We start from the raw sequence: 115,343 nt of genomic DNA, 5'->3' as shown, positions 1-115,343 counted from the left end.
GCCCGTGCTCGTGAAGGGCGTGAACTGGATTCCCGATGACGCACTGGTGACCCGTGTGACCGGAGACCAGTACCGGCGCCGGCTCGCGCAGGCGAGGGACGCGCACGTGAACCTCGTGCGGGTGTGGGGCGGAGGCATCTACGAGTCCGAGGAGTTCTACGACATCTGCGACGAGATGGGGGTGCTCACCTGGCAGGACTTCCTGTTCGCCTGCGCCGCGTACCCCGAGGAGGAGCCCCTCCGCAGCGAGGTGGAGGCCGAGGCGCGGGAGCACATCGTCAGGCTGAGCGGTCACGCCTCGCTCGTGCTCCTGTGCGGGAACAACGAGAACCTCATGGGCCACGACGACTGGGGGTGGCAGCGGTCGCTCGACGGCGCCACCTGGGGCGCCGGGTACTACTTCGAACTGCTGCCGCGCCTGGTGGCGGATCTCGCGCCGGGAACGCCCTACATCCCGGGGAGTCCCTTCCATCCGGGCGGCGGGCGCGCGAACGACGAGCGTCACGGTCCTGTGCACCTGTGGGAGCAGTGGAACACGGACGACTGGCGAACCTATCGCCGGCATGCGCCGCGATTCGTCGCCGAGTTCGGCTGGCAGGGGCCGCCGGCGTGGAGCACGTTGGCGGATGCGGTGCACGACGCACCCCTCACTCCGGAATCGCCAGGCATGCTGGTGCATCAGAAGGCCGCGGAGGGCAACGCGAAGCTCCGCGACGGACTGCTCGCGCACCTTCCCGTCCCGCGCGAGATGGCCGACTGGCACTGGGCGATGCAGTGGAACCAGGCCGCGGCGATCCGGTTCGCCCTCGGCCACTTCCGCAGTACGGGCATCACCAGCGGCACGATCGTCTGGCAGCTGAACGACTGCTGGCCGGTGACGTCGTGGTCCGCGATCGACTCTGCGGGAAGACGCAAACCCCTGTGGCATGCGCTGCGCCAGGCGTATTCGCCCCGGGAGATCGTGGTCGATGAGGATGCACGCACCGTGACGCTCCTGAACGACACCGACCAGGCGTGGACCGGTCCGGTGCGGCTGCGCAGACTCGCCTTCGACGGGACCGAACTCGCGCGATCGGAGCATCAGGCGCGGGTGCGCCCGCGCTCGATCGAGACGTTCACGATCGACGACGACGTCGCAGAACCCGTGCATCCGGGTTCCGAACTGATCGTCGTCGATCTCGGTCATCAGCGCGGCTTCGGCTGGTTCGCGGAACCACGGGCCTCATCGCTGGAGCCCGCCGCCATCGAGTCGACCGTCGCGGCGACGCCGGAAGGTGCGACCGTGACCGTCGTCGCACGGAATCTCGTCCGTGACCTCTCCCTGCTCGTCGATCGCGCGCATCCCGAGGCCACGGTGGATCGCGCACTGGTGACCCTGCTGCCGGGCGAGAGCGCGCAGTTCGCGATCACGGCCGTCTCGGACCCTGCCGCGCTGCAGGACCCGCTCGTGATGCGCTCACTGAACGACCTGGTGCGGAACACGACGGCCTGAGACATCCGGCGTGCGATCCCCGCGGGGCACTCAGCGGATGCCGGCCATCCGCAGGGCGATGTCGACGAGCTTCACACGGTGCAGCGTCTCCGCCTTCTCGGGCGGGAACCAGCCGGCGCGGTCGGTGGAGCCGTTCTCCTCGAACCGCAGCCGCCCGCCGGTGACCTCGCCGCGGTAGATGATGCGGAGGGTGTGCAGGGGCTCCTCCGCGTACGAGATGCGGCGGGTGGCGGGGATCACCCGGGAATGGATGCCGAGCAGCTCGCGCACCGCGATCGTGTAGCCGGTCTCCTCACGGACTTCGCGGCGCACCGCATCCTCCGGGTCCTCGCCGTCCTCGAGGCCGCCGCCCGGCATGGTCCAGGCGATGCGCCGACCCTCGGTCCAGCGGGCGAGCAGGATCCGATCGCTGTCGTCGGTGACGACGGCGTAAGCGGCGACGCGCAGATCCATGTGCCCACAGTAGTGGTCAGGAATCGAGAAGCGGCCCCTTCTTACGCCCCCGTAGCGTGGGGTCACACCCCAGGAGAGGACGCATCATGGACACCACCACCGAGACCGCCGTGAACTTCACCGACGAGGAGCGGGCTGCGATGAAGGCCCGCACCAAGGAGGTGCGCACGGCGCGCGGACGCGCGAAGAAGTCGCCCGAGGAGGTCTACGCCGAAGGCCTCGCGGAGGTGCAGGAGAAGATCGCCGGGCTCCCCGACGAGGACCGGATGCTGGGCGAGCAGCTGCACGCACTGGTCACGGAGAACGCACCGCATCTGGTGCCGCGCACCTACTACGGGATGCCGGCATGGGCGAACTCCGCAGGCAAGGTCGTGTGCTTCTTCAAGCCGAAGTCGAAGTTCAAGGTGCGCTACGCGACCTTCGAGTTCGACACCGCCGCCGCCCTCGACGACGGCGATGTGTGGCCCGTCTCGTTCGCGGTCACCCGGCTCGGAGACGCCGACCGGGAGCTCCTCGCCGCTCTGGTCCGCCGCGCGGCGTCCTGAACCGGGCCGTCCTGAACCGGGCTCAGACCGGCGTGACGCCGATCCGGTCGAGGGCGTCGGCGAGGCGGGCGACCGCCCCGTCGACGTCGCTGAGCTTGTCCAGGCCGAAAAGGCCGATACGGAAGGTCGAGAAATCCTCGGGCTCGCCGCAGTGCAGCGGCACGCCGGCGGCGACCTGCAGGCCGGCCTCGCGCAGGCGCGCTCCGGTGCGCAGGCCGGGGTCGTCGGCGTGCACGACGACGACGCTGGGTGCCGCCCAGTCGGATGCCGCGACGGACGGCAGTCCGCGCTCGCCGAGCATCTCGCGCACCCGGCGGCCCAGTTCGATCTGAGCGGCACGGACATCGGCGAAGCCGCGGTCACGCGTCTCGATCATCTGGGCGAGGTTGTGTGCGATCGAATCGGTCGGCGTGGTCGCGTGGTAGGCGGCGCGGCCGTCCACGTAGGCGTCGGCCATGGCCAGCCAGGTGCGCAGGTCGAGCGCGAAGCTGCTGGACGGCGTGGCCTCGACGACCTCGCGTGCGGCGGAGCTGAGCATGACGTAGCCGGTGCCTGGCGTGCCGCTCCAGCCCTTCTGCGGCGCGCTGATCAGCACGTCGACGCCGAGATCCTGCATGTCCACCCACATCGCACCGGAGGCGACGCAGTCGAGCACCAGCAGACCACCCACCTCGTGCACGGCCGCCGCCAGGGAGCGGACGTAGTCGTCCGTGAGCATGATGCCCGCCGCGGTCTCGACGTGCGGCGCGAAGACCACCTCGGTGCGGCGGGCGCGGATCACCTCGACGACCTCGTCGATCGGCGCCGGGCTCCACGCCGCCTGGTGTGCGTCGGATTCCGGCCTGGCCAGGCAGACCGTGACGTCGGTGGCGAACTCCCCGGCATCCAGGATCTGCGACCAGCGGTACGAGAACAGGCCGTTGCGCACGACCAGCGCGCGGCGGCCGGCGGCCAGGTGCCGGGCGACCGACTCCATCGCGTAGGTGCCGCCGCCGTTGACGATCGCGACGCTGTGCGCGTTGTACGCCTCGCGCAGGATGCCGAGGGTCTGCTGCATCACGCCGATGAAGCGCTGCGACATGTGGTTCAGGGAACGGTCGGTGAAGACCACCGAGTACTCCAGCAGACCGTCCGGATCGATGTCAGCGTGGGGAAGACTCATGCCCCCAGCTTGGCACGGCGGTCGGTGCGGCGTCAGTTCCCGCTCAGCCGATGCGCACGCGTCGATCCTCTGCGGCGGGTTCGACCCTTGCGGCTTCTGGCGGAGCGAGCAATACTTAGCCTTATGGCAAAGTATGAGGAGCTCGACGAGGTCTTCGTCGCGCTCGCCGACCCCACGCGCCGCGCGGTCATCCGCCGGCTGGGCAGGGGACCGGCGAGCGTGAGCGAGTTGGCCGCACCGTTCCCCATCACGCTGCCGTCGTTCATGAAGCACGTGCGGATGCTGGAATCCAGCGGCCTGATCCGCACCGCCAAGGCCGGACGGGTGCGCCGTTGCACGCTCGACCGGGAGCGGCTCGCGCTCGTGGACGACTGGCTCGCCGAGCAGCGCGAGCTGTGGGAGCAGCGCACCGACCGCCTCGCACGATTCGTCACCGACCCGGAGGAGACCCCATGAGCACCTTCGATCCCGCGCTCGACCTTTCGCTCGAGCGCACCATCCGCGCTCGGCGCGAGACGATCTGGAACGCCTGGACCGATCCGTCGCAGCTCGCGAAGTGGTGGGTTCCCGCTCCGACCCTCGCCCGTGTCGAGCGATTGGACGTCCGGCCAGGCGGTGCGTTCGTCACGAGCATGAGCGACGACGGTGCGGCGTTCGTGCCGCACACCGACGGCATCTTTCTCGTCGTCGAGCCGGGCGAGCGCCTCGTCTTCACGAACGCGATCGACAGTGCCTGGCGGCCCGCCACGCCGCAGCCGGTCGCGATGACCGCGGAGATCACGCTGACGCCGGATGCCGCGGGCACGACCTATCGGGTGGTCGTGCGGCACGGGGATCCGTCCGCGCGTGACAGGCACGAGCAGCTCGGCTTCCACGACGGCTGGGGTTCGGTGACCGACTCGCTCGCCGCTCTCGCGGAGGCATCCGTCTGAGCCGGCCGCGCTGCGCCGTTTCAGATGTTTGAAACAGAATTTCAGGGCTGTCAGACTGAGGACATGGTGGCCTCCGAGCAAGCGACTGATCCGACGTCGATTCCGGCGGCCTTCGGTCTGCGTGCGCGCCTGCAGGCCGTACTGCCGGGGCTCAGCCGTTCCATGGCGAAGCTCGCTCAGTTCCTGCTCGAGAATCCCGAGCTGCCCGCGGAACTGTCCATCGCGGAACTCGCCGCGCGCTCCGGGGTCTCGTCCCCGACCATCACCCGGTTCTGCAAGCTGATCGGATACGGGGGCTACACGCAGATGCGCGTCGGCGCCGCGGCCGACCTCGGACGAACGGCCGGTCAGGACGCCATCGCAGGCGTCCCCGGCGTCATGGCGAACCCCGAGATGGGCGATCAGGAGCTGCTGCGCACCTTCCTGTCCACCCACATCCGGGCGCTGCAGACCTCGGCCGACCTCGTCGACCTTCGCGATTTCCGCAGCGCGGCGCAGTTGATCGCCGGGAGCGAGCACGTCGACGTGTACGGAGTGGGCGGCTCGAGCTCCATCGCCAAGGGGCTCGTCGACCGCCTGTACCAGATCGGCATCAACGCCCGCGCGTGGAGTGATCTGCAGATGGGGATCATGAGCGCCTCCTGCCTCACCGGCTCCGCAGTCGGGATCGGCGTCTCGAGTTCAGGTCACACGACGGAGACAGTGGAGATGCTCGCGGTGGCTCGCTCCGCGGGCGCGGGTACGATCGCGATCACGAGCGATCCGGCATCGCCGCTGGCAGCGATCGCCGATGTCGTCATCCGCTCCGCACCTGCCGACGACTATCTCGATCTCGGCGCCATGGCGTCCTCGCACACGCAGCTGTTCGCGGCCGACCTCTTGTACGTCCTGACCTCCTGGCAGGACCGGGAGCGCTCGGCGAGGTTCACCCGAGAGGCGGAGGCCACGGTACAGCGTCACCGCATCGCGACGCGACGCGCAGGGTCGCTGTCCCGCAGGCCCCCCACCGGATGATCCGGTCAGCGCTCGAGCTTGTAGAGCACCCCCTCCGACGCAGCGAGGCGGTCGGTGAGCAACGATCCGTCTGACAGCGTGATCCTGCCGCCGGTCTTCCCGTTGCTGCGCTTCACCTCGCGGACAGCCTTGACCGAGTCGCCGATCCGCAGTGTCATGTCCTGCCCGTCCGTGAAGCTGTTGTTCACGACGAACAGGTACTCGTCACCGTTCTTCCGGTCCACCATGCGTGAGATCACCAGGTCTCCCGTGCTGACCGGCTGCACGAACCAGTCCGCGGGGACTGTCGCCTGCCCGTACGCCGCGCCCGCGAGGTACACCTCCTCCGCGTCGAGACGCATCAGCGTCGGCCCCAGCGCGTGGATCTCCGCGTTGAGCTGCTGCACCGGTGCGTAGAGGTCGGTCTTCTCTCCGTCCGCGGTCATGATCCCGTCAGTGAAGTCCTGCGACCGCTTCGTGGGCGTCCACCAGGTGAAGTACGAAAGTTGCTTGTACCCGTATGCGAGGGCGACATTCGCCTCGTATCGGATCTCCTCAGCGGTCGGCCTGCGCATGTAGTCGGTGATCCCGATCGACTGAAGATAGGTGCTCGTCTTGATGTCGTTCTTCAGGCCGAGCTCGCGCACCGTGTTCAGGTTGGTGAACATCTCCTCATAGGTGGTCCGCGACACCTCGAACGGATACCGGTCGTACATCAGGTACTCCGGTCCGTCGATGCTGTGCGACCCGGTCGCGTCAAGCCACTTCTGCATCGCCGCGACGCCATCGGAGGCAGATCCGTAGACGTTGTACGGGAAGAAGTTCAGGTGCGGGTAGTACTCCGGGGCCGCCTCGCGGATGGCGTTGTACGACTGGGCGTAGTCCGTCGCGTCAGCGGGTTCGTCGACCAAGAAGACTCCGCCGATCCCCGGTACGTTCATGAAGCGCTTCGCGTAGGCCGCGGCATCCGCAGCGCTCATCGTTGTCAGCGAGGGGGAGACGGCACCGTCCTGCGCGACGATCTGCATCCCGTACTCGTGCGCGAGGGCCGCCAGCTTCAGGTTCTGTTCCGTCGTGATCGTCTCCGCCTGCACGTTCTCGATGAGATCGATTCCGGCATCCGCCATGTTTCGGTACTGCTCATCGTCCACATGGTCGACGGTCGGCGGCCAGAACGCGCTGATCGAGAACTCATCACCCACACGTTCGACCTGCGGCACGACGGTGACCGGAACCGTCAGCGTGTGCTCGCCCGCCTTCAGCGTGACGGCCGTCGTCCCCTTCTTGCGGGCGGTGATCGCACCGCTGCTGTCGACCGTCGCCACCTGGGGCTTCGAGGAGGACACGGAGTACGTGCTCGCCGGAGTCAGGGCATCGAACCAGCTGTCGTCCGTCATGCCCGGCTCGAGGAGGAGCGCGGGCTTGACGAGGGTCACGCAGTTCTCGGCCGTGCCGAACGCCGCCAGCTCCGAGATCTGGGCGAGATAGCCGTCGTTGCCCGAGGGGCCGTTGCGGGTCTCGACGTTCAGGCGCACGAAGCGCGCCGTGGTGCCCGCCGGCGCGTCGAACACCTGCGGCTCGTCCTGGATGCCCGGGTTACCGAGGCTTCGTCCGATCGACGTCCACGTCGTGCCGTCGGAAGAGACGTCGATCCCGAGGTCCTTCGGGAAGTTCGCCTGCCTCGGGTAGACGACGACCCGCGCCAGATCAGACGTGCAGCGCAGCTGCAGGGTCACGGCGGCCGGCTTCAGTGGATCCTGGTTCCGCTCGTACGGATCAGTGCTCCAGCCGTCGGCAGGGCCGTCGACGCCGTTCACGGCGAACGCTGCGCTCCATGTCTCGTCGGGCTTCTCGTAGCTCGACGACGCGGTGACTGCTGATGTCCGCGCGAGGTTGATCGTTCCCGCCGGCTGGTAGTCGACCGGCGGCGCAGGAGGGTCGGCGAAGACGGCGACTTCGGACAGCTGGAAGATTCCACCCTCGCGAGCCTGCCGCTTCAGGACGTCGATGCGCACCTGTCGCGCTTCGGTCGGTGTCGGCAGGTCCACGACGTCGGGTGCGTCGATGATGTTCTCCGGGCTGTCTGGATGCGTGATCCTCGTACTCCACAGCGATGCCCCCGCTGCGTCGAGCAGCGAGACGGTGTAGTCGATCGGGAAGTACACGCCGTAGAAACCGGGATCGGCTCGCGGGAACACGACCACCCGGTGAACAGCGGCGGTCTTGCGCAGCGTCAGGGTGACCTGGCCTCCGGCGTCGGCTCCCAGGTTGCCGGCGACCCAGAGTCTCATCGGGGACTCACCCAGGTCGGTGTCCACCAGGCGCGGCGCCAGTTGCTGGGCGGTGTCGGTGAGGACCTGCGCATTCGGGCCGATGTTCACGGTCCCGGGCGGCGCGTACGAAGAGAGATCGGCGGGATCCTCCGCCGCCACGGCCATCGGCACGGAAAAGCCGATGATCGACGGGATCGCGATGACGAGCGCGACGGCCGTCGCGAGCAGGCGGGATCGTGGACGAACAGCTGTGCGCATGGCGACGCTCCTCTGGGTCGTACCGGCACGTCGGCGTGCCCGGCCATTCCGACCTTATCCAGAGTTTCAGCGATTGGTAAAGAGAATGAAACAGAATTTCAGCAAATCAGGTCGACGGCACCACCTCGGCCGTCTGGGCGCGATCGAACGCCTCCCTCGCGTACGCGATCTGCTCCTGGTGCTCCTCGGTCCAGTCGACCAGAGTCTGCACGGTGCGGTGCAAGGTGCTGCCCATCGCCGTGAGCCGGTACTCCACGCGAGGTGGCACCTCGGCGTAGATGGTGCGGTGCACCAGGCCGTCCCGCTCGAGATTGCGCAGCGTGACCGTCAGCATCCGCTTACTGACGCCATGTATCTCGCGACCGAGTTCGCCGAAGCGCATCGACTTGGTGTCGAGGAGCGCGATGACCAGCAGCGACCATTTGTCGGCGATGCGGTCCAGGATCTGGCGCACCTCGCAGTCCTCGCGCACGTCCCACTGGAACGGGTCGCGCGGGTCCACACAGTCCGCGGCGGCGGGAGCGGCTACTTCGGGATAACCCGGGAACGTTGAAGTGCCTTCTTGTGCCATGCCGCAATGGTGACTGAACATGATCGAGGTTACAAGAGGTAACCGTCAACGATTCATGATCTGGAGACGAACGTGACTGATCTGAAGAACCGGCCCGTGCCGGAGGCTGTCGCCACGAAGGGGGCGTGGGGCGTACTGGCCGTCGTGACCGGAGCCCTGTTCCTGGAGGGCATCGACGTCGCCATGCTGAACGTCGCCGTGCCCAGCATCGCCGATGACATCGGCCTGGCGACCGGTTCGGCGCATTGGATCATCAGCGCCTACGTCCTCGCCTACGGCGGGTTCATGATCCTGGGTGGCCGCGTGGCCGACCTGCTCGGCCGCCGCCGAGTGTTCCTCGCGGCTCTCGCCGTGTTCGCCGTCGTCTCCGCGCTCGGCGGATTCGCCCAGGAGTCCTGGATGCTGATCGCCGTGCGACTCGTCACCGGAGCGGCGGCCGGGTTCATGACCCCGGCGGGCTTCAGCCTGCTGACCACGAGCTTCCCGGAGGGGGAGCGGCGGGGCAGGGCGCTGGCCGTCTACGGCGCCATCGGCGCTGCCGGCTTCTATCTGGGGGTCGTCGCCGGGGGCGTGATCACGTCGTTCGGTTGGCGCTGGGTGTTCTTCGTCCCCGCCGTCATCGCCCTCGCGTTCCTCGTGGTCGGCGCGGGCAGCATCCCGCGATCGGATGCCGCGGCGCGGCCGCCGCGCGGCAGCTTCGACGTCGGAGGTGCGGTGACGCTCACGGCCGCGATGATGTCGTTCATTTACGGAGTGGTCACCGTCGGCGAGCATCCTGCGGACCTGTTCGGATACGGGGCGCTGACTCTCTCCGTCGCGTTCTTCGTCGCATTCCTGTTGATCGAGCGACGGGTCGCGCAGCCGCTGGTGCCGTCAGGCGTGATGACCCAGGGCCGGTTGCCGTGGATGAGCGCGGTCGGGATGCTGTTCATCGGCGGCTTCTTCGCCTGGCAGTTCCTGCTGACGCTGTTCCTGCAGCAGCACCTGGGCTGGGGGCCGTTGGAGACCGGCCTGAGCTTCACCGTCATGGCCGTGGAGCTGCTGATCGCACCTACCCTCACGCCGAAGATCGCGGCCCGGTTCGGAAACCTGCCGACGCTCATCGCCGGACTCGTGGCGATCTCCGCGGCCTTCCTGCTCTCCCTGCGGCTGGACGGATCCGCCGGCTTCCTCGACCTGCTGCCTTCGCTGCTGCTCGTCGGCGTGGCATTCGCCCTCATCTACGGCCCGCTCACCGCCGCGGCGGTCGAGGGCGTCGACGAGGCGCAGCACGGCGTCGCCGGGGGCATCGTCTACACAGGGTTCCAGTTCGGCGCCGCGCTCGGGGTGTCGATCGTCACGATCGTGCTGCTCGCGGGCGGGTCAGATCCCGGGAGCGCCGACTACGCACGCGCTCTGTGGGTGCCGTTCGCCGCGGTGCTGATCGGACTGGTGGTCGCGGTCGCGGCCCGGTTCAGTCCGCGCGGGGCTGGAGCTCGCTGATCGACGCCCAGTCGTCATGGGCGAGGCCCTCACGGATGGCCTGCTCGAAGACGGCCCGGAGCAACTCGCCGACCGGCAGCGGGATCTCGTGTTCCGCTGCCGTGTCGAGCGCGAGGCGCAGATCCTTCTGACCGAGCTCGGTCGTGAAGCCCGCCGGCTGATAGCGGCGATCCGCGATCAGCATTCCGTAGGAGGAATACACCTGACCGGGGAACAGCGTGCTGGTGAGCAGCTCGACCAGCTGGTGCGCGTCGACGCCGCTGGCCTCTGCCAGGCTCACGGCCTCGCCCAGCGACTGGATGGCCGCGGCGATCAGGTAGTTGCCGAGGATCTTCACCAGGTTCGCCTGCTCCGGCGCATCCCCCAGTCGCCAGGTGCGCGAGCCGATCACGTCGAAGAACGGCTGCACCCGGTCGATGAGGTCGGCGGGACCGGCAGCCAGAACGTTGAGATCACCTGCCTCGGCGACCGGCACCCTGCCGAACACCGGCGCGGCCAGATAGCCTATGCCGTTCGCGGCATGAACCTCGGTCGCGCGGCGCGCGAGGGCCGTGCTGACGGTCGCGAGGTTCACGTGCACCGCGTCCGCCGGGGCGCCATCCAGCACACCCGAGTCGAGGAACGTCGTCGCGACCGCATCATCGTTCGACAGCAGCGAGAACACGGTGCCGACCTCCAGAGCCTCGGCGACGGTCGCCGCCGCACGGGCGCCTTCTGCGACCAGCTCCGCGACAGGCTCGGCTGAACGGTTCCACACCATGACTTCATGCCCGGCCGCGAGGAAGTTGCGGGCGATAGGGCGCCCCATGGCTCCGAGTCCGACGACGGCGATGCTGCTCATACGAGTCACCCTACTGGCGCCCGAACACCGCGGGCAGGGCTCACGGGATCAGCCGGTTCACCAGCTCGAACGTGTCGTACCGCTGGTCGTAGTCACCGAAGTGCCCCTCGTCGCGGACGATCTGCGTGCCCCCGAGGCGGTCGAACATCAGCCGCCCCTGATCCGCGTCGCACCCGTACGGGTCTGTGACCGAGTTGATGAAGTACAGGTCTCCGGCGTTCGCGCGGATCCGGTCCCAGTCGTAGGCGGCCTGCAGCACCGGCTCCTCGGACTCGTTCACCCTGGTGGCGTATCCGGCGACCAGGATCGACTGCGCCACAGGCTTCTCCAGGTGCTCGAGCAGTGCCAGCAGCATGGCGGCTCCCCCCGAGTGCCCGATCAGCACGGTCTCTGCGTCGAAATGGTGCGCGGAGAGCACGCCCGGCAGGAACTCCGCGATCGGATCGACGTTGATGCGCGGGTAGGCGGGGCGCTCGACCTGATACCCGCGCTCGGTCAGCCGCTCGTCGAGCCACGGGTACCACGCGACATCCGGACGCCCGCCTGTGCCGTGGAAGATGATCGCGCTCCTGGTCATCGATCGATCGTAGCGGCCGCCCGCGCAGCGACGTAGCGTGGAGCGGTGAGCACTCCGTTCCCCGCCTCCGTGTACGCCGCCCGCCTCGACCGCGCCCGCGCTCTGACCGCGGAGGCCGGCCTCGACGCGATCATCGTCGGCCCCGGTGCGGACCTCACCTATCTCGCCGGCGTCGAGGGCGACACGATCGAGCGGCTCACTGCGCTCGTGATCCCCGCAGCCGGTGACCCGACCATCGTCGTGCCGCGCATGGAGCTCGCGAAGGTGCGCGACACCGCCGTCGGCGCACTCGGGCTGCGGGTGGCGGACTGGGTGGACGGCGAGGATCCCTACGCACTCGTGACCGTTGCGATGGGTGGCGCGGGTACCCGCTTCGCTGTCGCCGATGCGCTTCCCGCTCTGCACGTCATCCCCCTGACCGAGCGCCTGGACACCCGCCCGGAGCTCGCGACGCCCGTGCTGCGGGAGAGCCGCATGATCAAGGACCCCGCAGAGGTGGCCGAACTGCGCCGCGCCGGCGATGCCATCGACGCCGTGCATCGTCGAGTGCCCGGCTGGCTGCACCCCGGCCGCACAGAGAGGGAAGTCGCGGCGGACATCGCCGCGGCGATCGTCGAGGAGGGGCACCGCACGGTCGAGTTCGTGATCGTCGCGTCAGGGCCGAACGGCGCCGACCCTCATCACGAGGTGTCGGACCGCGTCATCCAGGACGGCGACATCGTGGTGGTGGACATCGGCGGCGCCGTGCCCTCCGGGTACAACTCGGACAGCACGCGCACCTATGTCGTGGGCACGCCCGACGCCGAGGTTGCACGGCGGATCGCCGTGCTCGTGCGCGCTCAGCAGGCCGCCGTCGACGCCGTACGCCCCGGGGTCACCGCCGAACAGGTGGATGCCGCCGCCCGCGACGTGCTCGCCGCGGAGGGGCTCGCCGATGCCTTCCTGCATCGCACCGGCCACGGGATCGGTGTGACCACGCACGAGGAGCCGTACATCGCACCGGGCAACGCGCTGCCGCTGCGTGAGGGCATGGCGTTCAGCATCGAGCCCGGGATCTACTTCCCCGGCGAATGGGGCGCCCGCATCGAGGACATCGTCGTGGTCACGGCCGACGGCTGCGTGAACCTCAACACCACGCCGCACGCACTCACGCCCGCCGGGGGAGCCTGACCGTGGTTCTGCAGGCGTGCCCGCTCACTCACCGAGGAGTGAACGGGCACGCCGGGCGGAGTCCTTGATCGAGACGGACTCGCTACTCGTGCGACACGGCGTCACCGCGCTCGCGGATGTTCTCGATGACCGAGAGGTCGGCGGTCTCCCACGAGCCGTCGGCCACCGACTTCAGCAGCTCGTAGCCGGTCACGCTCGCGGTCTTGGCGATGTACCCGGCCGACTTCTGGCCGATTCCACCGCGCAGCTCGAACAGCACTGAGGCCGAGCCGAGCAGGCCGTAGGCGTTCCGAGCGATACCGGGTGTCGACGTGCTGGGGTATCGCGTGATGTTCGCGTAGCCGTACTTGTCGACGGCCTGCAGCATCACCGAGGCCGCCCGCTGAGAGGCGGTCACCGTCTGGGCGAACTCGTCACTGATTCCGAGTTCAGCGGCGGTGTCGACGGCATTGGGCCACATGATCGATCCGGTGATCATCCGTCCGTCATCGTCGACGTACGTTCCCTGATGGTGGTAGTCCACCATCAGCACCGGCTGCCGCTCGTCCCACAGGGTGCGCATCGCCATCGCCTCGGGCACCTCGTTGAGCGTGTCCTCACCCGCGACGTAGGGGTTGTCCTGCGGCGTCGCTCCATAGGAGTGGTAGCGGTTGATGTCGTAGCCGCGGCCGGCGGCCCAGAAGTCGCATCCGACCTCACAGGTCGGATCCCAGTTCTGGCGCCACGGCGTGGTGTTCTCCCGTGCGTCGGTCACATCGCCGTCGAAGCCGTCGACATTGACGCGCGGCACGATGGTGATCGTCAACGCGTCACGGATCGCCTGGTTCTGCGGACTGTTGTTGCCGGCGACCTGCTGGATCAGATCCATCATTCCGCGGCTGACCATGAACTCGTCGCCGTGCTGATTGGCTATGAACATCACCGGAACGGGGCCGTCGCCGATGGTCACGACAGGGATGTCCCGCCCCAGATTGCTCTGATAGGGCGCTGCCTCGAGGTCGATCGCTCCGCTGTCCTCCAGCTTCTGCAGGGTCGACCACATCTCCTCATAGGAGGCGACGCCGCTCAGGCTGTTCCCTTCGCCCCACGGCCCACCTGGCTGTGTGTCCGGTGGCGCCGCAGATGCGGAACCTCCATTCGCTCCGGCGACGACCGCGAAGGCGAGAACTAGCGAGCCGAACGCAGCGGGGATTATGCGTTTTGATCTCATGGTGGTCACGCTCCATACATAGAGCCCGGCGCAGCCCTGGGTGGCCACGCTCGTTGTGGCGAGCCTCACGTTACCGACGGGAAGGCTCCCGGTCTACCGAGTCACCGCAGTGGTGGGGAACCGACCCGACAGCGCGACGCCCCGAAACAAGAACCGGCCAGGCTTGCTGCCTGACCGGTTCTGACTGTGGAGCCTAGGAGATTCGAACTCCTGACATCCTGCTTGCAAAGCAGGCGCTCTACCAACTGAGCTAAGGCCCCGAGCGGGAGGATTCCCGCGGGGTATCCGCGAGCGGAGTGTGGGGCTACCAGGACTTGAACCTGGGACCTCTTCATTATCAGTGAAGCGCTCTAACCGCCTGAGCTATAGCCCCGTCAACCTCAAAGACTTTACCGGACGGAGCCGGAAAATCCGAATCGAGGCCGACCTCTCCGATCAGTCGCCCACGCGGAGGTTCGCCGTACCCGCCGAGACCGACGCGTCGATGCGGTTGGACGAGCTCGAGGACTCCTGCAGATCGCTGTTCAGATCACCCGCGGACACGTTGCGGCGGATGCTGTACACGTCGTCGGGAACGGTGAGCGTGAGCTCGCCGGCCGACACGTCCAGCGACACCTCGCGGGGCACCGCGGACAGGTCCGCGGTGAGTCGTCCGGCAGCGACCGTGAACTCGGCCTCACGGACATCCGCGAGTGCGATGTCGGCGCGTCCGGCATTGACCTCGGCGTCCACCGTCTTCGCCGAGCCGTCCAGGTTCAGCGCACCCGCGTTGACGGTGGCATCCAGTTCGTCGAACTCGCCGTCCACGCGCAGCGCTCCGGCCTGCACGTCGAACTCGGCGTCGATCCCGCTCAACGAGTCGGGGAGCAGCAGCGTGACGGTCTCGGAGTCCTGGAACCAGTCCGGCAGGAACCAGCTCCAGCCGCGGTCGGGGCTGCGCACCTTCAGCTCGTCGCCGTCACGGTACAGCCGCCAGCCGTCCAGGTCTCCGCTGTCGCTCTCGAGCCGGGCCTCGGCGCCGTCGTAGAACTCGACGCGCACGTCGGCGGCGTCGACCGAGAGGTTCAACGCCGTCACGTCCGCGACACCGGCGGACGTCGAGGTCGGTCCGGTCACCAGCTGGTTCGCGCCCGCGAATGCGGCGGATGCCGCGGTGCCGGCGATCGCCACACCGCCGATCACCGCGGTGACGATCGTGATCGCCCCGACCCCTGCCTTCGTCGTACTCATCGGATTCCTCCTGTGCTGGGCTTCTCACCCTGATTCTCGATGTGGGCGAGCGCTGCGAGCACCCGGCGGTTGCCGGACTCGTCGGGCTCGAACCCGAGTTTCTGGAAGATCGAGGTGATGTGCTTCTCGACACTCGCCTCGCTGAGGTACAGCGCCCCTGCGATCGCCTGGTTCGACTTGCCCTCGGCGATCAGGGCGAGCACCGTGCGCTCGCGATCGGTGAGCCGCAGCATCCGCTCGTCGCGGTTGCGGCGCGTGAGCAACTGCGCCACGACTTCGGGGTCGAGCACGGTCGCACCGTCGGCGATCCGCTGCACGGTCTCGACGAACTCCGCGACGTCTGCCACCCGATCCTTGAGCAGGTAGCCGAGCGGCCCGCCCCCTGTTGATCCACCCTGGGCGGCGATCAGATCCGACGCGTAGCGCTCCTCGACGTACTGCGACAGCACGAGCAGGGGGAGCTGCGGGTCGGTTGCCCGCAGGCCCAGTGCCGCACGGATGCCCTCGTCGGTGAACGTCGGCGGCAGCCGCACGTCCAGGATGCAGAGCTCCGGGTCCTTCTCCGCGACGGCATCGGTCAGTTCGTGGGTGTCGGGAAGGGCGGCGACCACCTCATGGCCGGCGTCTTCGAGCAGCCGCACCAGGCCCTCGCGCAGCAGCACGGAGTCCTCGACGATCAGGACGCGCATGGCACCGTCACCTCCAGTGCGGTCGGGCCGCCCGCGGGGCTGTCCAGCCGGAACGTGCCGCCGGCGGCGAGCACCCGGTTCGAGATGCCGTCCAGGCCGCCGCCGGGCTGCACCTGGGCGCCACCCATGCCGTTGTCCTCGACCCGTGCCCACAGCACGCCGCCCTCACGGGTGCGCACCACGACACGGCATTCGCTGGCCCGGGAGTGCTTGGCCGCGTTGGTCAACGACTCCGCGATCGCGAAGTAGACGGCGGCCTCTGCGTCGCGGCATCCGCTCTTCGCCCCGGTGGAGCCGGGCTCGAGCCGCACGTCAAGCTGCACCGGGATGTGCGAGCGGCTCGCCAGCGCCGAGAGCGCGGCGTCGAGGCCGCGGTCGTCGAGCACGGAGGCGTGGATGCCGCGGGCGAGCTGGCGCAGTTCGGTGATGGCGGCTTTCGTCGAGGTGTGCGCCTCGGCGATGAGCTCCTTCGCGGCCGCGGGGTCGGTGTCGATCTTCTGCTGGGCGAGGCCCAGCGTCATCCCGACCGAGACCAGCCGGGGCTGGACACCGTCGTGAAGGTCGCGCTCGATGCGGGTGCGTTCGACGTCCGCGGCGCGAACGGCGCCCTCGCGCTGCGCGCTGCTCGTGCGCACCTGCTCGGTGAGCTCGGCCTCGCGGCTGGGGACGATGAGCGCGCGGGTCAGCACGCGGTGCAGCAGCGCGAGTCCGACGATCGCCGCTGCGCAGACGACCCCGCCGAGGATGCCGGCGAGCGGAGCCCAGGAGGTGAGGAAGCTGCCGCCCCACGGGCCCTGGATGGTCTCGGATCCGGTCAGCGGGCCGAAGGCGACCATCGCCCAGACGATGCCGCTCCAGAGCAGGCGCAGCACGATGGCGCCGGCGATGCAGGCGAGAGTGAAGTTCACGACGGCCCGCCACATACTGCCGTCGACGGCCTGCCGGAGCAGCGTCCGCAGCCAGCCGCCGAAGCCGGGCCGGGTCTGCGCCCGCCATTTCAGGTTCGACACCCCGAGACCGTACAGGCCGTCGGCGCGGGCCACCTCGAACCAGCCCACGCCGAACAGGGCGTACACCAGGCCGACGAGGATGACGAGGCCGACACCGAAGACGAGCACCGTGGCGAGGCCGGCGGCGAGCAGGCTGCTGAGTGCGGTGAGCACACCGGCGCCGATGACGCCGAGGCCGGCCAGCTGCAGGACGGTCATGAAGATGCGCAGCGGCGGCTTGGGTCGCTCGGCGACGGATGCCGGCGGCGTGGGGGTCCCCGGCGTCACGCCCGCCGGGGGCGGAGCCAGAGGAGTCGGATTCGTGGTCATGGCATCAAAGCTACGCAGGCGCGGCTCATGCCGACACCGAGGCAGCCGGAGTCGTCGTTTCGGGTTTTCCCTACTGTGCTCGCCGCCCGGCGCGAAGCGGCGTGGTTCACTGGGGGCATGAGCGCTCCCGATCTTCCGCATGAGGACGAGCCGCACACCGGCGGTGTCAACCAGCGCCTGAACTGGCTGCGTGCCGGAGTGCTCGGCGCGAACGACGGCATCGTCTCAGTGGCGTCGCTCGTCGTCGGCGTCGCGGGCGCCACGACCGACAACGGGGCACTGCTCATCGCGGGTCTCGCCGGCCTGGTCGGTGGTGCGATCTCGATGGCGCTCGGCGAGTACGTCTCGGTGAGCAGCCAGCGCGACAGCGAGCGCGCCCTGATCGCCAAGGAGCGGCACGAGCTGCGCACGATGCCGGAGGAGGAGCTCGACGAGCTCACGCAGCTGTATCAGCAGCGCGGGCTGACCGCCGAGACCGCGCGTCAGGTCGCGGTCGAGCTGACCGAGCACGACGCTCTCGCCGCTCACCTGGAGGTCGAGCTCGGGATCGACCAGGACGATCTCGTGAACCCGTGGCACGCCGCGATCTCGTCGGCGGTCGCGTTCACGTTGGGCGCTCTGCTGCCGCTGCTCGCGATCCTGCTGCCGCCGCCGGAGATCCGCGTGCCCGTCACGTTCGTCGCCGTGCTGCTCGCTCTCGCCGCGACCGGCTTCATCTCGGCGAAGCTCGGCAGCGCGCCTCCCGGCCGTGCGATGGTGCGCCTCCTCGTCGGCGGCGCCCTGGCTCTGGTCGCCACCTGGCTGATCGGCACCCTCCTCGGCACCACCGGCATCGCGTAGCGCCACGCCCTTCGTCTCGCTCCGCTCGCTCAGGACCCGGTGAGGAAGCACCTCCCTGTACCTAGCCATCCCCTTACCTCACCCCAATGGGATATGCCTCCCCCAGAAACACGAGCGGGGCGAGGTGTTCCCGGAACGAGCATTGGAAGGGGCCCGCTGGCCCCGCGCCCCGAGCAGCGAGGACCACCCTACGCAGACCGAAAAACCGGCATCAGCACCGAATCAACGATCTCCGCCACATCCACATCCCGAATCCCCCGGAACAACAGCCGATCCCGAAGCACCGCTTGCCCCACATCCAGGCGCAATTCCGTCACAGCCTCAGCAGAGATCTCCCCGCGCTCCACGCCCCGGAGAACAACCTCGCGCATCATCTCGCGCCCCATGCCCCGCGACAGCTCCTCCATGCCGCCTCGATCAGCCAGCGCCTCCGACAGCACTCCCCGCATCGCTTCGCCCAACGGCCCCGCCAGCAGTTCCGCCGTCCGCCTCAGCAGCGCGCACAGGTCGTCGCGCAGATTCCCCGTGTCCGGCACGCCCTCGGTGTCCCGCATCTGCGCGTACGCGGTGTCGCGCACGAGTTCCGCGCGCGAGCCCCAGCGCCGATACAGCGACGCCTTGCCTGCACCGGCGCGTTCTGCCACGCCCTCCATGGTCAGCCCGCCGTACCCGACGTCCGCGAGCTCCGCCAGCACGGCCGCGTGGATCGCGCGGACGAGCGCGTCCCCGCGTCGCCGGGTGTCAGCCACGGGTCACCCGGCCAGTGGTCCCGTCGACGGTCACGGTCTCGCCGTCGATGAGCACGGTCGTGCCGTCGCCCGTTCCCATGACCGCGGGCAGTCCGTACTCGCGGGCGACGATGGCGGCGTGGGAGGCGATCGATCCGGTGTCGACGACGACGGCCGCGGCGCGCAGGAACAGTGGCGTCCAGGCGGGGTTCGTGTAGGGGCAGACCAGGATGTCGCCCTGCTGCAGCCGGTGGAAGTCGGCCGCATCGCGGATGATGCGCACGGGCCCGGTCGCCGTTCCTCCGCCGGCGGGGGCGCCGCTCACCGCCGCATCCGCTCCGTTCTCGCGACGGAACACGTCGCGCACGTCGACCACCGGGATGCCGGCGAGTTCCGCTCTCTTCGCGGCGCGCGCGACGACCAGACCCCGGAGCCGTGCCACGGTCGCCGGGTTCATCATCGCGACGTCGGGGATGGCTGACGCCTCGTCCCAGCGCAGGTGGAACACGTCGAACGGCTCATCGAGCACCCCGGCGTCCTGCATCCGACGTCCGATCTCGAGCAGTGCGCGGCGCAGCGCGGGCAGTGATGCGGTGAAGAAGAAGTGGCTGTCCTCGCGGTAGGCGACGCCGGCCTGGGCGGCGCGCACCCAGTGCCGTGCGGCCTTCTGCAGCCGCTTCGGCCGGAGGAGCGGATGCCGCAGCAGCCGTACCAACGCGTCGTCGGAGCGTGACCGGCGGTCGTCCTGCGGCGGGCTGTCGACGAATCCGGCGATCATGCCGACGATGACGTCCGGCGACTCCGCGAGCGTCGGCGGACTGACGAGCAGCGGGGACGCCGTCTCCTTGCGTCCGAAGTCGTGCCGGAAGGCGTCCAGCGCCGCGGTGAACGCGGGGAACCGGTTCAGCTCGGACACGATCTCGGCCGGGGTTTTCGACGCGAAGAGCTCGTGCAGCGCAGCATCCTTCCGTACCGTCCCGGCCATGTCGGCGAGGGCGCGTTCGGATGCTGCGGTGCGCGTCGGCGCGCCGCCGGTGAGATCGGCGAGCAGTTCGCGGCGGCCGAGCAGGGTTGTCACGAGGCCGAGCCGGATGACGGCGATCGCCGTGCCGGGGAGGTAGTCGATGCGCATGTCGCGGCTGAGATCCATCAGGGCGAGGGCGCGCTCTGGCACGCGGAGCAGCTCGGGCCAGCTGAGGTCCGGCAGCGGGAGCGCGTCGAGTTCGTCGGCGCTGCTCAGCAGCTGTGCGAGGCGCGGGTCGTCCGGAGCGTCCTCGGGGTGGAAGCGCAGCGCCTTGCGGATGACCTTGAACGGGGTGAGCAGGATCGCCGGTCCTGGCCGCATGTGCGGCGGGACGAAGCTGGTGACCACGCCGTCCTCTTCGACCAGGAAGTCGGTGAATGCCCCGCGGATGCCGAAGTACACGGTGATCTGCCGCATCATGTCGGCCGGGCCCCGTCCGAGCCAGGTGGTCACGTCCATCGGATACGGACGCACCGGAAGGTACTCGCTGAAGATCATGCTCTGCACGCGCTCGCGCCGGTTGAGCCGGCGCGGTTCGGGTGGCAGGGCCGTCATCGGTCGGGCCTGCAGGATGTGCACGGTGCCGTCGGCGATCGCCCACTCCATGTCCTGCGGCCGGCCGAAGTGCGTCACCGCGGCCCGGGCATAGCCGGCGAGCTTCGCGAGCTGGCTCGCACTGAGCAGGCGTCCGCCGGTCGGCGCCGGGGTGTCGTGACGGATGCCGCCACCGGAGTCCGTCCTGATCACGACATCCGCCCGGCCCGGCGTCCACTTCTGCACGGCGCCGTCCTCGTCGAGTTCGTAGTGCTCCGGGGTCACCATGCCCGAGACGACCGCTTCCCCCAGACCCGCGGCAGCGTCCACGATGATGCGGTCGCGGCGTCCGCTGACCGGGTCGGCGGAGAACATCACTCCGGCGACTTCCGAGTCCACGAGCTGCTGCACGACCACGGCGATGCGCACTCCGGCGGGATCGACGCGTCGCTCCCGCCGGTACGACACGGCCCGGTCGGTCCACAGTGAGGCCCAGCATCGGCGCACCGCGTCGAGCACGTCGTCCACTCCGACGACGTTCAGGTAGGTGTCCTGCTGTCCGGCGAAGGCGGCACCCGGCAGGTCTTCGGCTGTCGCGCTCGACCGCACCGCCACCGCCACGTCCGCCCCCAGCTTCGCGTAGGCCTCCGCCACGGCATCCCGCAGTTCCTCCGGTATCGGTGCCCCCTCCAGCATCCGCCGCAGTTCCGTCGGTTCCGCTTCCGCCACCCGATCGGTCAACCCCACGGCCTCCGTCGCGGCCGCATACGCGTCCGTCGTGACGACGAACCCGCCAGGCACCGGCAGCCCCGCCCGCAGCATCTCCCCGAGGTTCGCGCCCTTCCCCCCGACCACGGAGAGACCCCGTGCCTCATCCAGTCCCACCACCATAAGAAACGTCACGTTCCCTACGCTACGCCCCGTTCCCCAGCCCCACCACCCTTCGGCGGGCGCCTCACCGCGTTTCGTCTCAGTCGCTGCGCTCCTCGCTCAACGACCGGATGGTCACGTAGTCCAAAAGCTCAAGCGGGCGGGGAGGTTCCCGGAGCGAGCATAGGGAGGGGCCGTTAGCAGGAGCGGGCTTGCCCGCTCCTGCTAACGGAGGGTCCCTCTCTGCGAGCGCAGGGAACCTCCCCGCCCGCGCCCCACCCCACTCTGCGAGTGCAGGGAACACCTCACCCCGCGACGCCCGCAACACCTCACCCCGCGCCCCCGCCCTTCGTCTCGCTTCGCTCGCTCAGGACCCGACAACGAGAAAGGGCGGATGCCTCGCAGCATCCGCCCTTCCAGAAGACAAGCTCAGTTCGACATGAACCCGACGAGCAGCCCGCCGGTCACCTTCACCGCCACGTTGTAGATCCCCGCCACGACCGCCCCCAGCACCGTGAACACGATGAGGTTCAGGATCGAGACGACGGCCGCGAACGCCATGACCTGCGGCAGTCCGATCAGCTCTTCCAGGTTGACCTGTCCGTCGGTGAAGCCGGCCAGGAACTCACCGGCCTGCGTGATGACGCCGGTGGACTGCAGCACGAGGAAGATCAGGAAGAACGACACCATGGTGACGACCGCCAGTGCGACGGCGCCGAGGAACGACAGCTTCACAGCCGACCAGAAGTCGATGTAGACCAGCCGCAGCCGGACCTGCTTGCCGCCGGTCTTGCGGGTGGACTTCTTCGCGAGCTTGTCGGCTACGGTGCTCATGCGTCTTGGCTCTCTTCGGGGGTCGGGGTCTCAGGGGCCTCGGGGTCGGTGTCCGCCTCATCCTCTTCTGCCAGTCCGCGTTCGGTGTTGCGGGCGATGGCGAGGATCCGATCGTCGTCGGTGGTGCGGGCGAACAGGACACCCATGGTGTCGCGGCCCTTGGCGGGCACCTCGGCCACGGCAGAGCGTACCACCTTGCCGCTGGACAGAACCACCAAGACCTCGTCGTCCTCGGAGACGATCAGACCGCCCGCGAGAACGCCCCGATCGTCGTTGAGCTTGGCCACCTTGATGCCGGTTCCGCCGCGTCCCTGGACGCGGTATTCCTCGATCCTGGTGCGCTTGGCGTAGCCGCCGTCGGTGACGGTGAACACGTAGGAGTCCTCGTCGACGACGGATGCCGAGAGCAGGCCGTCCTCTTCCTTGAACTTCATGCCACGGACGCCCTCGGTGGCGCGACCCATCGGGCGCAGCGCCTCGTCGGTGGCGTTGAACCGCACCGACATCCCCTTCCGGCTGATCAGCAGGATGTCGTCCGTGCTGTCGACCAGCATCGCGCTGACCAGCTCGTCACCCTCGCGCAGGCGGATCGCGATCACGCCGCCCTGACGGTTGGTGTCGTAGTCGGTGAGGCGGGTCTTCTTCACGGTTCCGCCGACGGTCGCGAGCGCCAGGTACTCCTTGGCCTGGTAGTCGCGGATGTCGAGGATCTGCGCGATGTTCTCGTCGGGCTGCAGTGCGAGCAGGTTGGCGACGTGCTGGCCCTTCGCATCGCGGCCGGCCTCGGGGATCTCGTAGGTCTTGGTGCGGTAGACCCGGCCCTTGTCTGTGAAGAACAGCAGCCAGTGGTGGGTCGTGGTGACGAAGAAGTGCTCGACCACGTCATCCGCCCGCAGCTGCGCGCCCTTCACGCCCTTGCCGCCGCGGTGCTGCGAACGGTAGTTGTCGCTGCGCGTGCGCTTGACGTAGCCCTCGCGGGTGACGGTGACCACCATCTCCTCTTCGGGGATGAGGTCCTCCATCGACATGTCGCCGTCGAAGCCGTGCAGGATGTGGGTGCGACGCTCGTCGCCGAACCGCTCGACGATCTCGGTGAGCTCGTCGTGGATGATGCCGCGCTGACGGGCCGGGGTGGCGAGGATGTCCTTGAAGTCGGCGATCTTGAGCTCGAGAGCGGCCGCCTCGTCGATGACCTTCTGGCGCTCCATCGCCGCGAGGCGACGCAGCTGCATCGTGAGGATGGCGTCGGCCTGATCCCAGTCGATGTCGAGCAGCTTCTGCAGGCCGGTGTTCGCCTCTTCGGCGGTGGGGGAGCGGCGGATCAGGGCGATGACCTCGTCCAGGGCATCCAGCGCCTTGAGGTAGCCCTCGAGGATGTGCATGCGCGCCTCGGCCTTGGCCAGGCGGAACTTCGTGCGCCGCACGATGACGTCGATCTGGTGCTCGATCCAGTTCACGATGAACCCGTCGAGCGCCAGCGTGCGGGGCACGCCGTCGACGATCGCCAGCATGTTGGCGCCGAAGTTCTCCTGCAGCTGCGTGTGCTTGTACAGGTTGTTCAGCACGACCTTCGCGACGGCGTCGCGCTTGAGCACGACGACCAGGCGCTGACCGGTGCGGTCGGAGGACTCGTCACGGATGTCGGCGATGCCGGAGATCTTGCCGTCGCGGGCCAGGTCGCCGATCTTCACCGCGAGGTTGTCGGGGTTGACCTGATACGGCAGCTCGGTGATGACCAGGCAGGTGCGCCCCTGGATCTCCTCGACCTCGACCACGGCACGCATCGTGATGGAGCCGCGGCCGGTGCGGTACGCCTCCTGGATGCCCTTGGTGCCGAGGATCTGCGCACCGGTCGGGAAGTCCGGACCGGGAACGCGGCGGATGAGGCCCTCGAGCAGCTCCTCGCGCGGCAGCTCGGTGTTCTCGAGCGCCCAGAGGGCGGCCTCGGACACCTCGCGCAGGTTGTGCGGCGGGATGTTGGTCGCCATGCCGACCGCGATGCCGACCGAGCCGTTGACGAGCAGATTCGGGAACCGCGCCGGCAGGACGTCGGGCTCCTGGGTCTGGCCGTCGTAGTTCGGCGAGAAGTCGACGGTCTCCTCTTCGATGTCGCGCACCATCTCGAGCGCGAGCGGAGCCATCTTGGTCTCGGTGTATCGCGGGGCCGCGGCGCCCATGTTGCCGGGGGAGCCGAAGTTGCCCTGGCCGAGTGCGAGCGGGTAGCGCAGCGCCCACGGCTGCACCAGGCGCACAAGGGTGTCGTAGATCGCGGTGTCACCGTGCGGGTGGTACTGACCCATCACCTCGCCGACGACGCGGGCGCACTTCGAGAACGACTTGTCCGGGCGGTAGCCGCCGTCGTACATGCCGTAGATCACGCGGCGGTGCACGGGCTTGAGGCCGTCGCGCACGTCGGGCAGCGCACGCCCGACGATGACCGCCATGGCGTAGTCGAGATACGACTTCTGCATCTCGGTCTGCAGGTCGACCTGCTCGATCCGGCCGTGGTTGTGCAGGTCGGCCGGGTCGGGGCGTTCTTCGTCAGTCATGTTGTTCTTTCAGATTCCGGTCGTCGTGCGAGCGAAGAGCGACGCGTCAGATGTCGAGGAAGCGGACGTCCTTGGCGTTGCGCTGGATGAAGGTGCGTCGCGACTCGACGTCCTCACCCATCAGCACGCTGAAGATCTCGTCGGCCGCAGCCGCGTCGTCGATGGTGACCTGCTTGAGGGTGCGGGTGGTGTGATCCATCGTGGTCTCCCACAGCTCCTTCGGGTTCATCTCGCCGAGACCCTTGTAGCGCTGGATGCCGGCGTCCTTCGGGAGGCGCTTGCCGTTCTCGCTGCCGAACTTCAGCAGCGCGTCGCGCTCCTCGTCGGTGTAGACGTACTCGTGCGGCGAGTTGGTCCACTTCAGGCGGTACAACGGCGGCATCGCCAGGTAGACGAAGCCCGCCTCGATGAGTCCGCGCATGTAGCGGAACAGCAGCGTCAGCAGCAGCGTGGCGATGTGCTGGCCGTCGACGTCGGCATCCGCCATCAGGACGATCTTGTGATAGCGGGCCTTCTCGATGTCGAAGTCCTCGCCGATGCCCGTGCCGAAGGCCTGGATCATCGCCTGGACCTCTTTGTTGGCCAGCGCCTTGTCGATCCTCGCGCGCTCGACGTTGAGGATCTTGCCGCGCAGCGCCAGGATCGCCTGGGTGTGCGGGTCGCGGCCCTGCACGGCCGAGCCGCCGGCCGAGTCGCCCTCCACGAGGAAGATCTCGCTGATGGACGGATCCTTGCTCGTGCAGTCCTTGAGCTTGTCCGGCATCGCGGCCGACTCGAAGACGCTCTTGCGACGCGCGGTCTCGCGTGCCTTGCGGGCCGCGAGGCGCGCGGTCGCGGCGTCGATCGCCTTGCGCACGACGTTCTTGGCCTGTGCGGGGTTGCGCTCGAACCAGTCGCCGAGCTGATCGTTCACGATCTTCTGCACGAACGCCTTGGCCTCGGTGTTGCCCAGCTTGGTCTTGGTCTGCCCCTCGAACTGCGGCTCGGAGAGCTTGACCGAGATGACGGCCGTGAGCCCCTCGCGCACATCGTCGCCGGAGAGGTTGTCATCCTTCTCCTTGAGCAGGTTGTTCGCGCGGGCGTACTTGTTGACCAGGGTGGTCAGCGCCGCGCGGAAGCCCTCCTCGTGGGTGCCACCCTCGTGGGTGTTGATCACGTTGGCGTAGGTGAACACGTTCTCGGTGTACGAGGTGGTCCACTGCATGGCGATCTCGACCGACATCTTGCGCGCGGTGTCCTCCGATGAGAAGTCGATGACCTCGTCGTTGACGACCTCGGCATGACGCACCTTGTTCAGGTACTCGACGTAGTCGACGAGTCCGCGCTCGTAGTGGAAGTCATCGCTGCGCTGCCTGGTGACGGTGACACCCTCGACCTCGACCTCCTCGGCCGCGGACGGGCGCTCGTCGTGCAGCCTGATGCGCAGGCCCTTGTTCAGGAACGCCATCTGCTGGAAGCGGCTGCGCAGGGTGTCGTAGTCGAACTCGACGGTCTCCTGGAAGATCGACGCATCCGGCCAGAACGTGATCGTCGTCCCGGTCTCGGTGGTCTCCTCCCCCTTCTCGAGCCCCTGCTGCGGAACGCCGCCGTCGGCGAAGAGGTGCCGCCAGACGTGGCCCTTCTGCTTGACCTCGACCTCGAAGCGCGTCGACAGCGCGTTCACGACCGACGAGCCGACGCCATGCAGGCCGCCGGAGACGGCGTAGGCGCCGCCGCCGAACTTGCCGCCGGCGTGCAGGATGGTCAGCACGACCTCGACGGTGGACTTGGTCGGGTCGGAGGAGTGCGGGTCGACCGGGATGCCGCGGCCGTTGTCGACCACGCGCACGCCGCCGTCGGCGAGCAGCGTCACCGTGATGGTGTCGGCGTAGCCGGCCATCGCCTCGTCGACGGAGTTGTCGACGATCTCCTGCACGAGGTGGTGCAGGCCGCGGGGGCCGGTCGAGCCGATGTACATGCCGGGGCGCTTGCGCACGGCCTCGAGACCCTCGAGGATCTGGATCGAGTCCGCACCGTACTCGCCTGGCACCTGCCCGGCCGCAGCGGATCCACCGTCTGGCGTCCCTGAGGTGGTCGAAGGGTCGTTCGCGTCTTCAGGGAGTTCAGGCGTCATCAGAGGGCAATCTCCAGATCGATATCTCGAGCTCCCATTCTAGCGGTTTTCCACGGTCGAATGGGCCTCAGCGGCCGTGTGTGGCGTTCTGAGCGTGTCGAGGTCGTCTCACGGTGACCTACCCGTAGGTGTCCCGTGGACCCCGTCCAGGGACAGTCCGCGGTCCCCACTTCCAGCTCGGAACGTCCGGACCGATGAACCGGACGTCGATGACGCCGGCATCCGGATAACGCTCGCCGATCTCGGTCATGATGACCGCGCGCATGTACTGCAGGTTCTTCGCCCAGGCCGTGGAATCGCACTTCACGGTGAGCATCCCGTGCTGCAGGGAAACAGGCTCGGAGTGCTTCGCCGTCTCCGCGCCGACCAGCTCGCCCCACTGCCGCACGAGGTCCTCCGCGGCGAGCGTCTTCTCCCAGCCGGAGTCCCGGCTGAGCTTGTCGAGGATCGAACCCAGCGCCCCGGGATCCCGTCCCGGCGTGAACGGCGCGTTGTCGTCGTCATCGCGGATGCGCTTCTTGCGCTTCCAGTTCTTCGAGCTCGGCTTCAGGCCGCGCAGCCGCAGGTAGGTGGCAACGGTCTCCGGCGTCTCGGGGGTCTCCGGATCAGTCATCGCGCTCGGTCCCTGAGCGAGCGGAGCGAGACGAAGGGTCCCGCTCATCCGTGATCGTGCCGGCCTCGATGCGCACGACGTGCCGATGCAGCACCTCGGGGATGTCGGACTCCACCGCCGCCGTGACCACGACCTGCTCGTACCCCGCGGTGATCTCCGCCAGACGCCGTCGCCGGTCGGCATCCAGCTCGGCGAACACGTCGTCCAGGATCAGCACCGGATCGCCGGCAGGCGACTCCGCGCGCAGCAGCTCGGCGGACGCGAGCCGCAGCGCGAGCGCAACCGACCACGACTCGCCGTGCGACGCGTAGCCCTTCACCGGCAGATCGTTGATGCGCAGCACCAGGTCGTCGCGATGCGGGCCGACCAGCGTGATCCCGCGCTCCAGCTCGCTCGCTCGCTTCGCCTGCAGCGCCGCGCGGAACAGCTCCGCGATCTCGCCGCGCTGATCACCCTCGTCCTTCGTCTCGCTCCGCTCGCTCAGGATCCGTGTGGGATCCTCTTCCAGATCGCCGCCACGCACCGACAGCGCCCAGTCGAGTTCCGGCTTGTGATCCGCCCCGGCGATCGTCGCGTACGCGTCGGCCAGCGGATGCTGCAGATCGGCTGCCAGGCGGATGCGGGCGTCGATGATCTCCGATCCGAGCACGATGAGCTTGTCGTCCCACACGTCGAGCGTGCTCAGCCCCTCGCCGCGGACACCACGGGCACGCGCGGACTTCAGCAGCGCGGTGCGCTGGCGCAGCACCCGGTCGTAGTCGGCCAGCACCCCGGCCATCCGGGGAGTGCGCTGGATCAGCAGCTGATCGGCGAACCTTCGCCGGGCGGACGGATCTCCTCGGACGATCTGCAGATCCTCCGGTGCGAAGAGGACGACATGCGCGTAGCGCGGCAGCTCATTGGTCTTCGACGGCGACCCGTTGATGCGGGCCTTGTTGGAGCCCTGCCGGTTCAGCTGCACCTCGACGAGCACCTTGCGCTGCGCGTGCCCGAGGCGGGCCCGGATGACGGCGAACTCGTGGCCGTCGCGGACCATCGGCGCGTCGGAGGAGACCCGATGCGAGCCGAGGGTCGCGAGGAACACGATGGCCTCGGCGAGGTTCGTCTTGCCCTGACCGTTGCGGCCGACGAGCACGTTGGGGCCGCTGTGCAAGGTGAGGTCTGCGGTCGCGTAATTGCGGAAGTCGACCAGGTTCAGGTGCTCCACAATCACTGGGACAGCCTATCTGGGGGTGGGGACACGGGGGAGCGGGAGCGAACGTTCCCTGCACTCGCAAAGCGGGTTCCTTCCCGCTTCGCGGGCCCCTCCCGATGCTCGTTCCGGGAACGTTCGCTCCCGCTCATGTTTCTGGAGGATCCGCAATTGCTCTGGGCGGGGAAGAGGTATTGGGGTGTGGAGACCCTGGCTGCGGCACCCCTCGGTCGTTGAGCGAGCGACGGAGGATCGAGACGAAACGGGTCTCAGTGCACCGAAGAGTCCGACCTCACAGGGCCTTCGCGAAGTAGACCTTCGTCGCGGAGCGGTGGGTCTCGGCGAGGCCGGACTTCTCGAGGACACGGATGGACGCGTGGTTGTCGAGGTCGGTGTCGGCGATCGCGCGGAGCGCGCCATGGGATGCCGCGATGCGGAGACCCTCGGCCACGGCCTCCGTTGCGAGGCCCTTGCCACGCGCGGCGGCGATCAGGCCGTAGCCGAACTCCACCGTGCCGGACTCGTCCGGCGGGCCGAAGAAGCCGAAGCCTCCTACTGCGAGACCGGAGACGTCGCGGATCGCGTAGAGCGTGAAGACCGGATCCGCGGCATCCTGACCTGCCAGCATGCGCAACGGGACGAGTTCGTCGTCGAACGGGTAGTCCGGATGCCAGGCGTCGCCGGCCTGCTCGTCGCGCGCGACGATCCGGGCAGCGAGCTCCGGAGTCAGCGGATCCAGCGTCACCGGAGCAGCAGGTTCGGCTGCAGCAGGTACTTGAACGAGTCCAGGCCCGCCTGATCGACCGAGGTCTGGCTGGTCACCAGCACCGGGCTCAGCTTGTTGGCGTTGTCGGACGACGTGAACGTGACGCGCACGAACTCGCTCTTCACAGCGCCGAGCGCCTCGAGCAGGTACTGCGGGTTCAGGCCGAGCGTGACCTCCTCGCCTCCGTTCAGGTGCGCGTCTACCGACTCGGAGGCGCGGGCCTGCTCGCTGCCCGAGGCGTCCATGGTCACGGACGAGGCGGAGAACGTGAAACGCAGCGGGGCGGAGCGGTCGAGCACCAGGGCGACACGTCGCACGGCCTCGATGAGGTCGGCGGTGTTGATGACCGCGTAGTGGTCCGTCTGCTCGGGGAACAACCGGCGGACCGGCGGGAAATTGCCTTTGATCAGGAGAGAAGTCACGGTCTTGTTGCCGGCGGTGAACGCGATGATCTCGCGGTCGCCGGCGCCCGAGAACGCGACCTCGATGGTGCCGGCGTGACCGAACGTCTTACCGACCTCAGTCAGCGTCCGTGCCGGGACGAGTGCGGTCTGCTCCGCGCCCTCGCCGTCCCACGGTACGTCGCGCAGCGAGACGCGGTAGCGGTCGGTGGCGACCAGGCTGAGGTTGGTGCCCGAGACCTCGAGCTGAACGCCGGTGAGCACGGGGGTGACGTCGTCGCGGGACGCGGCGAAGCCCACCTGGGCGATCGCAGTACCGAAGTCCTCCGCCGGAACGACACCCGTCGAGCCGGAGACCTCGGGGATGGAGGGATATTCCTCGACGGGCATGGCCGCGAGGGTGAAGCGCGCTGAGCCGCAGGTGACCGCGATGCCGCCGTCGTCCTCGACCGCGATCTCGATCGGGGCGTTCGGCAGCCGGCTCGCGATGTCCGAGAGCAGGCGGCCGTGCACGAGAATCGTGCCCGGCTCGTCGACGGTCGCCTCGATGGTCGTACGCGCGGATGCCTCGTAGTCGAAGGCCGACAGGGTCAGTCCCTGGTCGCCGGCCTCGATGAGCACACCGGCCAGGATCGGCTGCGGGTTGCGCTGGGGCAGCAGCTTGACGACGAAGGACACTGCTTCGCTGAACACATCGCGGTTGACCTGAAACTTCACGGTCGCTCCTTGTCGTTGCTGCTGAACCCGACAGTTGCGTCAGGCGATCCCATGCTAGTCGCAAGGAGCAAGCCGACCGCCACCCGGCGTCCGCCCGGTTTCCACACCTTCGTGGTCATCGGAGTCGCCGAATCTTCGAGAGATCTCTTAACGATGTTAACAACTGTGGATTCTGTGGATAACCCGGTGGAAAGCCGACGGGAGTAGGAAACTACAGCGGTGTCACTTGTGGAAACGCTGGGGAATCCGCGGGAATCAGGGGTTCGGATCACACCGATGTAGTTCGAAGTTATCCACAGCATGCCGTCTCCGGCATCCGATCATCCCGATGCTGAGCGGATTTCTCCACAAGTTATCCACATGTGGGAAAGTGGCGTAGTCAACAGCACGACGAAGGCCGACGTCAACCCCGCCATTCGGGGGACATCGGCCTTCTGAGAGGGGAACCGGGGCGGTGCGTCAGCGCCGGCCGAGCTGCGTGGTGATCTCCGTCACCTGGTTGTAGATGGATCGGCGCTCCTTCATGAGCTCGCTGATCTTCTTGCACGCGTACATCACCGTCGTGTGGTCGCGGTTGCCGAACAGCTGACCGATCTTCGGCAGGGAGAGGTTCGTGCGCTCACGACACAGGTACATCGCGATCTGACGCGCCGTCGCGATCTGCTGCGACCGGCTCGACCCGTACAGATCATCCACCGTGAGCTTGAAGTACTGCGCCGTCGCCGTGATGATGTCGGTCGGCGAGATGATGTTGTCCTCGGCCTGGTCGACGATGTCGCGCAGCACCGTCTGCGCGAGCGCGATGTCGAGCGTCGAGCGGTTCAGGCTTGCGAACGCCGAGACGCGGATGAGCGCGCCCTCGAGCTCTCGGATGTTCGACGAGACCACCGTGGCGATGTACTCGAGCACCTCGTCGGGGATGTGCAGTGCGTCGCTCTGCGCCTTCTTGCGCAGGATCGCGATGCGGGTCTCGAGGTCGGGCGCCTGCACGTCGGTGATGAGACCCCACTCGAAGCGGCTGCGCATCCGGTCTTCGAAACCGGTGAGGTGCTTCGGGGCGACGTCGCTGGTGATCACGACCTGCTTGTTGTGGTCGTGCAGCGTGTTGAAGGTGTGGAAGAACGCCTCCTGCGTCTCCGCTCTGCCCTGCAGGAACTGGATGTCGTCGATGAGGAGGATGTCGACCTCGCGATAGCGGGCCTGGAACGCCGCACCGCGGTTGTTCGCGATCGAGTTGATGAAATCGTTCGTGAACTCCTCGCTCGACACGTACCGCACCTTGACCCCTGCATAGAGGGACTGTGCGTAGTCGCCGATGGCGTGCAGGAGGTGGGTCTTACCCAGGCCGGAGTCGCCGTAGATGAAGAGCGGGTTGTAGGCCTTGGCCGGTGCCTCGGCCACGGCGACCGCGGCGGCGTGCGCGAACCGGTTGGACTGCCCGATCACGAAGTTGTCGAAGGTGTACTTCGGATTCAGACGCGACTCGTGCCGAGCGGGGATCGGCTGCTCGCGCGGAGATTCGAGCCGGGCCGAGTCCGGAGCGCTGAAGTCGGGGACCTCCACCGGCGCGGTGGGCTGGTCGGCGAGCTCGTGGTTCACGACCACGCGGTACGAGGTGACCTCTTCGCCGATGACGGCGAGCGCCTCCATGATCGGGATGCGCAGGCGCTTGTTGATCTGTGCGGCCGTGAGGTCGTTCGGGACATCCAGGTACAGGGTGCCGCCCATGACGCCGGCGGGCACGGCGAGACTGAGGAATCCGTGCAGCTGCGGGGTGACCCGATCGTCCTCCATCAGGCGGTCCAGCAGCTCCGACCAGATCGGGACGTCGGATGTTGCTGCAGTGGACATGGGGCTCCGGCCGTTCGCTGAGGGTCGCCGAACTCGGATTCCCCCTGTGGATAACTTCGGATGCCACGGTAGTCACCGAGGCGACGAACGGCAAGCTGTGCACGGAAAACCGCGGGTGTGTCGGAGAACACGGACGTGGGAAAGGTTGTGGATAATGGCTGTGCGCTACGACGAGGAAGAGCTGCTCACGACCGGATGTCGGCGGGAGCGGTGTTCCGTCGTGATTTGCCCTGCGCGTCGGCAGGTCGTACCCTTAATCGGTTGACTTATGCCCTAGAGGCAGTACCCCCGTCTCCGGTCTTTTCTTCCGGTGACACCGATCCCGGAGTGATTCCATGAGCAAGCGCACTTTCCAGCCCAACAACCGTCGTCGCGCCAAGAAGCACGGCTTCCGCGCCCGCATGCGCACCCGCGCCGGCCGCGCCATCCTTTCGGCCCGCCGCTCGAAGGGCCGCGTCGAGCTCTCGGCGTAACCCCTTCACTCCCGACGGCCTAGTGCTCGCTCGACCCCACCGTCTGACCGACGGCGCCGACTACCGACTGGTGGTCCGACGCGGACAGCGATGCGGGGGGCCGCGAGTGATCGTCTCGCTGCTGCCTCGCAGCGAGACGCGAGTGGCCCGATTCGGGTTCATCGTCAGCAAGCAGGTAGGGACCGCTGTGGTTCGCAATACCGTCCGTCGTCGCCTCAAGGCGATCTGCGCGGACCTGCTGAGCGCGATTCCAGAGGGCACGGATGTCGTCATCCGTGCCCTTCCTGCGTCTGCCACCGCCGATTTCGGCGACCTCCGCGCCGATGTGGCCCGCTGCTTCCGCCGGCTCAGCCCGGTGACGTCATGAGCGCGCTGCCGCAGTACGCCTACGGGACTGCGACGATGCACCCGAAGGATCTGCTGCGCAGCATCCCGGCCATTCCGCGCAATCTCGTACTCGCCTTCCTGGTGACGTACCGCAAACTCATCTCCCCGCTGTACGGGGACGTCTGCAGGTATTACCCGTCCTGTTCCGCTTACGCTGTAGGAGCGGTGCAGCAGCACGGCGCCGTGAAGGGGAGTCTGCTCTCCGGCTGGCGCATCCTGCGGTGCAATCCCTGGAGCGAGGGCGGCGTCGACGACGTCCACCCGCACGCTCACTTCCGATACGACCTGACTCCGCATGGATTCGTCGTACCCGCTCGAAAGGAAATGAACAGTGGGTCCTGACCTTCTGCTCGCAGCCAGCACGCCTACGCCGACGCCGCCGGCCTCCGGCGGTGGCTTCGATCTGCTCGGCACCATCATGTGGCCGTTCAAGTGGCTCGTCGAGGCGATCCTCGTCGGGTGGCACTGGCTGTTCACCGCCTTCGGCATGGAGGCCGCATCCGGCCTGACCTGGGTGCTGTCGATCATCGGCCTCGTCATCGTCATCCGCCTGGCTGTCTTCCCGCTCTTCGTGAAGCAGATCAAGAGCCAGCGCAAGATGATGGAAATCGCTCCTGAGATGAAGAAGATCCAGGAGAAGTACAAGGGCAAGCGCGATCAGCTCTCCCGCGAGGCGATGAGCCGCGAGACCATGGCGCTGTACAAGAAGCACGGCACGACGCCGATGTCGTCGTGTCTGCCGCTGCTGGTGCAGATGCCGTTCCTGCTCGGCATGTTCTACACGCTGAGTGACGTCGCCAGGCACGCGCAGGCCGGCGTCGGCGGTGTGGGCCTGCTGAACGCCCAGCTGACGATGCAGTTCTACGACGCGACGCTGTTCGGTGTCGCTCCGCTGCACGTCAGCCTGAAGGATGCCGTCACCCAGCAGCCCGAAGGGTGGCAGGTCACCGTCACGATCCTGGTCGTCCTCGTGATCCTGATGATCGGATCGCAGTTCTTCACGCAGCTTCAGCTGATCTCGAAGAACCTCTCGCCCGAGGCCAAGACCGGCCAGGCATACCAGATGCAGAAGATCATGCTCTACATCCTGCCGCTGGGCTTCATCTTCTCGGGTGTGTTCTTCCCGCTCGGTGTGGTCATCTACTGGTTCATCTCGAACCTGTGGACCATGGGCCAGCAGTTCCTCGTCATCCGCGAGATGCCGACTCCTGGCTCGGAGGCCGCGAAGGAACGCGAGGAGCGCCTGGCGCGCAAGGGCAAGGCGATCAACTCTCAGGGCAAGATCGTGCCGATCGCGGCCTACGAGGCGGAGCAGCAGAAGATGCTCGAGGACGCTGAGCGCCTGAAGGCACAGCAGCCCAAGCGTGAGCAGCCGATGAGCAAGAAGCGTGCCAAGAAGAAGGGCGGCAACTCGTGAGCGAAGACCTGAAGCACCAGACGGAGACGACCGTCGAGCAGCTCGAGCACGAGGGCGACATCGCCGCGGACTTCATCGAGGAGCTCCTCGACATCGCCGACATCGACGGCGACCTGACCCTCGACGTGCGGCAGGGTCGCGCGTACGTGTCGGTAGAGGCAGAGGGCAACGGCCTGGCCGTGATCTCGGCGCCCGACACCGTCCAGGCGCTGCAGGAGCTCACCCGCCTGGCGGTGCAGAGCAAGACCGGCGCGTTCTCGCGGATGATCCTCGACATCGGGGGATCCCGCGACACGCGTCGCCGGCAGCTGGAGTCGCTGGTGGATGCCGCGGTGTCGAAGCTCGACGAGGGCGCCTCGCAGGCCTCATTGCCGTCGATGTCGAGCTACGAGCGCAAGCTGGTGCACGACATCGTCGCCGACCGTGGACTCATCTCCGAGTCGTACGGCGAGGGCAACGACCGCCACACGGTGATCCGCCGGGGCTAATCGCCCCTGCTCCACCGGGTCATTGAGCGAGCGAAGCGAGACGAAATGCCCTCCACTCCCGCCGCGGAACTCGAGCCGGAGCCGGCGGTCGCGGCCGAGCTGTTCGGTGACCGACTCGACTTGGCCCGCCAGTTCACAGAAAACCTTGCTGATCAGGGAGAATTGCGTGGTCTGATCGGTCCGCTGGAGCTGCCGAGGCTGTGGACGCGGCACGTGCTGAACAGCGCGATCGCGGCTCCACTCTTCTCCGGCTCGGTGGCCGACGTGGGGTCCGGTGCCGGCCTGCCCGGCATCGTCCTCGCGATCGCGCGGCCGGACGTGCAGTGGACCCTCATCGAACCGATGGAGCGCCGCACCGACTGGCTGAGTGAGCAGGTCGACGCACTGGGGCTGGACAACGTGACGGTCATGCGGGCACGCGGTGAGGACGTCGGCATCGAGTTCGACATGGTCACGGCGCGAGCGGTGAGTGCGCTGCGCACCCTGGTCCCCGTCGTCGCACCGCTGGTCCGGGACGGCGGCGAGATCGCTCTTCTCAAGGGGCAGGGTGCGCCGGCGGAGATCGAGGCGGCGCAGAAGGCGCTGCGCAAGTACAAGGTGTCCGATGTGCGCGTCGAGGTTCTCGGTGAGGGCGTTCTGACGGAGACCACACGCGTCGTGCGGGGAGTGGTCCGCGCCTCGTGATTGCTCACGGCGTCATCGTCGATGCCTGAGCTCCAACCACTTCGCCCGAAGCACGCTCCGGCTCTGCTGACGTTCGAGAGCGAGAACGGAGTCTGCTTCGCGGCGTCCGTGCCGGATGGAGATGATGAGTTCTTCGCAGCTTTCGAAAAGTGATTCGCGCAGCTGCTCGACTTGCCAGACATGAGGAACGGACTTCTTTCCCGTGCTCGTCGGGGAGGTTCGGGGACGGGTGACCCTCGTCGAGGTCGTCGACGGGTCTGCGGAACTCGGGTATCGGGTAGCGCAGAAGGCAGCGGGGAGCGGGCTGGCGACGGCGGTGGCCGAGGTTCGTGGTCTGGCTGTTGAGCAGTATGGACTCGATAGGCTGACCGGCCGAGGTGGGATGGGCGACTGGGCGTAGAGACATGTGCTCGAGCGCAACGGCTTCGTGGTGGTCGATGAGGTCGTGCGTGCAGGCAGAGCCACGCTGTCGTTTGCCTGCGAGCATCGCTGTGGCACGGCGACCTGGTGGCACAAGATCTCGAACAGCGGGGGCAATTGGTTTCACGTGAAACATGGTGGGCGCGGGGCGCGTGGTGCGCGGGGTACTCACTGTCGTTGTTCTGCCGATGTCGTGGGGACCTGCGGAAACCCCAGGTCCCCATATGTCTGCGAGCGTCGCTGAAGCTGGGCTGTCTGAGCTCTCTTTGTCGAATGCGCGGCGGGGTTTCACGTGAAACATCCGGATCCGCGCCTTCGCGGTGCGTCGGTGTTCGTCCGATGCCACGGCGCCGGGCTGCGGGCATCTCGGGTCCTGTGGTTGTGGGTGTGTGGGCGCGGGTCTGCGCGCGATGGGTACGCGTGTCGGGGGTCTGAGATGTGCTGTCAGGGGAGCCGGCTTCGCGAGTTGTTCTCGCGGAGAACTCAGCGCGCGGGGGCTCGACAATCTTCGACGTGGGGTGCGGGAGGGCGACTCTTGCTCATTCGCGCGCGGGGTGGCCCTCGGCTTCGGGTAGGTACGTTTCACGTGAAACATTCGGGACGGGTGAATCGTGCAGACAGCAACAACGCGTAGGCGGTTCGCGCGCACGCACGCAACTGCACTCTCTGGCGATGTGCGTGGCGACCGCACTCGGGGTTCGGGAGGGTCGTCTTGGATCGATCGGAATCTCAGGGATTGGCCGAGGTCAGGTCGTCGCGTCCGGTGGTGAGACGAGCGCGACAGTGTTTTCGGCGACACTTGCTTGCCGACAGGCCACTTCAACCCTGCCGCGCCGGCGCATCGTGAACGCAGGGGAGGCCACACGTTCGGGTGCCCGGGCGGTTGGGCGGTGGTCAGCATCATTGGTCATTACCGTGATTCACGGGAGTCGGTTGGGTTCCCCATTGGTATCTCGGAGTCGACGCGGTGTGCGTCCGCCTTATGGGCTGTTCCGAGTGCTGCGGCGGTGCACTGGCTCTCAGCTGGACTCGAGTGCGTGAGTTGCGTTTCACGTGAAACATCGTGCCCTAACCAGCTTCAAAGGTGCGAAGGTCAGGCATGAGAGCGACGGGACCCTGTACCAGCGCTGGTGCATAACGGGGGCATCGCTAGTTCGCGCCCGCAATACGCGCGGGTCTGGTTCAGCAAAGTGGTCTGGTGCAGTTCGCTGTGTGGGTGTTGGCGGTGGGATGGCAGCTCAGCGTGAGGTCGGGGCAGTTCCCTTGATTGGCTACGCGGTCACGACGAGCCACACTGGGTGCTCGCGTTGTATTGCTGCGGCGCGGGCCGGCTGACCAGACACCGACTTCGTCACCTGTCTCCATCTGTATGGGTGGAGCGTCGGAGGCTCTGAGACAGCTCTGACGCTGCGCAGGCCGCGGCGTACCGTGAAAGATCAGGTGCGGTCGAGTCCTGCGGCATGTAGAGGACTGTGTGCTGGTGGGTACTGACCCGCATCGAGCCCCGGCGTTGGCGGCAGTGTGTTTCACGTGAAACTCGCGATTCGGCGCACGGGTACGGACTCCATGCACGTACCGGTCGCGCATACGACGCCCCGGTGCCGATGTTGAGGGGGCGACGCAGATGGTCGGATGCTGTCCTGGTCACCAGTGGTGATTGTTGGCGCTGCTTTGGGTGATTGGCGGGTCCGCCCGCCGACAGGTTGGTGACTGGTCTCGATTGAGTGAGGCCTGCGAGACAGGGGAGCGATCGTTCGGAGATGAGCTCTGCGGTGCGACTCGGCAGCAGCCCCGCCACGCGCCGCGAGTGCGGTGTATCTTTTCAGCGTCCTACTGCCCTTAGCTACGCGAACTCGCAGGACGGCGCGACGCCTCGTTTCACGTGAAACGTCACGAGATGTGCCGGTCATTGCCGACGCCGCAGCCTCTGGCGGTTGAGGGTGACGCATGGCGTTGGGGCGACGGCTGCCTCGGTTCCTTCGTGTTCGGGCAGCCCGGTGCATATAGGCACGGCGCACCCCATCGCCTATCAGTCGCTGTTGTGTCCGTGTTTCACGTGAAACATCGCATGATGAGCAGGTGATGGGCCGTGCTCGCCCAATCGTCACGGCAGGGGGCGATGAGCGTGGGCCAGCGGCAGGTGCCTGTGCTCGCACGCGAACCCATGAACCGCAGCGCTTGGACACATGCGGGATAGCGAAGGCCGGTGTGAGGGAGGGTTTCTAACGCTGTGCCATCGGCTGATGCCGTACCCGGTTCCGCATGCGTGTCTCGCGGGCACTGACCAATATGACCCCGCGGAGCCCGTGGCCGCCCACGATGTTTCACGTGAAACACTCACTCCGGATCTGGGCCCCGGGCCATCTGGAGCGACGGACGCGCTTGAGGCCGGCCGAGTAGACGTGCCGGGTGACGAATTGCTCGCGCCGATACCGACAGGCAGTGGTGCCACCGTTGAACTCCGAACTCAGACTCCGGTCCACTCATCGGCGTTGCCATGCGGCAGAACCGCAGACATACAGATGGGCCACGATTTCGCACTCCGTGGCAGAGGCTTGGAGACCGCGGTCTGTGGTCCCAGATCACGTGCTTGTGCCTGAGACGAGGAGATCGCTTCTCCTCTGTTTCACGTGAAACGTCCGGGCGCAGGAAGTGACGCCGGAACACTCGCCGGCGGATCCAGAGTTGACGCGTGGCCGCTGGGCGTGACGGAGATTCACTGCGGCGTGTGCCTCGTCAGGGTCGATGAGCCGCTCGTGATTCGGGATGGAGGACGGCTGGACTCCGACTGAACGTACCGCGCGGGCCGATCTGCGAACCGCGAGGGTAGAGGGCAGGAACCGTAGACGCTGATGGCGCAAATGTCCGCACACGGAGTGGGACCAGGGGGGTGCGCCCATTGCTGCGGGGCGACACCTCATCTGCTTCGCGGCACCAAGCCGTGTTCCTGGCCCGACACTTCGAGGCGGAACCCTTTCGCCACTGATGGACGCCGGGAGTGTCGTCCTGCGGGCGGAGGTGGACACGGATCTGATGTCAGGGACGACCATGTCCGCGGCCAGGAACGCGACCGGGCAGCGGCGGCATACACCCTGACCGTAGCGGACCGCGCAGGGTGTGCGACTTGGGGTCGTGGCCGAAGGGCCTGCTTCGGGGTTACGCCCGGTCGTGCACGCTGCGGCGCTGCTCAAGCCCAGGTCTGCACAGCATCAACACCGTGACGCTCGTCGCAGCGGGTGGGGGGCGGCGGACCGCGACGCAAGACGACTGTGTTTGGAGCGAGCTCGTTCTTTCGTCGGGGTGGGGCATGTCTCTCCACATGATGGAGAACGGACCCACCCGACGCCGAGGATTCGTGTGGGCGGCCAGCGACATCGGTATCGGGAGTACACGAGGGTACGGGGAGGACGAGGTTGCGCCATGGGGTGGACATCCTGGCCTCGCCTGACACGCCCCCACCTCCCATCGGAAGCGCACACGGACGCGGATGTTTCACGTGAAACCGGGGGGCCACGCCGCGCTCTTCCTCACCGGATGCGTGAACACCGCTGTTTCACGTGAAACGAAGCGGGGTGCGGTCAGTGCGTGTGCCTGCCGACGCAGGTGCATGCCCGTAGTTGCGAGCGTGAAGTTGCTCCGGCCTGGCGTGGGACGCGGGACGCGATCGACCGACATTCGGATCGCGCACCCCGACGACCAGCGGGGAACCTCACGTTTGAGTGGAGCCGGAGGAGCGAGGTGCCTCACCTCGCTTGGCGCTGAGCCCAACCAGGACCCGGACCCAGGAGAGACGGAGGGTGACGCCTGACCGACACATGACTCGGTTGAGTTATCACCAAGCTCTACGTCATCAAAGGCCCCACTGGCTACGAACTCGGCGAGAACTATCCGAGCCAGGGGAGCGCGAAGCGGCGCCGACGTCCATGATGCCCGCATGTCGCGGTTCGCGCCCGTCGTGGCGCTCCTCTCACAATCAGCTCCGAGCTAAGGAGGCGCGTGCCAGAGTGCCCCCAGAAGCAAGAGCAGGTGAAGCGCCGGGCCGCGGGGCGGCCCAATGTTTCACGTGAAACACGGGACTGAGGGTTGAGAGAACTGCGGCAGGAACAGTCTCTCCGTAGGCGCAGTCGCCCGGATGGGATGCATCCAGATGACCCTCGCTCCAGCTCCCTGGGGCGGCGCAGGAGATGATCGGGCGCCGGAGGAGGGCGCCGGAACCTCTGCGTCGCCGACACGGGTGCCAGGAGTGGAGCGCCCGTCGTAGTCCTCCGCTGTCGAATGTAGGTGGCGGCGAGCACGGATATGGGCAGGGATCGCGGTCGATACGTCCTCGCGGACGACCAACGAGCATTGGGTCCGCATGCTGCCCGATGTGGCGATGAAGTGCTGCTGCACTCGCCCGAGCGAGCGTCTGACAGCCAAGCCGAGTGCAGAAACGCGGGCACGGTCCACAAGCCACTCGGCGTCCGGGTTTCACGTGAAACACCGACGTTGTGTCGGCCGACCGGCGGGAGCAGATGGGACGTCGGTGCCGTGATGCCGTCCCAAGAGCCGGCGCGGGGAGCGGAGCTGGAGGAACGTCGTGATGCGGCACGTCCCACAGGTGTGAAGGACCGGGGGGTACGCAGCGCACAGCGTCCATTGACAGTCTCACTCCGCTCAGGAGTCCACAGCCTCCCTGTACTTCCTCGTCGCCTGGCAGGACCGGCGATGGAGCGGTGCAGGGGGAGCGGGGGAATCCAGAGTTCCAGGCGAACTCGCGCGCGTGCTCGCCAGGTCAATCAGTCGTGCGTTCGTACAGCGTATCCACGCGAGACCCAGCGCCGCTGACCTGGCACGCTGGGCACACTGGGCCGCGGCGGCGAGGGCGCACGGGCGGGTATTGGCCCTCGGTTTCACGTGAAACACGCACTCGGCGCCTGTCGGTGGCACCTCTGGCTGAGACGCATCGACGAGCCTGTCGGCGGAAGTTGTGCGTTCGGGTACCTCGGGCAGTGAATCTCCACCCGAAGCTCGTCTGTGGTGTGTCATCGTGTGCATCACGGTGATTCGTCCCGCTTCGTCGTTCACTCCGCGCACTCGGCCCGGCCTTGCGTCATGTGCCAATGTGCGTCTCGGTCCGCCCTATACAGTCGATGACTGGACCTCCGTATTGGGCGATCGTTCGTCCCAGGCAGCCTGACGGGGCGGCGGGATGTTCTCGGCCTCCTCCGGCGGCAGCTCGTAGAGGTCCGTGTCGATCGGCTCCGTCGGCTCGATGCGGTTGCGGATGCCGTCAAGGCCGGCCATCAGCTGGACAGCGAACGCGAGGTACGGGTTGCCCGAGGCGTCCGGGACGCGGAATTCGATGCGCTTGGCCTTCGGGTTCGAACCGGTCAGCGGGATGCGGATCGCGGCGGAGCGGTTGCCAGCGGAGTAGACCAGGTTCACCGGCGCCTCGAAGAGTTTCACCTGGCGGTGGTAGCTGCTCAGGGTCGGGTTGGTGAAGGCCAGCACGCCGTGCGCGCACGTGAGCAGGATCGATCGCACCATCCCGCTCCGCGCAGGAGAACGTGCGTGTGCGGGAAAGCCGGCCATCCTCGCACCGCTGAATCACGAGGATTCCGCGCTCAACCTCCGCAATCCGGTGAGCCCGTCCTCCGCCGGGGGAGGACAGTCGATTAGAGTGGAACACGGTCCCGGAAGGAGTCGATGTTTCACGTGAAACAGTCCGAACAGGCATCGCCGAACGACGATTTCGGGATGGATACTCCTCTTGCTAGAGAACTCGCAGACCTCACCTCACGAAGGCGCGCCCTGGAGGGCGTCACGGTCGACTTCACCGGTCCGACGCGCGTCTTCACGATGTCGAACCAGAAGGGCGGCGTCGGCAAGACCACGACGACGGTGAACGTCGCATCCGCCCTCGCCCACCTCGGCGCGCAGGTTCTCGTGATCGATCTGGATCCGCAGGGGAATGCCTCGACGGCTCTCAGCGTCCCGCACTCCGCCGACGTGCTCAGCGTGTACGACGTGCTGATCAACGGCACTCCGCTGGCCGATGTCGTGCAGGCGAGCCCCGAGTCACCGAACCTCCGCTGCGCCCCGAGTACCATCCACCTCGCCGGAGCCGAGATCGAACTGGTCGCCCAGGTCGCGCGTGAGTTCCGGCTGCGCCGTGCCCTCGAGGTCTACCTCAAGTCGCATCCGACCGACGTCGTGATCATCGACTGCCCGCCGTCGCTGGGGCTTCTCACGATCAACGCGTTCACCGCGGCATCCGAGGTGTTCATACCGATCCAGGCGGAGTACTACGCGCTCGAGGGTCTGAGCCAGCTGCTGGGCAGCATCCAGATGATCCAGCAGCACCTCAACCCTGAACTGCATCTCTCCACGATCCTGCTCACGATGTTCGACGGACGCACTCGTCTCGCGCAGCAGGTCGCCGACGAGGTGCGCAACCATTTTCCGGATCAGGTGCTCGACACCGTGATCCCGCGCTCGGTCCGTGTGTCCGAAGCCCCGAGCTTCGGACAGTCCGTCATCGCTTACGATGGGACGTCGGCCGGGGCGATCGCCTATCAGGAGGCGGCTATCGAGATCGCGTCACGGACGCAGGGTAAGGAGAACTGATGGCGAAGCGCACGGGTCTGGGGCGGGGTATCGGAGCTCTCATCCCCACGGCTGATCAGGCCGCAGAGCGTCCTGTCGACGTCTTCTTCCCCGGCGGCTCGAAGACGACGGATGTCGTCGTCGAGATCCCCAAGCCTTCTGAGGAGGCCAAGCCCGCAGACGCGAACGCTGAGACGGATGCTTCGGATCTGACCGCCGTCCCCGGTGTGCGCCTCATCCAGGTGAACCCGCTCGACATCGTCCCGAACCCCCGTCAGCCGCGCACGCACTTCAACGAGGATGACCTCGCCGAACTCGTGCACAGCGTCAAGGAGTTCGGCGTGCTGCAGCCCGTCGTGGTCCGTCGCAACGCCGAGGGCGAGTACGAGCTGATCATGGGGGAGCGGCGCACCCGCGCCGCACGCGAGGCCGGCCTGGAGTCGATCCCCGCCATCCTGCGCGAGACGGCGGATGAAGACCTGCTGCGCGACGCGCTGCTCGAGAACCTGCATCGCTCTCAGCTGAACCCGCTCGAGGAGGCATCCGCCTACCAGCAGCTGCTCGAGGACTTCGGCATCACCCAGGACCAGCTGGCCACCCGCATCGGTCGCTCCCGTCCGCAGGTGAGCAACACCATCCGCCTGCTCAAGCTCCCGGTTCCGGTGCAGCAGCGCGTCGCAGCCGGTGTGCTCTCGGCCGGTCACGCCCGCGCGATCCTCTCACTCGAGGACCCGGAGCGGATGCAGCGACTGGCCGACAAGGTCGTCAACGAAGACCTCTCTGTGCGTGCCACGGAGCAGGTCGCGAAGTCGATGCCCGAGACCACCGAGAAGGCGGTCAAGCCGCAGCCCGGTGCTCGCCGCGCGTATCTCGACGAGGTCGGCAGCAAACTGGGTGACCGCCTCAACACTCGCGTCCACGTCACGCTCGGTGCTCGGAAGGGCCAGGTCAAGATCGACTTCGCGTCGATCCAGGACCTGAACCGCATCCTCGGCGAGCTCGGCGAGCAGGAGTACGGCTCGCGCTGAGCTTCCGAGGCTGACGCAGCGACCACGGACGGCGTCAACCCGACGTTCACGCCCGGTTCACCGGCATCCGCGACGCTGTGCGCGTGTCGACCACCACTCGTCCCGCGGTCCGTCGTGCGACGACCGCTGCCGTCGCCCTCGCCGTCGCGGGTGCCTCCTTCTTCCTCGCCCGGGCCGCCCAGGCCGCACAGAAGTGTCCGACGCCGGGCAATGGCGCACGCGCCGAGTACCTGTGCGCACAGCCGGGTGACCTGATCGACGTACGCATCGGAGACGTGCTCCCGACGCAGCCCTCACTCGGCTACGACGAGGTCTACTACAAGCTCGGCCGCTACACACTGGGCAAGGACAGGATCAACAAGAAGTTCGACGACTGGTGCGAGGCCAACGGTCAGGGCGAAGCCGCGACGGCAGCGCTCGATGCCGGCCTGCTCGACCGAGCAGCTTCACCTGCGACATCCCGCTCGGGACCGAGACCGCGGAGAGCATCGCCCCGATGAAGACCGTGGTGATCGGCCCAGGTGGGAAGCTCTACCTCACCGACGGACACCACACACTCACCTCGTTCTACGAGCTCGCGGACGGTGGCGCGAACCTGCATGTGCGCCTGCGCGTGCTCGGCAACCTCAGCGGCATGGGACAGCCTCAGTTCTGGGACACGATGCAGCAGAACGGCTGGACCTACCTGAAGGATGCAGACGGCGACGCGATCACACCCAAGCAGCTGCCGAGTTCGGTGGGACTCGACAACTTCGAGGACGACAGGCTGCGCAGCCTGCTCTACTTCGGCCGCGACATCGGATACACCGCGGGCTCCGTGCCCTTCCAGGAGTTCTACTGGGCGGATTGGGTGCGCGACTCGGGAGTCGTGGACCTGACGGGCTGGGAACGTGACGACAGCGCGAGTTATCTGGACGCGATCGAGCAGCTGACGAGAGCGCAGACGGCGCTGCCGAAGGATGCGGTGATCGCCGGCGGGCACACAGCGGGGGAGCTCGGGGCGCTGGATGCGTGGAACGACGGGAAGGCAGCGAGCAGCGGGGAGTTCGCGAAGCTGTCGAAGCCGTATGAGGATGCGAAGCCGGGGAAGCTGGCGTACGCGCTGGAGTTCAAGCAATTGAACGGGTTGGTGGGGTCGACCGTTCGTTGATTCCGGGCGGGGGCGCGGCCGGGGAGGTTCCCTGCTCTCGCAGAGAGGGACCCTCCGTTGGCTGGAGCGGGCAAGCCCGCTCCAGCCAACGGCCCCTCCCTATGCTCGCTCCGGGAACCTCCCCACCCGCTCATGCTTCTGGAGATGAGTGACACCCAGGAGGAAGAGGTATCGGGGCGGAACCTTGGCCCCGGTCGGTGAGCGAGGAGGAGCGAGGAGGGCGGCGGGGCCGGGCGTCGGTGGCGGCGTTTAGGCTTGAGGGGTGGAACTTCCTTTCCCGCGGCGGGCGAGCCTCGAGGTGCTGAGAGCCGAAGCAGCCGATGAGCGCTCGGTGCTCGTACACGAGCGCCTGCGCTTCGGAGAGGACCCGTGGGAGTTCATGAGCGAACTGCCCACCACCGATGAACTCGTCGTCCTTCTGCTGCGCACCGACTGGATCGATGCCCACGGCGGGAACATCCGCGACCGAGACTGGAACAACGACGTGCTGCGCCGGATCGCCCTCGAGTACCCGCCGCTGTCGACGACCGTCTGGCAGATGATGCGGCCGGCGTCCTCCGGCTCGACGACACGTCGTCCATGATGCTCGTCGTCCATGATCCCGACTGGCAGCGCCGGTTCGAAGAGATCGCGGACGAGCTCAGACGCGTGGGCGACCGGGACTGGGAGATCGAGCACATCGGGTCGACGGCTGTTCGGGGCATCCGGGCGAAGCCGATCATCGACGTCGCTGTGCGCCTGCGCGACGATGACGGCCTCGAGCGCCATCGTGCTGCACTGGAGGACGCCGGTTGGCGCCTCGGCAGCGGGGTCCGGTCGCACCGGGTGATGGTCTTCGAGGGCTGCGGAGTGCGCACGCGGATCGCGCATTTCTTCGCGCCGGAGCAGTGGGAGCACGCTCACCAGCGTGTGTTCCGCGACTGGCTGCAGCAGCACCCCGATGATGCCCGGCGCTACGAGCGGGTCAAGATCGAGGCATCCGCCGATCCGTCCACCTACAACTCGACGAAGACCGCCGTGGTCCAGGAGGTCATGAATCGCGCTCGTTCGGCCCGAGGGCTGCCCTCCGTGGACGTCTACGACAAACGCTGACGCATCTCATTCCCGAAGTGGAATATAGAAGAAGGCCCGCCCCGGGAACGGGACGGGCCTTCGGAAAGCGGGCGATCAGCCGATGAACGCGGCCAGGTCCTGCTCGAGGGCGAACTTGGGCTTGGCGCCGATGATCGTCGTCTTCACCTCGCCGCCCTGGAACACCTTCATCGCCGGGATCGACGTGATCTGGTACTTCATGGCCAGCTCGGGGTTCTCGTCGACGTTCAGCTTCAGGATGGTGATCTTCTCCGGGTTCTCGGACTGGATCTCGTCGAGGACCGGCGCGACCATCCGACACGGACCGCACCACGCGGCCCAGAAGTCGACGAGCACGGGGCCATCGGCCTGAAGCACGTCCTGCTCCCAGGTCGCCTGGCTGGTTGCCTTGGCAGTCATGGATTCTCCTTGATTCTCGAAAGTCTGTGGGTGCTGCTCACCATGACACAACACCGGACGCCGGTGAAGTGTTCCCCGCCTCAGACCGCTGCGGGCTCGGCCAGCGGGGCGCCGTCGGCGAGGTCGGCGAGGAAGTGCTCGGCGTCCAGCGCTGCGATGGTGCCGGTGCCGGCTGCGGTGATCGCCTGACGGTAGGTCGGGTCGATCACGTCGCCGGCGGCGAACACACCACGCTGGGAGGTGCGCGACGAGCGGCCGTCGACCCAGATCGTGCCCTCGGGCGTCAGGTCGAGCTTGCCGTGCACAAGGTGCGTGCGGGGGTCGTTGCCGATCGCGATGAACAGGCCGTCCAGGGCCAGGTCGCTGAGCGAACCGTCCACGGTCGAGCGCAGCCGCACGCCGGTGGTCTCAGCCTCGCCGAGGATCTCCTCGACCTCGCTGTTCCATACGAACTCGATCTTCTCGTTCGCGAACGCGCGCTCCTGCATGATCTTGGACGCCCGCAGGGAGTCCTTGCGGTGGATCACGTAGACCTTCGACGCGAAGCGCGTCAGGAAGGTCGCCTCCTCCATCGCCGAGTCGCCGCCGCCGACGACGGCGATCGTGCGCTCACGGAAGAAGAAGCCGTCGCAGGTCGCGCACCACGACACCCCGTGGCCGGAGAGACGATCCTCGCCCTCCACGCCCAGCTTGCGGTAGGCGGATCCGGTGGCGTAGATCACCGAGGCGGCCTCGTGCTCAGCGCCGCTGCCCAGGATGACCTTCTTCACCGGACCGTCGAGCTCGAGCGAGACCACGTCGTCGTAGAGCACCTCGGTGCCGAACTTCTCGGCCTGCTCCTGCAGCTTGGCCATCAGCTCGGGGCCCTGGATTCCCTCCGGGAAGCCGGGGAAGTTCTCCACCTCGGTGGTGTTCATCAGCTCTCCGCCGACCTCGACCGAGCTCGCGATGAGCAGCGGCTCGAGGTTCGCACGCGCAGCGTAGATGGCTGCGGTGAACCCGGCGGGGCCGGAGCCGATGATGATGACCTGACGCATGTGATCTCCCTCGTGACCGCGTACAGCGCAGTCGCCTAACAGAACCAATGGTAACCGCGCGACATTCCCGATCGCCGAACGCGCGACGGCACTCAGCGTCCGGGCAGGATCCGCTTCACGATGCCCCGTGCCACCTGCAGCTCGGGCGCGCGCAGCAGAGCGAGGGCGGCGACGTAGACGATCACGACGACCACGGCGATGATGCCGGAACCGATGACGCCGAGGATCTTGTCGGCCGTGGTCCATCCGCCTGTACCGCCGAGCAGCAGGAACACGCCCCAGCCGGCGGCGGCGGCCGGCACCGCGGCGAGGAGGAAACGGCCCAGCGCGGTCATCCACCGACGCGCGTCCAGCAGTCCGAGGCGACGGCGCAGCAGCATCGTCGCGACGACGGTCTGAACGATCCCTGCGAACGACTGCCCCAGAGCCACACCCGCTGCGAGCAGCGTGATCGGCAGCACGTCGGCCGCCGCCATCCATGCCGCAATGGTCGCAGTGACGGCCACGAGGGCGCACTGCAGCAGCGTGAAGAAGAACGGCGTCCTCGTGTCGCCGTAGGCGTAGAACGTGCGCTGCACGATGAACAGCACCGCGAGCGGCAGCAGGCCCACCAGGTAGCAGAGCAGCACGATCGCCGCATCCACAGCATCAGACGACGAGTTCGTGAAGACGCGGGATGCCGGCACGGCCGCCGCCACGACGGCGGCCAGCGCACCGGTCAGGAAGAACCCGAGCGTGCGGATGCTGCGCGAGATGTCTGCGCGCACATCGGCATCGCGGCCGGCGTGCGCATGTTCGGAGAGCTGCGTGAAGTACGGGGTGCCGATCGAGTGCACGATGATCGAGTACGGCAGCATGAAGATCAGCCAGGCGTTGTTCATCACCGTCACGGCCGCAGCCTCGCCCGAGGCGTGGTTGGCCACCCAGTTCTGGTAGAAACCGGCCGCCATGCTGGAGAGGGCCATGAGCAGCGTCCAGCTCGCGATGCGCCCCACGTTGCCCAGTCCGACGCCGCGCCAGCGGAAATCGACCTTGAGAGCGAGCCCCGTCTTGCGCCAGAACAGCAGCAGGATGCCCGCCTGCACGGCGATGCCCGCGGTCGCCGTGCCGCCCAGCCAGGCGACCATGTCGGGGGTCCAGTCCGACACGTTCACCAGGTTCTCGCCGAAGACGGCGCCGATCACCAGGAATCCGATGATGGAGATGATGTTGTTCGCCACCGGAGCCCAGGTGAACGGTCCGAAGATGCGGCGCGCGTTGAGCGTCTCGCCGACGAGGGCGTACAGGCCGTAGAACAGGATCTGCGGCAGGCACCAGTACGCGAACGCGGTCGCGAGGGCGAGCTGCTCGACGTTGTTCGGACTCAGCTGCAGCGAGACCAGCCAGGGCGCGGCGAGCATGGCGACCGCCGTCGCCGCCACGAGCACCACGGTGCCCAGCGTGAACAGCTTCGAGATGAACGCGTTGCCACCGTCGGACTGCGAGCTCGCGCGCACGATCTGCGGCACGATCACGGCGGTCAGCACACCCACGGAGATGAGGTTGAAGACGCTGTTGGGCAGCTGGTTGGCGATGGCGAACGCGTCCGCCGCGGCCGACGCATTCGAACCGATGACGCCGACGAGCACGATCGTGCGCACCAGCCCGGTGACGCGCGAGACCATCGTCCCGGCCCCGAGGATGGCGCTGGCGCGGCCGAGACTGCTGCTCACTCCGACTCCTTCTCGGATGCCGGTCCTGCGGCATCCGTGTCTGCGGCATCCGGTTCCGCCGCGTGCGTGTGCACGGCCGCTCGTGCCCGCCTGCGGCGCAGCACGGTGCGCAGCACTCCGACGCCGAGCAGCAGCACGATCACGCCGCTCAGGATGCCGAGACCGATGCCCTCCCAGTCCGCACGGACGGTGACCGTGGCCGATGCCGCGGCGCCGATGGGCACTCCGGTGGGGCTGGTCAGCCGGAACTGCACCTCGACCTCCCCGCTGCCCACGCGTGCCTCGACCGGAACCGTGACGCGGGTGTTGCTCGAGGCGCCGCCCTTCACCGGCGTGCTCTCCTGAACGCTGAGACGCGGATCGGAGGGTTGCGTGAACAGGGTGAGGTTCACCGGCCAGGGCAGGTCGTTGCGGATCCAGACGGGGAGCGGTGCAGCCGAGGTGAACAACTGCACCGGCGCGGGGTCCTGGATGCCCACGGAGCCGAGGGTGTCGACGGTCTGGGAACGGTGCTCGGCGACCCGCTTCGGGAAGGCCTTGTCGCTCACGCCGACGCCGATGACGCGGAGCATCCGGTTGCGCTCCGGGGCGAGCAGAACGAGCGGCTGCTCGAGGATCGACGAGAACGCCTGCAGTCGGGTCTCGTCGTCGAGCATCGCCTGCAGAGAGGTGGCGCGCCCCGCATCGGGCGTCGCCGTGCTCTCGACCTTGACGGGGGCAGCCCCGCGGAGCCCGGCGAGGCCGGTCGGCGAGGTGGAGACGGCGGCCAGTGCGGCGTGCAGGTCGTCGGCGCTGCGTTTCTCGGACCGGTCGAGCCCGATCAGCAGCGGACGGTCCGGTGTGGCAGCGGCGGTGAGGAACAGGTGCCCCGCGGCGGCAGCGATCTGTCCGTCGCGGGCCGTGGGATCGGCGGCGACGACGGCGGCGGAGAGACGCTTCGAGATGTCCTCGTCGGTGACCAGCACGGCGCGACCCCCGGCCGTCGCGCGTGCGCCGACCTCTCCGTCGACGGAGGTGTCGGGCAGCACAGTGACCGCGTCATCGCCGAGGTAGCTGCTGAACGTCGCGAGGTCGTCCCCGGTCACGTCGCCGCGCGGCCAGAGGATGCCGGGCACGGCGCGCTCCACCTCGGTGAGGGCGGCGTTGTCGGGGAGCACGGGTTCGGCCTGCTCAGGCGTGCTCGTGGGGTTCGGCGTCGGTGCGGCCGTGGCGAAGTCCGAGTTCTTGATCAACCCGGAGAGGTCGGCGGGTCCGAGCAGGTCGTCCAGGCCCGCGTGCGCCTGGGTCGCGGCATCCGCGTCGCCGAACTGCAGTGCGAACCGGTCATTAGGCAGCGCTTCGAGACGGGCGAGCCAGTCGGTCGCCGCCGAGGGAGCGGAGGTTCCCAGCACGCGGATCGCGGCGGGGATGGACGGATCGATCGCGAGAATCGCGGTGGTGCCGGCCACGCCGTCGAGTTGAGCGGTGAGAGCGCCGTCCGGCGCGGTCAGCGCGGCGAGCTCGTCCGCGGTGAGGAGGCTGCCGTTCTTCGGAGTAGCAGTGATCGGCACGAGCACGCTGACATCGGCCGGCTTCGCCGCCTGGATCACGACGACGCTGCCCGAGGTCAGGTCCCATGAGCTCGCGTCGTCGCCGACTCCGGTCGTCGCGCCGCTGAGCGTCGCGCGCAGCGGGTACACGCCCGGCGCCAGTCCGGTCAGCGCGGATGCTGGGACGAGCACACTCGTGACATCCGCGTCGTGTGCGCGCACCGCTTCGGTCGGCTGCGTGGCGATGGTCTCGAAGGCGCCCGTCGAGGTGTCCTCGTCGAGCCAGGCATCCAGAGCCGCGCCGTCGGCCAGGGGCGTGCGGTCGATGGCGAGGGACACCACGCCCTCGGTGAGGCGGTCGTCGGTGTCGTTGCGCACGGAGACACCTGCGGTGAGCGCAGACTCGGGCAGGATCGCACCGGCGGGTGCGACCTCGAGGGTCACAGTGGGGTGGACCTCGTCGTCCGCGGCAGAGGCGGGCTCGCCGGCCGCAGGGAAGGTGAGGAGGGATGCCACGATCGCGACCGCGCCGAGACGCCCGAACAGCCGCCGTGCGCGCGCGCGGAGGCCGTGAGTGGGGGAGGTCGCGGTCATAGGATCTTCCTGGAACGCCGCCGGGCGCCCCTGAGTGTGCTGTCCCGATTCTAGGGCGGGCGCTTTCGGGAACACTGAAGGCGCGGGGAGAGCGGGCGTCGTTCCGGCTCTCCCCGCGCCTTCCGGCGGATGACGTGAGGTCAGGTGGTGGCCGCGCGTCCGAGCGCGGCCGGAGCCGTCGCCAGCCGACGCAGCGCCCAGCCGAACAGGATCGACAGCACTCCCATCCCCATCGCGAACGCCGCGACGCCGAACGAGACCACCGAGGTGAACAGCGACGCGCGCAGGAAGGACGCGTTCATGAGGGTGGCGCGCAGCGGGTCGTCCATGTCGAGCTCCGCGTAGGTCTTCCCGTCGGACATCTCGAGCGCGTGATGCTGGATGATGTCCGCCTGTACGTACGCGGTGAGGGGCCCGGCGACCTGCGCGCCCTGGAACGCCATCGCGTCATCGGGCACCGTGATGTTCTCGGCGCGCAACTGCGACGAGACCACGATCCAGACGGCGATCCCGGCGACGATGAGCACGATGCCGGCGAGGATGCCCAGGGTGCCGATCGCCTTGACGGAACCGAGACGGCGGGTGGGGGGTTCGGTGGAGCTGTCGGATGAATCGATGATCTGATCGGACATTTCGCGCCTCCAGAAGGGTGACTGCTGTCGCGCCCAGCGTTCTCAGCGCGGCGCGGAATGCCCGGACGACCGGCAGGGAATAAGCCGGGCGCGTAGAGTGACGGCCGTGCACCTCGCCCCACGCCCCGATCCGCAGCTCGCCCGCGCGCTCGCCGCCGACCTGGACGCGGCGGACTTCCGCTCCGACCCGCTGCGGCGGCTCTGGGGGGAGGAGGCCGACGACGCCCTGGCCCGCGGACTGCGCGAGCCGATCCTGCGGGCGCTGGGCGATGCCGATTCGCCGCTCGCGACGCTCGGCCGGTTCTTCGTGCTCGGGATGCCGCAGCCGGTGCCGGCCCTGGAGCGGGCACTGCCGCACCTCGGGCTCGCCGGCCTGGCATCCCTCGGTCTCGGCGCCGCCGACGGCGACGACGTGCGACCGGAGGCGCTGCTGCGTCCGCAGTCCTTCGTCGATCTCGACGGCGTCGGTGAGTGGTGGATCGCGAGCGATCTCGACGAGGTCGCTCTGGGCACCGCGCTTCCGCCCGATCACGTACTGGGGGTGGGCGGGGCGTCGCGCACGCTCGCCGAGCTCGTCATCCCCGCCCCGGTCGAGCGCGCACTCGATCTCGGCACCGGATGCGGCATCCAGGCTCTGCTTGTCGCCCGGCACGCCGGGCGCGTGGTCGCGACCGACATCTCGGAGCGCGCTCTCGCCTTCGGCGAGTTGAACGCGCTGCTGAACGGCGTCGCGAACATCGAGTTCCGGCTGGGCAGCATGTTCGAGCCGGTCGCCGGTGAGGCGTTCGACCTGATCGTGTCGAACCCGCCTTTCGTGATCACCCCGCGAGCGCAGGGCGTGCCCGAGTACGAGTACCGCGATGGCGGTCTCATCGGAGACGCGCTCGTGGAGCGCTTCCTGCGGGCCGCTCCCGCGCATCTCACGCCGGGCGGTGTCGCGCAGCTGCTCGGCAACTGGGAGTCCCGCGGTGTCTCCGGGTTGCAGCGGGTGGAGTCCTGGATTCCCGCCCAGCTGGACGCCTGGGTCATCGAGCGCGAGTCGCTCACGCCGCTCGGCTACGCCGAGCTGTGGATCCGGGACGGCGGAACACTGCCGCGGGATGCGGGATTCACGCCGCTGCTGTCCGCCTGGCTGGACGACTTCGCCGAGCGCGGGGTGACCGCGATCGGATTCGGGTACGTGCTGCTGCGGCGGCCTGCCTTCCCGGATCAGCGCGCTTCGGACCCCGAGCGAGCGGCGCGAGACGAAGGGTCGCTCCGCCGCTTCGAGCACCTGTCCCAGCCGCTCGCCAACACCGGGCGGGCGCTCGAGGCGGGTCTCGCCGCCCACGACCTGCTGCAGGAGGGGCTGCCAGACCGGCTCATGGTCGCGCCGGATGTCACGGAGGCCAGGCACCTCATGCCCGGCGACGACGACCCGACGGTGATCGAGCTGCGCCAGGGCGGCGGCTTCGGCCGCGTGGTGTCCGTCGACTCCGGTCTGGCCGGATTCGTGGGCGCCTGCGACGGCGAGCTCACCGTGGGGCAGATCGTCGGCGCCCTCGCGGACCTGTTCGACGTGCCGCTCGCCGATCTGTGGGCGGATCTCGAGCCCCGCATCCGCCGTCTGGTGCGCGACGGCTTCCTGCTGCCGGCCGGGGAATAGCGGGTGGTATCCATGCGTTCGCATACATCGTGAAGGCTTTCGGATTCCTCTCCTTCGGGCACTACGGCGATGTGCCCGGTTCGACGACCCGCACGGCGGGCGACATGCTCAAGCAGACCATCGAGATGGCCGAGGGCGCCGACGAGATCGGCGTGAACGGCGCGTACGTGCGCGTGCACCACTGGGCTCGACAGGCGGCATCGCCGATGCCGCTGCTGACCGCCATGGCCGCGCGCACGAAGCGCATCGAGGTCGGCACCGGCGTGATCGACATGCGCTACGAGAACCCCTTCCAGTTCGCGGAGGAGGCGGCCGCTCTCGACTTCATCGCCGACGGGCGGATCGCGCTCGGCGTGAGCCGCGGCTCACCCGAGACGGCGCTGCGCGGCTACGAGACGTTCGGCTACCACGACGGTGAGGACGAGGAGCGCGGCAGCGTGATGGCCCGCGAGAAGTTCGACCTGTTCCTGCGCGCGATCGAGGGGGAGCGGATCGCTCCCGCCGACCCCCGGATGGCTGGTGCCGGCCGATACCTGCACGTCGAGCCGCTCTCGCCGACGCTGCGCGACCACGTCTGGTGGGGTTCCGGTTCCCGTTCCACCGCGGAGAGCACGGGCCGCATGGGGCTGAACATGATGAGCTCCACGCTCGTCACCGAGGCCACCGGTCAGCCGTTCCACGAGCTGCAGCGCGAGCAGATCGACATCTTCCGCGCCGCGTACAAGGATGCCGGGCACACCGGCCGCCCCCGCGTCTCGGTGAGCCGCAGCGTGTTCCCGCTCATCAACGACATGGACCGCGCGTACTTCGGCCTGCGCTCCGAGGAGAGCGACGACCAGATCGGCATCATCGACGGCCTGCGGTCGACCTTCGGCAAGACCTACGCGGCCGAGCCCGACGTGCTGATCGAGCAGCTGAAGCGCGACGAGGCCGTCATGGCCGCGGACACCCTCATGCTGACGATCCCGAACCAGCTGGGACCGGAGTACAACCTGCACGTGCTCGAGTCGTTCGCGAAGCACGTCGCCCCGGCGCTCGGCTGGAAGCCGAACACCGAGGGCGGCGTGCAGGGCGACCCCGTGGCGTGATCCCGGAAGCGGCGACGCGGGAGGAGCGGGCTGCTGCTGCAGCCGTCACCAGGCGGTGACGGCTCCGAGCAGTTCTGCGAGTCCGTCTCGGAGCTGCTGGGGAAGCCCCGCCGTCGCGACCGCTTCCGACGCGGCACCGGCCGTGACGGCGTTCCAGATGAGCCGCTTCTCCTCGTAGCCGATCTCTGCACGCTGCAGCTGATCGAATACGCGTTGCGGGTCGCAGGCCACGGCCGGTTCCGCCCCACGGATCCGCAGCGTGAAACCGTCACCGAGTGCGACATCGCCGAGATCGACGGTGAGACCCGCCGGCAGGAGGTTCTCGGGTTCGGCCGGAGCGGCCTCGCAGGCGAGGACATGTCCGTCATCCAGTGAGGCCGACGCTGCCGCGCTGACTCCGGGGATCCGCACCAGGATCCTGCGCGCAGGCATCCTCGGTCCCGTAGCCGACGCCGCCAGCGTGATGTCGGCCCGTCCGTCGTCGCCGACCTCGATGCTCTGCGTCAACGTCACGAGTGCGCGCTCCGGCTCGGCCGACCCGTCATCCTCCGACAGTGTGGAGGTCCCGTCTCCTGGGATCACCAGGAGCTCGAGGCGTGTCGGTGCGTCTGCGGCCGGCGACATCGGGTCGGCGTCCAGCGGCAGGACGGCCCCGGCACGGGCCAGAACGGGATACTCCTCGAGCGGTCTGGTCAGGAGCACCTCCCGCCCGCCCCGGAGCCGCAGACCCGTGATGATGTCGACCCAGTCCCCGTCAGGCAGCCAGGCTCGCGTGGTGGCGAGCTGCGAAGCCGGCTCTCTCGGTTCAGTGATCGGCGCGATCAGGAGGTGCTCCCCGAGCAGGTACTGGTTCGGGAACCGGTACGCCCCCGCCTCGCCGGGGTGGTCGTGGTAGACCGGACGCACCACGCTCACGTTCTCGGCATGGGCCGCCCACGCCGCCGTGTACAGCATCGGGATGAGGCGATGGCGCAGGCGGAGGAACCGGCGCATGATGGTGGCGGCCTGCTCTCCGTACGCCCAGGGCTCCTTGGAGCTGAACGGGTTGGTCGATGAGTGCAGGCGATTGATGGGCGACAGCACGCCGAACTGCAGCCAGCGCACCGCGAGCTCCACATCGTGGATGCCGTGCATGTGTCCGCCGATGTCATGGCTCCACCACGTGTACCCGACATTGGCCGCCGTGGCGGTGAACTCGGGCTGGAACGCGAGCGAGGCCCAGCTGACGATCGTGTCGCCCGAGAAGCCGACCGGATACCGGTGCCCCCCGCGCTCGGTGTACCGAGAGAACGTCAGTGGGCGTCGGCCGTGGCGTCCGGACGCCTGGAAATGCGTGTGATTCAGCATCCACAGGGGGTCCAGATCGGCGAGGTCGGAGTGCGCGCCGGACTGCCAGTCGATCCACCAGAAGTCCACGCCCTGGTCTTCCAGCGGCCCCAGCACGTGCTGTTGGTAGGCGCTCATGAAGCGTCGGGATGAGACGTCGAAGTGGATCGCGCTCCCGGCCGCTGGGTCGAGGCCCATCGCCGCGGCCACAGCGGGGTACGCCGCCTCATGACGACGGATGCCGTCGGCGGGGTGCAGGTTGAGAGTCACTGCGAGACCCTGCCTGTGCAGCTCGGCCAGGAAGCGTTCCGGATCGGGGAACAGGGCGCGGTTCCACGTGTACCCGGTCCACCCCGTGCCGACCGCCGGATCGATGTCGACGAGGTGCCAGTCCATGTCGATCACTGCGACGGACAGGGGGATGCCGTTGTCGCGGAACCTCTGCATCAGTGTGAGGTACTCGAGTTCGTCGTACGCCCAGTACCGGCTCCACCAGTTCCCCAGCGCGAAGCGGGGGACCAGGGGGATCGGCCCGGTGAGTGCGTGGAAGTCGCGCAGCGCCGCGGTGAAGTCCTTCCCGTAGCCGAAGAAGTAGAGATCGAGGCCGCCTTCGTCACGCGGATGCAGCCAGCCGTCCTCTCCCAGGAGCAGCGATGACGAGTCGTCGAGCACGCCGAAGCCGAAGGTGGAGAGGATGCCGGGCGGGATCTCCACCGCTCCGTCTGCTTCATCCAGCGTTCGGGCGGTGCTGCGGAGGTTGCCGCGCAGCGGCAGCGTCTGCGGATACTCCTGCCCGGGGCGCCATGTCGTGTAGTGCACGTCTGTGGCGCCGGCGAGCAGGGTGATGGAGAGACCCGCTGCGCAGGGCATCCGCTCGTCGTACCGCAGTCGAAGGCTGTCGGTGGTGATCTCGATGCCGCGATCCGTTCTGGTCACCTCGAACCGCGGCACCGGGAACGACCTGTCCAGCACCTGCTGAGTCTTCTCGTCGACAGGTCGCCCGTCGGGCAGCCATTCGAGGCGGATCAGGCGATCCGTCAGGACCGTGATCCGGTAGTGGGGTCCGCACACCGTCGTCTCAGGCGCGGCAGGTGCCGGCCGCCCGTCCGAGAGCGAGATCATCGATTCCTCCTGCATCCTCACCCCTTCAGAGCCGCGCTCGCCGCGCCCGCGATGAAACGACGCTGGAACACCACGTAGACGATCATCACGGGGACGATCGCGAGCGTGGTCGCGGCGAACAGGCCGCCGTAGTCCGTGCTGTACTGCCCGTTGAACGTGGTGAGCCCGACGGCGAGCACCTGCTTCTCCTCCGACGAGATCATCAGGTAGGGCCAGAGGTAGTCCTCCCACACCCACAGGAAGACGAAGATCGAGAGGGCCGAGATCGCATTGACGCTCATGGGCGCCACGATGCGATGGAAGATGAACCACTCCGATGCGCCGTCGATACGGGCTGCCTCGAGGATCTCGTCGGGAACGGCGTCCATGCTCTGACGCATCATGAAGATGCCGAAGGCGCTGATCACCGCCGGGATGATGATCGACGCGTAGCTGTCGGTGAGGCCGACGGCCCGGAACATCGTGTACCGGGGGATGATCACGACTGCCCAGGTCACCATCATCGTCGACAGGATCACGGCGAAGAGCGGCCCGCGTCCACGGAAGCGGTACTTCGAGAACACGAAGCCGCCCACGAGGCTCGTGTACACCGAGAGCGCCGTGATCGTCACAGACAGGAAGACGCTGTTGAAGAACAGCCGGAGGAAGTCGAGTTTCGTCTGGATCGAGACGAAGTTCTCCAGCGTCCATTCCTTCGGCCAGAAGGTCTGATCGAACCCGACGATCTCGGCGTTGGACTTGAATGCCGAGAGGATCATCCAGAGGAACGGCAAGACGATGACGACCCCGACCACGAGCAGGGTCGCGTTCAGTGCGAGGACGCGCGCCCTCATGCTGCCGCCTCCTCGGAGTTCTTCAGCCGGCGTCGGCGCCGAGGAGTGTCGAGAGCGGACTGGTTCATGCGCCATGACGCGGCGGTGAGCACCGCTGTGATGATCAGCAGGACGAAAGCGATGGCGGACGCGTAGCCGAAGTCGTACTTCACGAACGCCTTCTCATAGATCATGAAGGAGATCAGCTGGGTCGACGTCCCCGGCCCGCCGTTGGTCATCACGAGCACCTGGACGAACGCCTGGAGATAACCGATCATCGACGTGATCACGATGAAGAAGAGCATGGGGCGCAGCAGCGGCACGATCACATGCCAGAACCGGCGCCACGCATTCGCGCCGTCGACGGATGCCGCCTCCAAGACGTCCTCGGGGATGGCGTAGAGCCCGGCGAGGAAGAGGATCACCGCGAAACCGAAATCCTTCCAGATCGTCATGATGACGATCGCGAGCAGCGAGTAGCGAGGATCGAACAGCCAGTTGATGTCGAGGCCGAACAGCGTGTTGATGGCGCCGAACTGCGGGTTGTACATGAGCTTCCACAGGAAGGCGACGGCGACCAGCGGCATGACGGTCGGCAGGTAGAAGATCGTGCGGAAGAAGGTCCTCCAGCGACTCAGCTTCGAGAACAGCGCGTAGGCGATCGCGAGCCCCAGGACCACGCGACCGGCAATGGCCAGGATGCCGAAGACCACGGTGTTCCCGGAAGCACGCCAGAACGTCGCGTCCGCGAACAACTCGGTGTAATTGTCGATTCCCGTGAAGTCGAACGTCCCGTTGAGAGGGTTCCAGTCGTGGAAGCTGCCGACGAAGGCGATGCCGATCGGGATGAGCAGCAGCAGCACGATGGCTGCCATGATCACGCCGACCGTGAGCCCGCGGAGCCAGAGTTCGCTCGCGGGCTTGCGGATGTGGCGGGTGGCCTGCGTCACCGGGGCGGATGCCTCGGTCCCGGCCGGACGAAGGGGTGTCTGAAGAGTCATTGCGGGTGTCGCCCCCGACCGGCTGCGCGACCGGGGGCGCTCCTTCCTGCTGGTTCTCAGTCGGCCGCGTAGAACGGGTAGAGGCTCTCGGCGGACACGAAGTCCTTTCCGTCGAGATCCTTCTCGATCGTCTTCTGCGCCGTCGCGAGCGCCTTCTCAGGGGCGACGCCGTTGAAGAGGATCTCCTCCCACATCGTCGCGGTCGAGGTCTCGAACGTCGCGGGCACCGGGCCCGGCCAGATGTACCGCTCGATGTCGCCGAACGCGGCGAGTGCGGGGTCGTCCGCGAACGCCGGGTCGTCGGCGATCGGCTTGTACGCCGGGAAGATGCTGAAGCTCAGGGCGAGCTCCTTCATCGACTCCTCGTCGGTCAGGTAGTAGCGCAGGAAGTCCTGGGCCACCTCCTTCTCCGCGTCGTCCGCGTTGGCATTGATGCCGAACGTCGACTCGCCGTTGTACCGATCGAACGCGTACGGCGTCTCGGCGGCATCCGGGACAGGGGTCTGGAATGCGCTCCATTTCAGGTCCGGGTAGTCATTGCGCAGCGTCCCCGAGAACCATCCCCAGGCATAGGTCATCGCCGACTGTCCCTGGCCGAAACTCTCCGTGCCGGATGCGCCGAAGTTCGCATCGCCGGAGCCGTCCGCGTAGATGTCGAGGAAGCGATTGATGACCTCGAGGTTCGCCTCGTTGTCGACAGTGGGCGTCGTGCCGTCCTCGGCGAAGAGGTTCTGCCCGAGCTGATAGGCCATGCCCATCTGCATCGCCTGGCCTCCGCCGTTGAAGTTGAAGCCAGCCTGTCGCAGTTCGCCACCCTCACGCACGGTGAGCTTCTTCGCGATCTCCCGGAACTCGTCCCAGGTCGCCGGAATGTCCGCGTCGGTGAGTCCGGCGGCCTTCCACATGTCGGTGTTGTAGTAGATCGACCCGCTCATGAGGCCGAGATCGATGTAGTAGGTCTTGCCGTCGATCACATGGGCGGCGGCGCCTGTGTAATCGGCGTCAAGGTCGGCCGGATCGATGTCGTACGGCTCCATCTTCGCGATGAGGTTGTCGTGCTGGGAGTTGTGCACGTTGAAGATCGCCGGCCCGTCACCGGACTGCAGCTCGAGCGGGAGCTTGGTCCAGTAGTCCTCCCAGGGCTGGTTCACGACCTTGATCGTCACGTTCGGGTGGATCTTGCGGTAGGCGTCGGCGATGGCCTGGAACTGCTCGATGTTGCTCCATGCCCACCACTCCAGGGCGATGGGCTTGCCGTCGTTGACGAGGGTGTTGGGGTCATAGGTCAGGTTGACGCCGGCCACGGGCAGACCCTTGTCCGGCTCGGTGTCTTCGACACCTCCGCTGCCGCTCGTGCAGGCGGTAAGAGACACTGCGAGCGCCGTGGCCGCGCCGATCGCCAGGCCGGCGCGGGCTCGCCTCGTTGGTCGGAACATCTGGACTCCTTTGTCAGGTTTACCGGTATACCTTTACCGGTAAACTATCGTGCATCACGGAGACGCCTGTCGTCAAGGGGGCAGGATGTGTCCAGGGGAGGAGATGACGGCCATGGTGACGATCGCAGACATCGCTCGCGTGTGCGGGGTGTCGAAGATGACGGTCTCGAACGTGCTCAACGGCCGGGACAGCCGAGTGTCGGCCTCGACCAAGAAACGCGTCCTGGACGCCGCCGCGGAGCTGAACTACCAGCCCAGTGCCGCCGCCCGATCGCTCTCCGTGGCACGCAGTGAGATCATCTCGCTGGTCTATTACGCGGCTGCCGAAGGGGACCTCGGCCTGTCCAACCCCCACGACGCCATGCTGCTCGGCGAGATCGAACGCCATGTCAGCGCGGCGGGCAAGCATCTGATGATCCACGCCGCCACGGATGCGGCGGACACCGCCCGCCGGCTGCGCTCGTGGAACGTCGACGGCGCGGTGTTCCTCGGAGTGCTCGCAGATGAGGTGGAACAGCTGCGCCGGCACCAGGACGTGCCGATGGTGTTCATCGACGCTTACACGGACGGCGGAATCTCCACCGTAGGGATCGATGACGCGAGGGGCAGCTACGAGGCGACCCGGCTTCTGCTCAGCGCCGGGCACCGTGCGATCGCATTCGCCGGACCGTATGCGCCCAGCGCCGGCGTGATCAACGCGCGCTATGCCGGATTCGCGCGCGCGCTCGAGGAAGCGGGCCTCGATGCGGACGAGATGCACGTCATCGCGAACCTCACCTTCGCCGACGCGGATGCTGCGGCCGCCGACATCATCGCGCATCCCCAGGGGTTCACGGCGGCGGTCGTCACCGCCGACATCCTCGCCATCGGTCTGATCAAGGCCTTCGCGCGCCGCGGCATACGCGTCCCGGACGACTTCTCGCTGGTCGGCTTCGACGACCTGCCGATCGCCGAGATGGTGACCCCGTCCCTCACGACCGTGCGACAGGACATCGCGGAGAAGGCGCGCGCGGCCGTCGAGCTGCTGACCGAGCAGCTCGACGGATCCCGCGACCCGCGTCGGATCGTCCTGGAGCCGATGCTGGTGGAACGAGAGACGGTCGCAGCTCCACGGCCCCGCCCGGCGTCTGGTGACGCGCGACGACGTTCGCCGAGAGTTCACCTTCGGGGCGCGGACGTCGCCTGACGGACACCTGCGGGTCACCTGGGATCCCTAGACAGGAGAGCGGCATCTCTGCCGCCACTCCTCGTCGAAACAGGTCTCTTCGTCATGCTCTCCAAAGCTCTCCGCCGTGCCGGTGCGGGCGCGCTCGCCGCGGTGGTCGCCGCGACGCTGTGCGCGGCCGCGCTTCCGACATCCGCCGTTCCGGCCTATGCCCAGGACGACCCGAGCGTGAGTGGGGAGGCGACCCCGACGCCGGAGCCGACCGCGCCCGGCACGCCGGCGCCGACGGCGGAGCCGACGGAGACCCCGGCCCCGGAGGAGACCGCCACTCCGGCTCCCGAGGAGACCGTCCCGGCGGAGACTCCGGCCGCCGAGCAGACCCCGGATGCCCCGGAGCCGACGGAGACCCCGGCCCAGGTGGCTTCCGCCGCGGTCGCCGGCACCGACGGCAACGCCGGCGCGCACTGGCCTCTGGTGATCACCGAGATCCAGGGCGACAACCCGGGCGCCGACGAGTACGAGTTCCTCGAGGTCACCAACACCACCGATCAGCCCATCGACCTGGAGGCCGCCGGCATCCAGGTCAGGTATCACACGTCGCAGTGGAACGCCGGCACCGTGCAGCCGCTGATCCACCTCGACGGAGAGGCCGATTCACCGGCCGTCATCCCGGCCGGCGGTGTCGCCGTGCTGTGGATGAACTACGCCGACGGCGACCCCCGCCGCGCGCTCACCAAGGACCTGTTCCGCGAGTTCTACGGCATGACGGATGCATCGACGCCGATCTTCCGGTTCGGCCCGCAGGGCGGGTTCGCGAACAGCGGCAACCGCGGATTCAGCCTGACGGATGCCGCGGGCAAGACTCTCAGCAGGGCGTGGGTGCCCGCCGACGACGGGAACGGGTCGACGCCGTGGAATGCGCAGTTCGGCGTCCCCGATCTGATCGGCAGCCCGGATGCCCGCCTCCTGGAGCACGACGTGACCGGTGCGACCGCCGCGCCGACGCCCGGCACGATCACCGCCCCGCAGGTGACCAGCGCCCTCACCAAGCCGACCGACCCCGACTCGGACGGCCCGCTGCTGCAGATCACCGAGGTGGCGCCCGACACCGCGAACGTCGCCGGCTCCGACGCCTACGAGTACATCGAGGTCTACAACGCCTCGGACGAGCCGGTCGACTTCGGCGACTACGTGCTCGCCTACCTCACCACCGACAACGATCTGACGAACCCGAAGACGCTCTCGTCCACGCTGTGGCCGGCCGGCCCGGGCGAGCCGTCCATCGCCGCAGGCGAGACGCTCGTGCTGTGGATCCAGAACCCGGCGGTCGTGGCCGCGGGCCTCACCGTCGCCGACTTCAACGCCGCGATGGGCAGCGACCTGAAGCTCGGCGAGAGCATTCTCACCATCGCATCCGGCGGCATGGCCAACGGCGGCTCCCGCGGTCTGCAGCTGCAGACGAAGTCGGGCCACATCGTCTCCCGTGCGTTCTACTTCGATGACACGCAGACCACGCCGACCACCGCCATCCAGTACGCCTGGAACCCGGGTGCCGGGAGCGCGACCTGGACCCCGGCCGATCCGGCCGGCAGCACGCAGGCGATCCTCGGACTCGCGGCACCGACGCCCGGGAAGGCGACCGACGCCCAGGTCGCCCCGTCGTTCGTGCCGTACCCGGACGCCGGGACGGCCCCGAAGATCGTCGACCTGACCGGTGGCTCGGAGGTGCCGGACTCGGGGAACATCGAGCTCGGCTTCGACATCACCGACGACGTCCTCGTGCGCCGGGTGACCCTCACGCTGACGGACAGCCTGGGCGGCAGGGAGGAGCGCAACCTCACGTTCTCCGCCGCCGGCCGCTACCTCTACTCGATCCCCGCGGTCGACGTGTACGGCAAGCGCTGGGTGGAGTACTCGGTCACCGCGGGCGACGGCTCGCTCGAGACCACTCTCGGCCCGGTGCGCATCGTGCTGGACGACTCCCCGGTCGAGCCGGTCCGGCTGAACCTCGCGGACGGGCAGTACGTGAACGCCCAGACGCCCGTCGTCGGCACCACCGACGGCGACCCGGGCGCGCTCTCGATCGGCGTCGACGGCACGCCGTTCGCAGAGCCGGCATCCTCTCTCGAGAAGGCGCCGAAGTTCGCGATCGAGGCCACCAGTACAGACTCGTTCTTCCGCAACGGCCTCAAGCTCGGCGACGACGTGCTGAAGATCTTCGATGAGGGGTACTACGACCGCATCGTCACGGTCGACGCCGAGGTCCCCGTCGACCAGGTCGTGCGAGGAGAGAAGCTCACGCTCGGCGTCTACGCCGGCACGAAGGCCTGGCCCGAGCCGAACGTCGACGAGAACAACGACGACTTCACGATGATGAACCCGCGACTCGTGCTGCCGGACGGACGGGTGCTGCATCCGACCACGTGCACCGGCGCCGGCGAGGGCAAGGACCCGGTCGAGCGGGCCTGCCCGGCCGACGCCGCCGAGCGCATCGCCCTCAGCGACGCGAACCTCGTCTACATCCTCTTCACCTTCGACATCCCGGAGGACGCCTTCGATTCCGTCTCGGCGATCTGGGACACCACGGCAGTGGCCGACGGTGAGCACGTCGTCACGGCATCCGAGGGGAAGCGCACCGCGACGCGCACCGTGCGCGTCGACAACACCGCGCCCCGCATCGACAGCACGATCACCGACGGCCGCCAGTACCGCGGCGACTTCACGATCGACGCGACGGTGACCGACGAGGGGTCCGGCTTCGACAGCGTCAGCGCGACTCTCGACGACAAGGAGATCGCGCTGCCGCTGAAGACCTCCTCGCTGACGCTCGAGCCCGGCGACCACGTCGCCGTGATCACGGCGAAGGACAGGGTCGGCAACAGCTCCACGAGCACGATCGCGTTCTCGACGGCGGACGAGAAGCCGCGCACCACGTTGATCAGCCCCGATGACGGCGCGAAGATCGACGCCGACGAGGTCGACCTGGTGGCCAGCCCCGGATCGAACGTCGACGACCGTCTCGAGCTCTGCTTCGCAGAGGGCTACCGCTATGTGCCGACGGATGCCGCGGTGCGCGTCGCCTCCGGCACGACGACGGACAGCCGGTCGAGTGACCGCGGCGACGCCAGGGCGCTGAGCGCCGATGAGCTCGCGAAGCTCACCCGCCTTGATGGAATCGCAGTCGCCGAGACCTCGGAGACGGCGATGCCGTACCAGCTGTTCACGGTCGAGGTCCCCGCCGACGCGAAGGACGGATCGGATGCCCGGGTCGCCTGGGAGGGGTCCGCGAACGCCGACGCCAAGGTGCTTCTCTACGTGCAGAGCACGGACGGCGACTGGGAGGAGGTTGATCGCCACGTCACCACCGGCGGTGCTCCGACCTCGTTCACCCTCGAGGCGCAGGTCCCCGTGGCTGATCACGCGAAGGACGGGAGGATCACCTTCCTCGTTCAGCACTCCGAGGGGTGGGCCGCGACCGACCTCAGCGGCCGTGACACGCAGGTGACGCCCTACAACGAGGGCGCGACGCCGCGCGACCAGTACGACTTCACCCTGGCGTGGGAGTCGGACACGCAGTACTACAACAGCAACGAGGGCCGGCGCGCCGGCACCGGCGGATCGGATGCCTGGTACCAGCACCAGGTGAAGATCAACAGGTTCCTGGTGGACCAGCGCGACGACCTCAACCTGCAGTACGTCACACACACCGGCGACATCGTCGACAACCAGAACGAGGAGTACCAGTGGCAGAACGCGGATGACGCGTATCGGATCCTCGATGACGCCGGAATGCCGTACGGCGTGCTGGCGGGCAATCACGACGTCGGCCACTTCGAGGGGAACTACGGCCCGTACAGCTCGTACTTCGGTGAGAAGCGCTTCGCGAAGAACCCCTGGTACGGCGGCTCCTACAAGGACAACCGCGGTCACTACGACCTGGTCAGCGTCGACGGCGTCGACCTGCTGGTGATGTACATGGGCTGGCCCGACCCGAACGACACCGCCTCGAACTCCGAGGACATCGCCTGGATGAACTCCGTGATCCGGCAGTACCCGGAGCGCAAGGTGATGCTGAACCTGCACGAGTTCATGCTCACGACCGGCGGCCTCGGGCCGTTCCCGCAGCGGATCTACGACGAGGTCGTGGCGCCGAACGCGAACGTCATCGCCGTGGGGTCGGGGCACTACCACGACGCCTACACGCGCCTGGACGAGTTCGACGACGACGGCGACGGCGTCGCCGACCGCACGGTGACCTCGATGCTGTTCGACTACCAGGCGCTGCCGGAGGGCGGGCAGGGCTACCTGCGCCTGCTGCACTTCGACAACGAGAACGGTCGCATCATCGTGCGCACCTACTCGCCGTCGCTGGACGACTTCGACTCGGACGAGCCGTCGTTGAACAGCCCGGCCGGGATGCAGGAGTTCGAGATCCCCTACGCCGCCGGCGGCATCCGGCCCGTGGCGAAGACCCTCTCGACCGACTCGTTCCGCGCCGACATCCTCACCACGAACCAGATCGACTGCGTGAAGGACGTCGTCAGCGGCGAGGAGACCTCGGTGACCTGGAAGGGCATCGGGCCGGCCAAGGGCAAGGCGAAGGCCCGGGCAGCCGCTGCCCCGGCCGCGCACGGCTGGTATGTCCGCACCACCGGCCCGTACGGCGGTGTCGAGTACAGCGAGGTCCGCACGTTCACCGCGACCGGCAAGGCGACCGGGCCCGGTGACGGCGGTGGCAACAACGGCGGTGGTAACGGGAACGGGAACGGCGGGAGCGGGAACGGCGGGAGCGGGAACGGCGGGACCGGGAACGGCGGCCCGCACGGCTCCGGATCCTCGCAGTCCGGCGAGCTCGCCACCACCGGTGGCTCCGCGGTCTGGCCGATCGCCCTCGGTGCCGGTGCTCTCCTCGCGCTCGCCGCCGGCGGCATCCTGGTCTCCCGAGGACGACGCGACCGCCGGATCGGCTGACCGCTGCGGTACGGATGCAGGGAGTACGCACGCCCGCATGGCGACATGCCGGGCGGTCGCCCGCCAGGGCGGCGCGGCTCCCTTCATCCGTACCGGCACATCGGGAGGGGCGCCCGCCCCGGTACCCTGGAACCCATGCTCAACATGGCCGAGGGCCTGTCCCGACTCGGCGCGCTCGCCGCGCATCCGGTCGTCCGCACCCTGGCTGACGCCTTCGCAGAAGCGGGCTTCGACCTCGCCGTCGTCGGCGGTCCGGTGCGCGACGCGCTGCTCGGCCGGCCCACGCACGATCTCGACTTCACCACGAACGCCCGGCCCGACGACATCCTGCGCATCGTCACGCCGATCTCGACCGCCCAGTGGGACATCGGCCGCGCCTTCGGCACGATCGGTGCGCGCGTGCAGGGTGAGCAGGTCGAGATCACCACCTACCGCGCCGACAGCTACGACGGCAGCACTCGCAAGCCCGTCGTCGAGTTCGGTGACGACATCTCGGGCGATCTGCTGCGCCGCGACTTCACCGTCAACGCCATGGCGCTGCGGGTGCCTGATGTGAAGCTCGTGGACCCCACCTCCGGCGTCGAGGATCTCGTCGCCGGCATCCTGCGCACCCCGATCGACCCGGCGGTCAGCTTCGGCGACGATCCGCTGCGGATGCTGCGCGCTGCGCGCTTCAGCGCCCAGCTGGAGTTCGCGATCGAGCGCGACACCCGCCGCGCGATGGAGGATCTGCGCGACACCCTGCGGATCGTGAGTCCGGAGCGCATCCAGGGCGAGCTGATCCGGCTGCTGCAGACGGATGATCCGGTGCGCGGCATCCGGGTCCTCGTCGACACCGGGCTGATCGACCTGTTCCTGCCGGAGGTGCCGGCGCTGCGCCTCGAGGTCGACGAGCATCACCATCACAAGGATGTCTACGAGCACTCGCTCACCGTGCTGCGCCAGGCCATCGCGCTGGAGAAATCGCGCAACCCCGGCGCCGAGCCCGACGTGGCGCTGCGGATCGCGGCGCTGCTGCACGACATCGGCAAGCCCCGCACCCGTCGGCTCGAGCCCGGCGGCGGCGTCACGTTCCACCACCACGACGCGGTCGGCTCGCGGATGGCGCGCAAACGCCTGCAGGCGCTGCGCTTCGACGGCGACACCACCGACGCCGTCGCCAAGCTCATCGAGCTGCACCTGCGCTTCTTCGGCTACGCCGAAGGCGCATGGACCGACAGCGCGGTGCGCCGCTATGTGCGGGATGCCGGTGACCAGCTCGAGCGGCTGCACATCCTGACCCGCGCCGACGTGACCACGCGCAACAAGCGCAAGGCCGCCCGCCTCGCGGGCGCGTACGACGACATCGAGCGCCGGATCGTCGAGCTGCGCGACCAGGAGGAGCTCGACAGCATCCGCCCGGAGCTCGACGGCAACCAGATCCAGCAGATCCTCGACATCCCGCCCGGGCGCGAGGTCGGCGAGGCGTACCGCTTCCTGCTCGACCTGCGGCTCGACGAGGGCGTCATCGGCCCGGATGCCGCGGAGCAGCGCCTGCGCGAATGGTGGGCGGCGCGCGCCTGAGTCCCACGTCCGTTGAGTGTCGGTCTCGTCACGAAACTGTCCGATCGGTTGGGTATCTCGGCGACCGTGATTTAGTGTGAACCCCGACCGCGTACGTGGACGTCCGCGGGAACCCGAACCACCACAGGGTAGGAGTATGTCAATGAAGACCACCAAGGGCCGCATCGGCCTGGCCGTCGGAACGATCGGAATCGCAGCGCTCGTGCTCTCGGGCTGCGCGACCAGCACCGGCGACACCGATGACAAGGGCGGAGACTCCGCCGGCGGTGAGATCGTCGTCGGCACGACCGACAAGATCGTCTCGCTCGACCCGGCCGGTTCGTACGACAACGGCTCGTTCGCCGTGATGAACCAGATCTACCCGTTCCTGCTGAACAGCAAGTACGGCACCGCCGAGGTCAGCCCCGACATCGCCGAGTCGGCCGAGTTCACCTCGCCGACCGAGTACACCGTCAAGCTCAAGTCCGGTCTGAAGTTCGCCAACGGCAACGACCTCACCTCGAGCGACGTGAAGTTCACGTTCGACCGCATGGTGAAGATCGCCGACCCGAACGGTCCGTCCTCGCTGCTGAACAACCTCGCCTCGGTCGAGGCGCCCGACGACACCACCGTCGTTTTCACGCTGAAGAACGGCAACGATCAGATCTGGCCGCTGATCCTCTCCAGCCCGGCCGGCCCGATCGTCGACGAGGACGTCTTCTCGCCCGACGCGGTCACCCCGGACGACGACATCGTCAAGGGCAAGGCGTTCGCCGGCCAGTACACGATCGACTCGTACAAGGTGAACGAGCTGGTCTCGTACAAGCCGAACCCCGACTACAAGGGCAGCCTCGGCGCGGCGGAGAACACCAGCGTTCAGGCGAAGTACTACGCCGACGCCTCGAACCTGAAGCTCGCGATCGGCAACGGCGACATCGACGTGGCGTTCCGCAGCCTGTCGGCCACCGACGTCGAGGACCTCGGCAAGCAGAAGGACAAGGTCAAGGTCGTCGACGGTCCCGGCGGCGAGATCCGCTACATCACGTTCAACATCGACACGATGCCGTTCGGCGTGAAGACCCCCGAGGCCGACGCGGCCAAGTCGCTCGCCGTGCGCCAGGCGATGGCCGACCTGATCGACCGCCAGGCGGTTGCGACGGACGTCTACAAGGACACCTACAGCCCGCTGTACTCGTACGTGCCCGAGGGCATGCCCGGTGCGACCACGCCGCTGAAGGACCTCTACGGCGACGGCAACGGCGGCCCGGACGCCGACAAGGCGGCCAAGGTGCTGGCCGATGCCGGTGTGCAGACGCCGGTCACGCTGAACCTGCAGTACAACGGCGACCACTACGGCCCGTCCTCGGGTGACGAGTACGCCGCGTACAAGACGCAGCTCGAGAAGGGCGGCCTCTTCACGGTCAACCTGCAGCAGACCGAGTGGGTGCAGTACTCCAAGGACCGCACCGCGGACGTGTACCCGATGTACCAGCTGGGCTGGTTCCCGGACTACTCGGACGCCGACAACTACCTGTCGCCGTTCTTCATGACCGAGAACTTCCTCGCGAACCACTACGACAACAAGGCCGTCAACGACGCCATCGTCAAGGAGCAGACCGAGACCGATCAGGCCGCGCGCCTCGACCAGCTCGGCCAGATCCAGGAGATGGTGGCGAAGGACCTGTCCACGCTGCCGATCCTGCAGGGCAAGCAGGTCGCGATCGTGGGCAAGGACGTGAAGGGCACCACCCTGGACGCCTCGTTCAAGTTCCGCTACGCGCCGCTGAGCAAGTAACGCGTTCTGGTCTCGGGGATGCCGCAGTCCTGCGGCATCCCCGAGACCGACTCGCCCGAAGAACGCAAGAACGAGGTACCCCATGGCCGACGAGGTCGTCGACGCCCTCATGCCCGCCCAGCCCCGCAGCCGCTCCGCCGGCGGCGGACTGTGGCGCTACATCGTGATCCGCCTGCTGCTGATCATCCCCACCGTCCTGATCCTGGTGACGACGGTCTTCTTCCTGATGCGGATCACCGGAGATCCCATCACCGCCGCCCTCGGCGGTCGCCTGCCACCCGACCAGTTGGCGCAGCGCGTTCACGAGGCCGGATTCGACCGGCCGCTCATCGTGCAGTACCTGGAGTACCTCGGCGGCATCCTGCGCGGTGACTTCGGCACCACGCTCACCGACCGCCGTCCGGTGACCGAGATCCTGCTGCAGTACGGCTCGGCGACGCTCGAGCTCGCGCTGTACGCCCTCATCGTCGCGCTGCTGATCAGCATCCCGCTGGGCCTGATCGCCGCCTACCGTCGCGACCGCTGGCAGGATGCGACGCTGCGCGTCATGGCGATCCTCGCGTACGCCACCCCGATCTTCTTCGCCGGTCTGCTGCTCAAGCTCATCTTCTCAGTGTGGCTGGACTGGCTGCCGGTCTCAGGCCGCGGAAACACCCGCACCGAACTGCTGATGGCGGGCATCGACACGCCCACCGGCATCTACCTGCTCGACGCCATCCGGCTCGGCAACGGCCCGGCGATCGGCGACGTGCTGCAGCACGCGATCCTCCCGGCCATCGCGCTGGGCCTGCTGACCGCCGGCGTGTTCCTGCGCCTGATCCGCACGAACGTGATCGGCACGCTCGGGCAGCAGTACGTCACCTCCGGCCGGTCCCGCGGGGTCAGCGAGTACCGGCTGCTCACCAAGCACGCCTACCGGCCGGCACTCATCCCGATCATCACGGTGATGGGCATGCAGATCGCGATGCTGCTCGCCGGCGCCGTGCTCACCGAGAGCACCTTCGAATGGAAGGGCATCGGGTTCATGCTCGCCGAGTACCTGAAGGCGCGCGACTTCGTCGCCGTACAGGGCATCGTCGTGATGATCGCCGTGGTCGTCGCGGTCACCAACTTCATCGTCGACATGGTCGCCGCGATGATCGACCCGAGGGTGAGGTACTGACATGGGTGTCATCCCCGAATCCACCGACCTCCCCACTCCGAAGACGGAGGCGCTCGCCGCCGTCCCGCCGCGCAAGAAGCGCTGGACCGAGCGTCTGCCTGTCGTCTCGCACCTGCGGCAGAGCGTCGGGCTGCAGCGCGGGATGCTGGTCACCGGCCTGATCATCACCGCGGTCTTCATCCTGGTGGCCGTCCTGGCCCCGGTGCTGGCGCCGTACGGCTGGGCGCAGCAGCAGACCGATGCCGGCGTCTCGTTCGGCACCCGCCAGCCGCCGAACGCGACCAACCTGCTCGGCACCACGGTCTCGGGCTTCGATGTGCTGTCGCGGGTGATCTGGGGAGCGCAGACCGCGCTGCTCGTGATCATCGCGGCGATCATCTGCTCGATCTTCGTCGGCATCGCCCTCGGACTGCTCGCCGGGTACTTCGGCGGATGGCTCGACCGCATCCTCGTCGTGCTCGCCGACGCGATCTACGCGTTCCCGTCGCTGCTGCTCGCGATCGTCATGTCGATCGTGATCAGCCATGGGCAGTCCAACCTGCTGGGCGGCATCATGGCGACGGCGATCGCGATCACGGTGGTGTTCGTGCCGCAGTACTTCCGCGTCATCCGCGCCGAAGTGGTGCGCGTGCGCGCCGAGCCGTTCGTCGACTCGGCGAAGGTGATCGGCGTGCCCACGCACCGCATCCTGCTGCGGCACGTGCTGCGCAACTCGGTGCGCACGCTGCCGGTGCTCATCACGCTGAACGCATCGGAGGCGCTGCTGACCCTCGCCGGTCTCGGCTTCCTGGGCTTCGGCATCGAGGCGACGGCAGCGGCCGAGTGGGGCTACGACCTGAACCGCGCCATGGGCGATGTCACCAGCGGCATCTGGTGGACCAGCGTGTTCCCCGGTCTCGCGATCGTGCTGGTGGTGCTGGGCATCACCCTCGTCGGCGAGAGCCTGAACGATCTGAGCGATCCGCGACTGCGCACCCGCCGTCGTGCAGGAGGTAAATAGTCATGCTTGTACTGAGCGAGCGGAGCGAGTCGAAGTGACGGATGTCGCAGAGATCCGCGATCTGCGGGTCGTGTTCGCCACCGACGGCGAACCCGTCGAGGCCGTGAAGGGCATCTCCCTGAGCGCGAGCTCGGGCGAGGTGCTCGCGATCGTCGGCGAGTCCGGCTCGGGCAAGACCGTCACCGCGAACACGCTGCTCGGGCTGCTGCCCGAGACGGCCACCACCTCGGGCGCCGTGATCGTGCGGGGCCGCGAGGGTGGCGAGACCGACATCGTGCACGCCTCGCAGGCGAAGCTGCGTGCGATGCGCGGGCGCGATGCGGCGATGGTTTTCCAGGAGCCGTCGACCGCGCTGAACCCGGTCTACACCGTGGGGTGGCAGATCGCCGAGGGCATCCGCGCCCACACGAAGCTGTCGAAGAAGGATGCCCGGGAGCGGGCGATCGACATCATGCGGCGCGTCGGCATCCCGTCGCCCGAGAAGCGCGTCGACGACTACCCGCATCAGTTCTCGGGCGGGCAGAAGCAGCGCATCGTCATCGCGATGGCGCTGGTGCTGAACGCCGGGCTGATCATCGCAGACGAGCCGACCACGGCGCTGGATGTCACCGTGCAGGCCGAGATCCTCGACCTGCTGCGCACCTGCCGCGACGAGTTCGGTGCGACGATCGTGCTGATCACGCACAACATGGGCGTGGTCGCCGACCTCGCCGACCGCGTGATCGTGATGTACCAGGGCGACATCGTCGAAGAGGCCCCGGTACAGGAGCTGTTCTCGCACCCGCGTGAGGAGTACACGAAGAAGCTGCTCGCAGCCGTCCCGCATGTCGGGCAGGGCAAGTCGGCCTCTGCCCCTTCTGTGGGCACCTCGGATCCTGAGCGAGCGAAGCGAGACGAAGGACCGCACGTCGCCCCGCCCGTTCCCGAGGGCAGCCTGATCGTGGCATCCGGCGCCGAGATCGGCTACCCCGGTCGCTTCGGCCGGGGCGCGGTCATGGCGGTGAAGGGCGTGGACTTCCACGTCGGGCCCGGTGAGGTCGTCGGCCTGGTGGGGGAGTCCGGCTCGGGTAAGACCACGATCGGCCGCGCCGTCGTGGGCCTGACCACCGTGCTCGGCGGATCGCTCACCGTGCTCGGACACGAGATGCGAGGCGCGAAGACCCGCTCGCTCACCCCGCTGCGTCCGCAGATCGGATTCGTGTTCCAGGACCCCGCGACGAGCTTCAACCCGCTGCTGACGATCGCGGAGTGCGTCGCCGAGCCGCTGATCGTGCACGGCCGGGCATCCGGTCTCTCGGCCGCCCGCCCCCGGGTGAACGAGCTGCTCGACGCGGTGCGTCTGCCTACGAACTTCGGCGACCGGTATCCGCACGAGCTGTCCGGCGGCCAGCGTCAGCGCGCGTCACTGGCGCGCGCCCTGGCGCTGGATCCGAAGCTGCTGATCGCCGACGAGCCGACCAGCGCGCTGGATGTCTCGGTGCAGGCGACCGTGCTCGAGCTGTTCACGCAGCTGCAGGCCGAGCTCGGTTTCGCGTCACTGTTCATCAGCCACGACCTGGCCGTGATCGACGCGGTGTCGGATCGCATCATCGTGCTGCAGCAGGGCGAGATCAAGGAGCAGGGCACGACCGCTCAGGTGCTCGGCGATCCGCGCGATCCGTACACCCGCGAGCTGCTCGCCGCCCTGCCCGTGCCCGATCCGGTGGCCCAGGCCGAGCGCCGGGCGCAGTGGGAGGCGGTGCGCCGGCACTAGCCGATCCGGCCGCGCCCCGATCTACACTGTGTACACCCGTCAGTGCCGATTGGAGTCCTGTGCCGCCGTCGTCCTGGTCCTCCTCCCGTGACGTCTCTCCGGAGGCCTCGCGCCTGATCATCGAGCGCGCACACGAGGAACTCGTCGCCGGCAACCTGGACGATCGCCGGCTGGAACAGGTGCGCCCGCTGATCCGCGCGTCATGGGAGCGCGCCTGGCAGGACCGCATCGGTGCGGAGGGCCTGCCACCGCTGGAGTTCACACCGGAGGCGCTCGAGGCATATCGCTCCGGGCATCCGCTCGCCGGAGCTATCGAGTTGGTGCGCACGCTGCTGCTGCCCGGCTCCCCGGAGGAGTCGGGCGTGGTGGTCGCCATCGGCGACCATGCCGGACGCCTGCTCTGGGTCGAGGGCGACCTGCGGCAGCGGATGCTGTCGGGCGAGATGGGCTTCGTCGAGGGAGCGAACTGGTCGGAGAGCACGATCGGCACCTCCGCTCCCGGCACCGCGCTGACGCTCGGCCACTCCGTGCAGATCCACCATGCCGAGCACTACAACCGGCTCGTGCAGCCGTGGTCGTGCACAGCTGCTCCGGTCTTCGATCCGGAGACGCGCCGGATCCTCGGCGTCATCGACGTCACCGGCGGTGACGAGGCGGCGTCGCCGCAGGCCAGGATGCTGGTCGATGCCACCGCCCGTGCGGTCGAGTCCGAACTGCTCATCTCGCGTCTGCGCGCCAGAGCCGAGACCGCACGTCGACAGTCACCGCCGGCATCCACCGTCCGGCCCCTGCGGGAGACGCCGGAGCGCGCGCAGCTGCAGGTGCTCGGCCGCGATCGGGCCCGTCTCGACGTCGCGATTTCCGACGCCCAGTCGAGCGTCGAGCTCAGCGCCCGGCACGCCGAGATCCTGCTCATGCTCGCCACCCACAGGCAGGGGCTGTCGGCGGAGCGTCTGGCAGAGCTCGTGTACGGCGAGGGTTCGTCTCCGGACACGCTGCGACCCGAGATGGTGCGACTGCGCAAGGTCCTCGAGCGGATCTCGCCCGAGCTGGTGCCGCAGTCGCGGCCGTACCGGCTGTCGATCCCGCTCGAGACCGACGCGCAGAACGTGCTGTCGCTGCTGGATCGCGGGGCGCATCGCGTCGCGCTGTCGGCGTACCGCGGGCCGGTGCTGCCCGACTCCGACGCCCCCGGCGTCGTCGAGGTGCGGGAGAGCCTGCGGGGCATCCTGCGCGAGACGATGCTCACCGAGGCGAGTGTCGAGGTGCTCCTGGCCTACGTCGAGATCCCCGAGGGAGCGTCGGATGCCGCAGTCCTGCGACTCTGCCTGGAGATGCTGCCCGCCCGCTCGCCGCGGCGCGCGGGGCTGGTCGCCCGGATCGAGAAGCTCGAGCCGTCGGGATAGCGCGTCCCTCGCAACCGGATGCAACGTGGCGCACGGTCGTGCAACGTGGCACGACCTACCTTCTTCACATCGGACGGCACCGACGCCGCCGCAGTCGAAGGAGACACCATGACCATCGTCGAAGAGACCGCGTCGACCGCCTATGCGGCTCCCGGCCAGGCCGGTGCGATCGCGAACTACCGATCCCGCTACGGGCACTACATCGGCGGAGAGTTCGTCGAGCCGGTGAAGGGCCAGTACTTCGAGAACATCAGCCCGGTCAACGGCAAGCCGTTCACCGAGATCGCCCGCGGCACGGCGGAGGACATCGACCGCGCCGTCGAGGTGGCGTGGCGGGCGTTCGAGAGCTGGGGAAGGACCAGCCCCGCCGAGCGCTCCGTCGTGCTCAACAAGATCGCGGACCGGATGGAGCAGCATCTCGAGGAGATCGCCGTCGCCGAGACGTGGGAGAACGGCAAGCCCGTCCGCGAGACGCTCGCCGCCGACATCCCGCTGGCGATCGATCACTTCCGCTACTTCGCCGGGGTCCTGCGTGCGCAGGAGGGCGGCATCAGTCAACTCGATGAGAACACCGTCGCGTACCACTTCCATGAGCCGCTCGGCGTGGTCGGGCAGATCATCCCGTGGAACTTCCCCATCCTGATGGCGGTGTGGAAGCTCGCCCCCGCCCTCGCCGCCGGCAACTGTGTCGTGATCAAGCCCGCCGAGCAGACCCCCGCATCGATCCTGTTCCTGTTCGAGATCATCGGCGACCTGCTACCCGCCGGTGTCGTCAACATCGTGAACGGCTTCGGGATCGAAGCGGGCGCACCGCTCGCGCAGCACAAGCGCATCCGCAAGGTGGCGTTCACCGGTGAGACCACCACGGGCCGGCTGATCATGCAGTACGCCTCGCAGAACCTCATCCCGGTCACCCTCGAGCTCGGAGGCAAGTCGCCGAACGTCTTCTTCGAGGACGTCGCCCGCTCGACGAGCGATCCGTACTACGACAAGGCACTGGAGGGCTTCACGATGTTCGCCCTCAACCAGGGCGAGGTCTGCACCTGCCCCTCACGGGCGCTCGTGCAGGCGTCCATCTACGACGGATTCGTCTCCGACGGCCTCGCGCGGGTCGGGAAGATCATCCAGGGGAACCCACTGGATCGGAACACCATGATCGGGGCGCAGGCCTCGAACGACCAGCTCGAGAAGATCCTCAGCTACATCGACATCGGCAAGCAGGGCGGTGCGCGGCTGCTCGCCGGCGGTGAGCGCGTCGACCTCGGCGGAGACCTCAGCGAGGGCTACTACGTCGCCCCGACGGTCTTCGAGGGCACGAACGACATGCGCATCTTCCAGGAGGAGATCTTCGGTCCCGTGCTGTCGGTGACGAGCTTCACCGACTTCGACGACGCGATCGGCATCGCGAACGACACGCTGTACGGTCTGGGCGCCGGAGTGTGGAGCCGCAGCGGCGACACCGCCTATCGGGCGGGTCGCGCGATCGAGGCCGGCCGAGTCTGGACGAACACGTACCACCAGTACCCGGCGCACGCGGCGTTCGGCGGGTACAAGCAGTCGGGCATCGGGCGCGAGAACCACCGGATGATGCTCGACCACTACCAGCAGACGAAGAACCTGCTGGTGTCGTACGCCGAGGGCCCGATGGGCTTCTTCTGATGCCCGAGCAGTTGTCCAGGGTCGCCGTGTCCGCGGACGCGGCGGCCCTGCTGCGGCAGCTGACCGTCCAGCACGGACCGCTGATGTTCCATCAGTCCGGTGGATGCTGCGACGGCTCATCGCCGATGTGCTACCCGGTCGGCATGTTCCTCACCGGACCGGGCGACGTGAAGCTCGGGGATCTGGATGTGGGGCTGGACGTCCCTGTGGAGATGTTCATGTCGGAGTCCCAGTTCGAGTACTGGAAGTACACCCACCTCACGGTCGACGTCGTCGAGGGGCGCGGCGCGGGATTCAGCGTGGAGGGTCCGACCGGCATGCGCTTCCTGATCAGGTCCCGGATGCTGGATGACGCCGAGCTGGAGCACTTCGGGCTGGCGCCACAGGGCTGAGCAGGACGCAGCGGAGCCGCCGTCCGATTCGATGTCCGACCCCTGCCGTACCGTCGCCAGCGTGACGGACACCGCCCTGAGGAACGACAGCGACGCGCTCGCCGGGCTTGATGACACCCAGCTGCAGGCGGTCGAGCACGGGGATGGGCCGCTCGTGATCGCCGCCGGCGCGGGCACCGGAAAGACCCGGGTGCTCACCTCACGGGTCGCGCGCCTGCTGCAGGCGGGGGTGGCGCCCGAGCGCATCCTGCTGCTGACATTCACCCGCCGGGCCGCCGCGTCGATGATCTCGCGGGCGGCAGCCCTGTGCGACGACCCGCAGGCGGCGCAGCGGATCGTGGGCGGCACGTTCCACGCCGTGGCGCACCGCATCATCACCGAGCACGCGCAGCACCTGGGGCTGGCGGATGTCACGGTGCTCGACCCGGACGACGTGATCGACCTGCTCGACCTGTTGAGGTCGGAGTTCGGCCTGGACGGCACCGATAAACGACTGCCGACCACTCGCACCATCGCCGACATCGGCTCGCGCGCGATCAACACGGGCATCCCCGCGCGGAAGGTGATCGAGGAGCAGTTCCCGTGGGCGCTCGAGCACGCGGACGACATCCTCGCACTGCTGCGGCACTACAGCGCGCGCAAGCGCGAGCGCGGTCTGCTCGATCTCGACGACCTGCTCATCGCCTGGCGCGCGCTGGTGCGCGACCCCGACGTCGGCGCGCGACTGCGCGCGCGGTGGGACTGGGTGCTCGTCGACGAGTACCAGGACGTGAACAGCCTGCAGGTCGACATCGTGCGCGGGCTCGCCCCCGACGGACGCGGCCTCACCGTCGTCGGCGACGACGCGCAGGCGATCTACGGTTTCCGCGGAGCCAGCGCCGGGCACCTGCTCGACCTGGCGTCCGCCTTCCCCGACACCACGCTCGTGCGGCTGGAGCGCAACTTCCGCTCCACGCAGCCGATCCTCGACCTCGCGAACGAGGTGCGCCTCGGCGAGCTCGGGTTGCGCCTGCGCGCAGACCGGCCGGATGCCGGCATCCGGCCCTCCCTCGTCGTGTGCCGCAACGCCGACGACGAGGCGCGCACTGTCGCCGACCGCATCCTCGAGGCGCACGTCGACGGCCTGCCGCTGCGCGAGCAGGCCGTGCTGATGCGCACCGGATCGCACAGCGCCCTGCTCGAGGTGGAGCTGAAGGTGCGGAACATCCCGTTCCACAAGTTCGGCGGCATCGGCTACCTCGAGACCGCGCACGTGCGCGATCTGCTGGCCGGGTTCCGCGTGGTGCTCAACCCGTCCGACGAGGTGTCCTGGTACCGGCTGCTCACCCGGCACCGCGCGATCGGCAAGGCCTCCGCGCGCGGGCTCGCGGCGATCCTCGCCGACGGCGGCATCGACAGGGCATCGGATGCCGTGGCCGCAGCGCCCGCGAAGGCGCGCACCGGCCTCGCCTCCACGCTGTCCCAGCTGGGCGCGGTGGATGCCACGACGACCGTGCCCGAACTCGTCGAGGCGTGCCGCGCGGCGATCGACCCGCTGCTGCGGGCGCACTACCCCGACTGGCAGCGCCGAGTGACCGACGTCGACGGCATCGCCGAGGCGGCAGCCCGACAGTCCGACCTGCGCACCTTCGTCAGCGAGCAGGCGATCGATCCCGTCGACGTCTCGGGGGACTGGGCCAAGAAGCCTCACCTCGACGAGGACTGGGTGACGCTGTCGACGATCCACTCGGCGAAGGGGCTGGAGTTCAGCGCGGTGCACGTGATCCGCGCGACCGACGGTGCGATGCCCTCCGACATGGCGCTGTCGTCACCGGCGGGACTGGTCGAGGAGCAGCGGCTGTTCTACGTGGGGCTCACCCGGGCCCGCGACACGCTCGACGTCTACGCGCCGGCGCGGCTGCCCACGCATCCGACCTCGTTCCTCGCCAAGCACGTCATCGCCAAACCGAGCCGCTTCCTGCCTGCCGAGGCGCGGGCGCTGATGGACGCCGTCGACACGGCGACCGGGGAGGTGCAGGGCGGCGAGCCGGTGTCGGTCGGTGCCCCGGTCGGGGCGAGAGTGCGACTGGACGAGTTCGACGACCTGTTCGCGTGAGATCGCCGGATCAACGGAAGAACAGTGCCAGTCCGCCGAACAGCTGCGGCAGGATCCACAGTCCGGCGATCAGCGCGAACGCGATGATCGTGATCCACGGCACTCCGCGGCGCAGCCGGCGCCCCTGCGGGGCGACACCAGGCGGCGGAGCCAGCATCCCGACCGGGGGAGCGAAGGGCAGCGCCGCGGATGCCGCGACGGATGCGGCGCCCGGCACGGCGGCAGGCGCCGCCGGTGCGACCGGCAGGTGGTCGTCCCGCCAGCGTGCCCACTGGTCGAACTTCGTCAGGAGCGCGCCCACGGTGCCGAACAGCCAGGCCCACGTCGCCGGGTCGACCGTCGAGACCGGACGCTGCATGTAGAGGAACAGCCAGTCGTCGACGATCTCCACGTCGAGCTGTGCGGCGTGATCGATGAACCGCGCCATGATGTCCGGCGTGAACAGGTACAGCGCGTCGCGCTCGTAGCCTTCGGGGCAGTACAGGGTGAAGTAGTCGTCGAAGTCGCCCTCGAGCGACAGTCGCTGATCCTTCGAGAAGGATGCCGGCAGGTTGCTGCCCAGCGCGTTGTTGCCGAGCGCGTCCAGCACGATGTTCGGCAGCGGCACGTCGAGCTTGACCGCGATGTAGCCCCAGCTGTGCGTCGTGGAGTTCTTGCCGGAGCCGGTCGTGTACTGGAAGTTGCCGAACTCCACGAACCGGGGCTGATGCCCGCGCAGCGCGAGGTCGGCGTGCCGGGAGTGGCCGTTGTGGAAGATCATCCCCGGCAGCGGCGGGTCGTCGATGCGCCCGACGAACTCCATGCCGTTCGCGGCGGCGAACCGGGCGAGCCGGTAGGCGTGGATGCCGCCGTTGCGCAGATTCACGATCAGGATCACGACGACCACGATGAAGGCCGCGCCGATCAGCAGGAACGGCAGCAGCGCGGCGAGGCCGAAGCCGATCTCTCCCGAGGCGACGCCGATGAGGACGGGCACGAACACCATCGGGACGACGGTGACCGCGAGCAGCGCGAACACGACGATCACGATGATCGTCGACGCGGTGGCGCCGCCGGCCCGCCCGCGTGCGCGCTGCTCCCTGCGGAACGCGCGCACGGCGCGCATGTCCACCGGATCGGTGAGCGGGCGGGCGTCGAAGGTGGCGCCGGTCATCCGCCCACCTCGTCGCCGTCCCAGCTGAGGTCGGCGTCCTCGGCGATCACGAAAGCCTCCAGGGCGGGATCGGCCACGAGCGCGGCGATCAGCGCCGCCGACCCGGCGACGACGGTCGAGTCGAAGTCGATCTCGCTCACCATCACCCAGGACCGGTCCTCGGGCCAGAGCAGGTTCGGATGCTGCGCCGCGACCGGGAAGCCGTGCTCCTCTGCGGGTCGATCCCGCCAGGGCGCGGCCTCGACCCAGGCCGGGTCGGCGAACGTCGACGCTCCGGCGGCGAACGTCACGTACTCTCGGCCGGGAAGCTCGAGTCGCGGAGCCTTCGAGATCTCGTCGGAGAGGATGCCCGGCTGCCAGGTCGGCTTGCGGAACGGGTTGTTGAACGGGTCGTGGATGCTCTGGCGCATCACCTGCTCGTGCACGGGGTCGCCGCCCATCTCGAGGAAGACGCGAGACGGAGCCTCCCCGAAGAACCCGACCAGGTGGCCCCACCCCTCCCAGATCGCCGCGACCCCGGCATCCGGTGTCGTCGTGTGCGCCGCGAGATGTCGCGCGATCAAGGCGAACAGCGCAGGAGTGAGCACGCCCTCGTCGGGCGAGGTGAACTCGCGTCCGTCTGGTGCGATCCTGACGTTCCAGTCCTCCTCGGGCGGCGTCCGCACGATGCGCTGCCACTGGGCGAGCGGATGCAGGGTCGTGCCGAATGCGGTGGCGGTCTCGGCCCAGGTCGCCGGTTCATCGACCAGGCGGTCGAACAGTGCCTCGCGCTCAGCCTCCGGCATCCGCTCCCATTCTGAGCCCGTCGGCACGGCGCGGTCCGGCAGCGAGCGCACCTGCGCAGGATGCAGGATGCGGGCGTACGCCGCGAAGCCATGCGGCACGACGCCGAGGTTCTCGTCGAGTCGTTCGCGCAGCCAGTCGCCGATGCCCGGGTCGCCGATCCAGTCCATGGGCACAACGGTACCCGGGTCGACTCGTGGCCAGAGTGAACGAAATCGCAGTCATCGCCTCGCCGAACTCGCCAGTTGGCGGGTGCCGGAGATCGTGCAGAGCTGAGTCGCGTGCGCGTCAGCGCACGCGCGGCAGGACCTCGCCGCCCAGGTAGTCGATGTGCTCGGTGTCGCGCAGATCCATCAGTTGGAAGTGGATGCGATCGACGCCGAGCGCGCGCAGGCCGTCGATGCGCTCCGCGATCGCGTCCGCGTCACCCACGACGGCCGCGCTGCGGCGCACGTCGTCGAGCGTGCGTCCGGCTGCTTCCGCGCGACGCCGGATGTCGGACTCGGTCGCACCGGCGAACGTGGGCAGGGCGACGGACATCTTCAGGGTTCCCGGGTCGCGGCCGATGGCCTCGCAGGCCGCGCGTACGCCGGCGAGCTTCTCCGCGACGACGTCGTCGGGCTGGAAGCCGATGTTGAACTCGGTCGCGAAGCGCGCGGCGATCGCCGGCGTGCGCCTCGGTCCGCCGCCGCCCACGACCACGGGCACTCTGGTCTGCACCGGCTTCGGCAGTGCGGGGGCGTCCTCCAGGGTGTAGTGCTCGCCGGAGAACGAGAACGTCTCGCCGACGGGCGTCTGCCACAGCCCGGTGATCACGGCCAGCTGCTCCTCCAGCATCCCGAACCGGCGCGCGGGGAACGGGATGCCGTAGGCGCGGTGCTCCTCTTCGAACCAACCGGTACCCAGGCCGAACTCCGCCCGTCCTCCCGACATCGCGTCGACCTGCGCGACCTGGATGGCGAGGATCGCCGGGTAGCGATGCGTCGCCGAGGAGACCAGAGTGCCGAGCCGGATGGTCGAGGTCTCGCGGGCGAGGCCGGCGAGCGTCGTCCATGCGTCGGTCGGGCCCGGCAGGGGAGATCCGGAGCCCATGCGCATGTAGTGGTCGGAGCGGAAGAAGGCGCCGAACCCGTTCCGCTCGGCGGCGAGGGCGCAGGCCAGCTGGTCGTCGTAGCTGAAGCCCTGCTGCGGCTCCGTGAAGATCGTGAACTCCATGGGGATCACGGTAGCGGCCGAAGGTTCCTCGATTAGAGTTGTTGGCCCGCAACCCGATGCGTGACCGGAGGTTTCCCGTGCCCGAGAACCAAGTCGAGCGAGGCCTGCGCCGTCGCACCGTGCTGAAGGGTGCCGCGTGGTCGGTGCCGGTGATCGCCGTCGCGAGCGCCGTGCCGATGGCGTCGGCGTCGGGGGAGCCGGTCGACCCGTGCATCGCGGTGCCGACGGGCACGTTCTTCGTGGCTGGAGGCGCGTTGATGGCCGACGGCGCGCTGGGAGTCCCGCCGACCGCGAACGGGCAGTTCGGCACGGGGTGGACGCCGCCGAAGGATCCGACTTACGCCGATGGCGTTTGGACGCAGACCGACTACGCAGCGGCTCCGACGCCGGCCAGCTGGTGGCAGACCGGCGGGGCCAGCCCCTCGACCGAGGTCGGTTTCCTGTCGCTCGACGACAACGACAACAGCCCGAACGGGACGGGCGAAGCCTCGGTGGTCACGGGGACGCTCACCTATTCGGTGACCGCGGGCACTGAGTACACCTTCGCCTTCCCGATCTATGCGTCCGCCGACTACCTCGGCTGCCAGTATCTGAGCATCGACATCAGTGGACCTGGCGTGGAGCAGCAGGGAGCGGTGCAGGGCTACTTCGGTGACCCCGCGATCACGGATGTGCCCGCGGGCGTCGGCGCCTATCCGCATTTCGCCGAGACGCAGTCGCCGACGGCGACGTTCATGCCGACGTCCTCGGGGACGCTGACCTTCACCTATACCTTCACGCTCGCGCACGTGAATGGTGGGCAGCTCAAGAACGCGGACCTGTTCGTGAAGGCTCCGCTGCTGACCAACTGCGGCTGACCCGGCGTCACCTCGCGTTCACCCTTGTGACGCCCGCGCGTCACATCGATCGCGCACGATCGGCTGATGGCCGCACCGCTCGTGACCGTGATCCTCCCCGCGAAGGATGCCGGGGAGTACATCGGCACGACCCTTGAGACGCTGACCCGGCAGTTCGATGATCCGGGCGCGCTGAAGCTCGTCGCGATCGACGACGGGTCCGGCGACGGCACCGGGGCGTTGATGCGGCAGTACGCCGCACGGTTCGACCGGGCCGAGGTGGTGACGAACCCGCATCCGCGAGGTCTCGCGACGGCGCGCAACCAGGGGCTCGCGCACGTCGAGGGTGACGCGTTCTGCTTCCTCGACGGGGACGACTGGATGCAGCCGCGCCGGCTCGAAGTGCTGGTGCGGGCGCTGCAGGAGCTGCGCTGCGACTTCTTGCGCACGGACCACGTCACGGTGAAGCGGGGCGAGCGTCGGCTGGTGCGTGCCCCGTTCACGCACCGCGGTGTGGCGGCTGATCCGCGCACGGCGATCCTGCCCGTCGACGATCGCAGCATGGTCGACTACCCGTATGCCTGGGCCGGAATACTGCACCGACGGGTGCTCGACGAGGGACTCGCAGAGTTCTCCGACGGGCTGTTCACGGCTGAGGACCGGCCGTGGATCTGGCGGCTGCACCTGCAGGCGTCGTCCTTCGCCGTCGTCGACGCGCCGCACCTGCTGTACCGGCGCGGGGTGACGGACTCGCTGTCGAAGACCCTCGACCGCCGGCAGCTGGACTTCACCCGAGCGCTCGGCGAGGTGCTGGACCTGGTTGAGCGCGACGCCGAGGCGGAGAAGCTGATGCCGAAGGCCGTGTTCACCGTGCTTGCGCTGAGCTCGCACCACCTCGTGCGCGCACGCCGGATGCGGCCTGCTGTGCGGCGGGAGCTGCGCTCCGGTATCCGCGAACTGCTCGCCCGGCTGCCCGCCGACGCGGCGTCGGAGGCGATCGCGCGGATCGGCGGCCCGCGTCGCCGCGTCCTCGCCCGCACGCTCCGGGAGGCAGAGCGATCCCGCGCCTCGTCGCCGACCGTGCCTTCCCCGCTCCGGTCTCACTCGTTGCGGGTGTCTGGGAGCTTGGACCCGCAACCGTTGCGACCGGAGTCGGCGGAGCAGCTGCCGGCTGGACAGGGGAACTCTCGATGACCACGGTGCCCCTCGTGCTCCGGTCTCACTCGTTGCGGGTAGTGAGCCGGCTCCGCCTATACCCGGTGAGGCCGGAACAGGCGGAATCCGTGGGCGCCCGATGATCCAGGTCTTCGCGCTGCACAGCGGCTACGGGCTCATGACGGCTGCCGCGGCGATCGACGGCGGGCTGCTGGGCGACGCCGAGCGCCTGTTCGTGCCGATGAACACGGCGAAGATCCCCGAGACGGCCATCGACCTGGCGACCACCCCGCGGTTTCGCACGCTGCGGTCGCGCTTCGACCGGATCGAGCCGCTGAACCCGCTGATCGATCCGCGGCATCCGACATCCTGGCGTCCTCACGACCAGGACCTGCCGATGCTCGAACGGCTGTTCCGCCGCGCGTGGGCGCTCGGCGACGACGACATCGAGCTGTACGCGCAGTCGCCGCAGATCGCGCCCGCGCTCACCCTGATGACCCTGTTCCGCGACGCGCGGCTCGGCGTCATCGGCGACGGACTGATGACCTACTCGCCGATCCGCAGCAGGCTGCCGCGGCAGGTCACCGAGCGGGTCACGCGGGTGGTCCATCCCGACGTGGTGCCCGGCGTCGAGCCGCTCGTGTTCGCCGAGACCGGAGCGGAGCGGATGCCGGTACCTGCGGCCGTCTTCGGCGACGCCCTGGGCGAGGTCGGCGACGCCGCACCGGATGCCGCGCTCGACGCGCTCGCCGCGGACGGGCGCCGCACCGCGCTCGTGCTCGGGCAGTACCTTTCCGCGCTGCGCCTGGTCTCGGCCGCGGAGGAGTCGGCCATGCAGGTCGCGATGATCGATCGGGCGGCGTCCGCCGGAGCCGAGCGCATCGTGTTCAAACCGCATCCCTCGGCGGCACCCGGCCTGGTCGACGCTCTCGCCGCCCGCGCTGCCGACCGGGGCGTCGGGTTCGCGGTCTACGACGGTGACCAGCCGGCGGAGTACGTGGCGCAGCGATTGGACGCCACCGACGTCGTCGCCGGATTCTCGACAGCGCTGCCGACGCTGCGCGCGCTGTCCGGCGTCCGTACGCACGCCGTCGGCACCGGCACCGTGCTCAGCAGGCTCGCGCCGTACGAGAACAGCAATCGGATGCCGGCGACGATCGTCGATGCGCTGGAACGGGACGCCTTCACCGCGCCGGGATCGCTGCAGCGGCTGGTCGACGCGGTCGGATACGCGATGCAGCCCGAGATCATGGCGCATCTGCGATCGGAGGCCGTGTCGTGGGCGGCATCCGTGCCGGCATCGGTTCGGGAGCGATACGTGCAGGCGGAGCGCCTGCGCGTGCTCGACCTGCCCGGAGCTCCCGCGGCGTCGCCGCTTCAGAGAGCGCTCGAGTCGACCGGCGGCGTCGGACGTGTCGAGGAGCTGCGGCTCACCGCCGCAGGTGCGAAGCGCCGCGCCCACCGTGCGTGGAAGGCGGTGATGGGCCGGTGACGGGAGCGGATGCTGCGCTTCGCGCGGCTGTTGTCGGTACGCGCGGCGCGTTTCTGCGCCGCGCGAGCAAGGAAGTGCCGCGGGAGCGAGTGAGGGACGAGTAATGAACGACAACGGGCTGACGGTCGCGATCATCCCCGCGCGCGGGGGATCGAAGGGCGTGCCGGGCAAGAACCTGCGCCGGGTGGGCGGGGTGCCGCTCGTCGCGCGAGCGGTGCGAGCTGCAGCATCCGCCGTCGATCTCGTCGTCGTGAGCACCGACGACGCGGAGATCGCCGACGTCTCGCGGGCTGCCGGCGCGCGGGTCATCGATCGCCCCGCCGAGCTCGCGGGAGACGATGCCTCGTCGGAGAGTGCGCTGCTGCACGTCCTCGATGTCCTGGAAGCCGATGGTCTGCAGGCCAGCACGGTGGTGTTCGTGCAGGCGACCTCGCCGTTCATCCCGGCTGATGGGATCACCGAGGCGGTCGCCCTCATCGAGGGAGGCACCTACGACAGCGTGTTCTCCGCCTGCGAGACGTACGGGTTCCTCTGGCGGCGGGATGCCGGGGGAGCGGCTGTCGCGATCAACCACGACGCCGCGCATCGTCCGCGCCGCCAGGACCGCGAGCCGCACTACCTGGAGACAGGGGCGTTCTACGCCTTCGACGCCGTCGGGTTCCGCCGCTTCCGGCATCGCTTCTTCGGGCTGGTCGGCATCGTGACGGTGCCGGAGCACACCGCGATCGAGATCGACGACGAGCACCACCTCGCCCTGGCAGAGGCGCTCGCCGCGGCATCCGGTCTGCGGCAGGATCTCGGAGATCTGCCGCGTTCCGGAGCAGATCCCGCGAAGTCCTCCGAGATACCGCCGAACTCCGAAGAACCGGCGGCAGCGATCCCCGCGCTCGCCCTGGTCACCGACTTCGACGGCGTCCACACCGACGACACCGCGAACGTCGACGAGCACGGGAACGAGTCCGTCCGGGTCAGCCGGGAGGACGGCATGGGTGTCGCTCGGCTGCGCCGGGCGGGCGTTCCGATGCTCCTCCTCTCCACAGAGCAGAACCCCGTCGTGGCCCGCCGGGCCGAGAAGCTGCAGGTGCCGGTGCTGCACGGCGTCGACGACAAGGCGTCGGCGCTCGCCGCATGGGCCGCCGAGTGCGGCATCCGGCTCGAGGACATCGCGTACGTCGGCAACGACGTCAACGACCTCGGCCCGCTCGGGATCGTCGGCTGGCCGGTCGCCGTGGCGAACGCGCATCCGCAGGTGAAGGCCGTCGCCCGCGTCATCCTGACGCGCCGCGGCGGAGAGGGAGCCGTCCGCGAGGTCGCCGAGCGGATGCTGGCCGCCCGGGTCTGACCGCAGTCCGGACCACCTGCAGGCATTCCGCCCGTCCCAGCCCGGGAACAGGCCGGTTCCTGCCTGCATCCGTCGTTCCTGCCTGCATCCGTGACGACCTCCGCCTGACATCCCTCCGTCACCGCCCCGCCTCCCGGGGTTCACCTCCCGCCCGTAGACCGGAGGGAGGGGACCGGAGACCCAAGGAACGGAGCGTCATCATGACCGTCAGCATCGGAGATCGCGTGGTCGGCGGGGGCCGTCCCACGTACGTCATCGCGGAGATCGGCCTGAACCACAACGGCGACGTCGAGATCGCCAAGAAGCTCATCGACGTGGCACGCGAGGCCGGCGCCGACGCGGTGAAGTTCCAGAAGCGCACCCCCGAGATCGCCACGCCGGAGCACATGCGCGACGTGCCGCGGGAGACGCCCTGGGGCACCATGACCTACCTCGACTACCGTCGCCGGGTCGAGTTCGGCCGCGACGAGTACATCGAGATCGGCGACTACGCCACGATGGCAGGACTGCACTGGTTCGCCTCACCGTGGGATGTGCCGAGCGTCGACTTCCTCGAGGACCTGGGCGTCGTCGCGCACAAGGTCGCCTCGGCGAGCCTCACCGACACCGAGCTGCTGCTCGCCCTGCGCGAGACCGGCAAGCCGGTCATCCTCTCCACGGGCATGTCGACCATCGAGCAGATCGACCGTGCCCTGGACACCTTGGGCACCGACCGCACGATCCTCATGCACGCCACATCGACGTATCCGATGGAGCCGGGCGAGGCGAACCTCAAGATGATCCCCACCCTGCGCGACCGCTACGCCGGTGTGCCGGTCGGATACTCCGGTCACGAGCGCGGTCTGCAGATCTCGCTCGCCGCGGTCGCCCTCGGCGCGGTGGCCGTCGAGCGGCACATCACGCTGGACCGCGCGATGTGGGGATCCGACCACGCCGCCTCGCTCGAACCGGGCGGTCTCGAGCGCCTCGTGCGCGACATCCGCGTCATCGAGGAGGCGCTCGGCGACGGCGTCAAGCGCGTCTATCCGGGCGAGCTCGCCCCGATGGCCAAGCTGAGGCGCGTGGGAGCATGACGTACCCGGGCAGCCGGGCCCCGCGCCTGCGGGTGGTGGCGATCGCCGACGCGGATTCGTTCGTGAAGTGGTCGGCCGCGCTGATGGACCGGGTGCCCGACATCAGTCAGCACATGCTGCTGGTGCGCACTCCGCTGGTCGTCAGCGACGCGCAGAAGCACGCCGCGCTGGCCGGCACCCGCTTCGCGGAGGATGCCAGGTCGGTGACCCGGATCGCGCACGCCGACGTCGCGTCCTGGCTGGCCAGGGACCGACCCGACGTGATCGTGCTCGCCGGCAGGGCGCCGTTCGTCCGTCTGCTGGGCCGCGAGATCGACCGGCTCCCCGAGCGGCCCATCGTCGTGAGCGGGCTGCCTGGTATGTCGATCCCCGCGCTGCGCGGTGCGCTCGAGTACCGACGGCACACCGACCTCATGGTCGTGCACTCCCGCCGCGAGGTCGCCGCGTACTCCCGGCTCGGCCGCCGGATCGGCGTCACCGTGCCGATCGCGCTCGCGACGCTGCCGTACATTCCGGATGCGGCGGACCAGGGCGCGCCGCGCTCGCCGCTGCGCGGCACCGAGGCCGAGCTCCTCACCGGACGAGGCACGGATCTCGTGTTCGCGGCCCAGGCGCTCGTGCCCGCCGCGCACGAGGAACGTCGCCGGATCGCCGAGATCCTGCGCCTCGCGGCGGTCGCCGATCCGACCAGGCGCGTGGTCGTGAAGCTGCGCGCGCGCCCAGGCGAGGTCGAGACGCACGAGGAGCGCGACCCCTACACCGACCTGCTGGAGGACGCCCCGGACAACCTCGTGCTCTCCTACGCGCCGATGTCCGAGGCCTTGGTCACCGCACAGGGGCTGGTCACCGTCAGCTCCACCGCGGCGATCGAGGCTCTGGGGTATGGAGTCCCCGTGATCGTCCTGGACGAGTTCGGGGTGCGGCCAGAACTGCTCAACCAGGTCTTCGAGGGCAGCGAGCTCGCCGGCTCCGCCGATGACGTCGTCGCGCGGCGATTCCGGTATCCGGATGCCCAGTGGGCGGCGACCAACTACTTCCACCGGCCGGACGAGTCGATCTGGTGGGACGAGGTGCGCCACCTCGTCGCGCTGCGTCGTCGCGGTCTGCTGCCGGCACGCACCGTGCCGAGGCCGCGCGGCGGCGCACTGCACGCGGCGTGGCACCGCAAGAGCGTGCTCGGCGCAGAGGACCGCACCCTCAGCGGCGCGATCGCCGGTCTTGTGGGCGCACCGATCGCGGCGGCCCTGCTGGCCAGGAAGCGTCGCCGCGCGGCATCCGACGGCAGGGAATGGCAGGACGAGGCGAACGACTTCACGCTCGCGCCCTCGCCGCTGGTCGAACCTGTGAAGAGGCACGCCGCCGTCATCCGCTAGACTGTTGTGGTTGTCTGCCCGCCGGCACTCTGCCGAAGGCGTGGACGACGTGCAACACACCCTCCTGCTGCCGGGAAAGTCCCGGGAGCCGTTCTAGTCCGAAGGAGGTGGGTAAGTGACGCACCAGTACGAGCTCATGGTCATTCTGACCCCTGAGCTGGACGAGCGCCAGGTTGCCCCCAACCTCGACAAGTTCCTGAAGGTCATCACTAACGATGGTGGCTCGATCGACAAGGTCGACATCTGGGGCAAGCGCCGTTTCGCCTACGAGATCAACAAGAAGACCGAGGGCATCTACGCCGTCGTGAACTTCACCGCGACCAGCGAGGCCACGGTCGAGCTCGACCGCCAGCTGAAGCTGAGCGAGCTCGTCTTCCGCACCAAGGTCCTGCGCGCCGAAGAGGCACAGGCAATGGTCGCTGCGGAGGCCAAGCGCGCTGCTGACAAGGCTGCTCGCAAGCCCAAGGCTGCGAAGGCGTAAGCATCATGGCCGGCGAAACCGTCATCACCGTGGTGGGCAACCTCACCGCCGACCCCGAGCTGCGGTACACGCAGAACGGGCTGCCGGTGGCGAACTTCACCATCGCCTCGACCCCGCGCACCTTCGACCGTCAGGCGAACGAGTGGAAGGACGGCGAAGCGCTGTTCCTCCGCGCCTCGGTCTGGCGCGAGTTCGCCGAGCACGTGGCGGGCTCGCTGACCAAGGGCATGCGCGTCATCGCCCAGGGCCGTCTGCGTCAGCGTTCGTACCAGGATCGGGACGGCAACAACCGCGTCTCGATCGAGCTCGAGGTCGATGAGATCGGCCCCTCGCTCCGGTACGCGACCGCTCAGGTCACGCGAGCAGCATCCACCGGCGGAGCCGGTGGCGGTGGCAGCTTCGGCGGCGGGCAGTCCCGTCCGCAGCAGCAGGTCTCGGAAGAGCCGTGGTCGACCCCCGGCTCGTCGAGCGCCGACGCCTGGAGCACTCCGGGCAGCTTCGGCGACGACACCCCGTTCTAAAGAACTGCGGATGCCGCAGGCATCCGACTCATCTCGTAAGGAAAACTCATGGCTGGAAAGTCGAGCGGCGACCGCCGCAAGCCGCGGAAGGGCGCGAAGAACGCCGCTCCCGCGAAGTCCATCCGCGTGGGCGTCATTGACTACAAGGACGTCGCCACGCTTCGCAAGTTCATCTCGGAGCGTGGAAAGATCCGCGCCCGTCGTATCACCGGTGTCTCGGTGCAGGAGCAGCGTCTGATCGCCAAGGCGATCAAGAACGCGCGCGAAATGGCGCTCCTGCCCTACGCTGGCGCTGGCCGCTGAGGGGTACCGACATGGCAAAGCTGATTCTCACGAACGAGGTCGCCGGGCTCGGTAGCGCAGGCGACGTCATCGAGGTCAAGAACGGGTACGCCCGCAACTACCTCATCCCGCAGGGCTACGCCGTGGCGTGGACCCGTGGCGGTGCCAAGCAGGTCGAGTCGATCCAGGCAGCCCGCAAGGCTCGCGCGATCCACGACCTCGACGAGGCCAAGGACCTCAAGGCGAAGCTCGAGGCCGGACGGGTTCGCCTGTCGGTCAAGGCCGGCGCCGAGGGTCGTCTGTTCGGCTCGGTGAAGCCGGCCGACGTGGCCGACGCCGTCTCCGCTGCAGGCATCGGCTCGATCGACAAGCGCAAGGTGCACATCACCGCTCCGATCAAGTCGGTCGGCGACCACGAGGCCACCGTGCGTCTGCACGACGACGTGACCGCCGTGATCACCCTCCAGGTGATCGCCGCGAAGTAATCGCGTACACGCACGGAAGCCCCGTTCTCCTCGGAGAACGGGGCTTCCGGCGTTTCGGGCTCTCTTTCGCAGGAGAATGGAAGTGCGAGAAGGAGGCCGGATGCGCGAACTGCGGGTGTTCGCCCTGGAGGGCATCGGAGAGGTGCAGCCTGGGGACGACCTGGCCGCCATGATCCTCGCCACCGGCGTGCGGCTCCGGGACGGCGACATCCTGGTCGTGACCTCGAAGGTCGTCTCGAAGGCCGAGGACCGGTACGTCCGCGCAGACGACCGGGAGGACGCCATCACCGCCGAGACGGTGCGGGTCGTGGCTTCCCGCACCCGCAACGGGCACACGATGCGGATCGTCGAGAACCGGCTCGGCATGGTCGCCGCGGCTGCAGGCGTGGACGCCAGCAACACGCCGGACGGCTGGATCCTGCTGCTGCCGCTCGATCCGGATGCCTCGGCACGAGCCCTCGCCACGCGGCTGCGCGAGGCCACCGGGCACCGGGTGGGCGTGCTGCTCAGCGACACGCTGGGCCGCCCGTGGCGGGTCGGGCAGACCGATGTCGCGATCGGCGCAGCCGGTGTGCACGTGGTCGCCGATCTGCGCGGCACCCTCGACCACGGCGGCAGAGAGCTCAGTGTCACCGTGCCGTGCGTGGCCGACGAACTGGCCGCGGCGGCCGACCTGGTCAAGGGCAAGGCGAGCGGGCTGCCGGTCGCGGTGGTCCGCGGCCGGGCCGACCTCGTCGGCGACCTCGACCTGCCCGGTGCCGCATCCATCGTGCGCACCGGGGCCGACGACCTGTTCCGTCTCGGCTCCGACGAAGCGCGGGCACAGGGGTATGACGAGGGCTACGCCGCCGGCATCCGATCAGCGGGTGACCCATCCTCCGACATCCGATCCTTCGAAGGAGCGTCATGACACTGAAGCTGGGATACAAGGCGAGCGCCGAGCAGTTCGCTCCGCGCGAGCTGGTCGAGATCGCGGTCGAGGCCGAGCGGCACGGCATGGAGTCGGTGTTCGTCAGCGACCACTTCCAGCCGTGGCGGAACACCGGCGGGCACGCGCCGTTCTCGCTCGCCTGGATGGCGGCGGTCGGTGAGCGCACCTCGTCGATCCGGATCGGGACCTCGGTGATGACCCCGACGTTCCGGTACAACCCGGCCGTGCTCGCGCAGGCGTTCGCGAGCCTCGGATGCCTGTACCCGGGGCGCATCATCCTCGGCGTCGGCACCGGTGAGGCGCTGAACGAGATCGCCACCGGGTTCCGCGGTGCCGGAGAGCAGGAGTGGCCGGAGTTCAAGGAGCGCTACGCGCGGCTGCGCGAGGCGATCCGCCTCATGCGCGCCCTGTGGTCGGGAGATCGGGTCAGCTTCGACGGTGAGTACTACTCGACCCACGACGCCTCGATCTACGACCGCCCGGCCGGCGGCGTGCCGATCTACGTCGCGGCGGGCGGCCCGATGATGGCGCGCTATGCCGGACGCGCCGGCGACGGATTCATCTGCACATCGGGCAAGGGCGCTGAGCTGTACGTCGACCAGCTGGTGCCGGCGGTGAAGGAGGGACTCGAGCAGTCCGGGCGGTCGTTCGACGACTACGACCGGATGATCGAGATCAAGGTCTCGTACGAGGAGACCACCGAGGCCGCGATGGAGAACACCCGGTTCTGGTCGCCGCTGTCGCTCTCGAAGGAGCAGAAGCACGACATCACCGACCCGGTCGAGATGGAGCGGGCCGCCGATGCGCTGCCGCTGGAGACCATCGCGAAGCGCTGGATCGTGGGCAGCGACCCCGACGAGGTCGTCGCGCAGATCAACCAGTACGTGGACTGGGGCTTCAACCACCTCGTGTTCCACGCGCCGGGTCATGACCAGCGTCGCTTCCTCGACCTGTTCGAACGGGATCTCGCGCCGCGGCTGCGCTCCAGCGGTCGCTGAGCGAGCGGAACGAGCGCTCAGCTCACCGACGGCGCATCCACCGGCTCGCCGAACACGATCAGCGGACGCCCGGCGTGCTCGACGATCTCGGCGGTGACCCGCCACACCGCCTGCACACACTCCGGGGTGAGCACCTCGGAGGGGGAGCCCGCCGCGCGGACGACACCGCCTTCCAGCACGACGACATGATCCGAGAACCGCGCGGCATGGTTCAGGTCGTGCAGCGCCGCGACGATGGTCAGGCCGTCGGCGGCGAGGTCGCGCAGCAGCCGCAGTGACGAGAGCTGGGCGTGCACGTCGAGGTGGTTCGTCGGCTCGTCGCAGAGCAGCAGCTGTGGCTGCTGTGCGAGTGCTCGCGCCAGGTTCGCGCGCTGGCGCTCACCGCCCGACAGGGTGGATGCCTCGCGGTCTGCGAACACGTCGGCTCCGGTGCGCCGCAGACTCTCCTCGACGATGCCCTCGTCCTCGGTACTCGCCGTGGCCAGCCAGCTCTGATGGGGGATGCGGCCCAGCTCCACGATCTCTCGCACGGTCAGCCCGTCGGCCTCGGTCCACTCCTGTTCGACAAGGGCGATGCGCCGCGCGCGCTCGCGTCTGCTGAGCCGGCGCAGCTCGGCGCCGTCGTAGGCGATCGTGCCATCCTGGGCGGCGAGCACTCCGGCGATCAGCCGCAGCAGGGTGCTCTTTCCGGCGCCGTTCGGACCGAGCACCGCGGTGATCGCGCCTTCCGGCGCGGTGATGTCGACGCCGTCCACGATCAGGCGCGCGCCGGCGGTGTAGCTCAGCCGGTCAATGCGCAGCCCGCTCATGCCCGCACCTTCCGCCGCCGGCCCATCCTCATCAGCAGGACCACGAAGACCGGCCCGCCGATCAGCGCGGTGACGATGCCGACCGGCAGCTCGCGCGGGTCGAACGCGGTCCGAGCGACGGTGTCGGCCCACAGCAGGAACACGGCCCCGACGAGGAAGGACGCCGGCAGCAGCACGCGGTGCCGCACGCCGACGACGGCCCTGGTGGCATGAGGCAGGATCAGGCCGACGAATCCGATCGATCCGCTCACGGCGACGAGGGCGCCGGTGAGCAGCGCGCAGCATCCGAACAGGGCGACGCGCGCCCGGTCGACGGGCACGCCCAGCGCGGCGGCGGCCGAGTCACCGAGCGCGAGGCTGTCCAGGACTCGCGCGGATGCCAGCAGGGGCAGCGCGCACGCCGCCATGACCACCGCGGCGAGGACGACATCCCCCCAGTCCGCGCCGGAGAGCGAACCGAGCAGCCAGCCGAGGATCTCGCGGTAACTGTCGTTGTTCGAGCTCCAGAAGATCACCAGGCTGGTCAGCGCGGACAGCACTGCAGACACCGCGAGCCCGGCGAGGATCGTCGAGGTCGGCGAGCCTCCGCCGGCCGCTCGGGAGATGCCGAGCGTCAGCAGCAGCGCGATCATCGCGCCGGCGAAGGCCGCCGCCGGCAGGGCGATCGCGGCTCCGAGAACGAGCACCAGCACCGCGCCGGTGGATGCTCCGGACGAGAGACCCAGCAGATAGGGGTCGGCGAGCGGATTGCGGGTGAGCGCCTGCATGACCGCTCCGCAGACAGCGAGCCCACCGCCCACGACCACGGCCGTGAGCACTCTCGGCGTCCGCAGACGCCAGACGATGGCATCCTGCGTGACGGGCAGCACGGGGTGCGCGCCGGTCAGGTGCGCCCACAGCGTGCCGGCGACGTCGGCGGGCGCGATGCGCGCAGGACCGATGCCGATGGCGACGACCACGGAGACCGCCAGCAGCGCGAGCAGTGCGAGCAGGATCGAGGCGATCCGCACCCGCGGCATCCGTCCCCGACCGCCAGGCCGCGCGCGTGTCCCAGACGCGACCCGAGGCGGGGCCGAGGTCATCGCTCCGCCAGCTGGTCGATCAGCGAGGAGACGGCGTCGACGTTGCGCACCCCCGACTCGGTGGCCGGGAAGTCGACGGTGAGGAAGGCGTCGTCGCGTACGGCCTTCAGCGTGGAGGTCACCGGGTTCGCCTTCAGCACGTCGATCTTGTGCTGCGCGGTGTTCCAGGTCGAATCGACCAGCACGATCACATCCGGGTCGAGGTCGGCGACCTTCTCCCACGACGTGGAGAACCAGCTCTCCTTCACATCGGCGAAGGCGTTGGTCAGCCCGGCGCTGTGCATGAGCAGCTGCGGGGCGCCGATGCCGGCGCCGACGAACGGCTGGTCGCTGCCGGAGGAGTACCAGACGGCGGTCAGTCCTCGGTCGTCGGGGGTGAGCTTCGCCAGCTGCGCCTTCTGCGCGGCGACGAGCTTCTGCGCGGCCGCCTTCTCTCCGAGCAGGTCGCCTGCCTGCAGGAACGAGTCGAACACGGCGTCGAAGGTGAGCGGATCGGGCTGGTACTCCTTCTCCTGGCACGCGGCGGGGGCGACGTAGGTCGTGACGCCGAGCTGCTGCAGGGCGTCGCGCTCGCCGACGCCGTCGGCCGAGAAGTTCGACTCCCAGCCCGCGAACACGAAGTCGGGGTTCAAGGCGAGCACGGCCTCTTGCGAGGGAACCTTGTCGGCGAGCACCGGGATGTCGGCTCCGGCCGACGCGAGGTCGGCAGGCAGCGGCCCGTCGGAGTAGGCGGTGCCGACGATGCGATCGCCCGCGCCGAGGGCGAGGGCGAGTTCGAGCGTGGACGACTTCACCGTGACGATGCGCTGCGGCGGACCGTCGACGGTCACCTCGGTGCCGCAGTTGTCGACGGTGACGGCGGCGGATACCGGGGACGTCGGTTCCGGAGCGGCGGAGGCGTCAGCGGTACAGGACGCCAGGCCGGGAACGGCCAGTGCGGCGAGGGACAGGGCTGCGAGCGTGCGCAGGGTGCGGGGCATGTTTCCTCCGGGACGAGGCGTCCGAGGCGGTCGCTGTCGGAACAATCATCCCACCGGCGCGCGCCCGGCAGGGCCGCGGGCGCGAGAAGGGCGGGTGTCTCCGATTGGGAGGTTCGGAGACACCCGCCTGGCAGGCGCCGGAGCGCGCCGCCACTCCAGGGGTGACCGGGATGGTTGGGAGACGATCACGGCCTGGAGCGCGGATGCCGGTTGGGAGGTCCGGTCATCCGCACCGTGGACATCGACGCGGCTGCCCCTCCGGCGATGACGCCGATGTCCACGGGGGTCTGTGGTGCGTCCGGGAGACCCTGCGCATGCAGGGTCTCCCGGACACGGTCATGCGACGCGGCGTCGCAGGAGTCCGGCACCCGCCAGGAGCAGGAGCGCGGCGATGCCGGCAAGCAGCGGCGCCCCGCCGTTCCCTCCGGTCGAGGCGAGCGCGTCACCTCCCGCAGCAGTCGCTGCGCCGCTGCCGCCCACTGAAGCGGGCTGGTCGGTGCCGGGGTCGGTGCCCGGGTCCGTGCCGGGGTCGGTGCCGGGGTCGGTGCCGGGATCCGTTCCGGGGTCCGTTCCGGGGTCCATGCCGGGGTCCGTTCCGGGGTCCGTTCCGGGGTCCGTTCCGGGATCCGTTCCGGGGTCGGTTCCCGGGTTCGTGCCCGGGTCCTCGACCGTGCTCTCGCCGACCACCGCGATGGCGTTGCCGCCGATCGTGATGGGCACCGAGATCGGTGCCAGCACCTGCGTGCCGCCCAGCAGCGAGCCGAGCCCGTCGGTCACCGGGTTGAGCGGAAGGGACGGCGCGCCGCCGCCCGTGCCGGAACCTCGGGTCACCGTGCTCGTGCCCACGACCGAGACGGCATTGCCGACGACCGAGACCGGCGCGGTGACCGGCGCGAGCACCTGGCTGCCGCCGAGCAGCGAGTCCTCGCCATCCGTCGTCGCGCCGGAAGCGGGCATCGTGCTCGACCCCGTTCCGGACGATCCGGAGCGGTCGACGGTGCTGGTGCCCAGCACGGCGATGGCGTTGCCGCCGGCCGTGACGGGTGCCGTGATCGGGGCCACGACCTGCGATCCGCCGCCGAGCGACGATTCGCCGTCGGTGGCCGCCGCAGCGCTGGATGCCGCGGGCGCCGTGCCCGTGGCTCCCGAGCCCAGCACCGAGCTGTTCCCGAGCACCGAGACCGCATTGCCGGTGGCGCTGATCGGCGCCGTCACCGGCGCGACCACCTGGGTGCCGCCGAGGATGGCGTCATCTCCGCCGGTGACGGCGTCCGTCGCCGGAGCAGCGGATGCCGCGGGCGCGCCCGCCGGCGAGCCCTTCGCAGTGCTCGTGCCGAGCACCGAGATCGCATTTCCGCCGATCGTGATCGGTGCGGTGACCGGGGCCACCACCTGTGTGCCGCCGGCGACCGACGACTCACCGTCGGTCGCGGCATCCGGTGCGGTGGCAGCCGGCGCCGCCGCAGCGGAGCTGCCGCCCGTCGCCGTGCTCCTGCCGAGCACGGAGATCGCGTTGCCGCCGACGTTGATCGGTGCGGTGACCGGGGCCACTACCTGGGTGCCGCCGGCGACCGACGACTCACCGTCGGTCGTGGCCTGCGGGGCGGGAGCCGTGGAGGCGGGTGCCGCAGCGGCGGGTGCCGTTGCGGCCGAGGTGTCGTGGGCGGTGCTGCTCCCGAGCACCGACAGGCTGTTGCCGGTCACGGTGACCGGGGCGTTCACGGCCACGAGGGCCTGGGTTCCCGAGAGCACTCCCTGAGCTCCCGAGGTGGTGATGATCGGCTGCGAGGCCGGTGCGGGCGCCGCAGCCGGCGCGGGCGCCGACGTCGACTTCGAGGTGCCGAGCACTGCGGCCGACACGTTCTTGACGGTCACCGGCACGTTGACGGTCACGACCGCCTGCGTGCCGGATGCCGCACCGCCGCCACCGCTCGTGTGCGCGGCGGGTGCCGGTGCGGGCTGGGCAGGCGGTGCGGTGGTGGACGTGGCCTTCGATGTGCCCAGCACAGACACGGCGTTGCCGCTGATCTGGACCGGTGTGCTGATCGGGATGACGGCCTGGGTTCCGGACAGGATTCCGTCCTGGCCGTTGGTCTCGGCCGCGTTCGCGGCCGTTGCGCCGAGCAGCGTGATGCCGCCGGCGATGAGCGTGCCCCACAGGGCGCGCTTCACGATTGCATGCATGATTCAGTCCCCCTGACTGATGGTTCGGGTCTCGGATGTCGCGTGCGGATGCGCGCGGCGTTCTTTCGTCGCCCACAGGCGACAGCGAGACCCCCGTCAGTCGGGGGAGACGTCGGAGTCGGCGACGGGAGACGTCGGCAGGACGTCGTCGGTCGCCTGGGCAGTCCCGAGGCCGAGAAGGGCCGGGCTCTGCAGCGCATCGTCGATGCGCGCGTTCATGGTCGCCGAGCCGCCGGCGGAACCGGCGGAGGACGTAGAGGAGGCCGGGGCAGGAGTCGGCACCGGGGCGGCGGGATCGGCAGGTGCCGGTGCAGACGGGGCGCCGGCATCCGATGCCGTCGCGAGCGCCGGGGCGTGCGCGGCGGAGGCGAACAACTGTGCAAGCGCGTCAGCGGATCGGGGCGCACTGCTGGCCGGGGAATCCGCGGAGGGATCGACCGCGCGGGGCGCCTCCGAGGCGCCCGGGGCGGTCGGCAGAGCAGGTTCGACGCCGGGCATGGCGGGCCCGGCTGGGTCGCCCTCGTCCCGCGGCGTGACGGCGTCGATGACCGGCGGCAGCACGGCGTCCGTCACATCGGTGACGGTGCCTGTGGTGGCATCCAGCACGCCGGCGACGTCACGGACCAGCTCCGTCGCGCCGAGGCCGTCTGCGACCTCGCCGACGATCGGAACGCCGCTGACGGCGTCGAGCACCGGATCGAGGACGGCCGAGACCGGTGCGTTCCGCAGGATGCCGGTGACCGGCTCCGTCACGGACGTGAGCGTGTCGCCGGCGGCCTGCGCGACCGGGGCGACGACCTCGCCGACGACGGGGGTGCTCGTGACCGCGGTGACCGTGGAGTCGATGACGCCCGGAACGGCCGCGGCGACAGGCTTCGTCACCGCCGTGGTGACGGGGGCGACCACCTTCGTGACGACCGGGGTGACCACCTTCGTGACCACGGGCGAGACGACCTTGGACACGACCGGCTCGACCGGCTTCGTGACCGTCGTGACGACCGGGGCGACCGCCTTCGTGACGGGCTCCAGGGCATCCGTGACCGGAGACGTCACGGTCTGGACGGTGCCGGTGACGGCCGAGGTGAGCGAGCCCAGCGGGTTGTCGGTCTCGTCGGCGTGGGCGGCGGAACCGCCGGAGATGAGCGTGATCGTGGCCCAGGCGAGCACGCCGAAGGCACCCCAGATGACAGCCGCGGGGATGCGGCGTCGGGACACCATCGGGTTCACGCTGTGCTTCCTCCCCTGAAGACGACGAACGCGAGGGCGCAAAGCGCCCATGGCGGGAGACTACCCCTCGCGCCGCGACCGTGTCCACAGCGAATCGGGACTCGGGCCCGGCGGGGAAAGAGAAGGGGGCGGATGCCTCTCGGGAGGTGAGAGACATCCGCCCAGGAGGATGCCGGTGGCGGGGAGGCCGACCGGCATCCGAGGGGCGATCGCGAGGGAGGGGGAGGGGGTTTCGCGATGCCCCGAACTGCGGAAGGGGACGGGCGACGAGGCGGGGAGGGGGGAGGTGCCTCGCCGGGTCCGCGCATCCGCACCGGTGATCCGGACCATGGGTCGACGGAGCCACCGGATGCCGCGATGCGGGGAGCATCGCAGCATGTCGGACGGCCGCACGGATGGCGGCCGAAGTATCAGTCGGGGGAGACGTCGGTGGTGAACACCGGTGCCGCGGGCACGACGGACTGCGTGGCCTCTGCGGCACGCACGGGCGTGCCCTCCTGGGCGAGCAGGTCACCGGCGGGACGCGTCGCGACGGCGAGCGGGACGCTGGTGCTGCTGGAGGTCGTGGTCGACGGGGTCGGCACGGACGGGACCGAGAACTCCGTGTCGTCCGCCGGACCGTACGGTTCGGAGTGGGTCTCCTCCACCGGAGCCGCGCTCGGTGCGGCGGCGGCGGTGGGGCTGGAATTGTGGGCGGCGACCGTGAGAGTCCATGACGAGCCGGCCGCGTTCCGTGCCTTCGGGGCGGCGGAGTCGGCGGCAGGGGCCGCGTGGTGATGTCCAGGACGAGCATCGTGACCGCGGTGACGACCGTTGTCGTTCCAGCCGCGGGCGCGATCACGGTCGCGATCCCCGCGACTGACCTGGTGGAACGCGGCGTGGTGGGCCTTCTTGGCGCTGGTCGACACGGACTTGACGCTGGTCGCAGCCCACGTCGAGGTCGTGACCGTGCGCTTCACGGTGAACGCTTCGTCGTCGTGGTCTGTGCCCTGCACGTCGACCTGATCGGTGGCGCGAGCCTGATCGGTGGAGCGAAGGGTCGGCTCCGTGGCATCCGTCTGGTTCCGGACTCCGCCGACGGCCGTGAACGAGGAGAGCGTGGCCTGCTTCGTCGCCGGCTCGACCGTGCCCCGCTGCTCGGTGTCGGGGGACGTCGCGGTGTGGCGCGTGCGCGCTGCGGCGGCCGGCGCCTGTGCGGCGGGCGCCTGTGCGGCGGGCGCCTGCGTCTTCGCTGCGGCGTGCTGACCTCGGTCCTGCGTCTTCGCCTGCTGTCCCTGAGGCGCCTGCTGTCCCTGAGGCGCAGCGTGCTTCGTCACCGGAGCCGCGAGCTGCGCGGCGGCGCGATGAGCATTCGCCGCCGCACGGCCGGCGCGCGAGGCGTCGCGCTCCTGATGAGAGCTCTGCTGACTCGAGGCCGCCGGACGGTCGTGCGGGGCCCCGCGATCCGACGCGTGCGCGGCGCCTCCGCCGAACAGGGCGACGATGAGCGCCCAGGCGAGGACGCCCAGTGCTCCCCAGATGGCGACCGTGGGCACACGGCGCCGGGAAGTCGCGGCAGTCACTCGACTGTCTCCGTTCGGGATGAGGCGCGGTGCGTCTCGGATCGTCGTAGTTCAGGGTGGTGCGGGTCGGGTGACACGCAGATTCCGTACAGAGTACGCCACGAAGCTGAGTCCGTCGAGTGTCTTCTTCGGGTGCTGAGCACGGATTCCGGGCGTGTCGCCCCGTCGCGGCCCGGCAGGACGGGGCGCGGCCGTTCTCCCCAGGTTGTGCACATCATCGGGCCGACGAGAGCAACCTTCAAGCATCGGTTTAGATTGTTTTCCATCCACAGGGTGAGGAAAATAGAAAAGGCTGATCAAGAGGCATAAAATGGGTACGTATTGAAACTCTCCACTGAGTTGTCCACAGCTGTTCTTCACAGACACTCCGACGTTCTCCGCATCCTCTCCACAGAGTTATCCACAGGCTGTGTTGCACTGTGGAGGGCGGACTTCTAGCGTGGTCGAGCGACCGGATGTCGGGGGTGCGTGATTCGCTGTTCACAGCGGCCCGGAACGAGCATCCGATCGTGATCGCACGACTCCTGGATCGTGCGTCCTGGAGTGGCCGGAGCCGGAGGGAGCACTGTGTCGATCGCCGACATCACCGAGGACCGGATGGGCGCACCCCGCGGACCCGAGCGCACCCCTCCGCACGACCTGCTCGCAGAGCAGAGCACCCTCGGCGGCATGATGCTCTCGGCCGACGCCGTGGCCGACGTGCTCGAGACCCTCAAGGGCGCGGACTTCTACGTGCCCAAGCACGAGCTGATCTTCGAGGCCGTGCTGTCGCTGTACTCGCACGGCGAGCCGACCGATGTGGTCGCCGTCACCGATGAGCTGATCAAGACCGGCGAGCTGGGGCGCGCCGGCGGCGCCGACTACCTGCACACGCTCACCTCGATCGTGCCGACCGCGGCGAACGCCGGCTACTACGCAGAGATCGTCGCCGAGCGCGCCATCCTGCGTCGCCTGGTGGATGCCGGCACCCGCATCGTCCAGCTCGGCTACGACGGTCAGGGCGACGCCACCGAGATCGTCAACAGCGCCCAGGCCGAGATCTACTCCGTCACCGGTACGCAGGAGGCGGAGGACTACGTCCCGCTGACCATCGCCGTCGACGCCGCGCTGGAGGAGATCGAGGCCGCGAGCGGCCGTGACGGCACCATGACCGGCGTGCCGACCGGGTTCAAGGAGCTCGATGAGCTGACAAACGGCCTGCACGGCGGTCAGATGATCGTCGTCGCCGCCCGACCCGCTATGGGTAAGTCGACGCTGGCCCTGGACTTCGCGCGGGCGGCGTCCATCGGCAACGACCTGCCGTCGATCTTCTTCTCGCTCGAGATGGGCAAGGCCGAGATCGCGATGCGCCTGCTGAGTGCCGAGGGCGCCGTGCCGCTGCAGAACCTGCGCAAGGGCACGCTCGACCAGCGTGACTGGACCACCGTCGCCGCCACTCGTGGCCGCATCAACGACGCGCCGCTGTACATCGACGACAGCCCGAACATGACGCTCGTCGAGATCCGCGCGAAGTGCCGTCGGCTCAAGCAGCGCGCCGGGCTGCGGATGATCGTCATCGACTACCTGCAGCTGATGACCAGCGGTAAGAAGGTCGAGTCGCGCCAGCAGGAGGTCTCGGAGTTCTCCCGCGCGCTGAAGCTGCTCGCCAAGGAGCTGCAGGTGCCGGTGATCGCGCTCTCGCAGCTGAACCGTGGCTCCGAGGCCCGTCAGGACAAGAAGCCGCAGATCAGCGACCTGCGCGAGTCGGGTTCGATCGAGCAGGATGCCGACATGGTGATCCTGCTGCACCGCGACTCCGTCTACGACAAGGATGTTCGTCCCGGCGAGGCCGACCTGATCGTGGCCAAGCACCGTAACGGTCCGACCGCGACGATCAACGTCGCCTTCCAGGGCCACTACTCCCGCTTCGCCGACATGGCCCCCGGCGACTTCGGTGGCGGCGGAGGCGGCGGCGACTTCAATTGAGGTCGGCCCGCAGCCGCTCGGCCTGACGCAGCACAACCGGGCGCTGCGGGTCTGACGAATGAAGATAAGACGCGGCGTACCATTGCAGCGACACGCGGGTGATGTAACAGAATCGAAGACACCCCGCGCTCATCCACGTAGAGTCGTATCTATGGAGGCACCGGCATGACCAGCAACCAAGATCGGGCGCAGGGCCGCTCGCGCGCGGTCAGGTCATCCGATGAGATCGCCGCACGATCGCTTGCGGAGCGGCGCGTCCAGGAAGCACGTGAGTCTGTGCGCGTGCGGGATCAGAGCAAAACGCGGGACTTCTTCGTGGCATACGCGAACAGCCACTGATCACGCATCAAGTAGGCGTTGGCCCAGATCGAGCATGTAGGCGACAGCCTTTTCGGTGGTTTCGCTGGCGCGGGTCATCCGCGCAGACGTCATGCGGTTGCTTGATGCGAGCGTGAGCACGCCCACGATGCAATCTCGCGCGCGAATAGGCACGGCCAGGAACGCCTTGGAAGTGTACCTCTCGAGGGACTCACGCCCCCGCTCTAGGTCGGAGATGTCGTAAGCGCCGGCGCGCCCCTCGATGAATGCACGTACGGGGGCCAAGTAGGTCGCGGTATCCAGCGGGCCGCACTTGCCTTTTGCGCCGTCGAGGGTCCGGCCATCCGACGCTGCCCACCGCACCAGCTGCCGCTCGGGCGCTATAGGAAACGCGCGAACCCACAGTTCGAGTCTGTATCTCTCTGACTCCGGTGACAGCGGGTCGATGTTCGGCGTCAGCTCGAAAATGGGCAACAGCTCTTGCAACGCTTCGTGAAGCTTCTCTGGGGTGCCCTGGTCAAGTCCAGCCGCACCGGACCATGCTTGCCACCATGCATCAAGGCGATCCATGTAGCTCCACGACAACGGTGCGTCACTCCGCGGCTGGGGGAATGCCGTGCGTAGGGTCATCTCGCCCACCAACTGTGCCACTTGCCCGTGAAAGTCCGCAAGCACGGGCGTGACGCTGAGTTCTGTCGCCCGATCGCGCAGAAGATCAAGGCTCAATGAGTCGCCGTCCGTATTGAGATCGTAGGCATGGCTGCCCTTCGTCAGTACGGCGAGACGTTCCCCGCTACCGCGGGTCGAGCTTAGAGCGCGAACCAGCGGGAGATCTTGCAAGCTACTGCCCACGATGACCGACAACGGGTGACTTTCGAAGCCGTGAATCAGTGCGGCCCCAACAGCCGTCGCAGTCGCCGCGTAACTGTTCTCATCGAGAACGATCGGCCAGCTGACAGGGCCGTTGGAGGGAACGCGTCCGTGGAGATACACCACTGTTATGTGGGAACCAGGCATCTCTGGATCCATCCGAAGCGGATCTATCGTGTAGATGGGATCTTTGCTGTTGATGCCCACCACGCGAAGACCTGGCACGCCGATCTCTGCCAATGTCTCGATTGAATCGCGAATCTCGCGGTAGCGCTGTTCGATGTGGTCGTCATAGTTGGTTGTGAAGATCGTTGTCTGACGGCCCCGCAGCGCTCGAAATAGTGCGAGCTGCACGATGTTGAGAGAGAGCTTGCCGCCTTGCCAGGTTGCGGCGGTGCCATAGAGGGAACGTTTGATTCGCTTTCGAAGCGTGTCCTGCAGAGACTGCTTGGACCCCGCAGCGACTGCGCGGAGAGTGTGAATCAGGCTGGACGCCAGTTGCTCCGGGGGCACGGTCCTCACTGCTTCAATGTCGGCGCGTCGTGGGCCTTGGCGATAGTTTTTTGAGTGCTTGTCCGGGAAGCAGGATTGGATGAGCGCACTCCAGCTATGACCAGTGCGATCAATCGTCACACCCGCGCCGCAATACAGGAGCAGTGGCTCTCGTTCTTCGGCAACGCGATCGATGGCGGCGCTCGTCAGAGGGCTTTCGAAGAACGGTGTTCGACTACGCACTCAAACATCGTTTCGCATTTGGCTACCGCCCGGTGGACGTGTCGTTGGTGTGTTGTCGTAGCGGCGACGAGTACCCGGGACTGTTACGAGCGAAGACAATGTGCCGCGTGCGTGCACGGGCCCTGGGCAAAATGACGGTCGGCCAGTCGGAAGGCGGGTGTCGACATTCTGTCGATTGCCGCCGCCGCGCGCCGCAATGACTATGATCGGTCGCATCAGGGCCTCAACGGGGGAGAACAGGCGATGGCGCGAATAGCCGCATACCCGTGGAACCATCTCGGCGAGGCAGCGGACGCAGAGTACGGCCGGGTCATCGACTTGCATCGACAGAACAAAGCGACGCTGGGCCTACTGCCATATGCGGCATTCGCGGAAGCAGGAAGGCGCGGCCGCCTCATGCTGGGTACCGTCGATGGGCGGATATGTGGGTACGTGCTCTACAGCACCCCGCGGCAACAGTCCGTCCGACTCGTGCACGTCTGTGTCGGAAAAGAAGGTCGAGGAACAGGTCTGGCAAAGGCAATGGTCACTGAGGTGATCGCTGCACATCCTGACCGGGCAGTGATCTCCGCGCATTGCCGGGATGACTACGGCCTTGACCGATTTTGGCGGTCGCTTGAAATGACTCCCAGCGGTCAGCGCAAAGGGCGGTCAGCAAGCGGCTCCGTCCTGACAATCTGGACGAGGAGGATCGGGCAGCCTGACCTTTTCGAGAGTGAGCTTCTCAACTCGTCGCGAGCACTCGCCGTGCTGGACTCCAACGTCGTCATCGATCTCTATTCCTCGGAGGCGCTAATTCGCCCTGACCGAGCTGAGTCGCAGGGCTTGGATGCAGATTGGGTCGTTGATCTCCTTGATCTCGCAGTATCGCCCGAGGTTGGTGTCGATCTGAACAGTCTGGAGCCGCCGGAAGAGCGCCAGCGTATCCGCCACGCTCTGAGCGAATTGGTCCCGCTTAGACGGCTGGATGGAATGAGGGCCCTCGCGGGTTTGCTCGTCTCGGAGATGCCGGAGGCACTTACCTCGAAGGATTCAAGTCTGGCCAACGATGCGATGCACCTCGCAGACGCTGTGCTCGCAGGGGCGGACTACTTCGTCACACGAGATCAGAACCTTATCGACGCAACGCGCGGGTGGATCTACGCGGAGTATGGCGTTGAGGTCGTGCGTCCTGCCGACTTGCTCCAACGCTTTATTCCTCCGGCTGCGCTCACGGACTTTCGCTCGGATCAGCTCGAGTCGGTCGGACTGCGGTGGGAGCGGATCACATCTCTCCCCGAAGGCATCGAGGATGCCTTCTTGGACCGCGAGTCACATGAGAAGGGCACGCTGTTTCGTAAGCAACTCCAAGCGGTGCTTGCCCGGCCAGCGACGGCGCAACTGAGCGTGCTTATTGATGAGCGTGGACGAAGGTGGGCTCTCCTTGGTGCCGAAGTTGTGGACAGGGAACTCAAGGTTTCAGTAGTCCGCGCCGGGCACGGACGCTTGGGAGCGACGATCGCGTTCCAACTCATCAGATACTTGAGAACCCTCGCCTTGGATAACACCCTCAGGCGGGTTGTTGTGAGCGACGAGGCCATGGGACCGGTCCTGCGCGCATCGTTTACTGCTGATGGCTTCACAGAAGGGTTGCCCGCGATGGCGGACCTTGTGCAGACAGCGGTCGTCGCAGACGTTGAAGGCGTGGTCACGCCCTCAGAGGTGGCTGCCTGGGAGCGGAGGAACTGGCCGCAAGTGGTTCTGGAGCGAGACATTCCGGTCTGGGTAGTTCCAATCCAACCGAAATTCGCGCGCGAACTCATCGGGTATAACGACACGTTGCTGAGCCAGCGGGAGAAGTCGGCACTCGGACTCTCACGCGAATTTGTCTACTTTGCCGCACCACGATTGAAAGGTTGGGACGTGCCGGCTCGCGTCTTGTGGTACGTGACGAAGAACGAGAAAGCTCATGAAGCCTCGGCGATCCGCAAAGTGGTGGCACACTCCCGCATTGTGGATGCGGCGCTGCTAAGCGTCGAGGATGCCCTCGAACAGTATCGAACACTCGGCGTGTTCCGTGAGCGCGAGATCAGGGAGCGTGCGCAACGGGGCAAGGTTCTTGTCCTAAGGTTTGAGGATACGCAGGAACTGCGCGTTCCAATCGAGCGGCGGGACTTCTACGAACTTCTCGACACGCATGGCGTCACGAGATCGCTCCTCACTATGCGCTCCGCTCCGCCAGCCTTGTTCGATGATGTGCTGCGGCGTAGTCGGAAGGGGTACGAAGGTGGCTAGGACGCTGTTCCTCTCGGTGAAGCCGCGTTATGCGCGATCGATCCTTGAGGGGCGCAAGACGGCCGAAGTCCGCCGCAGATTCCCGGACGTGCCCGTCGGAACGGTAGTTGTCCTCTACTCAAGCTCTCCGGAGAGAGCGATACTGGGGACAGTGCGCGTGAAGCAGGCGGTCAGAGTCGATCCGAGCCAGGTCTGGGAACGATTCTCGGATGTGATTGACATTGACGAGGAAGCGCTCACCGAGTATCTCGCTGGTGCAGAAGCATCGACTGTTCTTGAGGTCGAGGAGCCAGAGACCTGGGTTCGCCCGGTGTCCCTTCGATCGCTTCGTGATCTTCTTGGGATGGAGCCACCACAGAGCTTCCGATATCTCGTGCCTGACCAGGTTGCGCTGATCCGAGGCGGCGGCGACTTCAACTGAGGTCGGCTCGCAACCGCTCCGCCTGCCGCAGCAGGTGCTGCTGCTCGAGGATGCTGGTCGCGCGGCGTGCGGCCTCCGCGTACTCCGCGGCGGCGGCATCCGTCTCGCCGGCCCTTTCGTGGAGGTAGGCGAGGGCGGCGTGGTACCGCGGAACGTCCTCTCCCACATCGGTCAGCGCGGCGAGACCGGCGCGCGGGCCGTCGGCCTCGCCGACGGCGACGGCGCGACCGAGCCGGATCACCGGCGACTGTCCGAAGCTCAGGACCTCGTCGTACCACTCGACGATCTGCACCCAGTCGGTCTCCTCAGCGGTCTGCGCGTCCGCATGCAGCGCCGCGATCGCGGCCTGCGCCTGATACTGCCCCAGCCGGTCGCGCGCGAGCGCGGACTGCAGGATGTCGACGCCCTCCGAGATCGCGTCCTCGTCCCAGAGCGACCGATCCTGGTCGGCCAGGGGGACGAGCCGTCCGTCGATCACGCGGGCCGGGCGCCGGGCATGATGCAGCAGCATGAGCGCCAGCAGCCCGCTGACCTCGGGTTCGTCGGTCAGCAACGCGAGCTGCCGCGTGACGCGGATCGCCTCGGCGGCGATGTCGATCTCACCCGAGTAGCCCTCGTTGAACATCAGGTAGAGCACGCGCATCACGCGGGACAGGTCGCCGGACTCGTCGAGCGGGATGCCGGCCAGCCGCTGCTTCGCGCGGCTGATCCGCTGCGCCATCGTTGCCTCGGACACCAGATACGCGGAGGCGATCTGCCGCGTGGTGAGCCCGGCGACCGCACGCAGCGTCAGCGGGATCGCCGCAGCCGACGTGAGCACCGGGTGCGTGCACAGGAAATAGAGCGCGAGCGTGTCATCGTGCTGCGGCACGGGTCCCGGATCCGGCTCGTACGAGACCCGCTCCTCGCGGGCCGCACGCGCCGTGTCGCTGCGCACCTGATCGACGAACGCGCGCCACGCGACGGTGACCAGCCACGCCCGGATGTCGCGGACCTCCTCCTGCCCGGGCCGCTCGATCGCCCGCAGCAGCGCCGTCTGCGCGGCATCCTCGGCCGACGCGAAGTCCGCTCCGCGCCGGACGAGGATGCCCACGACATCCGGGATTGCGCGGCGCAGCACCGCCGCGTCCATCGGAGTCATCGCCTGGTTCACGCAGCGTCGACCGGCGGCGCGCTCATCACCTCGCGCAGCTCCAGCCATTCGCCGAGCGGTTCGCCGCCGGCCCACGGCGCGGCCGAGAGCTCGGATGCGATCTCGAGCGCCCGCTCGTACGAGTCGACCTCGACGAGCATCCAGCCGGCGATGAGGTCCTTCGTCTCGGCGAACGGGCCGTCGACGACAGGCGGGCGACCCTCGCCGTCGTACCGGACCCATGAGCCCGCCATCGAGAGGCCCTCCGCGGAGACGAGTTCGCCGGATGCGATGAGCCGCTCCTCCATGTCGTGCATGTGCTGGATGTGCGCGGTCCACTCCTCCGGCGTGAGCTGGTCCATCGGGACCGCGTTCGTCGCCGGGCGTCCGCCGCGGTAGTGCTTGAGCATCAGATACTTGGCCATGATGACCTCCTGTTCGGTGCGGCCCCATTCTGGCCGCTTCACACGGGAGACGGAACAGGAACGGCCATCTCTACATCGTCGCCGCATCTTTTTCGACGCCGTGTCGATCCGGCGCGGCGTGGTTCGACGTCTGAGTAAGGTGGCACCTCAGCCGCCGCAAGAACAGGGAGCATCATGACCAGCGAACTCGTCTACACCGGATTCATCACCGTCGATGGCATCGTCGATTCGCCCGGAGGCACCGTCGAGGGACATCCCGGCGGCGGCTGGGTGTTCGACACCCCCTTCCTGCCCGAGGCATACTCGCTGAAGGGCGAGGAGCTCGCCGACACCACCGCACTGCTGTTCGGACGTCGCAGCTATGACGCCTTCTCGGCCTTCTGGCCCGGATCCGAGGACCACGCCGACTATCGCGATCTTCCGAAGTACGTCGTCTCGACCACGATCGGCGAGGAGGATCTCGTCGAAGGGTGGGGCCCTCAGCACATCCTGCGCAGCATCGAGGACGTCGCGCGTCTGAAGGAGACGACTGATGGCGGGATCTTCATCCACGGCAGTGCCGAACTCGCCACCCGCCTCGGCGAGGCCGGCCTCATCGATCGCTACAACCTGCTGATGTTCCCGTTCCTGCTCGGCGGCGGGAAGAGCGTCTTCCGCGCGGATGAGGCGGGCCGTCGGAACCTGAAGCTGCGCGAGTCCGAGGTCTACGACAACGGCGTGGTCAAGCTCGTCTACGACGTGCAGCGCTGATGGTGAGGCGTTCCGGCGTCCGCCTACCCTGATCCGAGACCGGTGCGCGACCTCGAACCGTTCCACCACGGAAACGCCCTCGCAACAATCGGAGGCTTCACTGGGGCGTGAGGAGGCCGGGATGTCGACAACGCAGGTATTCGAAGTGCCGGACCGGGACGTCCCCGCCGTGGTCGGAGGTGTCCTGCTCCGCAGCGCCACCGCAGCGGATGCGCGCGGCCTGGCTCGGGTACTCGCCGACAGCGACACCACGGGCATGCAGACCGCGAGCCGGGTGCTGCCCGCGGGCGGTTCCGGGCTCTCTCGCTACCTGGTCGGCTGGACTCGCGCCGGAGACTACGGCGTCGTGGCGGTCGATCCCTCGGGCGCGGTGGCCGGAGCCGCCTGGGCGCGAGTGTTCCCGCCCTATGAACCGGGCGATGCCTTCATCGCCGCCGGAGTGCCCGAGATGAAGCTCGGCACGAGATCGGCATGGCGAGGGCGGGGGATCGGCCGTGCGCTCACCCGGATGATGATCGACAGGACTCGCGCGGCGCGGCACGCGCGCCTCAGTCTCGCCGTGGACAGTCAGAGCACGGCGCACATGCTGCTGCTGAGCGAGGGGTTCCGGGTCGTCAGGGAGCAGGAGGGGCGATCGGTCCTGCTCCGCGTGATCGAGGACCACGGGAGCGGCGGATGATCGAGCCGCTCGCCGTCGTCGTGATCGTCGGGACGCTCCTCGTGACCGCCTCATGGCTCGCGCCGAGGCTGCGGATGCCGGCACCGCTGATGCAGCTCCTGTTCGGCCTGCTCGCGGGCTTCCTTCCGGCGGTGAGGGAGATCCATCTCCCGCCGGAGGTCGTGCTCGTGCTCTTCCTTCCGGCGCTGCTGTTCTGGGAGGCCCTCACGACCTCCCTCCGGGAGGTGCGCCGGGACATGCGGGTGATCCTCCTGCTCAGCATCCCCCTCGTCATCGTCACCGCTGCCGGTGTCGCGGCGACCAGCGTGCTTCTCGGCTGGGGAATCCTCGCCGCGGTCATCCTCGGGGCGTCGCTCGCGCCGACGGATGCCACGGCTGTCGGCGCCCTCGCACGCTCCCTTCCGCATCGGAACATGACCGTGCTGCGGGCGGAGAGCCTGGTCAACGACGGAACGGCGCTCGTGCTGTTCGGCCTGGCCACGACTGTCGCCGTCGGGCCGTCCGTCGTCTCCGGATGGAAGGTCTCGGAGATGTTCGTGGTCGCGTATGCCGGCGGTGTGGCGATCGGCCTCGCCTGCGGCTACGTCGCGTCCCGAGCGGTGCGCCACGTCCACGATGCGACCCTCCACACCATCGCGCTCTTCCTCGTTCCGTTCGTCGCGTTCCTCATCGCCGAGCAGGTGCACTCGTCCGGGGTGATCGCGGTCGTCGTCGCCGGGCTTCTGCTCAGCCAGAGCGGGCCGCGCACCGGGAGCCCGTTGTCGCGCAGGCAACTGCACCTGGTCGGCGCGCTCGTCACGAGCGTGCTGAACGGGGCACTGTTCGTGCTCATCGGCATCGAGGCGCAATCCGCGATGCGCAGCGTCCCCGCGGGGTCGATCCCCGGCCTCCTGCTGCTCTGCGTGCTGGTCTGGCTGGCGATCCTCGCCATCCGGTTTGTCTTCCAGGTGCTCATGGCGTGGTGCCTGCGTCTTCTCGATCGACGGCCGTCGCAGCGCGAGCGGCGCATGACCCATCGGGCGCGCGCGGTGTCGACCATCGCGGGGTTCCGTGGTGCCGTGTCCCTCGCGGTCGCCCTGGCCGTCCCCGTGGAGGTGGGACCGCGCGACGAGATCATCTTCGTCGCGACCGGCGTCGTCATCCTCACGCTCGTGGTGCAGGGGGCATTGCTGCCAGGGGTGATCCGCTGGGCCGGATTCGGGCGCGACACGTCGGTCGCAGGCGAGATCACCGCAGCGCAGCGGGAGACCACCGTCGCCGCTCTGGAGGTTCTGCCCGCGCTCGCCGAGCAGGCCGGCGTGCCGGCGAGCGTCAGAGACCGGATCGTGCGGGAGTACCAGGAACGTCTGGCGCGGCTGGGCGCGGCGACCGACCTCGACGGCCCCGACCTCTGGGCGGCCGATCAGGACTATGCAGCGCTCGAACTGGCGGTGCTGGAGCACAAGCGCGGGGTTCTCGTCCGGCTGCGCGACGAGCGCAGGATCAGCGACACCGCACTGCGCATCGTGCAGACCGGACTCGATCGCGATGCGCTTCGACTCGCGCCGCCGCATGCGACCGAGTGAGGGCTACAGCACGATGTCGCCGGCGTCCCTCAGCTCCGGCCACGTCTCGCCGCGCGCGGCCCGGCCACTGAGCACGTCGGCGTCGACGAGCGTGCCGAAGTCGATGCCGGTCATGCCCGCGACGGCCGACACCGGCACTTGGAACGTGTGGAACGCACCGAGCGGCGGCGCCGTGAGCCGCTCGTCCCTCGTGTCGACGAGCGCCGACTGGTCGAGCACGAAGGCCGCGCACGCGAGCCCGGCATCGGTGCTCCATGCGGCGACCTTCCAGAAGCGCAGCGGGACCCGGATGCCGCGATACGGCGGGTCGTCCTCGGCGAGAACCGGTCCGGTGAAGACCGAGAGACGCTGGTCCGTCGCCTCGGCGTAGGCGAGGACGTGGTCCTCCAGCCCGAGCCACAGCTCCTTCGACTGATTGAAGTCCGCCGCCTGCGGCGCGGCGTTCGGATAGGCGAACGTCGCGGCCATGGCCGCGCGCGCGGCATCCGGCTCGCCCCAGCCCGGGTCGCGTCGGCGCACGAGATGCCCGCGATCGAGGTCGTTGCGGGCGTACACGTCGGGGCCGGTCTGCGCGGACTCGGGGATCCGCGGATCGAGGTGCCATTCACCGGCTCGGGGCAGGTCGCTCAGCGTCCGCCCGTCGATGTTCACCGCGGCGACGGCGGCGAGGCGCCGCTCCGGGTCGAGCAGCACCGTGAACCGCGGATACGTCAGCGCGCGCGTGTCCTGCGTCGGATCGGGCAGTGGCAGCGTCGCCGTGAGGAATCCCGGGTCGTATCCATCGGCCATACTGCCCATCGTGCCTCATCCCGCCGACAACCGCGCATGCTCTGGATTCCTGCCATGCGGATCGTCGTCTCGGGAACCCACGCCAGCGGGAAGAGCACCTTGATCGACGCCTTCGCCGCGGAGCATCCGGAATACCGCGTGCTGCCCGACCCCTTCGAAGACCCCGATCTGACCGGGCCGCAGGTCATCGAGCTCGCCGGGTCGCCGGTGGCCAGGCTCGCCCAGCTCGAGCACGCGATCAGCAGCTGCGGCTGATTCTGCCGGGGTGTCGGGCGATCAGGACTCAGACGGCTTCAGCGGCAGCTGCGGGCCGTGGTTCCAGGCCAGGATCGCCGGCTGCTCGCGGTAGAAGCCGAGCACCGACACCGATCCGGCGTCCAGCGTGATCCGTGCACCGAATCTCGGTGCCTCGCGCAGGAACACCGCGGTCAGGATGCGCAGGAAGTGGCCATGCGCGATGAGCGCGACGTCGCCCTCCGCCATCGCGGGCAGCACTCGGGTGAGCACCCGGGAGGCGCGCGCGGCGACCTCTTCGACGGTCTCGCCCGGGGTCTTGCCACGGATCACACCGTGGGAGAACGCGGTCCAGTTGTAGCCCAGCTCGGCGCGGATCTCGGCACTGGTGCGCCCCTCGTACCCGCCGTAGTCCCACTCGACCAGCAGCGGGTCTACCTGGGCGTGCAGACCGGCGAGCTCGGCCGTGCGGTGCGAGCGCTGCAGCGGCGACGACAGCACCAGGCCGAAGTCGTAGCCTCGTACGAGCTCGCCCGCCTGCCGCGCGAGGTCCTCGCCGTGCGCGGTGAGCGGGATGTCGGTCAGGCCGGTGTGCCGGCCGGCACGCGACCACTCCGTCTCGCCGTGCCGCAGCAGCACGAGCTTGCCCTGCGGGTTGTCCGGAGCCGGGCGGTCGGGCAGCGGGTCGGAGTCGGTGTCCACAGCGCCACCGTACCGCCGGCCGGACTCAGAGCCGCGCTGCGATGACCCGTGCCGTCGCCGCCGGATCCGGCCTGTGCATGACCGACTCGGGTACCACCACCAGCTCGGCACCGGGGATCTGCGCCGCGGTCCAGTCGGAGGCGCCGATCAGGAACGGGAAGGTCTGCTCTCCGCGCAGCACGCTCACCGGCCGGTCGACGGTGAGCAGGTCGGGGGTGGGCCGGCTCATCCGCCGCACCAGACGCGTGTCGTAGACCGTGGACTGCGCGAGCGGGATCAGCGCGTCGAGCATGCCGTTCGTCCGCCCGGCCTCCACCATCTCGCGCGGAAGCCCCACGGCTTCGATCTGAAAAGCCTCGACGGCCTCGCCCGGCTGCCCGTCGTCGACAAGAGCCTGTAGACGCTCCGCGAGGTCGCTCGCCACGGCGGAGCCGTCGTGGTCGAGCGGAGGCTCCGAGAGGAAGAGCGCTCCGGTGGGTACGCCCTGCGAGGCGGCGAAGAGCGCGAGCACCGCTCCGGAGGAGTGCCCGAGCACGGCATCCGCTCCGCCGGCGGCCGCGATCACCGCGGCGAGGTCGGCCGCCTCGTCCTCCGGGGTGGAGCCCCTGCGGTCGCCGCTGCCGCCACGGGCACGGCGATCCCATGTGATGGCCCGGAACCCGGCATCCGTCAGGGCCTGCGCCAGCGGCGCGGCATCCGCCGCCGTCGACAGCGCGCCGTTCACGATCACGATGGTGCGGCCGTCGCCGGTCGCGGAGTACTCGATGGGGGTGCCGTCAGCCGAGGTCGCGATGCTCATCCCGTCATACAAGCACGGGGCTCCGACATCGGGAAAGAGCTGTTACACGCTGTCAGAGCTGCGCCTGCGCGCCGCCTGGCGCAGCTCATTGGCGCGCTCCCGCAGCTCTGGGTCGTCCATCACCAGTTGCACGAGGGAGCAGTCCTGCGGCCCGTTCGCCCCGGGAACACACAACGTGCAGGGGTCGCCGGCGCGCACCGGGCACATCGGCTGCGGGAACCGCCGCCGCTTCACATCGGCGCTCATGGCTCCATCATCCGCCTGCCCGCCGACGGTGCGGACGGATCTCCGCCGGACAAAACCGCCGGATCGGCGTAGGGTTCCGCACATGGCTGCAGAGCAGGATCATGCCGTTCTCGCCGAGGAGCTGCGCCGCCGCGTCACGGAGTCGGGCGTGCTCGCGGGGCCGATGCGGCTCGCCGTGCTGAGCGCCGGTGCGGGCGATGACATCACCGGCCGCGATCCGTACGTCGTGCTCGCGCGAACGATCGG

98 protein-coding genes, 2 tRNA genes and 1 pseudogene (2 of these 101 cut by a window edge) are annotated in these 115,343 nt (G+C 68.5%); 53 read left to right on the top strand and 48 right to left on the bottom strand.

Translation table 11 applies throughout. The features are described 5' to 3' along the window. Positions 1-1,492 carry the 3' portion of a glycoside hydrolase family 2 protein gene (locus GON06_RS18145; protein ID WP_157313708.1) on the top strand. It extends 950 nt beyond the left edge of the window, so only the last 1,492 of its 2,442 coding nucleotides appear in the window; the start codon falls outside the window, past its left edge; the stop codon is at positions 1,490-1,492. Between the two features lie 30 nt (positions 1,493-1,522). On the opposite strand, the gene GON06_RS18140 is transcribed toward GON06_RS18145, so the two are convergent. Beyond that, positions 1,523-1,945, bottom strand: coding sequence for an NUDIX hydrolase (locus tag GON06_RS18140; RefSeq protein WP_157313707.1), 423 nt, complete (start codon positions 1,943-1,945; stop codon positions 1,523-1,525). An 86-nt stretch (positions 1,946-2,031) separates the two neighbouring features. Between GON06_RS18140 and GON06_RS18135 the strand changes: the two genes are divergently transcribed. Then, positions 2,032-2,490 carry an iron chaperone gene (locus tag GON06_RS18135; RefSeq protein WP_157313706.1) on the top strand — a complete coding sequence of 153 codons (459 nt, stop codon included), beginning with the start codon at positions 2,032-2,034 and terminating at the stop codon, positions 2,488-2,490. A 22-nt stretch (positions 2,491-2,512) separates the two neighbouring features. On the opposite strand, the gene GON06_RS18130 is transcribed toward GON06_RS18135, so the two are convergent. Further along, positions 2,513-3,652, bottom strand: a complete 1,140-nt coding sequence (locus GON06_RS18130) for an aminotransferase class V-fold PLP-dependent enzyme (RefSeq protein ID WP_157313705.1) — start codon at positions 3,650-3,652, stop codon at positions 2,513-2,515. Between the two features lie 123 nt (positions 3,653-3,775). Here GON06_RS18130 and GON06_RS18125 point away from each other — a divergent pair, with 123 nt between their 5' ends. The 3 genes from GON06_RS18125 (at position 3,776) to GON06_RS18115 (ending at position 5,598) form a co-directional block, all read left to right on the top strand. Next, on the top strand, positions 3,776-4,108 hold the full coding sequence (locus GON06_RS18125) for an ArsR/SmtB family transcription factor (protein WP_157313704.1): 333 nt from the start codon (positions 3,776-3,778) through the stop codon (positions 4,106-4,108). Next, positions 4,105-4,584: an SRPBCC domain-containing protein gene (locus tag GON06_RS18120; RefSeq protein WP_157313703.1), complete on the top strand. Its 480-nt coding sequence runs from the start codon at positions 4,105-4,107 to the stop codon at positions 4,582-4,584. Before GON06_RS18125 ends, GON06_RS18120 begins: the two co-directional genes overlap by 4 nt. A 63-nt stretch (positions 4,585-4,647) precedes the next feature. After that, positions 4,648-5,598: a MurR/RpiR family transcriptional regulator gene (locus tag GON06_RS18115; RefSeq protein WP_198346765.1), complete on the top strand. Its 951-nt coding sequence runs from the start codon at positions 4,648-4,650 to the stop codon at positions 5,596-5,598. Positions 5,599-5,603: 5 nt separating this feature from the next. On the opposite strand, the gene GON06_RS18110 is transcribed toward GON06_RS18115, so the two are convergent. Next, positions 5,604-8,108: a discoidin domain-containing protein gene (locus tag GON06_RS18110; protein ID WP_157313701.1), complete on the bottom strand. Its 2,505-nt coding sequence runs from the start codon at positions 8,106-8,108 to the stop codon at positions 5,604-5,606. Between the two features lie 106 nt (positions 8,109-8,214). Next, positions 8,215-8,679 carry a winged helix-turn-helix transcriptional regulator gene (locus GON06_RS18105; protein WP_157313700.1) on the bottom strand — a complete coding sequence of 155 codons (465 nt, stop codon included), beginning with the start codon at positions 8,677-8,679 and terminating at the stop codon, positions 8,215-8,217. A gap of 72 nt (positions 8,680-8,751) precedes the next feature. Here GON06_RS18105 and GON06_RS18100 point away from each other — a divergent pair, with 72 nt between their 5' ends. Beyond that, positions 8,752-10,161, top strand: coding sequence for an MFS transporter (locus GON06_RS18100; RefSeq protein WP_332837707.1), 1,410 nt, complete (start codon positions 8,752-8,754; stop codon positions 10,159-10,161). On the opposite strand, the gene GON06_RS18095 is transcribed toward GON06_RS18100, so the two are convergent. Together GON06_RS18095 and GON06_RS18090 are read right to left on the bottom strand one after the other, a co-directional pair. Further along, a complete protein-coding gene (locus tag GON06_RS18095; RefSeq protein WP_157313699.1) occupies positions 10,133-11,002 on the bottom strand; it encodes an NAD(P)-dependent oxidoreductase in 870 nt (289 codons plus the stop codon). The two genes, GON06_RS18100 and GON06_RS18095, sit on opposite strands and share 29 nt — an antisense overlap. A gap of 40 nt (positions 11,003-11,042) precedes the next feature. Beyond that, positions 11,043-11,579: an RBBP9/YdeN family alpha/beta hydrolase gene (locus tag GON06_RS18090; protein WP_157313698.1), complete on the bottom strand. Its 537-nt coding sequence runs from the start codon at positions 11,577-11,579 to the stop codon at positions 11,043-11,045. Between the two features lie 45 nt (positions 11,580-11,624). Here GON06_RS18090 and GON06_RS19145 point away from each other — a divergent pair, with 45 nt between their 5' ends. Continuing rightward, positions 11,625-12,749 carry a M24 family metallopeptidase gene (locus GON06_RS19145; RefSeq protein ID WP_332837706.1) on the top strand — a complete coding sequence of 375 codons (1,125 nt, stop codon included), beginning with the start codon at positions 11,625-11,627 and terminating at the stop codon, positions 12,747-12,749. A gap of 82 nt (positions 12,750-12,831) precedes the next feature. Here GON06_RS19145 and GON06_RS18080 read toward each other — a convergent pair whose 3' ends face one another. The 6 genes from GON06_RS18080 to GON06_RS18055 form a co-directional block, all read right to left on the bottom strand. Beyond that, on the bottom strand, positions 12,832-13,791 hold the full coding sequence (locus GON06_RS18080; RefSeq protein ID WP_157313697.1) for a M14 family zinc carboxypeptidase: 960 nt from the start codon (positions 13,789-13,791) through the stop codon (positions 12,832-12,834). Between the two features lie 355 nt (positions 13,792-14,146). Next, positions 14,147-14,219 (bottom strand) — tRNA-Ala (locus tag GON06_RS18075). A 39-nt stretch (positions 14,220-14,258) separates the two neighbouring features. After that, a tRNA-Ile gene (locus GON06_RS18070) sits at positions 14,259-14,332 on the bottom strand. A gap of 62 nt (positions 14,333-14,394) precedes the next feature. After that, positions 14,395-15,189 carry a DUF4097 family beta strand repeat-containing protein gene (locus GON06_RS18065; RefSeq protein WP_157313696.1) on the bottom strand — a complete coding sequence of 265 codons (795 nt, stop codon included), beginning with the start codon at positions 15,187-15,189 and terminating at the stop codon, positions 14,395-14,397. Next, positions 15,186-15,878 (bottom strand): LuxR C-terminal-related transcriptional regulator, encoded by a 693-nt coding sequence (locus GON06_RS18060; protein WP_157313695.1) that lies wholly within the window; start codon positions 15,876-15,878, stop codon positions 15,186-15,188. Before GON06_RS18060 ends, GON06_RS18065 begins: the two co-directional genes overlap by 4 nt. After that, positions 15,866-17,197 carry a sensor histidine kinase gene (locus GON06_RS18055; protein WP_157313694.1) on the bottom strand — a complete coding sequence of 444 codons (1,332 nt, stop codon included), beginning with the start codon at positions 17,195-17,197 and terminating at the stop codon, positions 15,866-15,868. The genes GON06_RS18060 and GON06_RS18055 overlap by 13 nt, the downstream gene beginning before the upstream one ends. Before the next feature lie 117 nt (positions 17,198-17,314). On the opposite strand from GON06_RS18055, the gene GON06_RS18050 reads away from it, so the two are divergent. Beyond that, positions 17,315-18,037 (top strand): VIT1/CCC1 transporter family protein, encoded by a 723-nt coding sequence (locus GON06_RS18050; protein WP_157313693.1) that lies wholly within the window; start codon positions 17,315-17,317, stop codon positions 18,035-18,037. Positions 18,038-18,225: 188 nt separating this feature from the next. Here the strand turns inward: GON06_RS18050 and GON06_RS18045 are convergent, their stop codons facing one another. The 10 genes from GON06_RS18045 to dnaA form a co-directional block, all read right to left on the bottom strand. Continuing rightward, positions 18,226-18,786 (bottom strand): TetR/AcrR family transcriptional regulator, encoded by a 561-nt coding sequence (locus GON06_RS18045; RefSeq protein ID WP_198346764.1) that lies wholly within the window; start codon positions 18,784-18,786, stop codon positions 18,226-18,228. Then, positions 18,779-21,226 (bottom strand): PEP/pyruvate-binding domain-containing protein, encoded by a 2,448-nt coding sequence (locus GON06_RS18040; protein WP_198346763.1) that lies wholly within the window; start codon positions 21,224-21,226, stop codon positions 18,779-18,781. The genes GON06_RS18045 and GON06_RS18040 overlap by 8 nt, the downstream gene beginning before the upstream one ends. 396 nt (positions 21,227-21,622) lie before the next feature. Next, the gene (locus GON06_RS18035; protein ID WP_157313692.1) at positions 21,623-22,027 is read right to left on the bottom strand and encodes a DUF3566 domain-containing protein; all 405 of its coding nucleotides are present in this window, start codon (positions 22,025-22,027) and stop codon (positions 21,623-21,625) included. After that, a complete protein-coding gene (gene gyrA / locus GON06_RS18030; protein ID WP_157313691.1) occupies positions 22,024-24,576 on the bottom strand; it encodes a DNA gyrase subunit A in 2,553 nt (850 codons plus the stop codon). Before gyrA ends, GON06_RS18035 begins: the two co-directional genes overlap by 4 nt. Positions 24,577-24,622: 46 nt before the next feature. Then, positions 24,623-26,689: a DNA topoisomerase (ATP-hydrolyzing) subunit B gene (gene gyrB, locus GON06_RS18025; protein WP_157313690.1), complete on the bottom strand. Its 2,067-nt coding sequence runs from the start codon at positions 26,687-26,689 to the stop codon at positions 24,623-24,625. 118 nt (positions 26,690-26,807) lie between these two features. Beyond that, positions 26,808-27,302 carry a DUF721 domain-containing protein gene (locus tag GON06_RS18020; RefSeq protein ID WP_157313689.1) on the bottom strand — a complete coding sequence of 165 codons (495 nt, stop codon included), beginning with the start codon at positions 27,300-27,302 and terminating at the stop codon, positions 26,808-26,810. After that, positions 27,295-28,515 carry a DNA replication/repair protein RecF gene (gene recF / locus GON06_RS18015; protein ID WP_332837705.1) on the bottom strand — a complete coding sequence of 407 codons (1,221 nt, stop codon included), beginning with the start codon at positions 28,513-28,515 and terminating at the stop codon, positions 27,295-27,297. Before recF ends, GON06_RS18020 begins: the two co-directional genes overlap by 8 nt. A 271-nt stretch (positions 28,516-28,786) precedes the next feature. Next, positions 28,787-29,239, bottom strand: coding sequence for a GNAT family N-acetyltransferase (locus tag GON06_RS18010; RefSeq protein ID WP_332837704.1), 453 nt, complete (start codon positions 29,237-29,239; stop codon positions 28,787-28,789). Continuing rightward, a complete protein-coding gene (gene dnaN / locus GON06_RS18005; protein WP_332837703.1) occupies positions 29,236-30,378 on the bottom strand; it encodes a DNA polymerase III subunit beta in 1,143 nt (380 codons plus the stop codon). Before dnaN ends, GON06_RS18010 begins: the two co-directional genes overlap by 4 nt. Positions 30,379-30,837: 459 nt before the next feature. Next, positions 30,838-32,229: a chromosomal replication initiator protein DnaA gene (gene dnaA / locus GON06_RS18000; RefSeq protein ID WP_157313688.1), complete on the bottom strand. Its 1,392-nt coding sequence runs from the start codon at positions 32,227-32,229 to the stop codon at positions 30,838-30,840. Positions 32,230-32,564: 335 nt separating this feature from the next. Between dnaA and rpmH the strand changes: the two genes are divergently transcribed. Genes rpmH through rsmG form a run of 6 tightly spaced genes read left to right on the top strand, consistent with a single transcriptional unit; the run spans position 32,565 to position 35,678 of the window. After that, positions 32,565-32,702 carry a 50S ribosomal protein L34 gene (rpmH, locus tag GON06_RS17995; RefSeq protein WP_116241601.1) on the top strand — a complete coding sequence of 46 codons (138 nt, stop codon included), beginning with the start codon at positions 32,565-32,567 and terminating at the stop codon, positions 32,700-32,702. A gap of 22 nt (positions 32,703-32,724) precedes the next feature. Continuing rightward, complete coding sequence (rnpA, locus tag GON06_RS17990) at positions 32,725-33,069, top strand: ribonuclease P protein component (RefSeq protein ID WP_332837702.1); 345 nt, start codon at positions 32,725-32,727, stop codon at positions 33,067-33,069. Continuing rightward, the gene (gene yidD, locus GON06_RS17985; RefSeq protein WP_157313687.1) at positions 33,066-33,431 is read left to right on the top strand and encodes a membrane protein insertion efficiency factor YidD; all 366 of its coding nucleotides are present in this window, start codon (positions 33,066-33,068) and stop codon (positions 33,429-33,431) included. The genes rnpA and yidD overlap by 4 nt, the downstream gene beginning before the upstream one ends. Next, positions 33,421-34,506: a membrane protein insertase YidC gene (gene yidC / locus GON06_RS17980; protein ID WP_332837701.1), complete on the top strand. Its 1,086-nt coding sequence runs from the start codon at positions 33,421-33,423 to the stop codon at positions 34,504-34,506. Before yidD ends, yidC begins: the two co-directional genes overlap by 11 nt. Continuing rightward, entirely contained in the window at positions 34,503-34,994 is a 492-nt protein-coding gene (locus GON06_RS17975) for a Jag family protein (RefSeq protein ID WP_332837700.1), read from the top strand. Before yidC ends, GON06_RS17975 begins: the two co-directional genes overlap by 4 nt. A 45-nt stretch (positions 34,995-35,039) precedes the next feature. Continuing rightward, the gene (gene rsmG, locus GON06_RS17970) at positions 35,040-35,678 is read left to right on the top strand and encodes a 16S rRNA (guanine(527)-N(7))-methyltransferase RsmG (RefSeq protein WP_157313686.1); all 639 of its coding nucleotides are present in this window, start codon (positions 35,040-35,042) and stop codon (positions 35,676-35,678) included. 5,607 nt (positions 35,679-41,285) lie between these two features. Here the strand turns inward: rsmG and GON06_RS17965 are convergent. Then, positions 41,286-41,612, bottom strand: a pseudogene (locus GON06_RS17965) (type I glutamate--ammonia ligase); the annotation flags it as partial. 225 nt (positions 41,613-41,837) lie between these two features. Between GON06_RS17965 and GON06_RS17960 the strand changes: the two are divergent. The 6 genes from GON06_RS17960 to GON06_RS17940 all read left to right on the top strand — a co-directional run bounded on the left by GON06_RS17960 (position 41,838) and on the right by GON06_RS17940 (position 45,956). After that, on the top strand, positions 41,838-42,707 hold the full coding sequence (locus tag GON06_RS17960) for a ParA family protein (protein WP_198346762.1): 870 nt from the start codon (positions 41,838-41,840) through the stop codon (positions 42,705-42,707). Beyond that, positions 42,707-43,714, top strand: a complete 1,008-nt coding sequence (locus GON06_RS17955; RefSeq protein WP_157313684.1) for a ParB/RepB/Spo0J family partition protein — start codon at positions 42,707-42,709, stop codon at positions 43,712-43,714. The genes GON06_RS17960 and GON06_RS17955 overlap by 1 nt, the downstream gene beginning before the upstream one ends. 83 nt (positions 43,715-43,797) lie before the next feature. Beyond that, positions 43,798-44,214, top strand: a complete 417-nt coding sequence (locus GON06_RS19140; RefSeq protein WP_198346761.1) for a ParB-like protein — start codon at positions 43,798-43,800, stop codon at positions 44,212-44,214. Then, positions 44,211-44,864, top strand: coding sequence for a ParB/Srx family N-terminal domain-containing protein (locus GON06_RS17950; RefSeq protein WP_198346760.1), 654 nt, complete (start codon positions 44,211-44,213; stop codon positions 44,862-44,864). Before GON06_RS19140 ends, GON06_RS17950 begins: the two co-directional genes overlap by 4 nt. Before the next feature lie 262 nt (positions 44,865-45,126). After that, complete coding sequence (locus tag GON06_RS17945) at positions 45,127-45,447, top strand: tryptophan synthase subunit alpha (RefSeq protein ID WP_332837699.1); 321 nt, start codon at positions 45,127-45,129, stop codon at positions 45,445-45,447. After that, on the top strand, positions 45,444-45,956 hold the full coding sequence (locus tag GON06_RS17940) for a GrpB family protein (protein WP_157313683.1): 513 nt from the start codon (positions 45,444-45,446) through the stop codon (positions 45,954-45,956). Before GON06_RS17945 ends, GON06_RS17940 begins: the two co-directional genes overlap by 4 nt. Before the next feature lie 75 nt (positions 45,957-46,031). On the opposite strand, the gene trxA is transcribed toward GON06_RS17940, so the two are convergent. The 5 genes from trxA to GON06_RS17915 form a co-directional block, all read right to left on the bottom strand. After that, positions 46,032-46,355: a thioredoxin gene (trxA, locus tag GON06_RS17935; protein ID WP_116241612.1), complete on the bottom strand. Its 324-nt coding sequence runs from the start codon at positions 46,353-46,355 to the stop codon at positions 46,032-46,034. 80 nt (positions 46,356-46,435) lie between these two features. Next, positions 46,436-47,392, bottom strand: coding sequence for a thioredoxin-disulfide reductase (trxB, locus tag GON06_RS17930; protein WP_157313682.1), 957 nt, complete (start codon positions 47,390-47,392; stop codon positions 46,436-46,438). Positions 47,393-47,484: 92 nt separating this feature from the next. Continuing rightward, positions 47,485-49,104 (bottom strand): murein biosynthesis integral membrane protein MurJ, encoded by a 1,620-nt coding sequence (gene murJ / locus GON06_RS17925; RefSeq protein WP_332837697.1) that lies wholly within the window; start codon positions 49,102-49,104, stop codon positions 47,485-47,487. Next, positions 49,101-51,227, bottom strand: coding sequence for a DUF6049 family protein (locus tag GON06_RS17920; protein WP_157313681.1), 2,127 nt, complete (start codon positions 51,225-51,227; stop codon positions 49,101-49,103). The genes murJ and GON06_RS17920 overlap by 4 nt, the downstream gene beginning before the upstream one ends. 140 nt (positions 51,228-51,367) lie before the next feature. Next, positions 51,368-51,859 carry an aromatic ring-opening dioxygenase LigA gene (locus GON06_RS17915; protein WP_157313680.1) on the bottom strand — a complete coding sequence of 164 codons (492 nt, stop codon included), beginning with the start codon at positions 51,857-51,859 and terminating at the stop codon, positions 51,368-51,370. Positions 51,860-51,965: 106 nt separating this feature from the next. On the opposite strand from GON06_RS17915, the gene GON06_RS17910 reads away from it, so the two are divergent. Both GON06_RS17910 and GON06_RS17905 read left to right on the top strand, forming a co-directional pair. Continuing rightward, a complete protein-coding gene (locus tag GON06_RS17910) occupies positions 51,966-53,504 on the top strand; it encodes a class I SAM-dependent methyltransferase (RefSeq protein WP_378735322.1) in 1,539 nt (512 codons plus the stop codon). A 29-nt stretch (positions 53,505-53,533) separates the two neighbouring features. After that, the gene (locus GON06_RS17905; protein WP_332837694.1) at positions 53,534-54,592 is read left to right on the top strand and encodes an LLM class flavin-dependent oxidoreductase; all 1,059 of its coding nucleotides are present in this window, start codon (positions 53,534-53,536) and stop codon (positions 54,590-54,592) included. Between the two features lie 45 nt (positions 54,593-54,637). Here the strand turns inward: GON06_RS17905 and GON06_RS17900 are convergent, their stop codons facing one another. Genes GON06_RS17900 through GON06_RS17885 form a run of 4 tightly spaced genes read right to left on the bottom strand, consistent with a single transcriptional unit; the run spans position 54,638 to position 60,289 of the window. Further along, the gene (locus tag GON06_RS17900; protein ID WP_198346759.1) at positions 54,638-57,040 is read right to left on the bottom strand and encodes a glycoside hydrolase family 31 protein; all 2,403 of its coding nucleotides are present in this window, start codon (positions 57,038-57,040) and stop codon (positions 54,638-54,640) included. A 17-nt stretch (positions 57,041-57,057) separates the two neighbouring features. Then, the gene (locus GON06_RS17895; RefSeq protein WP_157313678.1) at positions 57,058-57,873 is read right to left on the bottom strand and encodes a carbohydrate ABC transporter permease; all 816 of its coding nucleotides are present in this window, start codon (positions 57,871-57,873) and stop codon (positions 57,058-57,060) included. Then, positions 57,870-58,853 (bottom strand): carbohydrate ABC transporter permease, encoded by a 984-nt coding sequence (locus GON06_RS17890; protein ID WP_157313677.1) that lies wholly within the window; start codon positions 58,851-58,853, stop codon positions 57,870-57,872. The genes GON06_RS17895 and GON06_RS17890 overlap by 4 nt, the downstream gene beginning before the upstream one ends. Positions 58,854-58,909: 56 nt before the next feature. Continuing rightward, on the bottom strand, positions 58,910-60,289 hold the full coding sequence (locus GON06_RS17885) for an extracellular solute-binding protein (RefSeq protein ID WP_157313676.1): 1,380 nt from the start codon (positions 60,287-60,289) through the stop codon (positions 58,910-58,912). A 112-nt stretch (positions 60,290-60,401) separates the two neighbouring features. Between GON06_RS17885 and GON06_RS17880 the strand changes: the two genes are divergently transcribed. The 11 genes from GON06_RS17880 to GON06_RS17830 all read left to right on the top strand — a co-directional run bounded on the left by GON06_RS17880 (position 60,402) and on the right by GON06_RS17830 (position 79,229). Then, positions 60,402-61,475 carry a LacI family DNA-binding transcriptional regulator gene (locus GON06_RS17880; RefSeq protein WP_198346758.1) on the top strand — a complete coding sequence of 358 codons (1,074 nt, stop codon included), beginning with the start codon at positions 60,402-60,404 and terminating at the stop codon, positions 61,473-61,475. An 84-nt stretch (positions 61,476-61,559) separates the two neighbouring features. Beyond that, positions 61,560-66,425, top strand: a complete 4,866-nt coding sequence (locus GON06_RS17875; RefSeq protein ID WP_157313674.1) for a metallophosphoesterase — start codon at positions 61,560-61,562, stop codon at positions 66,423-66,425. Between the two features lie 135 nt (positions 66,426-66,560). Further along, positions 66,561-67,988: a CCA tRNA nucleotidyltransferase gene (locus GON06_RS17870; RefSeq protein WP_157313673.1), complete on the top strand. Its 1,428-nt coding sequence runs from the start codon at positions 66,561-66,563 to the stop codon at positions 67,986-67,988. 136 nt (positions 67,989-68,124) lie between these two features. Beyond that, positions 68,125-69,762, top strand: a complete 1,638-nt coding sequence (locus GON06_RS17865; RefSeq protein WP_157313672.1) for an ABC transporter substrate-binding protein — start codon at positions 68,125-68,127, stop codon at positions 69,760-69,762. 82 nt (positions 69,763-69,844) lie between these two features. After that, on the top strand, positions 69,845-70,924 hold the full coding sequence (locus GON06_RS17860) for an ABC transporter permease (RefSeq protein WP_157313671.1): 1,080 nt from the start codon (positions 69,845-69,847) through the stop codon (positions 70,922-70,924). 1 nt (position 70,925) lies between these two features. Next, positions 70,926-71,924, top strand: a complete 999-nt coding sequence (locus GON06_RS17855; RefSeq protein WP_157313670.1) for an ABC transporter permease — start codon at positions 70,926-70,928, stop codon at positions 71,922-71,924. 34 nt (positions 71,925-71,958) lie between these two features. Beyond that, on the top strand, positions 71,959-73,677 hold the full coding sequence (locus GON06_RS17850; RefSeq protein WP_332837692.1) for an ABC transporter ATP-binding protein: 1,719 nt from the start codon (positions 71,959-71,961) through the stop codon (positions 73,675-73,677). A gap of 59 nt (positions 73,678-73,736) precedes the next feature. Next, positions 73,737-75,083: a GAF domain-containing protein gene (locus GON06_RS17845; protein WP_332837690.1), complete on the top strand. Its 1,347-nt coding sequence runs from the start codon at positions 73,737-73,739 to the stop codon at positions 75,081-75,083. A gap of 108 nt (positions 75,084-75,191) precedes the next feature. After that, on the top strand, positions 75,192-76,742 hold the full coding sequence (gene exaC / locus GON06_RS17840) for an acetaldehyde dehydrogenase ExaC (RefSeq protein WP_157313669.1): 1,551 nt from the start codon (positions 75,192-75,194) through the stop codon (positions 76,740-76,742). Next, positions 76,742-77,134 carry a DUF779 domain-containing protein gene (locus GON06_RS17835; protein WP_157313668.1) on the top strand — a complete coding sequence of 131 codons (393 nt, stop codon included), beginning with the start codon at positions 76,742-76,744 and terminating at the stop codon, positions 77,132-77,134. Before exaC ends, GON06_RS17835 begins: the two co-directional genes overlap by 1 nt. A gap of 61 nt (positions 77,135-77,195) precedes the next feature. Further along, entirely contained in the window at positions 77,196-79,229 is a 2,034-nt protein-coding gene (locus GON06_RS17830; protein WP_198346757.1) for an ATP-dependent helicase, read from the top strand. 10 nt (positions 79,230-79,239) lie between these two features. Here the strand turns inward: GON06_RS17830 and GON06_RS17825 are convergent, their stop codons facing one another. From GON06_RS17825 to GON06_RS17815, 3 genes are all read right to left on the bottom strand, one after another. Then, a complete protein-coding gene (locus GON06_RS17825; protein ID WP_157313664.1) occupies positions 79,240-80,382 on the bottom strand; it encodes a hypothetical protein in 1,143 nt (380 codons plus the stop codon). Continuing rightward, entirely contained in the window at positions 80,379-81,335 is a 957-nt protein-coding gene (locus GON06_RS17820; RefSeq protein ID WP_157313662.1) for a hypothetical protein, read from the bottom strand. Before GON06_RS17820 ends, GON06_RS17825 begins: the two co-directional genes overlap by 4 nt. Positions 81,336-81,453: 118 nt before the next feature. Further along, positions 81,454-82,380, bottom strand: a complete 927-nt coding sequence (locus tag GON06_RS17815; protein WP_157313660.1) for an LLM class F420-dependent oxidoreductase — start codon at positions 82,378-82,380, stop codon at positions 81,454-81,456. A gap of 77 nt (positions 82,381-82,457) precedes the next feature. Between GON06_RS17815 and GON06_RS17810 the strand changes: the two genes are divergently transcribed. The 12 genes from GON06_RS17810 to fgd all read left to right on the top strand — a co-directional run bounded on the left by GON06_RS17810 (position 82,458) and on the right by fgd (position 93,349). Continuing rightward, the gene (locus tag GON06_RS17810) at positions 82,458-83,237 is read left to right on the top strand and encodes a hypothetical protein (RefSeq protein ID WP_157313658.1); all 780 of its coding nucleotides are present in this window, start codon (positions 82,458-82,460) and stop codon (positions 83,235-83,237) included. A 66-nt stretch (positions 83,238-83,303) separates the two neighbouring features. After that, entirely contained in the window at positions 83,304-84,410 is a 1,107-nt protein-coding gene (locus GON06_RS17805) for a glycosyltransferase family 2 protein (RefSeq protein WP_157313656.1), read from the top strand. A gap of 100 nt (positions 84,411-84,510) precedes the next feature. Then, a complete protein-coding gene (locus GON06_RS17800) occupies positions 84,511-85,863 on the top strand; it encodes a polysialyltransferase family glycosyltransferase (RefSeq protein ID WP_157313654.1) in 1,353 nt (450 codons plus the stop codon). A 103-nt stretch (positions 85,864-85,966) separates the two neighbouring features. Then, positions 85,967-87,205: an acylneuraminate cytidylyltransferase gene (locus GON06_RS17795; protein ID WP_157313652.1), complete on the top strand. Its 1,239-nt coding sequence runs from the start codon at positions 85,967-85,969 to the stop codon at positions 87,203-87,205. Positions 87,206-87,405: 200 nt separating this feature from the next. Beyond that, positions 87,406-88,278 (top strand): N-acetylneuraminate synthase family protein, encoded by an 873-nt coding sequence (locus GON06_RS17790; protein WP_157313650.1) that lies wholly within the window; start codon positions 87,406-87,408, stop codon positions 88,276-88,278. Beyond that, positions 88,275-89,651 (top strand): DUF6716 putative glycosyltransferase, encoded by a 1,377-nt coding sequence (locus GON06_RS17785; protein WP_157313648.1) that lies wholly within the window; start codon positions 88,275-88,277, stop codon positions 89,649-89,651. The genes GON06_RS17790 and GON06_RS17785 overlap by 4 nt, the downstream gene beginning before the upstream one ends. 115 nt (positions 89,652-89,766) lie before the next feature. Further along, complete coding sequence (gene rpsF / locus GON06_RS17780; protein ID WP_116241639.1) at positions 89,767-90,132, top strand: 30S ribosomal protein S6; 366 nt, start codon at positions 89,767-89,769, stop codon at positions 90,130-90,132. A 5-nt stretch (positions 90,133-90,137) separates the two neighbouring features. Beyond that, positions 90,138-90,653, top strand: coding sequence for a single-stranded DNA-binding protein (locus GON06_RS17775; RefSeq protein WP_157313646.1), 516 nt, complete (start codon positions 90,138-90,140; stop codon positions 90,651-90,653). Positions 90,654-90,701: 48 nt separating this feature from the next. Continuing rightward, positions 90,702-90,956, top strand: coding sequence for a 30S ribosomal protein S18 (rpsR, locus tag GON06_RS17770; RefSeq protein WP_040168021.1), 255 nt, complete (start codon positions 90,702-90,704; stop codon positions 90,954-90,956). A gap of 11 nt (positions 90,957-90,967) precedes the next feature. Then, entirely contained in the window at positions 90,968-91,420 is a 453-nt protein-coding gene (rplI, locus tag GON06_RS17765; RefSeq protein ID WP_157313644.1) for a 50S ribosomal protein L9, read from the top strand. 100 nt (positions 91,421-91,520) lie between these two features. Next, entirely contained in the window at positions 91,521-92,330 is an 810-nt protein-coding gene (cofE, locus tag GON06_RS17760) for a coenzyme F420-0:L-glutamate ligase (protein WP_157313642.1), read from the top strand. Continuing rightward, a complete protein-coding gene (fgd, locus tag GON06_RS17755) occupies positions 92,327-93,349 on the top strand; it encodes a glucose-6-phosphate dehydrogenase (coenzyme-F420) (protein WP_157313640.1) in 1,023 nt (340 codons plus the stop codon). Before cofE ends, fgd begins: the two co-directional genes overlap by 4 nt. A 17-nt stretch (positions 93,350-93,366) precedes the next feature. Here fgd and GON06_RS17750 read toward each other — a convergent pair whose 3' ends face one another. The 6 genes from GON06_RS17750 to GON06_RS17725 form a co-directional block, all read right to left on the bottom strand. Beyond that, positions 93,367-94,158, bottom strand: a complete 792-nt coding sequence (locus GON06_RS17750; RefSeq protein WP_157313638.1) for an ABC transporter ATP-binding protein — start codon at positions 94,156-94,158, stop codon at positions 93,367-93,369. Continuing rightward, positions 94,155-95,177 (bottom strand): iron chelate uptake ABC transporter family permease subunit, encoded by a 1,023-nt coding sequence (locus GON06_RS17745; protein ID WP_157313636.1) that lies wholly within the window; start codon positions 95,175-95,177, stop codon positions 94,155-94,157. Before GON06_RS17745 ends, GON06_RS17750 begins: the two co-directional genes overlap by 4 nt. Before the next feature lie 59 nt (positions 95,178-95,236). Beyond that, complete coding sequence (locus tag GON06_RS17740; RefSeq protein WP_157313634.1) at positions 95,237-96,220, bottom strand: putative F420-0 ABC transporter substrate-binding protein; 984 nt, start codon at positions 96,218-96,220, stop codon at positions 95,237-95,239. 336 nt (positions 96,221-96,556) lie between these two features. Further along, positions 96,557-98,404 carry a chaplin family protein gene (locus GON06_RS19010; protein ID WP_157313632.1) on the bottom strand — a complete coding sequence of 616 codons (1,848 nt, stop codon included), beginning with the start codon at positions 98,402-98,404 and terminating at the stop codon, positions 96,557-96,559. Positions 98,405-98,500: 96 nt separating this feature from the next. Continuing rightward, positions 98,501-99,622, bottom strand: a complete 1,122-nt coding sequence (locus GON06_RS17730; protein WP_157313630.1) for a hypothetical protein — start codon at positions 99,620-99,622, stop codon at positions 98,501-98,503. A gap of 419 nt (positions 99,623-100,041) precedes the next feature. After that, entirely contained in the window at positions 100,042-101,193 is a 1,152-nt protein-coding gene (locus GON06_RS17725) for a hypothetical protein (RefSeq protein ID WP_157313628.1), read from the bottom strand. 597 nt (positions 101,194-101,790) lie between these two features. On the opposite strand from GON06_RS17725, the gene dnaB reads away from it, so the two are divergent. Further along, the gene (dnaB, locus tag GON06_RS17720; protein WP_157313844.1) at positions 101,791-103,158 is read left to right on the top strand and encodes a replicative DNA helicase; all 1,368 of its coding nucleotides are present in this window, start codon (positions 101,791-101,793) and stop codon (positions 103,156-103,158) included. Between the two features lie 339 nt (positions 103,159-103,497). Here dnaB and GON06_RS17715 read toward each other — a convergent pair whose 3' ends face one another. Beyond that, entirely contained in the window at positions 103,498-105,081 is a 1,584-nt protein-coding gene (locus GON06_RS17715; RefSeq protein ID WP_157313626.1) for an SIR2 family protein, read from the bottom strand. A gap of 243 nt (positions 105,082-105,324) precedes the next feature. On the opposite strand from GON06_RS17715, the gene GON06_RS17710 reads away from it, so the two are divergent. Next, on the top strand, positions 105,325-107,355 hold the full coding sequence (locus GON06_RS17710; protein ID WP_332837687.1) for a GNAT family N-acetyltransferase: 2,031 nt from the start codon (positions 105,325-105,327) through the stop codon (positions 107,353-107,355). Continuing rightward, positions 107,348-107,776: an ASCH domain-containing protein gene (locus tag GON06_RS17705; RefSeq protein ID WP_157313622.1), complete on the top strand. Its 429-nt coding sequence runs from the start codon at positions 107,348-107,350 to the stop codon at positions 107,774-107,776. Before GON06_RS17710 ends, GON06_RS17705 begins: the two co-directional genes overlap by 8 nt. On the opposite strand, the gene GON06_RS17700 is transcribed toward GON06_RS17705, so the two are convergent. Both GON06_RS17700 and GON06_RS17695 read right to left on the bottom strand, forming a co-directional pair. Then, a complete protein-coding gene (locus GON06_RS17700; protein WP_157313843.1) occupies positions 107,769-108,908 on the bottom strand; it encodes an RNA polymerase sigma factor in 1,140 nt (379 codons plus the stop codon). The genes GON06_RS17705 and GON06_RS17700 overlap by 8 nt on opposite strands. Positions 108,909-108,925: 17 nt before the next feature. Then, the gene (locus GON06_RS17695; protein WP_157313620.1) at positions 108,926-109,333 is read right to left on the bottom strand and encodes a YciI family protein; all 408 of its coding nucleotides are present in this window, start codon (positions 109,331-109,333) and stop codon (positions 108,926-108,928) included. A 174-nt stretch (positions 109,334-109,507) separates the two neighbouring features. Between GON06_RS17695 and GON06_RS17690 the strand changes: the two genes are divergently transcribed. From GON06_RS17690 to GON06_RS17680, 3 genes are all read left to right on the top strand, one after another. After that, positions 109,508-110,083: a dihydrofolate reductase family protein gene (locus GON06_RS17690; protein WP_157313618.1), complete on the top strand. Its 576-nt coding sequence runs from the start codon at positions 109,508-109,510 to the stop codon at positions 110,081-110,083. 121 nt (positions 110,084-110,204) lie between these two features. Further along, positions 110,205-110,762 (top strand): GNAT family N-acetyltransferase, encoded by a 558-nt coding sequence (locus GON06_RS17685; RefSeq protein WP_157313616.1) that lies wholly within the window; start codon positions 110,205-110,207, stop codon positions 110,760-110,762. Then, complete coding sequence (locus GON06_RS17680; RefSeq protein ID WP_157313614.1) at positions 110,759-112,327, top strand: Na+/H+ antiporter; 1,569 nt, start codon at positions 110,759-110,761, stop codon at positions 112,325-112,327. The genes GON06_RS17685 and GON06_RS17680 overlap by 4 nt, the downstream gene beginning before the upstream one ends. A 3-nt stretch (positions 112,328-112,330) precedes the next feature. On the opposite strand, the gene GON06_RS17675 is transcribed toward GON06_RS17680, so the two are convergent. Continuing rightward, complete coding sequence (locus tag GON06_RS17675; protein ID WP_157313612.1) at positions 112,331-113,116, bottom strand: DNA/RNA non-specific endonuclease; 786 nt, start codon at positions 113,114-113,116, stop codon at positions 112,331-112,333. Between the two features lie 54 nt (positions 113,117-113,170). Between GON06_RS17675 and GON06_RS17670 the strand changes: the two genes are divergently transcribed. Continuing rightward, positions 113,171-113,371, top strand: a complete 201-nt coding sequence (locus GON06_RS17670) for a hypothetical protein (RefSeq protein WP_157313610.1) — start codon at positions 113,171-113,173, stop codon at positions 113,369-113,371. A gap of 21 nt (positions 113,372-113,392) precedes the next feature. Here GON06_RS17670 and GON06_RS17665 read toward each other — a convergent pair whose 3' ends face one another. Genes GON06_RS17665 through GON06_RS17655 form a run of 3 tightly spaced genes read right to left on the bottom strand, consistent with a single transcriptional unit; the run spans position 113,393 to position 115,097 of the window. Continuing rightward, positions 113,393-114,052, bottom strand: coding sequence for a histidine phosphatase family protein (locus tag GON06_RS17665; protein WP_332837686.1), 660 nt, complete (start codon positions 114,050-114,052; stop codon positions 113,393-113,395). A 25-nt stretch (positions 114,053-114,077) separates the two neighbouring features. After that, positions 114,078-114,851: an alpha/beta fold hydrolase gene (locus GON06_RS17660; RefSeq protein WP_157313609.1), complete on the bottom strand. Its 774-nt coding sequence runs from the start codon at positions 114,849-114,851 to the stop codon at positions 114,078-114,080. A 42-nt stretch (positions 114,852-114,893) separates the two neighbouring features. After that, positions 114,894-115,097 (bottom strand): DUF6767 domain-containing protein, encoded by a 204-nt coding sequence (locus GON06_RS17655; RefSeq protein ID WP_157313608.1) that lies wholly within the window; start codon positions 115,095-115,097, stop codon positions 114,894-114,896. Positions 115,098-115,179: 82 nt separating this feature from the next. Between GON06_RS17655 and GON06_RS17650 the strand changes: the two genes are divergently transcribed. After that, positions 115,180-115,343 carry the 5' portion of a hypothetical protein gene (locus GON06_RS17650; RefSeq protein WP_157313607.1) on the top strand. 169 nt of this gene lie beyond the right edge of the window, so only the first 164 of its 333 coding nucleotides appear in the window; it begins with the start codon at positions 115,180-115,182; the stop codon falls past the right edge of the window.

This window comes from Microbacterium sp. MAH-37, assembly GCF_009758255.1.
Classification (GTDB): Bacteria; Actinomycetota; Actinomycetes; order Actinomycetales; family Microbacteriaceae; genus Microbacterium.
Note: the sequence above shows the minus strand (reverse complement) of the source record. Positions and strands in the feature narration are given on the sequence as shown.

Coding starts and splice junctions, on each gene's coding strand:
- GON06_RS18140 (WP_157313707.1), bottom strand. CDS start 1,945: ATGGATCTGCGCGTCGCCGCTTACGCCGTCGTCACCGACGACAGCGAT.
- GON06_RS18135 (WP_157313706.1), top strand. CDS start 2,032: ATGGACACCACCACCGAGACCGCCGTGAACTTCACCGACGAGGAGCGG.
- GON06_RS18130 (WP_157313705.1), bottom strand. CDS start 3,652: ATGAGTCTTCCCCACGCTGACATCGATCCGGACGGTCTGCTGGAGTAC.
- GON06_RS18125 (WP_157313704.1), top strand. CDS start 3,776: ATGGCAAAGTATGAGGAGCTCGACGAGGTCTTCGTCGCGCTCGCCGAC.
- GON06_RS18120 (WP_157313703.1), top strand. CDS start 4,105: ATGAGCACCTTCGATCCCGCGCTCGACCTTTCGCTCGAGCGCACCATC.
- GON06_RS18115 (WP_198346765.1), top strand. CDS start 4,648: ATGGTGGCCTCCGAGCAAGCGACTGATCCGACGTCGATTCCGGCGGCC.
- GON06_RS18110 (WP_157313701.1), bottom strand. CDS start 8,108: ATGCGCACAGCTGTTCGTCCACGATCCCGCCTGCTCGCGACGGCCGTC.
- GON06_RS18105 (WP_157313700.1), bottom strand. CDS start 8,679: ATGGCACAAGAAGGCACTTCAACGTTCCCGGGTTATCCCGAAGTAGCC.
- GON06_RS18095 (WP_157313699.1), bottom strand. CDS start 11,002: ATGAGCAGCATCGCCGTCGTCGGACTCGGAGCCATGGGGCGCCCTATC.
- GON06_RS18090 (WP_157313698.1), bottom strand. CDS start 11,579: ATGACCAGGAGCGCGATCATCTTCCACGGCACAGGCGGGCGTCCGGAT.
- GON06_RS18080 (WP_157313697.1), bottom strand. CDS start 13,791: ATGTGGTCGACCCTGCAGAAGCTGGAGGACAGCGGAGCGATCGACCTC.
- GON06_RS18065 (WP_157313696.1), bottom strand. CDS start 15,189: ATGAGTACGACGAAGGCAGGGGTCGGGGCGATCACGATCGTCACCGCG.
- GON06_RS18060 (WP_157313695.1), bottom strand. CDS start 15,878: ATGCGCGTCCTGATCGTCGAGGACTCCGTGCTGCTGCGCGAGGGCCTG.
- GON06_RS18055 (WP_157313694.1), bottom strand. CDS start 17,197: ATGACCACGAATCCGACTCCTCTGGCTCCGCCCCCGGCGGGCGTGACG.
- GON06_RS18050 (WP_157313693.1), top strand. CDS start 17,315: ATGAGCGCTCCCGATCTTCCGCATGAGGACGAGCCGCACACCGGCGGT.
- GON06_RS18035 (WP_157313692.1), bottom strand. CDS start 22,027: ATGAGCACCGTAGCCGACAAGCTCGCGAAGAAGTCCACCCGCAAGACC.
- gyrA (WP_157313691.1), bottom strand. CDS start 24,576: ATGACTGACGAAGAACGCCCCGACCCGGCCGACCTGCACAACCACGGC.
- gyrB (WP_157313690.1), bottom strand. CDS start 26,689: ATGACGCCTGAACTCCCTGAAGACGCGAACGACCCTTCGACCACCTCA.
- GON06_RS18020 (WP_157313689.1), bottom strand. CDS start 27,302: ATGACTGATCCGGAGACCCCCGAGACGCCGGAGACCGTTGCCACCTAC.
- dnaA (WP_157313688.1), bottom strand. CDS start 32,229: ATGTCCACTGCAGCAACATCCGACGTCCCGATCTGGTCGGAGCTGCTG.
- rpmH (WP_116241601.1), top strand. CDS start 32,565: ATGAGCAAGCGCACTTTCCAGCCCAACAACCGTCGTCGCGCCAAGAAG.
- yidD (WP_157313687.1), top strand. CDS start 33,066: ATGAGCGCGCTGCCGCAGTACGCCTACGGGACTGCGACGATGCACCCG.
- rsmG (WP_157313686.1), top strand. CDS start 35,040: ATGCCCTCCACTCCCGCCGCGGAACTCGAGCCGGAGCCGGCGGTCGCG.
- GON06_RS17960 (WP_198346762.1), top strand. CDS start 41,838: ATGGATACTCCTCTTGCTAGAGAACTCGCAGACCTCACCTCACGAAGG.
- GON06_RS17955 (WP_157313684.1), top strand. CDS start 42,707: ATGGCGAAGCGCACGGGTCTGGGGCGGGGTATCGGAGCTCTCATCCCC.
- GON06_RS17950 (WP_198346760.1), top strand. CDS start 44,211: ATGAAGACCGTGGTGATCGGCCCAGGTGGGAAGCTCTACCTCACCGAC.
- GON06_RS17940 (WP_157313683.1), top strand. CDS start 45,444: ATGATGCTCGTCGTCCATGATCCCGACTGGCAGCGCCGGTTCGAAGAG.
- trxA (WP_116241612.1), bottom strand. CDS start 46,355: ATGACTGCCAAGGCAACCAGCCAGGCGACCTGGGAGCAGGACGTGCTT.
- trxB (WP_157313682.1), bottom strand. CDS start 47,392: ATGCGTCAGGTCATCATCATCGGCTCCGGCCCCGCCGGGTTCACCGCA.
- GON06_RS17920 (WP_157313681.1), bottom strand. CDS start 51,227: ATGACCGCGACCTCCCCCACTCACGGCCTCCGCGCGCGCGCACGGCGG.
- GON06_RS17915 (WP_157313680.1), bottom strand. CDS start 51,859: ATGTCCGATCAGATCATCGATTCATCCGACAGCTCCACCGAACCCCCC.
- GON06_RS17900 (WP_198346759.1), bottom strand. CDS start 57,040: ATGATCTCGCTCTCGGACGGGCGGCCGGCACCTGCCGCGCCTGAGACG.
- GON06_RS17895 (WP_157313678.1), bottom strand. CDS start 57,873: ATGAGGGCGCGCGTCCTCGCACTGAACGCGACCCTGCTCGTGGTCGGG.
- GON06_RS17890 (WP_157313677.1), bottom strand. CDS start 58,853: ATGACTCTTCAGACACCCCTTCGTCCGGCCGGGACCGAGGCATCCGCC.
- GON06_RS17885 (WP_157313676.1), bottom strand. CDS start 60,289: ATGTTCCGACCAACGAGGCGAGCCCGCGCCGGCCTGGCGATCGGCGCG.
- GON06_RS17880 (WP_198346758.1), top strand. CDS start 60,402: ATGGTGACGATCGCAGACATCGCTCGCGTGTGCGGGGTGTCGAAGATG.
- GON06_RS17875 (WP_157313674.1), top strand. CDS start 61,560: ATGCTCTCCAAAGCTCTCCGCCGTGCCGGTGCGGGCGCGCTCGCCGCG.
- GON06_RS17870 (WP_157313673.1), top strand. CDS start 66,561: ATGCTCAACATGGCCGAGGGCCTGTCCCGACTCGGCGCGCTCGCCGCG.
- GON06_RS17865 (WP_157313672.1), top strand. CDS start 68,125: ATGTCAATGAAGACCACCAAGGGCCGCATCGGCCTGGCCGTCGGAACG.
- GON06_RS17860 (WP_157313671.1), top strand. CDS start 69,845: ATGGCCGACGAGGTCGTCGACGCCCTCATGCCCGCCCAGCCCCGCAGC.
- GON06_RS17855 (WP_157313670.1), top strand. CDS start 70,926: ATGGGTGTCATCCCCGAATCCACCGACCTCCCCACTCCGAAGACGGAG.
- exaC (WP_157313669.1), top strand. CDS start 75,192: ATGACCATCGTCGAAGAGACCGCGTCGACCGCCTATGCGGCTCCCGGC.
- GON06_RS17835 (WP_157313668.1), top strand. CDS start 76,742: ATGCCCGAGCAGTTGTCCAGGGTCGCCGTGTCCGCGGACGCGGCGGCC.
- GON06_RS17825 (WP_157313664.1), bottom strand. CDS start 80,382: ATGACCGGCGCCACCTTCGACGCCCGCCCGCTCACCGATCCGGTGGAC.
- GON06_RS17820 (WP_157313662.1), bottom strand. CDS start 81,335: ATGGACTGGATCGGCGACCCGGGCATCGGCGACTGGCTGCGCGAACGA.
- GON06_RS17815 (WP_157313660.1), bottom strand. CDS start 82,380: ATGGAGTTCACGATCTTCACGGAGCCGCAGCAGGGCTTCAGCTACGAC.
- GON06_RS17805 (WP_157313656.1), top strand. CDS start 83,304: ATGGCCGCACCGCTCGTGACCGTGATCCTCCCCGCGAAGGATGCCGGG.
- GON06_RS17800 (WP_157313654.1), top strand. CDS start 84,511: ATGATCCAGGTCTTCGCGCTGCACAGCGGCTACGGGCTCATGACGGCT.
- GON06_RS17795 (WP_157313652.1), top strand. CDS start 85,967: ATGAACGACAACGGGCTGACGGTCGCGATCATCCCCGCGCGCGGGGGA.
- GON06_RS17790 (WP_157313650.1), top strand. CDS start 87,406: ATGACCGTCAGCATCGGAGATCGCGTGGTCGGCGGGGGCCGTCCCACG.
- GON06_RS17785 (WP_157313648.1), top strand. CDS start 88,275: ATGACGTACCCGGGCAGCCGGGCCCCGCGCCTGCGGGTGGTGGCGATC.
- GON06_RS17775 (WP_157313646.1), top strand. CDS start 90,138: ATGGCCGGCGAAACCGTCATCACCGTGGTGGGCAACCTCACCGCCGAC.
- rpsR (WP_040168021.1), top strand. CDS start 90,702: ATGGCTGGAAAGTCGAGCGGCGACCGCCGCAAGCCGCGGAAGGGCGCG.
- rplI (WP_157313644.1), top strand. CDS start 90,968: ATGGCAAAGCTGATTCTCACGAACGAGGTCGCCGGGCTCGGTAGCGCA.
- cofE (WP_157313642.1), top strand. CDS start 91,521: ATGCGCGAACTGCGGGTGTTCGCCCTGGAGGGCATCGGAGAGGTGCAG.
- fgd (WP_157313640.1), top strand. CDS start 92,327: ATGACACTGAAGCTGGGATACAAGGCGAGCGCCGAGCAGTTCGCTCCG.
- GON06_RS17750 (WP_157313638.1), bottom strand. CDS start 94,158: ATGAGCGGGCTGCGCATTGACCGGCTGAGCTACACCGCCGGCGCGCGC.
- GON06_RS17745 (WP_157313636.1), bottom strand. CDS start 95,177: ATGCCGCGGGTGCGGATCGCCTCGATCCTGCTCGCACTGCTCGCGCTG.
- GON06_RS17740 (WP_157313634.1), bottom strand. CDS start 96,220: ATGCCCCGCACCCTGCGCACGCTCGCAGCCCTGTCCCTCGCCGCACTG.
- GON06_RS19010 (WP_157313632.1), bottom strand. CDS start 98,404: ATGCATGCAATCGTGAAGCGCGCCCTGTGGGGCACGCTCATCGCCGGC.
- GON06_RS17730 (WP_157313630.1), bottom strand. CDS start 99,622: ATGGTGTCCCGACGCCGCATCCCCGCGGCTGTCATCTGGGGTGCCTTC.
- dnaB (WP_157313844.1), top strand. CDS start 101,791: ATGGGCGCACCCCGCGGACCCGAGCGCACCCCTCCGCACGACCTGCTC.
- GON06_RS17710 (WP_332837687.1), top strand. CDS start 105,325: ATGGCGCGAATAGCCGCATACCCGTGGAACCATCTCGGCGAGGCAGCG.
- GON06_RS17700 (WP_157313843.1), bottom strand. CDS start 108,908: ATGGACGCGGCGGTGCTGCGCCGCGCAATCCCGGATGTCGTGGGCATC.
- GON06_RS17695 (WP_157313620.1), bottom strand. CDS start 109,333: ATGGCCAAGTATCTGATGCTCAAGCACTACCGCGGCGGACGCCCGGCG.
- GON06_RS17690 (WP_157313618.1), top strand. CDS start 109,508: ATGACCAGCGAACTCGTCTACACCGGATTCATCACCGTCGATGGCATC.
- GON06_RS17685 (WP_157313616.1), top strand. CDS start 110,205: ATGTCGACAACGCAGGTATTCGAAGTGCCGGACCGGGACGTCCCCGCC.
- GON06_RS17680 (WP_157313614.1), top strand. CDS start 110,759: ATGATCGAGCCGCTCGCCGTCGTCGTGATCGTCGGGACGCTCCTCGTG.
- GON06_RS17675 (WP_157313612.1), bottom strand. CDS start 113,116: ATGGCCGATGGATACGACCCGGGATTCCTCACGGCGACGCTGCCACTG.
- GON06_RS17670 (WP_157313610.1), top strand. CDS start 113,171: ATGCGGATCGTCGTCTCGGGAACCCACGCCAGCGGGAAGAGCACCTTG.
- GON06_RS17660 (WP_157313609.1), bottom strand. CDS start 114,851: ATGAGCATCGCGACCTCGGCTGACGGCACCCCCATCGAGTACTCCGCG.
- GON06_RS17655 (WP_157313608.1), bottom strand. CDS start 115,097: ATGAGCGCCGATGTGAAGCGGCGGCGGTTCCCGCAGCCGATGTGCCCG.